At 50.7% G+C, this 115,343-nt stretch carries 110 protein-coding genes, 1 tRNA gene, 10 pseudogenes and 2 riboswitches (2 of these 123 cut by a window edge); of the genes and pseudogenes, 74 read left to right on the forward strand and 47 right to left on the reverse strand.

Annotated features, from left to right (window positions below; translation table 11 throughout):
- From SD71_RS09165 to SD71_RS09190, 6 genes and pseudogenes are all read left to right on the forward strand, one after another.
- Positions 1–44: the 3' portion of a stalk domain-containing protein gene (locus tag SD71_RS09165; protein WP_041062103.1), read on the forward strand. The gene continues 1,510 nt to the left of window position 1, outside the view; only the last 44 of its 1,554 coding nucleotides appear in the window; the start codon falls outside the window, past its left edge; the stop codon is at positions 42–44.
- A gap of 45 nt (positions 45–89) precedes the next feature.
- Positions 90–440, forward strand: a complete 351-nt coding sequence (locus SD71_RS09170; protein WP_041062104.1) for a thioredoxin family protein — start codon at positions 90–92, stop codon at positions 438–440.
- 103 nt (positions 441–543) lie between these two features.
- Complete coding sequence (locus SD71_RS09175; protein WP_326998730.1) at positions 544–1,557, forward strand: COX15/CtaA family protein; 1,014 nt, start codon at positions 544–546, stop codon at positions 1,555–1,557.
- Between the two features lie 17 nt (positions 1,558–1,574).
- On the forward strand, positions 1,575–3,356 hold the full coding sequence (locus tag SD71_RS09180) for a UbiD family decarboxylase (RefSeq protein ID WP_041062105.1): 1,782 nt from the start codon (positions 1,575–1,577) through the stop codon (positions 3,354–3,356).
- Position 3,357: 1 nt separating this feature from the next.
- Positions 3,358–4,200, forward strand: coding sequence for a Cthe_2314 family HEPN domain-containing protein (locus tag SD71_RS09185; RefSeq protein ID WP_152619394.1), 843 nt, complete (start codon positions 3,358–3,360; stop codon positions 4,198–4,200).
- Positions 4,201–4,230: 30 nt separating this feature from the next.
- Positions 4,231–5,006: pseudogene (locus tag SD71_RS09190) on the forward strand (SDR family oxidoreductase).
- Positions 5,007–5,058: 52 nt separating this feature from the next.
- Here SD71_RS09190 and SD71_RS09195 read toward each other — a convergent pair.
- The gene (locus tag SD71_RS09195) at positions 5,059–5,304 is read right to left on the reverse strand and encodes a NifU family protein (protein ID WP_041062106.1); all 246 of its coding nucleotides are present in this window, start codon (positions 5,302–5,304) and stop codon (positions 5,059–5,061) included.
- Between the two features lie 94 nt (positions 5,305–5,398).
- On the opposite strand from SD71_RS09195, the pseudogene SD71_RS09200 reads away from it, so the two are divergent.
- Positions 5,399–5,667: pseudogene (locus SD71_RS09200) on the forward strand (YuzB family protein).
- On the opposite strand, the pseudogene SD71_RS09205 reads toward SD71_RS09200, so the two are convergent.
- Both SD71_RS09205 and mqnE read right to left on the reverse strand, forming a co-directional pair.
- Positions 5,664–6,721, reverse strand: a pseudogene (locus SD71_RS09205) (NAD(P)/FAD-dependent oxidoreductase). The pseudogenes SD71_RS09200 and SD71_RS09205 sit on opposite strands and share 4 nt — an antisense overlap.
- Before the next feature lie 86 nt (positions 6,722–6,807).
- Positions 6,808–7,911 (reverse strand): annotated as a pseudogene (gene mqnE / locus SD71_RS09210) (aminofutalosine synthase MqnE).
- Positions 7,912–8,073: 162 nt separating this feature from the next.
- Between mqnE and SD71_RS09215 the strand changes: the two are divergent.
- From SD71_RS09215 to sda, 10 genes are all read left to right on the forward strand, one after another.
- Complete coding sequence (locus SD71_RS09215) at positions 8,074–8,598, forward strand: hypothetical protein (RefSeq protein ID WP_052476108.1); 525 nt, start codon at positions 8,074–8,076, stop codon at positions 8,596–8,598.
- A gap of 66 nt (positions 8,599–8,664) precedes the next feature.
- Entirely contained in the window at positions 8,665–9,024 is a 360-nt protein-coding gene (locus SD71_RS09220) for a HesB/IscA family protein (protein WP_041062223.1), read from the forward strand.
- Positions 9,025–9,172: 148 nt separating this feature from the next.
- A complete protein-coding gene (locus SD71_RS09225; RefSeq protein ID WP_041062107.1) occupies positions 9,173–10,555 on the forward strand; it encodes an extracellular solute-binding protein in 1,383 nt (460 codons plus the stop codon).
- Positions 10,556–10,645: 90 nt separating this feature from the next.
- Positions 10,646–11,539 carry a carbohydrate ABC transporter permease gene (locus SD71_RS09230; protein ID WP_041062108.1) on the forward strand — a complete coding sequence of 298 codons (894 nt, stop codon included), beginning with the start codon at positions 10,646–10,648 and terminating at the stop codon, positions 11,537–11,539.
- Between the two features lie 102 nt (positions 11,540–11,641).
- Complete coding sequence (locus SD71_RS09235) at positions 11,642–12,433, forward strand: carbohydrate ABC transporter permease (protein WP_082034161.1); 792 nt, start codon at positions 11,642–11,644, stop codon at positions 12,431–12,433.
- 10 nt (positions 12,434–12,443) lie between these two features.
- A complete protein-coding gene (locus tag SD71_RS09240) occupies positions 12,444–13,820 on the forward strand; it encodes a sensor histidine kinase (protein ID WP_326998731.1) in 1,377 nt (458 codons plus the stop codon).
- 50 nt (positions 13,821–13,870) lie between these two features.
- On the forward strand, positions 13,871–14,233 hold the full coding sequence (locus SD71_RS25890; RefSeq protein ID WP_326998732.1) for a sensor histidine kinase: 363 nt from the start codon (positions 13,871–13,873) through the stop codon (positions 14,231–14,233).
- A complete protein-coding gene (locus tag SD71_RS09245) occupies positions 14,230–15,405 on the forward strand; it encodes a response regulator transcription factor (protein ID WP_041062110.1) in 1,176 nt (391 codons plus the stop codon). Before SD71_RS25890 ends, SD71_RS09245 begins: the two co-directional genes overlap by 4 nt.
- Positions 15,406–15,491: 86 nt before the next feature.
- Positions 15,492–16,163, forward strand: coding sequence for a YheC/YheD family protein (locus SD71_RS09250; protein ID WP_041062224.1), 672 nt, complete (start codon positions 15,492–15,494; stop codon positions 16,161–16,163).
- Between the two features lie 272 nt (positions 16,164–16,435).
- Positions 16,436–16,573, forward strand: a complete 138-nt coding sequence (sda, locus tag SD71_RS23015) for a sporulation histidine kinase inhibitor Sda (RefSeq protein WP_152619407.1) — start codon at positions 16,436–16,438, stop codon at positions 16,571–16,573.
- Here the strand turns inward: sda and SD71_RS23545 are convergent.
- Together SD71_RS23545 and SD71_RS09255 are read right to left on the reverse strand one after the other, a co-directional pair.
- Entirely contained in the window at positions 16,570–16,809 is a 240-nt protein-coding gene (locus SD71_RS23545; RefSeq protein ID WP_152619396.1) for a hypothetical protein, read from the reverse strand. The two genes, sda and SD71_RS23545, sit on opposite strands and share 4 nt — an antisense overlap.
- Before the next feature lie 66 nt (positions 16,810–16,875).
- Positions 16,876–17,871, reverse strand: a complete 996-nt coding sequence (locus SD71_RS09255; protein WP_041062111.1) for an NAD(P)/FAD-dependent oxidoreductase — start codon at positions 17,869–17,871, stop codon at positions 16,876–16,878.
- 248 nt (positions 17,872–18,119) lie between these two features.
- Here SD71_RS09255 and SD71_RS09260 point away from each other — a divergent pair.
- The 3 genes and pseudogenes from SD71_RS09260 (at position 18,120) to aspA (ending at position 21,183) form a co-directional block, all read left to right on the forward strand.
- Positions 18,120–19,312: pseudogene (locus SD71_RS09260) on the forward strand (NAD(P)/FAD-dependent oxidoreductase).
- Entirely contained in the window at positions 19,312–19,584 is a 273-nt protein-coding gene (locus tag SD71_RS09265; RefSeq protein ID WP_041062112.1) for a hypothetical protein, read from the forward strand. Before SD71_RS09260 ends, SD71_RS09265 begins: the two are co-directional and overlap by 1 nt.
- A gap of 180 nt (positions 19,585–19,764) precedes the next feature.
- Positions 19,765–21,183 carry an aspartate ammonia-lyase gene (gene aspA / locus SD71_RS09270; protein ID WP_152619397.1) on the forward strand — a complete coding sequence of 473 codons (1,419 nt, stop codon included), beginning with the start codon at positions 19,765–19,767 and terminating at the stop codon, positions 21,181–21,183.
- 72 nt (positions 21,184–21,255) lie between these two features.
- Here the strand turns inward: aspA and hemQ are convergent, their stop codons facing one another.
- Positions 21,256–22,002, reverse strand: a complete 747-nt coding sequence (gene hemQ / locus SD71_RS09275) for a hydrogen peroxide-dependent heme synthase (protein ID WP_041062113.1) — start codon at positions 22,000–22,002, stop codon at positions 21,256–21,258.
- A gap of 197 nt (positions 22,003–22,199) precedes the next feature.
- On the opposite strand from hemQ, the gene SD71_RS09280 reads away from it, so the two are divergent.
- The 11 genes from SD71_RS09280 to SD71_RS09325 all read left to right on the forward strand — a co-directional run bounded on the left by SD71_RS09280 (position 22,200) and on the right by SD71_RS09325 (position 32,119).
- Complete coding sequence (locus SD71_RS09280) at positions 22,200–22,499, forward strand: YuiB family protein (protein WP_082034142.1); 300 nt, start codon at positions 22,200–22,202, stop codon at positions 22,497–22,499.
- 31 nt (positions 22,500–22,530) lie between these two features.
- Complete coding sequence (locus SD71_RS09285) at positions 22,531–22,938, forward strand: GtrA family protein (RefSeq protein ID WP_041062114.1); 408 nt, start codon at positions 22,531–22,533, stop codon at positions 22,936–22,938.
- Entirely contained in the window at positions 22,856–23,845 is a 990-nt protein-coding gene (locus SD71_RS09290; RefSeq protein WP_152619398.1) for an alpha/beta fold hydrolase, read from the forward strand. The genes SD71_RS09285 and SD71_RS09290 overlap by 83 nt, the downstream gene beginning before the upstream one ends.
- Before the next feature lie 153 nt (positions 23,846–23,998).
- A complete protein-coding gene (locus tag SD71_RS09295; protein ID WP_041062115.1) occupies positions 23,999–25,483 on the forward strand; it encodes a DnaD domain protein in 1,485 nt (494 codons plus the stop codon).
- A 43-nt stretch (positions 25,484–25,526) separates the two neighbouring features.
- On the forward strand, positions 25,527–26,477 hold the full coding sequence (dnaI, locus tag SD71_RS09300) for a primosomal protein DnaI (protein WP_041062116.1): 951 nt from the start codon (positions 25,527–25,529) through the stop codon (positions 26,475–26,477).
- 334 nt (positions 26,478–26,811) lie between these two features.
- Positions 26,812–28,485 (forward strand): GspE/PulE family protein, encoded by a 1,674-nt coding sequence (locus SD71_RS09305; protein ID WP_235427051.1) that lies wholly within the window; start codon positions 26,812–26,814, stop codon positions 28,483–28,485.
- A 46-nt stretch (positions 28,486–28,531) separates the two neighbouring features.
- Entirely contained in the window at positions 28,532–29,581 is a 1,050-nt protein-coding gene (locus tag SD71_RS09310; RefSeq protein WP_041062117.1) for a type IV pilus twitching motility protein PilT, read from the forward strand.
- Positions 29,582–29,604: 23 nt separating this feature from the next.
- On the forward strand, positions 29,605–30,525 hold the full coding sequence (locus SD71_RS09315; RefSeq protein WP_235427052.1) for a type II secretion system F family protein: 921 nt from the start codon (positions 29,605–29,607) through the stop codon (positions 30,523–30,525).
- Complete coding sequence (locus tag SD71_RS24840) at positions 30,522–30,821, forward strand: type II secretion system F family protein (RefSeq protein ID WP_235427053.1); 300 nt, start codon at positions 30,522–30,524, stop codon at positions 30,819–30,821. Before SD71_RS09315 ends, SD71_RS24840 begins: the two co-directional genes overlap by 4 nt.
- A gap of 58 nt (positions 30,822–30,879) precedes the next feature.
- Positions 30,880–31,269: a type II secretion system protein gene (locus tag SD71_RS22140; protein WP_052476110.1), complete on the forward strand. Its 390-nt coding sequence runs from the start codon at positions 30,880–30,882 to the stop codon at positions 31,267–31,269.
- 115 nt (positions 31,270–31,384) lie between these two features.
- A complete protein-coding gene (locus SD71_RS09325; protein WP_041062230.1) occupies positions 31,385–32,119 on the forward strand; it encodes a prepilin peptidase in 735 nt (244 codons plus the stop codon).
- On the opposite strand, the gene SD71_RS09330 is transcribed toward SD71_RS09325, so the two are convergent.
- Entirely contained in the window at positions 32,105–32,632 is a 528-nt protein-coding gene (locus SD71_RS09330; protein ID WP_152619399.1) for a hypothetical protein, read from the reverse strand. The two genes, SD71_RS09325 and SD71_RS09330, sit on opposite strands and share 15 nt — an antisense overlap.
- A 24-nt stretch (positions 32,633–32,656) precedes the next feature.
- On the reverse strand, positions 32,657–33,109 hold the full coding sequence (locus SD71_RS09335; RefSeq protein WP_041062119.1) for a prepilin-type N-terminal cleavage/methylation domain-containing protein: 453 nt from the start codon (positions 33,107–33,109) through the stop codon (positions 32,657–32,659).
- Positions 33,110–33,178: 69 nt separating this feature from the next.
- Between SD71_RS09335 and SD71_RS24190 the strand changes: the two genes are divergently transcribed.
- The 9 genes and pseudogenes from SD71_RS24190 to rbsK all read left to right on the forward strand — a co-directional run bounded on the left by SD71_RS24190 (position 33,179) and on the right by rbsK (position 42,413).
- Positions 33,179–35,395: a hypothetical protein gene (locus SD71_RS24190; RefSeq protein WP_041062120.1), complete on the forward strand. Its 2,217-nt coding sequence runs from the start codon at positions 33,179–33,181 to the stop codon at positions 35,393–35,395.
- A gap of 50 nt (positions 35,396–35,445) precedes the next feature.
- Positions 35,446–36,531 (forward strand): type IV pilus biogenesis protein PilM, encoded by a 1,086-nt coding sequence (pilM, locus tag SD71_RS09345; RefSeq protein WP_041062121.1) that lies wholly within the window; start codon positions 35,446–35,448, stop codon positions 36,529–36,531.
- Positions 36,531–37,166 (forward strand): hypothetical protein, encoded by a 636-nt coding sequence (locus SD71_RS09350; protein WP_041062122.1) that lies wholly within the window; start codon positions 36,531–36,533, stop codon positions 37,164–37,166. Before pilM ends, SD71_RS09350 begins: the two co-directional genes overlap by 1 nt.
- A gap of 3 nt (positions 37,167–37,169) precedes the next feature.
- The gene (locus tag SD71_RS09355; RefSeq protein ID WP_041062123.1) at positions 37,170–37,991 is read left to right on the forward strand and encodes a hypothetical protein; all 822 of its coding nucleotides are present in this window, start codon (positions 37,170–37,172) and stop codon (positions 37,989–37,991) included.
- 277 nt (positions 37,992–38,268) lie between these two features.
- Positions 38,269–39,332 (forward strand): annotated as a pseudogene (locus SD71_RS09360) (sulfate ABC transporter substrate-binding protein).
- A 34-nt stretch (positions 39,333–39,366) separates the two neighbouring features.
- Positions 39,367–40,215, forward strand: a complete 849-nt coding sequence (gene cysT / locus SD71_RS09365) for a sulfate ABC transporter permease subunit CysT (protein WP_041062124.1) — start codon at positions 39,367–39,369, stop codon at positions 40,213–40,215.
- A gap of 4 nt (positions 40,216–40,219) precedes the next feature.
- On the forward strand, positions 40,220–41,092 hold the full coding sequence (gene cysW / locus SD71_RS09370; protein ID WP_041062125.1) for a sulfate ABC transporter permease subunit CysW: 873 nt from the start codon (positions 40,220–40,222) through the stop codon (positions 41,090–41,092).
- Positions 41,093–41,122: 30 nt separating this feature from the next.
- A complete protein-coding gene (locus SD71_RS09375; protein WP_041062126.1) occupies positions 41,123–41,338 on the forward strand; it encodes a YezD family protein in 216 nt (71 codons plus the stop codon).
- Between the two features lie 139 nt (positions 41,339–41,477).
- The gene (gene rbsK / locus SD71_RS09380; RefSeq protein WP_041062231.1) at positions 41,478–42,413 is read left to right on the forward strand and encodes a ribokinase; all 936 of its coding nucleotides are present in this window, start codon (positions 41,478–41,480) and stop codon (positions 42,411–42,413) included.
- Positions 42,414–42,482: 69 nt separating this feature from the next.
- Here the strand turns inward: rbsK and SD71_RS23550 are convergent, their stop codons facing one another.
- Positions 42,483–42,629: a YqzM family protein gene (locus SD71_RS23550; protein ID WP_152619401.1), complete on the reverse strand. Its 147-nt coding sequence runs from the start codon at positions 42,627–42,629 to the stop codon at positions 42,483–42,485.
- 173 nt (positions 42,630–42,802) lie between these two features.
- Here SD71_RS23550 and uvrC point away from each other — a divergent pair, with 173 nt between their 5' ends.
- Entirely contained in the window at positions 42,803–44,764 is a 1,962-nt protein-coding gene (gene uvrC, locus SD71_RS09385; RefSeq protein ID WP_041062127.1) for an excinuclease ABC subunit UvrC, read from the forward strand.
- A 51-nt stretch (positions 44,765–44,815) separates the two neighbouring features.
- On the opposite strand, the gene SD71_RS09390 is transcribed toward uvrC, so the two are convergent.
- Positions 44,816–46,537: a CPBP family intramembrane glutamic endopeptidase gene (locus SD71_RS09390; protein ID WP_041062128.1), complete on the reverse strand. Its 1,722-nt coding sequence runs from the start codon at positions 46,535–46,537 to the stop codon at positions 44,816–44,818.
- A 203-nt stretch (positions 46,538–46,740) separates the two neighbouring features.
- Positions 46,741–46,919, forward strand: a riboswitch (cyclic di-AMP (ydaO/yuaA leader).
- A gap of 74 nt (positions 46,920–46,993) precedes the next feature.
- On the opposite strand from SD71_RS09390, the gene SD71_RS09395 reads away from it, so the two are divergent.
- The 6 genes and pseudogenes from SD71_RS09395 to SD71_RS09415 all read left to right on the forward strand — a co-directional run bounded on the left by SD71_RS09395 (position 46,994) and on the right by SD71_RS09415 (position 52,161).
- The gene (locus SD71_RS09395; RefSeq protein ID WP_041062129.1) at positions 46,994–48,337 is read left to right on the forward strand and encodes a TrkH family potassium uptake protein; all 1,344 of its coding nucleotides are present in this window, start codon (positions 46,994–46,996) and stop codon (positions 48,335–48,337) included.
- A gap of 25 nt (positions 48,338–48,362) precedes the next feature.
- Positions 48,363–49,696, forward strand: a pseudogene (locus tag SD71_RS09400) (TrkH family potassium uptake protein).
- A gap of 15 nt (positions 49,697–49,711) precedes the next feature.
- Positions 49,712–49,978 carry a potassium channel family protein gene (locus tag SD71_RS26175; RefSeq protein ID WP_407637532.1) on the forward strand — a complete coding sequence of 89 codons (267 nt, stop codon included), beginning with the start codon at positions 49,712–49,714 and terminating at the stop codon, positions 49,976–49,978.
- Between the two features lie 35 nt (positions 49,979–50,013).
- On the forward strand, positions 50,014–50,373 hold the full coding sequence (locus tag SD71_RS26180) for a TrkA C-terminal domain-containing protein (protein ID WP_407637533.1): 360 nt from the start codon (positions 50,014–50,016) through the stop codon (positions 50,371–50,373).
- A gap of 196 nt (positions 50,374–50,569) precedes the next feature.
- On the forward strand, positions 50,570–51,850 hold the full coding sequence (locus tag SD71_RS09410) for an ArsB/NhaD family transporter (protein ID WP_041062130.1): 1,281 nt from the start codon (positions 50,570–50,572) through the stop codon (positions 51,848–51,850).
- A 23-nt stretch (positions 51,851–51,873) separates the two neighbouring features.
- On the forward strand, positions 51,874–52,161 hold the full coding sequence (locus SD71_RS09415; RefSeq protein WP_041062131.1) for a hypothetical protein: 288 nt from the start codon (positions 51,874–51,876) through the stop codon (positions 52,159–52,161).
- A gap of 116 nt (positions 52,162–52,277) precedes the next feature.
- Here SD71_RS09415 and SD71_RS09420 read toward each other — a convergent pair whose 3' ends face one another.
- Complete coding sequence (locus SD71_RS09420; protein WP_041062132.1) at positions 52,278–52,934, reverse strand: hypothetical protein; 657 nt, start codon at positions 52,932–52,934, stop codon at positions 52,278–52,280.
- A gap of 147 nt (positions 52,935–53,081) precedes the next feature.
- Here SD71_RS09420 and SD71_RS09425 point away from each other — a divergent pair, with 147 nt between their 5' ends.
- On the forward strand, positions 53,082–53,882 hold the full coding sequence (locus SD71_RS09425) for a polysaccharide deacetylase family protein (protein ID WP_235427054.1): 801 nt from the start codon (positions 53,082–53,084) through the stop codon (positions 53,880–53,882).
- Positions 53,883–53,944: 62 nt separating this feature from the next.
- Here the strand turns inward: SD71_RS09425 and SD71_RS09430 are convergent, their stop codons facing one another.
- Together SD71_RS09430 and SD71_RS09435 are read right to left on the reverse strand one after the other, a co-directional pair.
- Complete coding sequence (locus SD71_RS09430; protein WP_041062133.1) at positions 53,945–54,565, reverse strand: 3D domain-containing protein; 621 nt, start codon at positions 54,563–54,565, stop codon at positions 53,945–53,947.
- Positions 54,566–54,571: 6 nt separating this feature from the next.
- A riboswitch (cyclic di-AMP (ydaO/yuaA leader) is annotated at positions 54,572–54,737 on the reverse strand.
- 71 nt (positions 54,738–54,808) lie between these two features.
- Positions 54,809–55,729, reverse strand: a complete 921-nt coding sequence (locus tag SD71_RS09435) for a LysR family transcriptional regulator (protein ID WP_041062134.1) — start codon at positions 55,727–55,729, stop codon at positions 54,809–54,811.
- 169 nt (positions 55,730–55,898) lie between these two features.
- Here SD71_RS09435 and SD71_RS09440 point away from each other — a divergent pair, with 169 nt between their 5' ends.
- The 3 genes from SD71_RS09440 to sdhB are packed head-to-tail and all read left to right on the forward strand — an operon-like array spanning position 55,899 to position 59,117.
- The gene (locus tag SD71_RS09440) at positions 55,899–56,570 is read left to right on the forward strand and encodes a succinate dehydrogenase cytochrome b558 subunit (protein ID WP_041062135.1); all 672 of its coding nucleotides are present in this window, start codon (positions 55,899–55,901) and stop codon (positions 56,568–56,570) included.
- A gap of 21 nt (positions 56,571–56,591) precedes the next feature.
- Positions 56,592–58,349, forward strand: a complete 1,758-nt coding sequence (gene sdhA / locus SD71_RS09445) for a succinate dehydrogenase flavoprotein subunit (protein ID WP_041062136.1) — start codon at positions 56,592–56,594, stop codon at positions 58,347–58,349.
- A 3-nt stretch (positions 58,350–58,352) separates the two neighbouring features.
- Complete coding sequence (gene sdhB, locus SD71_RS09450) at positions 58,353–59,117, forward strand: succinate dehydrogenase iron-sulfur subunit (protein ID WP_041062137.1); 765 nt, start codon at positions 58,353–58,355, stop codon at positions 59,115–59,117.
- Positions 59,118–59,227: 110 nt separating this feature from the next.
- Here sdhB and SD71_RS09455 read toward each other — a convergent pair whose 3' ends face one another.
- Positions 59,228–59,536, reverse strand: a complete 309-nt coding sequence (locus SD71_RS09455) for a winged helix-turn-helix transcriptional regulator (protein ID WP_041062138.1) — start codon at positions 59,534–59,536, stop codon at positions 59,228–59,230.
- Positions 59,537–59,755: 219 nt separating this feature from the next.
- Here SD71_RS09455 and SD71_RS09460 point away from each other — a divergent pair, with 219 nt between their 5' ends.
- Positions 59,756–60,094: a DoxX family protein gene (locus tag SD71_RS09460; protein WP_235427062.1), complete on the forward strand. Its 339-nt coding sequence runs from the start codon at positions 59,756–59,758 to the stop codon at positions 60,092–60,094.
- Positions 60,095–60,116: 22 nt separating this feature from the next.
- Positions 60,117–60,821 carry a pirin family protein gene (locus SD71_RS09465; RefSeq protein WP_041062140.1) on the forward strand — a complete coding sequence of 235 codons (705 nt, stop codon included), beginning with the start codon at positions 60,117–60,119 and terminating at the stop codon, positions 60,819–60,821.
- A 50-nt stretch (positions 60,822–60,871) separates the two neighbouring features.
- Here SD71_RS09465 and SD71_RS09470 read toward each other — a convergent pair whose 3' ends face one another.
- The 3 genes from SD71_RS09470 to SD71_RS09480 form a co-directional block, all read right to left on the reverse strand.
- Positions 60,872–61,858, reverse strand: coding sequence for a cation diffusion facilitator family transporter (locus SD71_RS09470; RefSeq protein WP_041062141.1), 987 nt, complete (start codon positions 61,856–61,858; stop codon positions 60,872–60,874).
- 214 nt (positions 61,859–62,072) lie between these two features.
- Positions 62,073–62,888, reverse strand: coding sequence for a histidinol-phosphatase (locus tag SD71_RS09475; RefSeq protein ID WP_041062142.1), 816 nt, complete (start codon positions 62,886–62,888; stop codon positions 62,073–62,075).
- A 22-nt stretch (positions 62,889–62,910) separates the two neighbouring features.
- A complete protein-coding gene (locus SD71_RS09480; protein WP_041062143.1) occupies positions 62,911–63,813 on the reverse strand; it encodes a LysR family transcriptional regulator in 903 nt (300 codons plus the stop codon).
- Positions 63,814–64,070: 257 nt separating this feature from the next.
- Here SD71_RS09480 and SD71_RS09485 point away from each other — a divergent pair, with 257 nt between their 5' ends.
- Positions 64,071–65,285: an MFS transporter gene (locus tag SD71_RS09485; RefSeq protein ID WP_082034147.1), complete on the forward strand. Its 1,215-nt coding sequence runs from the start codon at positions 64,071–64,073 to the stop codon at positions 65,283–65,285.
- On the opposite strand, the gene SD71_RS09490 is transcribed toward SD71_RS09485, so the two are convergent.
- The gene (locus SD71_RS09490; RefSeq protein WP_041062144.1) at positions 65,248–66,195 is read right to left on the reverse strand and encodes a zinc dependent phospholipase C family protein; all 948 of its coding nucleotides are present in this window, start codon (positions 66,193–66,195) and stop codon (positions 65,248–65,250) included. The genes SD71_RS09485 and SD71_RS09490 overlap by 38 nt on opposite strands.
- Before the next feature lie 138 nt (positions 66,196–66,333).
- On the opposite strand from SD71_RS09490, the gene SD71_RS09495 reads away from it, so the two are divergent.
- The 6 genes from SD71_RS09495 (at position 66,334) to SD71_RS09520 (ending at position 72,614) form a co-directional block, all read left to right on the forward strand.
- Entirely contained in the window at positions 66,334–66,780 is a 447-nt protein-coding gene (locus tag SD71_RS09495) for a chemotaxis protein CheX (RefSeq protein ID WP_041062145.1), read from the forward strand.
- A gap of 112 nt (positions 66,781–66,892) precedes the next feature.
- The gene (locus SD71_RS09500; RefSeq protein ID WP_041062146.1) at positions 66,893–67,675 is read left to right on the forward strand and encodes an SDR family NAD(P)-dependent oxidoreductase; all 783 of its coding nucleotides are present in this window, start codon (positions 66,893–66,895) and stop codon (positions 67,673–67,675) included.
- A 20-nt stretch (positions 67,676–67,695) separates the two neighbouring features.
- A complete protein-coding gene (locus tag SD71_RS09505; RefSeq protein WP_041062147.1) occupies positions 67,696–69,093 on the forward strand; it encodes a DEAD/DEAH box helicase in 1,398 nt (465 codons plus the stop codon).
- 163 nt (positions 69,094–69,256) lie between these two features.
- On the forward strand, positions 69,257–70,453 hold the full coding sequence (locus tag SD71_RS09510; protein ID WP_041062148.1) for an S-layer homology domain-containing protein: 1,197 nt from the start codon (positions 69,257–69,259) through the stop codon (positions 70,451–70,453).
- A gap of 159 nt (positions 70,454–70,612) precedes the next feature.
- Complete coding sequence (locus SD71_RS09515) at positions 70,613–71,362, forward strand: ABC transporter ATP-binding protein (RefSeq protein WP_041062233.1); 750 nt, start codon at positions 70,613–70,615, stop codon at positions 71,360–71,362.
- Entirely contained in the window at positions 71,355–72,614 is a 1,260-nt protein-coding gene (locus SD71_RS09520; RefSeq protein WP_041062149.1) for an ABC transporter permease, read from the forward strand. Before SD71_RS09515 ends, SD71_RS09520 begins: the two co-directional genes overlap by 8 nt.
- Before the next feature lie 391 nt (positions 72,615–73,005).
- On the opposite strand, the gene SD71_RS09525 is transcribed toward SD71_RS09520, so the two are convergent.
- From SD71_RS09525 to SD71_RS09545, 5 genes and pseudogenes are all read right to left on the reverse strand, one after another.
- Positions 73,006–73,707, reverse strand: coding sequence for a 5'-methylthioadenosine/adenosylhomocysteine nucleosidase (locus SD71_RS09525; RefSeq protein ID WP_041062150.1), 702 nt, complete (start codon positions 73,705–73,707; stop codon positions 73,006–73,008).
- 84 nt (positions 73,708–73,791) lie between these two features.
- Positions 73,792–74,804 (reverse strand): annotated as a pseudogene (gene ccpA / locus SD71_RS09530) (catabolite control protein A).
- A gap of 114 nt (positions 74,805–74,918) precedes the next feature.
- Entirely contained in the window at positions 74,919–75,278 is a 360-nt protein-coding gene (ytxJ, locus tag SD71_RS09535; RefSeq protein ID WP_041062151.1) for a bacillithiol system redox-active protein YtxJ, read from the reverse strand.
- A gap of 99 nt (positions 75,279–75,377) precedes the next feature.
- Entirely contained in the window at positions 75,378–75,758 is a 381-nt protein-coding gene (locus SD71_RS09540) for a hypothetical protein (RefSeq protein ID WP_082034149.1), read from the reverse strand.
- A gap of 98 nt (positions 75,759–75,856) precedes the next feature.
- Positions 75,857–76,291 (reverse strand): VanZ family protein, encoded by a 435-nt coding sequence (locus SD71_RS09545; RefSeq protein WP_052476114.1) that lies wholly within the window; start codon positions 76,289–76,291, stop codon positions 75,857–75,859.
- Positions 76,292–76,398: 107 nt separating this feature from the next.
- On the opposite strand from SD71_RS09545, the gene SD71_RS09550 reads away from it, so the two are divergent.
- Positions 76,399–76,926 (forward strand): type 1 glutamine amidotransferase domain-containing protein, encoded by a 528-nt coding sequence (locus tag SD71_RS09550; RefSeq protein WP_041062154.1) that lies wholly within the window; start codon positions 76,399–76,401, stop codon positions 76,924–76,926.
- Positions 76,927–76,962: 36 nt separating this feature from the next.
- Here the strand turns inward: SD71_RS09550 and ptsP are convergent, their stop codons facing one another.
- The 6 genes and pseudogenes from ptsP to SD71_RS09580 all read right to left on the reverse strand — a co-directional run bounded on the left by ptsP (position 76,963) and on the right by SD71_RS09580 (position 83,583).
- On the reverse strand, positions 76,963–78,720 hold the full coding sequence (gene ptsP, locus SD71_RS09555; protein WP_041062155.1) for a phosphoenolpyruvate--protein phosphotransferase: 1,758 nt from the start codon (positions 78,718–78,720) through the stop codon (positions 76,963–76,965).
- Positions 78,717–80,602: pseudogene (locus tag SD71_RS09560) on the reverse strand (glucose PTS transporter subunit IIA). The gene ptsP and the pseudogene SD71_RS09560 overlap by 4 nt, the downstream one beginning before the upstream one ends.
- 139 nt (positions 80,603–80,741) lie before the next feature.
- Positions 80,742–81,170, reverse strand: a complete 429-nt coding sequence (locus SD71_RS09565; RefSeq protein WP_041062156.1) for a CoA-binding protein — start codon at positions 81,168–81,170, stop codon at positions 80,742–80,744.
- Positions 81,171–81,515: 345 nt separating this feature from the next.
- Positions 81,516–82,808, reverse strand: coding sequence for a 3-phosphoshikimate 1-carboxyvinyltransferase (gene aroA, locus SD71_RS09570; protein WP_041062157.1), 1,293 nt, complete (start codon positions 82,806–82,808; stop codon positions 81,516–81,518).
- 23 nt (positions 82,809–82,831) lie between these two features.
- Entirely contained in the window at positions 82,832–83,209 is a 378-nt protein-coding gene (locus SD71_RS09575) for a fluoride efflux transporter FluC (RefSeq protein WP_041062158.1), read from the reverse strand.
- The gene (locus SD71_RS09580) at positions 83,206–83,583 is read right to left on the reverse strand and encodes a fluoride efflux transporter FluC (protein WP_041062159.1); all 378 of its coding nucleotides are present in this window, start codon (positions 83,581–83,583) and stop codon (positions 83,206–83,208) included. Before SD71_RS09580 ends, SD71_RS09575 begins: the two co-directional genes overlap by 4 nt.
- Positions 83,584–83,667: 84 nt before the next feature.
- Between SD71_RS09580 and SD71_RS09585 the strand changes: the two genes are divergently transcribed.
- On the forward strand, positions 83,668–83,976 hold the full coding sequence (locus SD71_RS09585) for a rhodanese-like domain-containing protein (protein ID WP_041062160.1): 309 nt from the start codon (positions 83,668–83,670) through the stop codon (positions 83,974–83,976).
- A gap of 111 nt (positions 83,977–84,087) precedes the next feature.
- Positions 84,088–84,381, forward strand: coding sequence for a hypothetical protein (locus SD71_RS09590; protein WP_152619402.1), 294 nt, complete (start codon positions 84,088–84,090; stop codon positions 84,379–84,381).
- A gap of 14 nt (positions 84,382–84,395) precedes the next feature.
- On the opposite strand, the gene gndA is transcribed toward SD71_RS09590, so the two are convergent.
- Entirely contained in the window at positions 84,396–85,811 is a 1,416-nt protein-coding gene (gene gndA / locus SD71_RS09595) for an NADP-dependent phosphogluconate dehydrogenase (protein ID WP_041062161.1), read from the reverse strand.
- 172 nt (positions 85,812–85,983) lie between these two features.
- On the opposite strand from gndA, the gene SD71_RS09600 reads away from it, so the two are divergent.
- The gene (locus tag SD71_RS09600; RefSeq protein WP_041062162.1) at positions 85,984–86,517 is read left to right on the forward strand and encodes a YceI family protein; all 534 of its coding nucleotides are present in this window, start codon (positions 85,984–85,986) and stop codon (positions 86,515–86,517) included.
- A 73-nt stretch (positions 86,518–86,590) separates the two neighbouring features.
- Here the strand turns inward: SD71_RS09600 and SD71_RS09605 are convergent, their stop codons facing one another.
- The 5 genes from SD71_RS09605 to SD71_RS09620 form a co-directional block, all read right to left on the reverse strand.
- Positions 86,591–87,190 (reverse strand): hypothetical protein, encoded by a 600-nt coding sequence (locus SD71_RS09605; protein WP_041062235.1) that lies wholly within the window; start codon positions 87,188–87,190, stop codon positions 86,591–86,593.
- A gap of 117 nt (positions 87,191–87,307) precedes the next feature.
- The gene (locus tag SD71_RS09610; RefSeq protein WP_041062163.1) at positions 87,308–88,462 is read right to left on the reverse strand and encodes an ABC transporter permease; all 1,155 of its coding nucleotides are present in this window, start codon (positions 88,460–88,462) and stop codon (positions 87,308–87,310) included.
- Positions 88,462–89,511 (reverse strand): ABC transporter permease, encoded by a 1,050-nt coding sequence (locus tag SD71_RS09615; protein ID WP_082034152.1) that lies wholly within the window; start codon positions 89,509–89,511, stop codon positions 88,462–88,464. The genes SD71_RS09610 and SD71_RS09615 overlap by 1 nt, the downstream gene beginning before the upstream one ends.
- The gene (locus SD71_RS23930) at positions 89,487–89,627 is read right to left on the reverse strand and encodes a hypothetical protein (RefSeq protein WP_161793363.1); all 141 of its coding nucleotides are present in this window, start codon (positions 89,625–89,627) and stop codon (positions 89,487–89,489) included. The genes SD71_RS09615 and SD71_RS23930 overlap by 25 nt, the downstream gene beginning before the upstream one ends.
- Before the next feature lie 33 nt (positions 89,628–89,660).
- Positions 89,661–90,608: an ABC transporter ATP-binding protein gene (locus SD71_RS09620; RefSeq protein WP_041062165.1), complete on the reverse strand. Its 948-nt coding sequence runs from the start codon at positions 90,606–90,608 to the stop codon at positions 89,661–89,663.
- A 159-nt stretch (positions 90,609–90,767) separates the two neighbouring features.
- On the opposite strand from SD71_RS09620, the gene SD71_RS09625 reads away from it, so the two are divergent.
- From SD71_RS09625 to SD71_RS09635, 3 genes are read left to right on the forward strand one after another with little or no spacing between them, the layout of a single operon-like run.
- Entirely contained in the window at positions 90,768–91,919 is a 1,152-nt protein-coding gene (locus SD71_RS09625; protein WP_041062166.1) for a sensor histidine kinase, read from the forward strand.
- A 4-nt stretch (positions 91,920–91,923) separates the two neighbouring features.
- Positions 91,924–92,583, forward strand: coding sequence for a response regulator transcription factor (locus SD71_RS09630; RefSeq protein ID WP_041062167.1), 660 nt, complete (start codon positions 91,924–91,926; stop codon positions 92,581–92,583).
- Between the two features lie 19 nt (positions 92,584–92,602).
- Positions 92,603–93,250 (forward strand): YktB family protein, encoded by a 648-nt coding sequence (locus SD71_RS09635; protein WP_041062168.1) that lies wholly within the window; start codon positions 92,603–92,605, stop codon positions 93,248–93,250.
- Between the two features lie 135 nt (positions 93,251–93,385).
- On the opposite strand, the gene SD71_RS09640 is transcribed toward SD71_RS09635, so the two are convergent.
- Positions 93,386–96,403 carry an efflux RND transporter permease subunit gene (locus SD71_RS09640; protein WP_041062169.1) on the reverse strand — a complete coding sequence of 1,006 codons (3,018 nt, stop codon included), beginning with the start codon at positions 96,401–96,403 and terminating at the stop codon, positions 93,386–93,388.
- A 286-nt stretch (positions 96,404–96,689) separates the two neighbouring features.
- Here SD71_RS09640 and SD71_RS09645 point away from each other — a divergent pair, with 286 nt between their 5' ends.
- Positions 96,690–97,445, forward strand: coding sequence for an ABC transporter ATP-binding protein (locus SD71_RS09645; RefSeq protein WP_235427056.1), 756 nt, complete (start codon positions 96,690–96,692; stop codon positions 97,443–97,445).
- A pseudogene (locus SD71_RS09650) lies at positions 97,442–98,472 on the forward strand (ABC transporter permease). The gene SD71_RS09645 and the pseudogene SD71_RS09650 overlap by 4 nt, the downstream one beginning before the upstream one ends.
- 55 nt (positions 98,473–98,527) lie before the next feature.
- On the opposite strand, the gene SD71_RS09655 reads toward SD71_RS09650, so the two are convergent.
- Complete coding sequence (locus SD71_RS09655; RefSeq protein WP_041062170.1) at positions 98,528–99,700, reverse strand: tetracycline resistance MFS efflux pump; 1,173 nt, start codon at positions 99,698–99,700, stop codon at positions 98,528–98,530.
- 230 nt (positions 99,701–99,930) lie between these two features.
- Between SD71_RS09655 and SD71_RS09660 the strand changes: the two genes are divergently transcribed.
- Positions 99,931–101,403, forward strand: a complete 1,473-nt coding sequence (locus SD71_RS09660) for an aminotransferase class I/II-fold pyridoxal phosphate-dependent enzyme (RefSeq protein ID WP_041062171.1) — start codon at positions 99,931–99,933, stop codon at positions 101,401–101,403.
- A gap of 67 nt (positions 101,404–101,470) precedes the next feature.
- Here SD71_RS09660 and SD71_RS09665 read toward each other — a convergent pair whose 3' ends face one another.
- A complete protein-coding gene (locus SD71_RS09665) occupies positions 101,471–101,761 on the reverse strand; it encodes a DUF3055 domain-containing protein (protein WP_041062172.1) in 291 nt (96 codons plus the stop codon).
- Positions 101,762–101,897: 136 nt separating this feature from the next.
- Here SD71_RS09665 and SD71_RS09670 point away from each other — a divergent pair, with 136 nt between their 5' ends.
- Positions 101,898–102,317, forward strand: a complete 420-nt coding sequence (locus SD71_RS09670) for a DUF1885 family protein (protein WP_041062173.1) — start codon at positions 101,898–101,900, stop codon at positions 102,315–102,317.
- Between the two features lie 560 nt (positions 102,318–102,877).
- Here the strand turns inward: SD71_RS09670 and SD71_RS09675 are convergent.
- Both SD71_RS09675 and SD71_RS09680 read right to left on the reverse strand, forming a co-directional pair.
- Complete coding sequence (locus SD71_RS09675; RefSeq protein ID WP_041062174.1) at positions 102,878–103,195, reverse strand: DUF1292 domain-containing protein; 318 nt, start codon at positions 103,193–103,195, stop codon at positions 102,878–102,880.
- A gap of 122 nt (positions 103,196–103,317) precedes the next feature.
- On the reverse strand, positions 103,318–103,896 hold the full coding sequence (locus SD71_RS09680) for a stalk domain-containing protein (protein ID WP_041062175.1): 579 nt from the start codon (positions 103,894–103,896) through the stop codon (positions 103,318–103,320).
- Between the two features lie 497 nt (positions 103,897–104,393).
- Between SD71_RS09680 and SD71_RS09685 the strand changes: the two genes are divergently transcribed.
- A complete protein-coding gene (locus SD71_RS09685) occupies positions 104,394–105,134 on the forward strand; it encodes an MBL fold metallo-hydrolase (protein ID WP_041062176.1) in 741 nt (246 codons plus the stop codon).
- A gap of 153 nt (positions 105,135–105,287) precedes the next feature.
- On the opposite strand, the gene SD71_RS24195 is transcribed toward SD71_RS09685, so the two are convergent.
- Positions 105,288–105,452, reverse strand: a complete 165-nt coding sequence (locus SD71_RS24195; protein ID WP_165418310.1) for a hypothetical protein — start codon at positions 105,450–105,452, stop codon at positions 105,288–105,290.
- A 184-nt stretch (positions 105,453–105,636) separates the two neighbouring features.
- Here SD71_RS24195 and SD71_RS09690 point away from each other — a divergent pair.
- Together SD71_RS09690 and SD71_RS09695 are read left to right on the forward strand one after the other, a co-directional pair.
- Positions 105,637–105,712 (forward strand) — tRNA-Val (locus tag SD71_RS09690).
- Positions 105,713–105,812: 100 nt separating this feature from the next.
- Positions 105,813–106,868, forward strand: a complete 1,056-nt coding sequence (locus SD71_RS09695; RefSeq protein WP_041062177.1) for a tyrosine-type recombinase/integrase — start codon at positions 105,813–105,815, stop codon at positions 106,866–106,868.
- A gap of 372 nt (positions 106,869–107,240) precedes the next feature.
- On the opposite strand, the gene SD71_RS09700 is transcribed toward SD71_RS09695, so the two are convergent.
- From SD71_RS09700 to SD71_RS26185, 6 genes are all read right to left on the reverse strand, one after another.
- Positions 107,241–107,765: a hypothetical protein gene (locus SD71_RS09700; RefSeq protein ID WP_041062178.1), complete on the reverse strand. Its 525-nt coding sequence runs from the start codon at positions 107,763–107,765 to the stop codon at positions 107,241–107,243.
- 582 nt (positions 107,766–108,347) lie between these two features.
- Entirely contained in the window at positions 108,348–109,172 is an 825-nt protein-coding gene (locus SD71_RS09710; RefSeq protein WP_041062180.1) for a DUF4020 domain-containing protein, read from the reverse strand.
- Positions 109,154–111,874 (reverse strand): SIR2 family protein, encoded by a 2,721-nt coding sequence (locus SD71_RS09715; protein WP_041062181.1) that lies wholly within the window; start codon positions 111,872–111,874, stop codon positions 109,154–109,156. Before SD71_RS09715 ends, SD71_RS09710 begins: the two co-directional genes overlap by 19 nt.
- A gap of 595 nt (positions 111,875–112,469) precedes the next feature.
- Positions 112,470–112,673, reverse strand: a complete 204-nt coding sequence (locus SD71_RS09720; RefSeq protein ID WP_041062182.1) for a hypothetical protein — start codon at positions 112,671–112,673, stop codon at positions 112,470–112,472.
- 123 nt (positions 112,674–112,796) lie between these two features.
- Complete coding sequence (locus SD71_RS09725; protein ID WP_161793364.1) at positions 112,797–114,479, reverse strand: GmrSD restriction endonuclease domain-containing protein; 1,683 nt, start codon at positions 114,477–114,479, stop codon at positions 112,797–112,799.
- Positions 114,480–115,095: 616 nt separating this feature from the next.
- Positions 115,096–115,343, reverse strand: the 3' portion of a protein-coding gene (locus tag SD71_RS26185) for an HNH endonuclease (protein WP_082034156.1). It continues 115 nt past the right edge of the window; 248 of the gene's 363 nt are visible here — the last part of the coding sequence; its start codon lies beyond the right edge, outside the window — the gene reads right to left on this strand; its stop codon occupies positions 115,096–115,098.

A 115,343-nucleotide genomic window follows, 5' to 3' on the forward strand; every position in this document is an offset into this window, starting at 1 on the left:
CTGCGGACGGCGGGCTGCGGATGACGGTTACAAGGGATTTGTAAAAAGGTTATAATAACTCCTATAGAGAGAAAGAGGAGGAATGTACGATGCAGCGCATTACGCAAGAAGCGGATTTTCGGAAAATGATCGCTGACGACCGGTTAACGGTGGTGGTGTTTAAAACAACCTGGTGTAAAGACTGTCATTTTATGGAACCTTTTATTGCCGACGTTGAAGCGGACTATGCAGATCGGTTAACAATGATCGAGATTGACCGCGACGATATGGCGGATTTGTGCGCGGAGCTTAATATTCTTGGAATTCCAAGCTTCATCGCTTTCCGGAGCGGGCAAGAGTTAGTCCGTTTTGTAAGCAAGCTGAGGAAAACCCGGGAGGAAATCGAACAGTTCCTGGATCGTGCGGTTGCGGTCTCGAACGCGCTGCCCGCAGCGAAGTAACCGTTTCACAGATTCGCACCTCTTTCCCCGTTACAACGGGTGAAAGGGGTGCTTTTTTTATACCGTTAGTGTCACATTTTGAACATGGCATTGGGGGATGGGCTTGGGTATAATTAGATTTGGCTGGCTTTGCGCCTACTTTCACAAGAAATCGGGGATGGGCATGACCGTACAAAGATATCGGATACTGACCCTGTTAAGCTGTATCGGCATGTTTCTCGTGTTGATTGCCGGCGTACTCGTTACGAATACGGAATCCGGCGAAGGATGCGGAACGGACTGGCCTTTGTGCAACGGCCGCTTCGTACCGGCATATACGCTGCCGTCCATCGTTGAATATTCACACCGCGCAATAACAGGAATTGTCGGACTGTTGATCGGCGCTTCATTCATCGTCACATGGCGATGGAAGCCCGCTCGAAATAAAGAATCTCTTACGTACGCCGGCGGAGCGCTGTTTTTCACGTTCCTGCAGGCGATCCTTGGAATGATGGCGGTAAAATGGCAGCAATCGTCGCTTGTTATGGCACTGCATTTCGGGATATCGTTGTTCGCCTTCAGCTGTACTTGGCTGCTCTATTCTTTGGCGAAGCGGGATACGATGTGGGATAACACGGACGGCCGCACTGCGGCTGGCGCATCTGGAATGACCGTCAAAGCCCTGACGGTTCCCAGGACACTGTACCGAAGCGTCGTAGCTGTCCTGGCGTATTGTTATGTCGTCGTCTATCTAGGCGCGTATATACGCCATACGAGCTCCGGCGGCGGCTGCACAGGCTGGCCGCTCTGTAACGGTGAAGTTGTGCCTGAGCTTGGCGGCGTAACCGGCATTGCATTCGCTCACCGGGTTGCCGCGCTTCTCTTGCTGCTGCTGGTCGGCTTACTGGCCTGGAACGTGCGTAAAGCCGCAGGCGCCAAATCCGAGCTGACCTCGATCGCGTCGGGCACTTTGCTGCTTGTCATTCTGCAGGTGTTCAGCGGCGGCCTGCTTGCGATGACACTAGACAATGAGGATGTCTATGTCTTCACGAGTCTTCTTCATACGATTATTATTGCCGCGCTTTTCAGCATGCTTTGTTTGCTCGCCGTCAGGGTGCGGCAAATGTCTCGTTCATAGCGACCGGAGGTTAACATATGAGCTTTGATTCGCTTCGTCCATTTCTAGAGGAATTGCGCCGGAATGAAGAGTTGGCTGTTATTGATGCGCCGGTTGATCCGGTGCTGGAGATCGCTGAAATTCACCGTCGTGTCATCGACACGGAAGGGCCTGCGCTGCTCTTTACGAACGTCAAGGGAAGCAGCTTCCCCGTCGTCACCAATTTGTTCGGGACAAGCAGACGTGTGGATTTGGCTTTCGGTCCGCGCCCGGAGCAATTGGTCAATCGGTTAGTCGGTTCATTGGACAGTCTGCTGCCTCCATCTTTGCCCGCTTTGTGGCGCGAGAAGGATATGCTGTTCGATCTTCTCAAAGTGGGAATGAGGAATGTACCCAAGGAGCGCGCTCCGGTACTGCAATCCTCACGCCGGGAGCGGCCTCTTGCCGGACTTCCGGTCATCACCTCGTGGCAGGAGGACGGCGGACCTTTCGTGACGCTTCCTCTTGTGTACACCGAGCATCCACAGCATCCGAAGCAGCATAATCTCGGCATGTACCGAATGCAGGTGTTCGACGAGTCGACTACCGGCATGCATTGGCAAATACATAAAGGCGGCGGCTTCCATTATCACGAGGCGCAGCTGCAGGGCGAGGCGCTTCCGGTATCCGTGTTCCTCGGCGGACCTCCTGCGCTTATAGCGTCCGCGATCGCCCCGGTGCCTGAGAACGTGCCCGAGCTGCTTCTTGCCTCTCTGGTGATGGGTGGAAAGCTGCCGATGACGGACAATCCGCTTGGCGGTCACCGGATACCGGCGGAAGCGGAATTCGCCATCGTCGGCAAAGTGCCGCCGCATGAACGGCGCGCGGAAGGGCCGTTCGGCGATCATTTCGGCTATTATTCTCTGACGCATGATTTTCCGGTTTTTCATATTGATCATATGTGGCACCGCAAAGATGCCATTTATCCGGCAACCGTCGTCGGTAAGCCTCGCCAGGAGGACTATTATCTCGGAGAATTCCTGCAGCGTTTGCTATCGCCTGCGTTCCCGATGGTCATGTCCGGTGTTCGAAGCTTGTGGACATATGCCGAAACCGGGTTTCATCCGCTTGCGGCTGCGGTGGTGAGAGAAAGCTATTCGCGGGAAGCGCTGGGAACGGCATTCCGCATTCTCGGCGAAGGCCAGTTAACACTGACGAAATTTCTGATCCTGACCGACACGCCGATGGATTTAGGGAATTTCCCGCTGCTGCTGGAGACCGTTCTCGAACGGTTTGACCCGTTACGGGACTTATTCGTTTTTGATCATACGTCGCACGACACTTTGGACTATACCGGACCGCGGCTGAACCACGGCAGCAAAGCGGTACTGCTTGGGGTTGGAGATCCGGTACGGCAGCTGCCCGGTGAATATGATGGCGGCCCGCTGCCGGGTATCAACCGGGTAAAGCCGTACTGCCGGGGATGTCTTGTCGTCGAGGGCGCAGCTTATACTGCGGATCCGGAGCTTGGAGCAAGACTCGCGGAGCGGCTGTCGGCGGATAACTGCGACTGGCCGCTGATCATTCTGGCGGACAATGCCGACATTGCCGATGCCCAGACGCCGTTCTTGTGGACGACGTTCACGCGCTTCAATCCGGCAGCGGATATGTACGCGGCGAGCGAAGCGGGACGACATCATATCGGTTACCGGCTGCCGATCGTTATCGATGCCCGTATGAAGCCCGGCTACCCGGACGAGCTGTTTCCCCGCGAAGATATCGTCAAGCTGGTGGACAATCGTTGGAAGGAATATTTCAAATCGGCGAATGGGATCGGCTAAAATGAGAGAGAGACGGCGCAACTCACCGGACCGGTTGAGTGCTCCGTCTCTTTTGCGTTACAATGAAAGCAGCAGGTATTGGAATTTGGCGGGAGGAAGCAGCTTGCTGAGAATCATGTTCGGAGAGGAACCGAGAGAGTGGAAAGGTTCATCTCTCAATACGGTACAGGCAATAGAGCAATTCATTCGGCGTTGTTCGGAGGAGGCGGAACGGCGGCCGGAACAGGCGGTACGGCGGCCGGAACAGGCCTCTCAATTTCACACCTATCAATACTGGGCGGAAGGCCTTCTTCGTTCTATGGATGAGCTGGAGCAAGGCATTTACGCGGCGAAGCAATTCGCCAGCCGGATCAATCACACGGAAGTGGACGAGCTCTCAGCCAAGGAGAGGCTGAATTATTACCGCCATGTCTACTTTGACAAAAATTCTTATATTCGAATATTCGCTGTTCTCGATAAACTGGGTACATTTCTTAACTCGCTGCTAAAGCTGGAGACGGAGCGGTTGAAGGCGCACTATTCGTATTTCACCGTACTCCGGAACATGCGCATGAACGGCGTGCACCCTGAACTGGCGGGGCCGCTTGACGAATTGAAGGAGCAGCATCAGGAAGCTTTGAGCAGGCTTCGCAGACGCCGAAATACGGAAATTCACTATATGAATGCGGAACTTGAGGATGATCTCGAACAAACATTGATCCAGAAAGACCGTATAAGTCTGGAAAATATAAAAGCAAATATAGCGGATTTGGAGCAAGCATGGCTGCTCGCCGAAAGTTCCATTGGCGGCACGTTTCGTTTTGCAAACAAACGATTCGCGAAGTCGACTGAAGGATTCGGCTGAGAAATTCGACGCGATGGAGGGGAGTGCCGCGTGACGCTTAAAGGCAGGAACGCGCTGATCACGGGCAGCGCCAAAGGATTGGGGCGTCGAACGGCCTTGGAGCTTGCCGGACGGGGTTGTAACGTCGCGATTAATTATGTAACCAGCCGCGAAGAGGCCGAGAAGCTTGCCGGTGAAATTGAGGCAATGGGATGCCGGGCATACGCGGTGAAAGCCGATATCGCAGAGGCTGCACAGACGGAACGTCTCGTATCGCAAGTGGAGGAGCAGCTCGGCGGTATCGATATACTCGTCAACAATGCGGGACCGTTCATTCGTGAGCGGCGCCTGTTCGCGGACTATAAACCGGAAGAAATTCACTATCTGATGAACGGCAATCTGCTCGGCACCATGCTGCTCGATCACCGGGTGCTCCCGGGAATGAGAAGCCGCCAATGGGGGAGAATCTTTCATTTCGGTTTCGGGCACGCCGCGGAAGCCCGTTCCTGGCCGCATCGCGCGGTTTATGCCGCAGCGAAGGTAGGGCTGGTGTCTTTCACCAAAACTTTAGCGGTGGAAGAAGCGGCTAACGGCATTACCGTAAATATGATCTGCCCCGGAGATATCCGCGGCGGCAACAAAGAAAAGGGAATTGCCGATGTTGAGGGCATAATAGATGAAGAATCTCCGCGCGGGCGCCCGGAACGGGCGAAGATGTGGCGAGGATCATTGCTTTTCTCTGTTTGCCCGAATCGGACTTTCTAACCGGAAATACGATAGACGTATCCGGCGGGCTCGATCCGATCCGATCGAACCTGAAAAAATGACGAAAGGTCCCGCCGCACGGGCAGGACCTTCTTTACTGTCATAAGAAGAAAATCAGAACACTTGAACGACTTCTTCGATACCTTCGACTTCTTCCAGCAACGCGCGTTCGATACCCGCTTTAAGCGTGATTGTCGAGCTCGGGCAGCTGCCGCATGCACCCATCAGGCGCAGCTTCACGATTCCGTCTTCAACGTCGACCAGTTCAACGTCGCCGCCGTCGCGCTGCAGGAACGGACGCAATTTATCGAGCACCTCGAGCACTTCATCATACTGTGTGCTTGGAGCATTTGCACTCATGTTCATCCACTCCTTTCAATTTATATTATAGTACAAAACGCGAACTTTTCAAACAGACGCTTGAACATGATTCAAAGTAAGGAAAGGACTTGAAATTATGCACATCGTGGAATTCTGCGTTAGCATATGCATCATGGCACGGATAAGGTTCTGAAAAAACTCGAACAGCGGCCGGATATTGAAGTCATCGAATACGGCTGCTTGGGAAACTGCGGCGAGTGCTTCCTGTCACCGTTCGCTCTTGTGAACGGGGAGACGGTTCCCGCCGAAACGGCGGACCAGCTGTACGAGCTCGTTCTGGCCGCCATTGCCGAGCAGGAAGAACACAATTCCGCGTTAGACAAGCTTCTGGACGACCTTTAACCGAAGTGGCGTTTGCTTCTCCAGAGTACGCCGCTTTTCAGCATACGAGGAATTCGGCCGAGCAGAGGCGTTGTTCCCATCAATCCGAAGCCGGCTTTTTTGCCTAGAGAACCGAGGACTCCCTTAAGCTTGATGCGGGAGAGCTTCGGTTCTTTATTTTGCCACCGGGCAAGGATCACTTCCGCGACTTGCTCACCCAATGCTCCGGCCAGCTGTGCGCTTGGCGAGTGAGGCTGGCTTGAGCAGTCCCCCACCACATATACTTGAGGCGCGTTAGGCATTTCGTGCCACTCATTCACGATCAAACGGCCCTGTTGATCTTTGGGCTGGTTCATACGCTGTACAATGTCCACCGGTTGAATGCCTGCCGTCCACACCGTTACATCGGTGAAGATCGGTTGTACGCCGTTGTGTATAACACCCGGCTCCAGAGAGGTGATGCTGATGTGCGAGAACATCTCCACATCGTGCAGGCGGAACCAGGACGCCACATACTCCTGAAGCTTGCCCGGAAACGCGGACAGAATGCTGCCTCCGCGGTCAAGAATCCGAATATTGACGTCCGGACGGCTTTCACGCAATTCGGCAGCCACTTCCACGCCGCTCAATCCTCCGCCGACGATCGTCAGTTGACCATACGGGCGAATATCGTTCAGCTTCTGATAGGTGCGCCGGGTTGCCGATAATGATTGAATGCTGCAGGCGTTCTGCTCGGCACCTTCAATGCCGTGATAATTATCGGTACAGCCCAGAGCAATAACCAATGACTCATAAGGAAGCGGATCGCGGCCATTAATGTGAACCAGCCGCCGCTCCAGATCGACATCGGTAATATCCCCATACACCATCTCCAATTGGCTGTGGATGGGAAAGGCGACCCGGATGCCTGATCGGATACGGTGCCTGCCGCTAATGCGTAGTATTCCGTCTTTAGGCCTTGATATGGCATGCGGTCGACCAAAAACAGCCGGGCGTCTTCAGGTAAATCTTCCAACAGATTCTGGACGACAGCCAAGCCTCCGTATCCGCCGCCTAAGATAACGACGTTGCGCATAAGATGAATCTCCTTTGATGATCATGTCTGATGTGGTTAGTATGACACAGAAGAGCCCCCGTCTACCCGACGGGGAGCCCCGGCATTTATTCGTATATCTCGATCTCTTGGTAGAAGGTGTCCCGCTCTACAGGGATGCGCCCCGCACCTTTGATCAGCCAGATCAAATCCTCGCGGGTGATGCCCGCCGGTGTCAAAGCACCCGCCGCATGGCTGATACGTTCACGTACGATGGTGCCGTGAGCATCCGAAGCGCCCATTGTCAGCGCCAGTTGCGTAAGCTGCGTGCCGATATTAATGAAATAAGCCTTAATATGCTGGATATTATCGAGCATCAGCCTGCTGATGGCAATGGCTTTCAGGTCGTCAAACGCGGAATTCCGCCGCCGAATGCTTGCTTTCGGGCTGATCGGCTGCATCGACAGCGGGATGAACACTTGAAACCCGTTCGTCTCATCCTGCAGCTCCCGGATATGGAGCATATGCTGCACACGCTCCTCCACCGTTTCCACGGAACCGTACAGCATCGTGGTGTGAGTGCGCAATCCGAGCTGGTGGGCGTTACGGTGAACGTCGAGATATTGCTGTATGTCGCTTTGTCGTACCTTCATTTTTTCCGATTACTCTTGGGATAAAATTTCCGCTCCTCCGCCGGTAAGCGTTTCAAGTCCGGCTTCCATGAGCGTTTCCAGCACTTCCCTGTAACTCTTACCCGAAATTCTGGAGAAAAAATCAATTTCCGCTGCGGTATACGCTTTGATCGTCACATTCGGATAACGTTGTTTTAACGCTCTGATCGACTCTACATAATATTCGAAAGGCACATGCGGATTATGTCCGCCGACAATGTGAAACTCGCGCACCCCGGGGTGAATATGCTGATCGACGTAAGCGATCATTTCCTCGGGGGATAGAGTGTACGAGCCTTCCTGACCCTGATCTTTGCGAAAATTGCAGAACGCGCAGTGCGCCTCGCATACATTGGTAAAGTAGAGACTCATGTTTTCGATAAAATAAACTTTTTTTCCGTTCTTGCGTAAATTAACCTCGTTGGCAAGTTGTCCGATCGTAAGCAGATCCTCAGAGCGGTATAAGAACAGTCCGTCTTCGAAAGACAGGCGAACGCCGTTTCTGATTTTGTCGGCAATTTCCGCCATCTGGCGATCGGGATTCGTCGTAACGAGTGTCATGAGATGCGCCTCCTGTAGCTCTAAATAGAGCTTGTGAAAAAAAATAACTTACATTTGCTACAAATGAATTCCACGGTTAACAACTGTAAACATTATAAACCTCTGTGTAAACCCCGGCAACTTAAAAAAACGAAACGTATAAAACGCGGGAAAAAATCGGGAATGAACTTGTATATAAGCCAAAATATGGTTATGTTATTGCTAAAAAAACATTTGCCAAAAAGGATGTGCGTTCCACTGAAACCCGAGATCATGCCTCTCTCCGAATTGGAGAAATTGGGGGAGACCGAGAAGATTCAGACACTGCAGCAATACCGTGCGGCCTACACCATCAAGGACCTCAGCCAAGCTTGGGGACTATCCAATCCGATTCAATACTATATGTGGCTGAAAAAACAACACATTTACGAACAACTCGTGCGCCGTTCGGATAAGTTCGAACCCTCGAAAGAGTGGCGGCGCATGCAGGACTCCGAAGCGCGCGAGACGGAGCGGGGACGGGTGCGCGGTTTGTCCGCAGACCAGTTCCGCTACGCGCTTGACACAGACTCCTCGGGTCCGGAGCTCGCTCACGTATTCCGCAGGCTGGCCGATTTTCTGCAAAATGAAAAAGGGCAGTTCCGCTGCCGGATCGAATTAAAAGCTGTCGCACAGCAAGCGGCGGTCGATACATCTCTTGAGGCTTGAGGCTCTCTTGCGGTATACTATAGAGAGAACAGGCAAGGGGAGGGATCGCGTATGGCAACATCAACGATGGTCAACATCAGCGAAGCCGCCGGCGACAAGATTCAAGAGATGCTCGCTGCCGAAGAAACACCGAATTTGTTTCTGCGAATTGGCGTGCAAGAAGGCGGCTGCAGCGGTTTTTCATACGGAATGGGATTTGACGACGAGAAGCATGAGAAAGACGAGGAGCTGGACGTTCGCGGCTTGAAAGTCGTCGTGGACGGCGACAGCCTCAAATATTTGAACGGACTCGAAATCGACTGGAAAGAGTCCGCAATGGGCGGCGGGTTTACGATCAACAACCCGAACGCTGTTGCTACCTGCGGATGCGGATCATCCTTCCGTACCGCGACGGATTCGGGAAAGCCGAATCCCGAACAATGCTGATTCACAGTTTATGACAGACGCGACCGCGGCCGATTAGGGGCTGCGGTTTTTTTCTTAAAAAAGTAAACATCATATCTTAAGGTTCCCCGTTGTAAACGATTACAATTATTCGGATAATCGGTATATCAACAGTTAGGGGGATCCTGAAATGAGAAAATGGCGGAAAATTGCCGGGCCTGTTCTTGCGACCGTGCTTGCTGTCAGTTTGGCGGCCTGCGGGGGCGGCGGCAAGAATGGAAGTAACGGCACCGACACTGCTAGCAACAGCAGCAGCAATTCCAACCCGGCATCCGGGGATACCGGAAGCGCAAGCGCGAGCGAAAGCGGCAAAGAAAACATCACGATTACTTTCCAGAATATTTATCCGGATCCGACCGATCCGAAATACCAGATGCTGCGCAAAATCGTGGGTCAATACGAGTCGGATCATCCGAACATCAAGATTGAGCTGGATTCCCTCAACACCGATCAGCAAAAGCTGAAGCTCAAGACACAGGCGGCGTCCAAGGAAGTTCCGGATATCACCGTCGTGAACCCTTCCGCCCAGATGAAACCTTTTGTAGACGCAGGACTGTTCGCGCCTCTCAACGAGATGGTCGAGAAGAACGGCTTGAAAGGAACTTTCCAGGAGGGAATCCTCGATTACTATACGTTTGACGGCAATCTTTATGCGCTGCCGGACGGCAATAATATCGCGATTGTCTACTACAACAAACAATTATTCGAGAAAGCCGGCGTAAAAGTGCCGACGACGTTCGAGGAAATGGTTGAGGTCGTCAAGCAGCTGAAAGCGAAAAAAATTCAGCCGATGGCCATCGGAGAGAAAGACACGTGGACCGGTTCCTTCCTGTTCATGAACGTGCTTCTGCGCACGAATGGCGGTCCCGGCTTCCTCAAGGACGTGCTCGGCGGTAAAAAAACGTTCGAGGACCCGGCATTCACGGAAGCGGTCGACGCGTTTCAAAACCTGGTTCAAGCAGGCGCGTTCCAAGAAGGAGCAACTTCTTTTGACTACAACGCAGGCGAGAATCTGTTCAAAACGGGCAAAGCGGCCATGTACTTCATGGGAAGCTGGGCCACGGGAGGAATCGAGACATCGTCTGTGAACGGCAACATCGGCGTGTTCAAATTCCCGACGGTCAGCGGCAAAGGAAATCCGGACGAATTCATGCTTGCCCCGGGCAGCGCATTCGCGGTGTCGAAGGACAGCAAACATCTTCAAGAGACGCTCGATTTCTTGAACTACTACATGCTCAACTATCCGAAAGAAGCTTTCGCAGTAAAAGGAGCAGTCGGTGTCGCACAGAAAGTGGACGGCGATTTTAAAGCAGCCGGGTACTCGGACATGGCTATGGAAGTGCTGAACCTTTTCAAAGGTGTAAAGGGCGGCGATCTGGCGTTCGACAACACCATGAATCCCGGAACCGCACAGATTCATCTGTCGAGCATCCAGAACTTATTCGTTACCAAGGTGCCGGCGGCTGACGTGGCGAAAGAACATCAAAAGGCGTTCGAAGATAATAAAGAATAAAGAATAATGAATATATCCCGCTCGATGTGCACCGGGGGCTTGCCGCTCCCGGTGCACATCGCAATTTCTTGATGAAGGAGGCCGGGTCGCTTGAACGTGCTGAAAGTGTCCAAATGGACGATCGCGGCTTTTGTTCTTCCCGCTCTGCTCCTGTACGCCTGCCTGGTTTTCGTTCCTATAATCGTTTCTCTCTACAGCGGACTTCTTGACTGGAACGGCATCGGCACGTCGAAATTCGTGGGGCTGGGCAATTTCACCAAGCTCTTTTTTTCAGATCCGGTGTTTTGGCCGTCTGTGCGCAGAACCCTAGTACTCGCTCTGCTTTCGATGGGAATCCAAATTCCCTTTGCGCTTTTCGTCGCCATTCTCATTAACCGATATATCAAAAGGCCGAATTTCCTCGTATCGAGTTACTTTTTGCCGGTCATTCTATCCGTCGTCATCATCGGCCAGCTTTGGAAAACGATCTACAATCCGAGCGCGATGGGCGGTATGCTGAACCAGATCCTGGAGGGCTTGCAGTTACAGGGATGGACCCGCGCCTGGCTGACGGACCCCAAGGTAGCCACGTATGCGCTGTATTTCGTCGCACTATGGCAGTACCTCGGTTATCACGTACTCATCCAATTCACGGGTATCCGCAACATTCCGTCTGAAATTTACGAGGCGGCAAAGCTCGACGGCGCAGAAGGTTTTAAGGCCGATTATCACATCACTTTTCCGATGATTATTCCGATTTTCAAAATATCGGTCGTACTGGCGTTCATCGGCTCCCTGCAATCGTTCGATCTGGTCATGGTGATGACAGCCGGCGGTCCGGCACACGCGACAGACGTGATTTCCACGCACATGTATCACATGTCCTTTCTGTCGTTGAAATACGGGTACGGCAGCGCCATTGCAGCATTTCTCGTCGTATTCTGCCTGCTCGCCACCCTGGTGATCAACTTGATGTTCAACAGGATAGAGAAAAGATATTCGTAAAAGGAGGTGCGCCTTTTGAATCGATCCGTCAGCACGGCAGTGAAGCCGGCAGCCGAGGCGTGCGCCTTATGGTCTGCCTTCAAGAAAGGCGCCGTCGTCCTGATGCTCTCGGTGCTTTTCGTCACACAACTATACCCGCTGTTGTGGCTTCTCACTTACTCCCTCAAAACGAATGAAGAAATTTTGTCAGGGCGCTTCTTTGCGCTGCCGGAAGCGCCGCAATGGATTAACTTCACACAAGCTATTGAGGCCGGTCAATATTTTCGCTATTTACTGAACAGTCTTTTCGTTACGACAGTAACCATGCTGGGGGTCATTCTGCTCAGCTCTCTAGCCGCGTTCGCGGTCGCCCGCTTTCGCTGGAAATACGGGCAGGTTGTGATGCTGCTATTTCTTGTCGGACTGATGATTCCAATGCAGGCTACACTGCTGCCGCTAATGATCATGTTCAAGAATATCGACATACTCAATACTCACTTGTCGCTCATCTTTCCTTATATCGCATTCCAAACCCCTCTTTCCGTGTTCATACTGAGCGGGTTCATGAGGACGATTCCGCACGAGGTTGAAGAATCGGCCATCATGGACGGTGCCGGTGCATTCCGGATGTTTCGGAGTATCGCTCTGCCGATCTCCATACCGCCTGTCGTCACTGTCTGCATTCTTACGTTTATTAATATTTGGAACGAGTACATCATGGCAGCCACTTTCATCTCGTCGGACCGGCTCAAAACGCTGCCTTTCGGCGTAAACAGCTTCGTCAGTCAATATTCCGTGAATTACGGCGCTATCGGCGCATTCTTGGTGCTTGGAGCTCTTCCGGTTATTGTGATCTACTTCTTCCTGGCAGAGAGAATTACGAAGGGCATGGTCACCGGCGCCGTCAAAGGGTAAAATCGGAGATATGAAAAGCTTCCGTTCGATTCACAGCCGTCTTTTTCTGCTGTTTTTAGCATCTATGCTCAGCTTGCTGTTCGTCGTGAGCGTTCTGTATTATCAACGGGCGACCGAACAGATCAGGAATAGAATCGCCGACATTGCGGACAAAAACATCTCGCAGACCGTCGGCTTATTTGACCTTTTACTGAAAGGTTATGACAGCGTTACCAAGACGCTCAACAGCAATGACGAGCTGATGCGGCTGCTGCAGAGCCGGCTCACGGACGATCCGGTGCTTGGAGTGGATAACGAACGCAAAATACGTAACATCCTGGGTGCCATCTTTTACTCCCGGGACGATATCGTCGGCATTCACATCGTGACTTACAGCGGCAAGGTACACAGTTATGAGCGGTCGAGCGGCGGCTCCGGTTCGGGCAATTATACGCAAGCGCAATGGTTCCGTTCGCTGAAAGAGTCGACGGGGGAAATGAAGTGGCTGGGCGTCTTTCCGCAATCGCTGATGAGCGGCGGATTCGATCGTCCTGTTTTTGCATTCGGCCGGCAATTGTTCGAGCTGAACGAGCTGAAACCGATCGGCATTGTGCTGATTGAGACGGATGCCGAAGCTATTTTGTCCGCACTTTCGAATGCCAGCCTTGGACCCGGCAGCAGCGTGTCCATTCACGGAGCGGCAGGGGAAACAATCGTCACCACTTCCGGCAGGAACTCGTTTGAGCCGCTGCCGGCCGGTTGGCCCGGTCAGCTTAGGGAGGATGAGACCTTTGTCCGGGAACGGCGGGATTCCCTCGTTACGGCTGCGCGTATCGCCAAGGCGGAATGGACGATCGTCGCGCAAACGCCCAAAAGCAATATGCAGCTGGAACTGAAACAGACGCAGCAGTTCCTGATGACTGTAATCATCGTGCTGGTAGTCGTGGCGACCGTGCTGGCCACGTTCGTTTCCCGTACCTTTTCATCGCCGTTCAAACGTCTGCTTCAGGAGATGAAGCAGGTGGAAATGGGGAATTTCAACGGGAGGATCAGTGTTAACTCTTATGATGAAATCAATGTGCTCGTATCCTCATTCAATCGCATGGTCGCCCGCATGGACGAACTGATCGAGCGTATCAAACTTTCCAGCATCAGCGAGAAGCATTCCCAACTTCAAGCGTTGCAGTCGCAGGTAAATCCGCATTTTTTATTTAATACGCTGGACATGATTTACTGGATGCTGGACGAGAGGGAGAACGACCGGCTGGGCAAAGTGATCCTAGCTCTATCTCATATTTTCAGATACAGCAGCGATTGGGAGGAAGCGTCGCGTACGACGCTGCGCAGCGAGCTGGAGCAGATGCAGCATTATTTAACGATAATCGAAACCAGGCTGCCGGCCGTATAAGGGCCGAAATCGATTTCGAAGAACGCTGGCTCGATGCGGTGCTGCCCAAAATGACACTGCAGCCGATTATTGAGAACGCCGTGAAATACGGACTGGAGCCGCTCAACCGCCCTGGGCTGCTTCGAGTCTTCACGCAGGAAAGCAACGGCGTACTGAACATCGTAATAGAGGATAATGGGGTCGGAATGGATGATCAACTGTTAAGGCAGCTATTACAGCTGTTGGATGAAGAAGACAGCGGCGATCCGTCGTCAAACACGGCGAGGCGCGGTATCGGCCTGCAAAATGTACACCGCAGGATACGCCTTATGTTCGGAAACGGTTATGGGCTTCGGATCGAAAGCAGCCGGGAACGGGGCACGACAGTTGTCGTGGCCATGCCGCTTCCGGCGCCGGGAGGGCATCAGCTATGAATATACTGGTCGTTGATGACGAAACGGTCATACGGGAAGGAATAGAACGGACGATCTCCAAACGGTTTCCGGATCACCGCGTTCTGCTGGCATCGAATCCAGAGGAAGCCGTTCAACTGCTTAGAAGCGAACCGGTCGACCTTGTGCTCACCGATGTGCTCATGCCCGGGATGACGGGACTCGAACTCATGGATATTTCTCGTAAGCGGCATCCCCACGTGAAGTGGGTCGTCATCTCCGCTTATTCGGAGTTTGCGTATGCACAGCAAGCAGTTCGGTTCGGCGCCAAAAACTATTTATTGAAGCCGATCGGCAAAGACGTGTTGATTGAGATGATTGCGCAGATCGGCGACGAGATTGCCAGAGACAACGAGATGTCGAAAGAAGCGCGGTTCATGCGAACGAATATGCGCTTTCTGCGTGAAGCTATATTTGCGAGATGGGCATTCGGCCTGGATCTTGCGGGTATCGATTTGGCGCCGTATATCGAAAGACATCCCCATTTTCACTTGATCATGATTCGTATGGAAAGCGATCGTGTCGTTCACTTGGAACATTTTATCGTCGAGAACGTTCTCTCCGAATTGATTGACAATCACGGCCACGGATTCGTCGCCAGCATAGACGCGAAAAGTTTGCTCGGCCTGGTCACCTTACAAGAAGACGCCGACAGTCCCATGCCTATGCTTGACGAGCTTCGGCGCCATTTGAAGAGATATGTCAAGGTTCCTTTCCAGATTTTACATTCGCACCGGTTAAGCCATTTCGCCAGCGTCCCTGAAGAAGTACAGAGAATGCGTAAAGCCGCGGCAACCCAAGTGTATGAACGTTATGCGAGCGGCGGCGACCAAGCCGTTGAAATCGCACTTCAGTACATCAAGGCGCATTACCATGAAGAGTTGTCTTTGGAAAAGGCAGCTTCGGTCGTTTATTTGAACCCGGTCTATTTCAGCCAGCTTTTCAAGCAGAAGACCGGGCAAGGCTTCAAGGATTACGTGATTCAACTGCGTTTGGACCAAGCCAAAGAAATGCTGCATAATCCGGCTCTTAAGATCGCAGATATCTGCGAAAGGATCGGCTATCAGGACATGCGCCACTTCTCGCAGCTATTCCGCAAAAGATACGGGATGACACCTTCCGAGTACCGGCAGTCTTCCGTTCAGCTGAATTGAGGCGAATTCCCGTAGTCATTCATCCAAGAACGTGTCCCGATCGGAGAGTACTATGAATATAAATCTCTGAGAGAGGAGCCGCTATGATGAGTGATAGTCAAGGGAGACAGGTAGCCAGCAAGTGGCTCAAGACGAAAGCACTGCTCAGTGATCCCGGCCTGGCGAAACACATCCCCGATACATGCAGGTATAAGCCTTCGAATCTGAGAGCGATGCTGTCGCGATATGCGATGGTCGTCGTGAAGCCCGTCAGGGGTGCCGGCGGAATCGGCGTAATGATGGTGAAGCGTCAGAGACGTGCATTCACCTGCACCTATCTGGCACGTACGAAAAGGTACTCCAATTTCTCCGCTCTCTCGAACGCCATCGATAAGCGCCGCAAAGGCAGCTCTTTTTTGATCCAAACAGGCATCCATCTTGCCCGTATCAAAGGAAGACCGGTTGATTATAGAGTGAAGTATGTAAAAGAAAATGACGAATGGACTTATCGGTCGATGGTGGGCAGATTGGCAAAAAAAGGGCTGTTCGTCACAAACTTGTGCCGGGGCGGCGAGCTGATGCCATCAGCCGAGGCGATTCGCCGATCCTTATCCTCCAAGCTGGTCCGCGAAAAAAAGCGAGAGATGCGACATTTGACGGAAACGTCGACAACGCTGTTGGAGCGCCGCTTCCCGGGTGTTGCGCAGCTGGGGTATGATTATGGCATCGACCGAAAAGGACATATATGGCTTTTGGAAGTCAATACTCGACCGCAGTAATCATTATGATTTGACATATTTTTCTATTAAATCCTTTAATCAACTTATTCATGATCATGAAACTTTTTTATAAAACAGCTGCTGCAAAAGATGTGAATAATTTAATCCACAGAATCCCCTGTGCACGGAAAGATATTTCGGGGTTTTTCAACATTTTACCCACATCTTTATCCACAACCATATGTGGATATGACGAACCTTGTCCGCTTCTTGGAGGCCGTGCTATGATTCCATCACAAACTCCAACCCTATAAGGAAAGGGCGTGCGGCCAATGTTGCTCTCCGATGATCTTTTGCTGGATGCTTATCGTAATGCGGTTCGTCTGCAGCTTGAAATGGAATTTGTCCGTTTGCTCCGTGCGGAAATTAAACGCCGCAGGTTGAAGGTTCCGGATGAGCAGGTGATCTAAATATGCCAACCGGTTACTTCGACAGTAAATGGGAAGTCGCATTGTACGCAGCGAGCTGCATGACGGCACACGGTGTCGTTGTCCACGACCATTGTGACTGTACCCGGAAGCGTGGGCTCATAAGGGGAATAGGGTCCAACCCAATCGCTCCAACGACCTTCGTCTTCGGCTGCGGAACCACAGATCGCACATGACACCTCCAGGAGGCTAAGCGCATTGCAGACAGGACAAATCAAAAGGGCAACCTCCTTAGATGCCGGATGAACCTCCGGTTTTCCAACGGTAGGATGCCCTTTTGCAGTTTATAATTTCATATTGCTGCTGTGGCCCGGCGACAGCTTCGCGCCGGGATCGATATACACTTTGGCGTTATTGATGGCCGTAGGCGCCTCGCCGAATCCGACAGCGATCAATTTCAACTTGCCGGGATAGGTCGTGATATCGCCGGCTCCAAAAATACCGGGGATACTCGTTTCCATTCGGGAGTCCACAACGAGGGATCCGCCTTCGATGCTGAGGCCCCATTCCGCTATAGGTCCGAGCGAGCTTACGAACCCGAAATTTACAATGACGGCGTCCACTTCATGCAGGCTCGTCTCACCCGATTTAACATCGGTCAGAGTTACATGGGTGATCGAGCTTCCGCCTTGAAGAGCCGTAATTTCAGTAGGTGTGAGGATCTTGACTTTGGAATTCATCAACAGTTCCACACTGTGTTCATGCGCACGGAACTTGTCGCGGCGATGAATAAGCGTAACCTGTTCGGCAATGGGCTCCAGCATGAGCGCCCAATCGACGGCGGAATCCCCGCCCCCGCTGATGAGCACCTTCTGCCCGCGGAAACGGTCGAGATCGCTTACAAAATAATGAAGGTTCGCTTTCTCGAATTTCGAGGCTTCGGGCAGCTCCAAACGCCGGGGTTCGAACGCTCCGACGCCTGCGGTAATAATTACCGCGCGTGAGTGATGCACTCTCTGATCCGTGACGATTTCAAACAGCCGTTCTTCAAGCTTGGTAACCTTTTGCACCTTTTCCTCCAGGCAAATATTCGGTTTGAAAAGGTCCATCTGCTCTTTCAGGTTGTTCACAAGATCCTGCGCGGTTATTTTGGGAAATCCTGCGACATCATAAATATATTTCTCCGGGTACAGCGCAGCGAGCTGGCCGCCCAATTGAGGCATACTTTCAATAAGCGTGACTGACATTTGCCGCATGCCGCCGTAAAAGGCCGCGAACATACCGGCAGGGCCTCCGCCGATAATGGCCACATCTACCGCGGTTTCATTGCTCTGGTTCAAAAACTGACACCTCCGAGTGAATTATGACAAATCGTTACAATGTATTTGTTTCCAATTATAAGCCAGTGATTGCGAACAAGGAAAGCGTTTTTGTGCAGTTGTCCAAATTAATTCGTGAAAATCAACCTTGAAAAATGAGGGAAAAGCCGATATGATTTTGTTAAATAGCCTCGGATGAGCAACTTAGCGGAGGACATTGTGTAATTTTTCACAAACTAAACACATACACAGATTGGATGGGATCAGGCATGAGCAGCATACCGAAGATTGTAATCCTAGGCGCCGGTTACGGAGGCGTTCTCACCTCGCTTCGTTTGCAAAAGGAACTGAATTATAATGAAGCGGACGTGACGTTGGTCAACAAGCATGACTACCACTACATCACCACCCACCTTCATATGCCTGCGGCCGGAACGGACAACCCGGAGAACGCGCGTGTGAATATCTCCAAGCTCATTGACGAATTCAAGATCGATTTCGTTAAATCGACAGTCGTACAAATTCGTCCGCAAGACCGCAAAGTGATTTTGGAAGACGGCACACTTTCATACGACTATCTGGTCATCGGCCTCGGCGGCGAACCGGAAACTTTCGGCATCCCCGGACTGGGCGAGCATGCGATGAACATTCGCAGCATCAACTCGGTTCGTCTGATCCGCGAACATATCGAATATCAATTTGCCCGCTTCAAGCGCGAACCCCATCGGACGGATTATCTGACTTTCGTTGTGGGCGGCGCCGGATTCACGGGTATTGAGTTTGTCGGCGAGCTTGCGACCGCATTCCCGAGCTTTGCAAACAATTCGACGTAGATCCTGCGTTGGTGAAAATCGTTAACATTGAAGCGGCTCCCACTGCGCTGCCCGGATTTGATCCGGAGCTCGTGGATTATGCGATGGAAGTGCTGCGCAACAAAGGCGTAACCTTCCGCATCGGAACTGCGATTAAAGAATGCACGCCGGATGGCGTTGTTGTCGGCGAAGGCGAAGAAATTAAATCCCAGACGGTCATCTGGACCGGCGGTGTTCGCGGCAACCGCTTGATCGAGGAAGCCGGCTTCGAGACGATGAGAGGCCGCGTGAAGGTTGACGAATTCCTGCGCGCACCGGGCCACGACAATGTGTTTATTCTCGGCGATAACTCCCTGGTGTTCAATCCGGAAGGCCGTCCTTATCCGCCGACTGCCCAAATGGCCATGCAGCAAGGTGTCAACTGCGCACACAACCTGGTCGCATCCATTCGCAATCAGCCGCTCAAATCCTATTCGTTCAGCAACAAAGGCACCGTGGCATCGCTCGGTAAAGGCGAAGCGATCGGCATCGCTTTCGGCAAGAAATACAAAGGCCGGGTTGCGGCATGGCTGAAAAAAGCTATCGATATCCGTTACCTTTTCATTATCGGCGGTATTCCGCTGGTGCTGCGTAAAGGTAAATTTCTGTAATGAGACATTGCAGCGTGCAAGTGCGGGGCCTGTTGACAAGGCAAGAATTAGACCGTTACAACGCGCTGATGGAAGTCGGCTCCTATCTGGAGTCGCAGAGCCGATACGAACTTGCAGCTGTCGTACAAGCCGAAGTGGACTTGCTCATTCAACCCGCCATCGAGCGATTGAAGGACAAAGGCCGCGAACGGGATCGAATGACGCTGCAATACCTTGAAGACAAACGTCGTGCAGAATGGGAAGCCCAGATGCGCGAGTTGGAAGAAAATTAATGTTTAAAGGCCTGCCTGCCTGTCTAATTGACTTGCAGCAGGCCTTTTGTGTGCGTGAACGGCTATGAAAAATTCCTTGTATTTATTTTACGGATAAATTTGGTAGAATACAGGCGAAGGCAGTCCACATCATCGCGGCCGTTGCATCAGGGTACAGATCATTGTCATGGGGGGATTCGTGTGTCTGAACGTATCGAGAAAGATTCATTGGGCAGTAAGGAAGTGCCGGCGTCAGCTTATTACGGAATCCAAACGCTGCGTGCCGTAGAGAATTTTCCGATCACAGGTGTACCGGTCCATTCCGAGCTCATTGTCGCTTTGGCCCATGTCAAGAAAGCGGCCGCACAAGCCAACACGGAGCTGAAACGGCTGCCGCATGCGATCGCGGAAGCGATCATTCAAGCCGCTGAGGAAGTTTCGCTCGGGGGATGGCATGACCAGTTCATTGTGGATTCCATCCAAGGCGGAGCGGGAACATCCATCAACATGAACATGAATGAAGTGCTCGCCAACCGAGCGCTGGAAATTATGGGCCATCCCAAGGGCGATTATTTTCACTGCAACCCGAACAATCACGTGAATATGTCCCAGTCGACGAACGATACGATACCTACGGCGTTGAGAATTTCGGCTTATTTGTTGTCAATGAGATTGTTGCAGACGATGCGTGAGCTGCACGTGGGATTTGTGCAGAAGCAATCCGCATTCGACGACGTTATTAAAATGGGCAGAACCCACCTGCAGGACGCCGTACCGATCCGCATGGGCCAGGAATTCGGCGCTTACGCAAGAGTGACCGAACGCGACATCGGACGGGTTACCCGGGCGGCTGAAGGCTTGTTGTCGGTGAACATAGGAGCGACCGCCGTCGGTACTGGGTTAAATGCGACGCCTGAGTATATCGCCCGTGTCGTTGCTCATCTGGCGGAAGATTTGCAAATTCCCGTCCACAGCGCCGAAGATCTCGTGGACGCCACGCAGAATACCGACGCTTATACGGAGCTCTCGGCCGCACTTAAGGTGTGCGCCATGAACTTGTCGAAAATTTGCAACGACATACGCATGATGGCATCCGGGCCGAAGGTCGGTCTGGCTGAGATTACACTGCCGCCGAGACAGCCGGGCTCCTCGATCATGCCGGGAAAGGTAAACCCTGTAATGGCGGAAGTCGTCAATCAGGTCGCTTTTCAGGTGATGGGCAACGACCATACGATCTGTGTGGCTTCGGAGGCCGGCCAGTTTGAACTGAACGTGATGGGGCCGGTCATCGCCTTCAATCTGCTTCAGTCGTTGAAGGTATTGCAGCGAGGAATCGACGCTTTCAACCGGTTCGCCCTGGAGGGTATGGAAGCCAATCGGGACAGATGCAAGACGTATGTCAATCAAAGCTTCGGTATTGTCACAGCGCTGAATCCGCATCTCGGTTACGACGTTGCCGCACAGCTCGTGAAAGAGTCGATGGCCACGGGTATTTCGATCCGGGAGCTTATTCTGGAAAGGCAGCTGCTCACCCCGGAGGAGATGGAGGAGATTCTCGATCCGGTCCAAATGACGACGCCGGGCATTGCCGGAGAACGGCTTCTGACAGAACAAAGTTAATGTCCGCAAATGCAGAAAAGCCAGGTCTAGCTGTTAAGAGCAGCTAAGCCTGGCTTTTATCATTTTCAGAAATCAGCCGCGCAGCAAACGGTCCAGCGATTCGGCCGTGAGCCGGTTGCCGACGAAGAAGGCGCCGAATTCACCGAACCGCGCGCTCACTTCATCAAACCGCATTTCGTACACGAGCTTCTTGAACTGAAGAGCGTCGTCCGCAAACAGCGTGACGCCCCACTCCCAATCGTCGAAGCCGACGGAGCCCGAGATGATCTGCTTCACTTTGCCCGCATAACCGCGCCCGATCATGCCGTGGCTTCTCATCATCGCTTTGCGGTCCTCCATGGACAGCATGTACCAGTTATCCTGCAGATCGCGCTTTTTGTTCATCGGATAGAAGCAGATATGATTGCTTTTGGGCAGAATCGGCTTCAAGCGGGCGGCGATTTCCGGAACCTGCAGCGGATCGACGCCAGGCGCAGCCATGTAATTACTCAATTCAACAACGCTTACGTACGAGTACTCTTTACGGGTAAACCGGCCGAAAGCGGATCTATTAAAGGCGTTCTCGATATCGTTAAGTTCCTCCAAAGTCTCCCGCAGGTGCATGAAGATGAGGTCAGCTTTTTGTCCCACTATGGAGTACAATGCCAAGCTTCCTTCTTTTCGCGCTTCAACGGCTTCCCAATCGGCAATCAGTTTGTTCAGATCGTTCAGTGCCGCATCTTTCTCTGCCGCGCTTGCCGCATTCCATGCCGGCCAATCTATGCTGCGCAAATCATGCAGGGCGTACCAGCCTTCCAACGTTTGGGCGGCTTCGCTCATCGGTCATCTCTCCTTGTCTACATTGCTGTACCCATTGTAGCCCAACGGAATCGGCGGGGCAAACGACCGTCTATATTTTTCGCCAGAATAACCCGTATTCGTTTATTTTTGTTCACACCCTGTTCGTTGACTGTGAGGAAAACAATCTTGTACACTGATTAGAGGTATGTAAGCCCGCACTTATTAGGAGGATCGACATGCTCGGTAGCATAATACAGGAAACCGTCGGAACGCTGCTCTTTTTCGTGCTGTTTTTCGGGATAGGTTTCATATTGAATATGTTAATTAAAACGACCTGGATGCCGACATGGCTGTATGTGTTCATCGTCATCCCGCTGGCCGTATGGTACTTCTGGGATTCAACCATTCATGTCGGCGAGAATCTTACCCGTTTTGCCGTCATCGGGATGTTCCCGATCTTAGCCGGCATCGGCGGCGCGCTCACAAGCGGCTGGGCGATCCGGGCGCTGAGACGCGGCGGCTACAAAATGTTCTAAACCCGGCGGCGCTCGGGACAGGAGGAACAACATGCTTCGTTCGGCTGAAGGAAGAAAATTGGCGAAATTCGCACTCGTCGGAGGACTCAATACGGGTGTGGATTTCGCTGTTTTTTGTTTGTTGGTGTACGGTGCGGGAATGATTTCCATCGGAGCCCAAATCCTCTCCTATGCTGCAGGATTACTCAACAGTTATCTATTGAACCGTCGATGGACATTCGGTGTGAAGAAGGAGCATAAGTTCGGGGAAGTGATGCGGTTTATCGTTGTGAACCTGTTCTCTTTCGGAGCCGCGACCGGCGTTCTGCTCGCTATGGAGCAGTGGCTCGGATCGGCTGCAGCCAAGGCGGTGTCCGTTGTCATATCAATGGCCGTCAACTTTGTCGGGTATCGTGTTTGGGTATTTCGAATGGAACACCAAGGAAATCGGGCAGGCTAACCAAAAAAGCGAACTCGAGGTGCCGGTTATGCCGCTTATTCATGCCAATGGTGTGGAACTGCACTATCATCTGCAAGGAAAAGGAACCTCCGTTATTTTTGTGCATCCGCCTTGCATCGCAAGCCGGGTGTTTACTTATGTGCGCAATGATCTGTCACAGGATCACCGCACTTTGCTGTTCGACTTTCGCGGACACGGCCGAAGCGCATCATCCGCGACGCCCATCACGATACCTTTGCTCGCGGAAGATATCCGCCAGCTTATGGACGTGCTCGACATACCTTCGGCTTACTTGTGCGGCTATTCATTGGGCTCGATGGTCGTGCTTCACGCGCTGCTGACCTATCCGCAGCGATTTCGCGGAGGAATTCTTCTTGGCGGATTAGCGGAAGTAAACACCGTCAAAACACGGGCGAAGATCAATGCTTTTCTTGCTGCCGGAACGCTTCGAGCCCAGCGGTTCATGTCGTTCCCGATCGCATGGGCCAATGCGGACAATTACCAAACCTATAAACGGCTGCGCAGCGAAACTCGGTCGGGGGATCGCGCCAAGTGGATGGAGTATATGAGAAGCGGGCTGCATTATTCGGTCAAGGACCGCTTGGAAGATATACGCCAGCCCGTCCTGCTCATTTGCGGCGAGCGCGACCGCGAGTACAAAGCATACATGAGAGAGCTGCAGCAGGGCTTGCCGAACGACAGCTCGGCGTTTATGCCGGGAGTACGACACATTCTGCCTGCTTTCGGAGCGGGACCGGTGTCCGAGCTCATCCGTGGATGGGTTGACGCGCAGGAAGAGCGAAGCTCAGACGCGGAGGAAACGCTGCGTGAAGGACATGAACCGGATCGGTTGGATTTTCCTTATTGGGAACAACAGGATGGGGACCAACCGCACACGCACCTATAATAAAAAGGGACTCCGGCAGACGGTGAGCGCAGCGGACGACATTTGCTGCGTTAACGGTCACACAACCGGAGTCTTTTTTATCTCTCTCAAAGCGCGGTTTGTGCTACAATAGAGAAACCCAATCTTTAACCGAAAAGAGTTGTCGATTCCGCTATGCGCGTGTCGAATATATTGGAATTTACGGAGAACCACCGCTACTTTACAACACGCCACTTTGCGCTGAGCGCATTGGACCGCAAGGTGCTGACCTCTCTCTATCAGCCGATGGCAGGGGCGCTTTCGATCGGGTTTTATCAGCTGCTCTATTATCAGCTCGCAGAGGATTCGGCAGGATATTCGAAGCTGCAGCAGCAGCGCGGATTATTCCTCGGGCTCGGATTGGATCTGAGCGCCGCCGGCCGCAGCCAGCTGCTGGAGGCCGCCTCGCGGCTCGAGGCGGTGGGGCTGGTTCAGTCGTTCCGCCATCATAACCCTGTAACAGAGGAAACGTTGTACGAATACGTACTCATTCGTCCGCTTCACGCCGCGGAATTTTTCTCGAATATACATTTTACGCTCCTTTTAAGAGATAAGATCGGCAAAAGTGCTTTGATAGAATTGCGGAGCACGTTCTCCGCTGAGCCGCCGGCCGAACTGGCCCGGTTCGTCAATCGTGAAGAGGTGACGGTTCCCTTCTATGAGTTGTTCCGGATCGGCGCCGGTACGATTGACCCTGAATTGGAAGCGGGTTGGGCGGAGGCCGCCTCCGGTTCGGAACCGCCCGCTTCCGCCCAGCCGCCGGCAAGAATTCGCCACAGCGATATGCTGCTGCGTTTTCCACGCGGATCCGGAAATCGCAGCTATGTCGAGAAATTGAAGCGTGCCCCGGAGTCGATGGAGCAGTTAAACTATTTAGCCTATAAATTCGATTTGGAAGTGCCGGAGATTTGCCGCCTGCTGGATGAGGACGGAATCTTCCGGAATGACGGCACGCTCCTATGGGACGAGCTTCAAAGCCGCGCCAATCTGATGTACAGGCAAGACCGCAAGCGGGATGAAGAGCGGGCCAGATTTCTAGCACGCGGTGAGGTCAGGCCTGCAGCGGAGATCGAGGATTCGGCGTCATCTGCCGTGCAGCTGGATATTCCGGAAAGATTTCAAGCCGAAGTCACCGTACAGCGCTATAATGAAATGCTTCGCCGTGAGCCTTATACAAGGATGCTGGAGCGCTATTTCCCGGGAGCGGTGCCGGATGCTTTTATCCGTATTTTCGAACGGATCGATATTAACTACAAGCTTCCCGAACCGGTGATCAACATCCTGATCCACTACGTATTGGGAATGAGCCATGCGCAGCGGTTAACCAAATCATTCATCGACTCTATCGCCTCTAATATGCTTGCCAAAGGAATCGATACTTTAGATAAAGCGGTCTCGTATGTCAAGGAGCAGGAGAAGCTGAACGCTACATTGGAACGCAGGCGTCGCGGAGAAGAGCCGGTGCGGGGGAACGGTCAGCACGCCGGCGGCCGCGGAAGGGCCGCTGCCCGCAAGCCGGCGATGCCGGTTGTCAAGGATGACGGCGCTCTGCAAGAAGTGACGCCGGAAGAGCGGCAGAAGATGAGGGAACTGGCCCGCAGACTGAAAGAGGAAAAATGATCCGGACTGCATGAACAGATAAGGTGCGGAGGAGGAGCAGGATATGGAATCATTAGGAGAGGCTCTTCGCCGCCTTCCGATCATGGAACAGGCGAAAGACTCGGAACGCGTGGCCGAACAAGTTTTGAAAGACCCGCTTGTCGCGAAGCTGCGCGACCGGTATCCGGGATTGGAAGAGACTGTACTTCGAACCAATCTTAACCGGCTCTACCAGATGGCCAAAGAATACCGCAACTGCAAAGAGTGTCCAGGTCTGGCGCGCTGCCCGAACGATATGCAAGGCCATTATACGGGGATTACTTGCTCGGAGCAGAACGGCCGCTGGCAGATTATCGACGAGAAAACCCCGTGCTCCAAATGGACGTCACATCAGCAGCAGCTTCAGATTCAACGCAGAATTACGAGCTTTTACATAGATGAAGCCGTATTCGGTGCGAGCTACGATGAAACGGAAATGCAGGATTCGGACGCTAACAGAGAGTCCGCCGTGAACCGGGTGCTTCATTATGTGCATACGACACGAACGGAAGGCCTGCAGAAGCAAGGGCTGTATTTAATGGGTGATTTCGGCACCGGCAAAACCTATATGGCGGGCTATCTGCTCCAGAAGCTGGCCAAGGAAGGTTACAGCGGAGTGATTGTCTACATGCCGGAGTTTGTGGAAGACGCGAAGGCACTCATGCTTGAGCCGCAGAAGCTGAAGGAAACGCTCAAGTTGATGAAAGAAACGGACCTTCTCGTATTTGACGATATCGGCGCTGAAAATTTAAGCCCTTGGGTGCGTGACCATGTACTGGGCGCTATTCTGAATTACCGGATGAACCGCAAGCCGACCTTTTACACATCCAACCACGACTTGGACGCCTTGGAGAAGCACTTCAGCTTTACGCACAAGGAAGGCGAGGAAATGCACAAAGGACAGCGGTTAATGGACCGCGTACGTCCTTTTGTCGATGTCGTGCATGTTCGCGGCCGCAATCATCGGGGCGGTTAATCGGGTTAGGTCACGCGCGCGGCATACATTTGTCGGTTTTTATCGTATATAGGAAAAAAGAACTAAATGTATCATTTTATTGGGACTTTTGTATTGACGTGTTTCCTTTTTTTTGCTTTAATCTGATTATATTATTCTGTTATTTCAGAAGTCTGATATCGCTCGACAGCATTGACTCGACATAGATTAGATTCATATATTTCAGACTTAGGAATGTGTTGATCGGCAGTTCTCATTTGGGCACTTGAACTGTCTGGAGCGATTAGTGCAACCGGCCAGTTTTCTTTATGCGAACCATAAGGGAAATAAGGCCGGTTTTGTTGTTACGGGGGTGATGACCATAACGGTGATGCGCAAAAGAATCGGAGATTTGCTGCTTGATGCCGGAGTGATTAACGGGGAACAGCTTCAGCAAGCCTTGAGTCAGCAGAAGGAACTGAACATGAGGCTTGGGGATGTACTCATTACTCAGGGTTACATAACACAGCAGCAGTTTATTGAAGTGCTGGAGTTTCAGCTCGGCATTCCTCACATACAGTTGTATCGACAGAAGATCGAACAGAAGGTCATCAACCTGATCCCGCAGAAGCTGGCTGAACAGCACCGCGTCATTCCGGTTCGGGTTGACGGCAATAAGCTCATTCTGGCTATGGCCGATCCTCTCGATTATTTCGCGATTGATGAGATCCGTATGGCAACAGGGCTGCGTGTCGATCCTGTCATTGCTTCCAGAGACGAGTTAGAGAGAGGCATCAAGCGTTATTACGGACTTCAAGATACGATTGAACAGATCAATCGCAATTTGCAAACACGCGAAGCGGATGAGCCGGCTGTCCCGGTTGTGGACGATGATTCGCCGGTAGTCAAAACCGTAAACCAATTCATCATTCAAGCCGTTCAGATGGGTGCCAGCGATATTCATATTGATCCTCAGGAAGACAGCGTACGAATCCGGTATCGTGTTGACGGGATCATGCGCACTGAACGAACGCTGCCTCCAAACATGCATGCGGTCATTGTCGCCCGCGTCAAAATCATGGCGAACTTGAATGTCGCCGAGCGTCGGGTTCCCCAAGACGGCCGTGTAGAGATGGATATCGAATTCCGCAAGGTCGATATCCGGATTGCGACACTGCCCACCATTCACGGAGAAAAAGTCGTAATGCGTGTGCTTGACATGGGAAGCACCTTGACGGAAGTGGACAAGCTCGGATTCTCGGAGGCCAATAAGAAGTGGTTTTTGCAAGGGATCGAGGCTTCGTACGGAGTGGTTCTCATCACCGGTCCGACAGGCAGCGGTAAGACGACGACCCTGTATTCCGCTCTTTCCCGGCTTAACCGGGAGGACGTAAATATCATAACCGTGGAGGATCCCGTGGAGTACCAGCTTCACGGAGTAAACCAGGTGCAGGTGAACAACGTAACGGGATTATCGTTCGCTCGCGGACTGCGCGCCATACTTCGCCAAGATCCGAATATCGTGATGGTCGGCGAAATCCGCGATACGGACACGGCGGAAATTGCCGTTCGCGCGGCAATGACCGGGCATCTTGTACTCAGCACTCTGCATACGAACAGTGCGGTGAATTCCGTAACCCGGCTGATCGATATGGGTATTGAGCCTTTTCTGATCTCCTCCGCACTTCGTTGCGTGGTTGCTCAAAGGCTCGTGAGAAAAGTTTGTCCGCACTGCGCGGAATGGTACATTCCGACTATTGAGGAAAATTCTCTCCTGGTCAATCATGATATACATGCCGATCGACTAAGAAGAGGAAAAGGTTGTGCGGAATGCGGTCAAAGCGGCTACAAAGGCAGGTTTGCCATTCAAGAGGTGCTGATGATTGACGACCAGCTCCGTTCAATGATTTTGCAGAAGAGACCGGACAACGAGTATCGGGATTACGCGATCAAGCAGGGGTTCGTGCCGATGCTGAAGGACGGCTTACACAAAGTGGGGGCCGGGGAAACGACGATTGCAGAGGTTCTGCGCGTCACAATTAAGGAATGAGATTTACCATAATTCACTTCTACATTAAGGCAGGAGCTGGCGCAATTTGGCTTTGACGGCGGAAGGCTTGCTGAGACAGGCGCATGAGCATAGGGCTTCGGATATTCACATCACAGTGAATTCTCCTGTTATGTTTCGGATTAACGGGGAGATGACGCCGATCGAGGGGAATATTCTGAATCCTTATGACACGATGGAAATAGCCAAGCAGTTAATGAGCGGCGAACAATATGAAGTTTTCATTGAGAGCGGTGATTTGGACTTCTCCTACGGTATAACGGGTGTATCCAGATACCGTATCAATGCTTACAAACAAAAAGGGAATGCCAGTCTGACGATCCGCTTAATTCCACAACAAATTCCGGCTATGGAAGCGCTCGGGCTTCCTGCAATGGTTCAGGAATTCGCCAATAAGCCGCAAGGTCTGGTTCTCGTTACTGGACCGACCGGAAGCGGCAAATCCACAACACTCGCTGCCATCATCGATTATATCAACCGCTCTCGTAACGAGCATATCATCACATTGGAAGATCCCATCGAATTCGTCCATGAGCATAAGAACTGTATCGTCAATCAGCGTGAGATCGGCATCGATACCGCTTCTTTTGGCACCGGCCTGCGCGCCGCATTGCGCCAGGATCCGGATGTGATTCTTGTTGGCGAGATGCGTGACCTGGAAACGATCAGCACGGCGATTACAGCCGCTGAGACCGGACATCTCGTATTCGGAACTTTACATACTGCGGACGCCCCGCAAACGATCGACCGCATGATCGATGTTTTTCCTCCTGACGCGCAGCAGCAAATTCGGGTTCAGTTAGCAGCAGTACTGCTGGGGATTGTAGCACAGCGGCTGCTGCCGACCGCAGACCGGAGCGGCAGAGTTGCCGCTATGGAAGTGCTCGTGAATACACCGGCGGTAGCAAACCTGATCCGATCCGAGAAGGTGCATCAAATCCGCTCCGTCATGCAAACCGGCAGCACACAAGGCATGCAAACCATGGAGATGTCACTCAGGGACCTGCTCCAGCGCGGAACGATTACGGTCGACGAGGCGAAAACCGCGATGTTCGGCTTTAACGAATTGTCATTATAACATCAGGAACGGAGCTGAAGGGAGTGCCCAAGTATCGTTATCGCGCCATTAATGCGGACGGTAAAAGGTCGAAGGGTGTTCTCGAAACCCCTACCTATCAGCAGGCAGTGGAGCAACTGAAAGGGCAGGGTCTCTGGATCGCGGAGTTGAGTACTCATAGCGATAGTATCCTTCACCGTGATATCAATGAGTTCTTCGGCGGACCAAGGGTTAAGACCCAGCATTTTACCGTATTCTGCCGACAATTATCCACAATGTATATGTCCGGCGTGAGCATGGTGGACGCCATACGCGTTCTAAGCCAGCAAACGGAAAGCAAGCCGTTCCGCAAAGTGCTCACGTCCGTATCCGAGGAGATGAGTAAGGGTACTCAACTTTCAGTGGCAGCTGCTGCATACCCGAGCGTATTCTCCACCATATTCATTAACATGATTAAGGCAGGTGAGGCCAGCGGTAACTTGGACGACATGCTGAATCGGCTGGCGGTTTTCCACGAGAAAGAGCATTATACGAAGCAAAAAGTGCAGTCGGCGCTGATTTACCCGATCGTTATGTCCGTCGTTATGGTATTGGTTGTTACCTTCATGATGATTTTCGTCATTCCGAAGTACGTGGCAAACTTCCAGGCGATGGGGTTGAAGCTGCCTTTACCGACACGCATTGTTATTTCGATCAGCGATTTCATCCAAGTCTATTGGTATTTGCTGCCGATCATATTCATTGCACCGATTTTAACGCTTAAGATTGTCGGCAGTACACCTAACGGACGTTACCGCCTGGATTATTTGAAGCTCAAAATTCCTGTCTTCGGCCTTCTCTGGCACAAGCAAGCGATTGCTAGATTCGCACGGACATTCAGTTCGTTGTTCGCAGCTGCGATCCCGATGATGCAGGCGATGTCCATTGTATCGAATGTGGTAGCAATAAAGCCATTGGAAAGTTGATTAACGAGTCTCGTGAAGGCATCCGCAGCGGCCACCCGATGGCAGAGCCCTTCATGAACTCGTGGCTGTTCCCGCAAATGGTCGTGCAGATGATGGCAGTAGGGGAAAAGACCGGATCACTCGACAGCATGTTGGACAAGGTAGCAGATTTCTATGAGGCTGATGTCGATGCGATGACCGATCGCTTAAAGTCACTGCTCGAACCGCTGATGATCGTTGCCATCGCCGGGGTTGTAGGAGGCATTGTGCTGGCCGTCCTGATGCCTACCTTCACGATGATGGAAAACATCCAGTAATCGGTTTTAAGGCAAGACAACATATTATTCAATTTTTGAGAGGAGCAAGTGGTTTCGAATGAAAAAATGGTTGAAGAATTCTAAAGGTTTTACATTAGTAGAATTACTGGCAGTTATTGTTATTTTGGGGGTAATTGCAGCGATTGCTGTTCCGGTGGTTAGTGCAACAATTCAAAACTCCAGGGAAAGATCAGATGTGGCTTCGTTGGCATTAATAAGAGACGCTGTCACTCGATGGGCAATAGAAACCGAAGTGGTAGATGACGTTGCAGCAACTGAGTTATCTGTAGTCAGTGGTGCTGGCTACTTGCAGGGTGTTCCAGCAATTCAATCACGTACAGATCTCGATTTTGATCAATTCAGTATCTCTGTAGATGGATTTGGTATGTATGATGTAAACATCCTGGATACTGATGGAGTTACGGAGATTGTCGAAGGGAATTTCTAAAAAATCAAACAATTATTTGATTAATCGGTGAGGCATTGAATCATCATTGCCTCGCCGATTGTTACGACTAAAGGAGTGATATAAAAGAGTAGTGCTGTTTCTAATTGTATCAATTATGGGATTGTTTATAGGTAGTTTCCTTAATGTAGTCGCAATCCGGGTACTTAAGAAGGAATCTATCGCGTACCCGCCATCTCACTGCGTACATTGCAATCATCAGCTAAAACCGCTGGATCTGGTGCCGGTATTCAGCTATTTGTTCCTAAGAGGTAAATGCAGATACTGCAAGGAGCCAATCTCGATCCGTTATCCATTGGGAGAAATGGCGACGGCTCTTTTGTTTATGGCCACATATTGGGTTATTGGCTTCAAGTTGGAATTGATTGTGGCGCTCTTTTTCATCTGTATCTTAGTCGTCATCACACAGACGGATCTGCAGGAAATGCGGATTCCGAATGCTGTTGTAGCAACTGGAGTTGTCGGTGCACTTGGACTAAGGCTCTGGATTCATCCGTTGCCGTTGTGGGATTATTTGACCGGGATGTTGGTCGGTAGTGGAATATTATTCACTATAGGCATAGTGAGCGGATGGATACTAAAGCGGGAAACGATGGGTGCGGGGGACGTGAAGCTCTATGTTTTCATCGGGCTCATACTTGGCATAAAGTTAACCGTATTTAGTCTTTTCGCTGCAAGTGTTATTGGCCTAGTCATTGGGTTATTTCAACGGGTGCAAGGCAAGCAAGATAAGTACGCCGAGGTGCCCTTCGGTCCTTCCATTGCGCTAGGTTCTTTATTTGTTTATTTTTTCGGGGAGCATGTACTCAATTGGTATCTAGGTTATTTTTAATCGCGGAAAGTAAACGACGGTTGAGGTTTCATAGGGGTCACCATTGGGCAGCTGCATGGTTAGTGTGATCTGCAGTTTATTATTTTGCGGCATCTCAAAATGTACGTTAGCCACATGTGCCGATAGCTCATGCTTTGTTGTTTGGCCGCGGCGAATGGTGACCACTTCAATCTTCCCCGGTTCCGAAGAGCTCTGAGGGGTGAAGTTGTAGGTCAGCGTATCTCCAGTTGGTTGTTTTACACCTAAGGCGTTTGTCTTTTCAAATTCAAGTTTTAAAACCTTTCCATCACCAACGTCAGCAGTAGCTGTCTCGTTGCGGACTGATGTTACGATGTGGCTCATGATCGTTCGAGATTCTCGCAATATTGTCTCTCGCGAAGCGGTTTGCTGCATGCCGTTATGGGAGTAAGTGAAAAGAAACGTAAGGGTACCGATGAGAAATGATGCGATTGCCAGGGTGGCTAATACTTCGTATAAGCTGATTCCTTTTTCATTTCGCAACAATCCGCTCACTCCGGTCTATTCTCATTCGTGTTATTAGGTATAATCCACTAGCGCTTCCAATTCGTAACTGCGATTTGTTACTAGATTCGTACAGGTGACATGAATTCTACGGAATGATTTTGTTAAATCGTGTACTTCTCCTTGTAAGGTGACAGTTGGGGTTTCTAAGTCCAGAGATTGCACATCCAGCCGATATTGTGGGTCACTGGTCTGTGGATAAAAAAAGCTCAATGTTTGTGGAGGATGATCGTGTAGCGGAATTATGCTGAGGTTTTGTCCCAAAACATTGATCGTATTCGTTTGCATGTTGTTCTTGATCTCTTCCAGAACAGCCCTCGTAAGTTGAACGGATTTGTCGGTGACCGCATTAGCGCGAGAAGAAGATGAGGTCTGCTGCAGCACCATCGTGATGATAAGAACGGCGACCGCCAGAACGACAACGGAAGCAAGCACTTCTATTAACGTTAATCCGTCGTCTTTTTTCATCTTATCACCCTACTGTCGAAAATAATCGTAATTTTACTATAAATCAAAACATCAAAAGAGGAAATGATCATGAGGAAAAATCTGCATTCCGATCGGGGCGGCACTTTAATATTGGTCCTTGGGGCCATCGTCGTTGTCACCATTATGATCGCGCCTCTGGTGATGGCGATGAACACCGGCCATCTCCAAGCCCTCAATGATGCCAACTATGAACAGGCCAACAGCAAAGCGGAATCTGTGGCGGTTGTTTATCAAAAACTATTGTTGGAAGATCAAGACATGATGGAGACGAAGGACATCCTCTACCAATGGAATCAGGATTTCAAAGAGCGATTCAGTTTCTGTGCGGACGGCGATTTGGTCATTCACGAGGACTCGGACGGCGAACCGGAGCAAGTGGCCATTTCATGTACGGACGGCTCAGGGCCGACCGCAAGAACCAGCACCGTGAAATTTCAAATCCGCTTTGATCCCGACGGAGGACTGCCATTTTATCATCAACACGCCGTGGTAACATCATACTTAGAATCTGCTCGGCAAGCGATGTACAATGATGTGTTCCATGTTTGCGGAACGCCGGATCTGCAGCCGGAAGGCTTTCTGAACAATGAGTATGATCCTGAGAAGTATCTTGAAGAATTTACAGAATATATGGACGGCTATGTGGGCGACAGTTTTAATGATCGTTATAATGGCAGGCCTTTACCGCTTGCCCCACTAGCAGTTCCGGAAAAAGTAACCAAAATCAGCACTGTGGTTACCGAAGATGACTATGTACATAAAGTGTCGAGTGGCCTGCGATATGCCGGCAATGTAAAGTTTACAAACAACACGATAGACAAGCTGCCGGACGGTAATGGATCCAGTGTAGAAGTTGCGGGGAATGCAAGTTTCATAGATGCGTTGGGAGATATCATCATTGGCGGCCATGTTAAAGTTGGCGGGGAAATAAAGGTTACGATAACAGCTGATAAGAACAAGAATGATAAAAGTAACAATGGCAACGGCAATGGGAACGGCAACGGGAATGGGAATGGGAACGGAAATGGCAATGGAAATGGGAACGGAAATGGCAATGGAAATGGCAACGGCAACGGCAACTCTGGCTATACACAGTTCATAGTCAAAGGTGATTTGCTTTCAAATAAAAACATCATAATCGGCAGCGGTAATATCAAAGATCCTGTTGAACTGATTGTTGAGGGCGACGTGATTGCGAGAGACGATATAACGATAAACGGCGTACAAAAAATCACTGTCAAGGGAAGCGTTATTGCCGGTGGAACGATAACCGTCAACGATGGTCTCGAGGAATCTTTTGTCGCTGAAGGCTGGATGAGTGCGGACAACATTCTTTTCAACACGAATGCTGGGGGTATGCTCAGCCTCGGGAAGTGGACGGAAACGGCAAATCTAGTCAAGCCGAGTTACTGGGATATGTTGGCCGGCAATTGGGGTTCTTTGGCAGCGGCAAAACCAGTCGTCGGTAATGTTAGTTCTCTAATCGCCGGTAAAGAACTTTATTTCCAACAGCTGCCTCTCCTTCGTGTGACCGGTGATATAAGTGCAGGCTCCATTCAGGTAACCAATGGTGACCGCAGATTTAACGTGCCTGTGCTCAGATCTGGCGGCTCCTTTGTTGTCGGCAGCGATATCGCAATTCATGATTCGTATTTATGGCTCATCGGCAAAAGTTTGAGTGTGGACGGGGCTGTTACCGGTTACTCCATGGGCCTGCTCCAGCTCGGTGACTCTCTATATACAAACCGCGGACTTACCATGAAATCTACGGTTTTTATGATTATGGGAGGATCATTGCTCTCCAAAGGTCCGTTACAATTTCAGGGATCCAATTACATAACGGGAACCTTGCTTGAGATCAAAGGGGACATTATTTCACGGAGTGATATAGTCTTCAGTAGTACGGCTTCAAATTTTAATGTCGGTGGATCTATGGTTGCTTCCAGCTACATCATTTTTCCAAGCTATGTCGTTAATGCGACGTTCGGAAAAGATATGGTTTCAGGCGGCGATATGAAGATAAATCAAATTCAAGGCGCCTTCCATGTAGACGGCTATCTGATGGCGAAAAATAACATAGAACTCACTAGTTATTACAGAAATGCCGAATACAAGTTTGGAGGCTTCTATGCAGGACAAACGACAACTTTCCCGACGTCGTTCAATGATGGCTCCGGCAATGACGCAATTTGCATAAACCATACGGTACCGCCTAATGCGGGAAGACCGAAAATCGGCTTCGGAAGCTGGAGCTCAGGACAATAATGGGTTGAATTAGAGTGATATTACCGCGACAAAAAGGGGGCACCGATGTGATGCCATTACTGCGAACAAATCCGCTGGGAATCGAAATTACGGATAGTCACATCAAGCTTTGCGAGCTCAACAACAAGAGCAAAAAAAATAAAAGCATCAAACACGCTGCTTCAATAGAGCTTGCCCCAGGTACGATGAACGACGGGCGTGTTCAGAATGAAGGCCAGCTTGTACAAGCATTCCGCAAGGTGCTTGACCAATACGATTGGTCGACGAGACAAGTTCATTTCGCCATTCCAAGTCAAAGCGTGATGGTGAGATTTTTGAAAATGCCGAACGTAAAACATAAGGCATTAGCCAAGCTGGTTGAATTTGAGATCAAGAATAATATCCATCTGCCTTTCGAAGATCCGTACTATGACTTCGTGAAGCTCGAGGCTAAACATACTCCGGAGCCAAAGAAACAACCTTCAGCTGAAGTCTTTCAGGCGCAATGGGAAGCGGCTGCGGCCAGAGAATCCGCTGCGGAACAGGTGTCCGCGAACACCTGCGATATCATGCTTACTGCCGCATCCAAAGATCTCCTTCAACAATACATAGAAATATTCAAAGAGATGGATTTAAAGCTGGCCAGCATTGAAATCAAACCATTCTCGTTAAATCGTGTGCAGCAAAAATGCCTGCAGCTGCCTCCCGATGATTTGATTCTGCTCGCCGACATTAACGGCACGAATTGCGACTTGACCATTGTGAGCAACGGTTTAATCCGGATTACCCGCAATGTGTCCGTCTCCTTCTTGGAGCAGCCAGTGCCTCAAAATGACACTCTGGATCGGATGTTTGCCGATTTCACTCCGCAAAAGGGTAGCTACGACGGCTCGTTTAACGATTTGGCGGGGGAACTGGAACGATTAATGAACTTTTACCGATATACCCTGAATAATCGGGATGCGGAATTCCGGCATCTCATTGTCACCGGCGACATTCCCATGCTGGACGAGCTGATGCGGTACTTGAACGCAAGAATGAATATGAATGTCGGCCAATTGAATTGGAACGGCTTGCAAATCTCAGAGTCTATGAACGAATGGAATTTATCGAATTATGCGGTGCCCCTCGGGCTTTGTTTAAGGGGGATAAACTAGTGCGTGATATAAACCTGCTTCCACATAAGTCATTTGCCGAACGCAATCTGATCTTGCTTTTCTTGTGTATTTTGGCGGCCGGTTTTTTGTTGTTTTACGTCCAATTCCACTATGCGAATGAATTTATCGCTTCTGGAAATACCGCCGGACAGGAGAAAACCCGCGTGGAAGAGCACATCCGGCAATTAAGCGACAAGAAAGTGCCGGATCAACGTACGCAGCAATATCGCGATGTCCGCCTTGCAGTGGATCAGCTAAAGCTTCGCCGAACAGACTGGCTGTCTGACATCACGTATATTGTCGGATTTCTCCCCCGTAATGCCGTCATCATAAGCATGAATGCAGACAGCAGTGGATTGTTAAAAGCGGAAATCCATTTTCAAACGATGCCGGCCGTTCTTACTTACTTATCGCAGCTTGAATTAGAGTCCGGATACGAGTCGCTCAAGGTCACTGAATTGACCAAAGTTTCGCCTGAGCCCGAACCGGCGGTGGACGTGAGTGAGTCTTTAGGATTTCCGGTCCCTGCGCCGGCGACCGAACGTGGCGATTCGATGCCCCGGACTTTCGATTCGGAATACTATCAGATGTTGATAGAAATTCCGTTGCCGGAAAGCAAAAGGGGGAGCGAGTAGACCATGGAACACTCCATCATGCTGCGAATCCGTCATTGGTCGCGTCAACCGAAAGCAGTGCTGGTACTTACGGGCTGCATTTTCATTATTCTGAATGCTGTTTATTTTGCATGGCAGACCGTTCCGGGTTATCTGCAGCGGAATCAAGCGCATGAGGAGCTGGATGCTGTCCAGCGGCAATGGAATGAAGGGTCACAGCAGCCCAACGCGCAGAAGGTGTCGGATGAGGCGGTCGTTCAATTGCTTCGTGAGGTACCGACAAATATAGTGACTTCTGAGGTCGTTTCGACGCTGCTGCAATTTTCAGCAGAAGCCAAAGTGTGGATTTCCTTGTTCAAGCAGGGAAGTGAGACGCTTATCTTTGACCAGCTGGAGCAGCAAATCAGCGGCAGTGAAACTGCCGGCACAGCTCCGCGGAGTTCGGCGGATTCATCTGCTGCCGATACACCGACAGAGGGTGCTCGCGGGGAAAGCGGGATTTTGCATGAGGAGTCCTTTGAGCTAACCTTGCAAGGAAGTCTTCCTAACCTGCTCAACTTTTTCGACCTTCTTGCAAGCAATACCGCGATTACCAACATCGGCACTTGGACGTTGGGCGAAATCTCGGAAAGTGAAGCACAGACAATTCCGGAGCTCACCGACAAAAAAGGGAACTACTCCATGACCGTTACCTTTTCGATGTTCTCGATTCCGGAATATGCAGCGGTTTTCGGGAGTGACCGGCAGGAACGTCCATCGATAAACGAAATGCTGGAGCAATTGCAAGTTCGATATCCCGCAGTAAAGACGTTTGAATCGATCAGCTCCGGTGAAGCGAAAAAGTGAAGCGGATCATCGAGCAGCCGTTTGTATGCACAACCCGTTTCCGGACGGGTTTTTTTATTGATTTCAAAAAAGCGATAACAGGCTAATGACCAGGTTCATAAGATAAATGTAAGTCATTCATCAATTTTTTTGATGGGACACATTGACAGTCAGCTAGGCTGCCTGTTATCATTTCTGCAATACCAACTAAACAGGTAGGAATAACATGTTAACGACCGGATAACCGGAGTGAACGATAGGATTCCTCCCCAACTAATCAAACAGGGGCGATGAAAAAATGAAATCCGTTCACAAAATCCGGTTGATCGTTTCAGCAGTACTTTTAGCAGGTTTACTGTCGGCTTGCGGCTCAAACAACAATAACACATCTCCGTCTTCACAAGCTGTGAACGCCGAAAGCGAGCCCGATCCGATCGAGCTGCTGAACGTGTCGTATGATCCGACTCGCGAGCTGTATGAAGAGTACAACAAAAGCTTCGCGGAGTATTGGAAAAAAGAGACGGGCGGCACGGTCACGATCAAGCAGTCTCACGGCGGTTCAGGCAAGCAAAGCCGAGCGGTGATCGACGGTCTCGAGGCGGATGTCGTCACACTGGCTCTTGCCTACGACATTGATGCCATTGCCGGGAAAGGGCTGCTTAAAGAGGACTGGCAGCAGTCGTTCGAGTTCAACAGCACTCCTTACACGTCAACAATCGTATTTCTGGTGCGCAAAGGGAATCCGAAAGGGGTTAAGGATTGGGACGATCTGGTGAAGGACGGCATAGAGGTGATCACGCCCAACCCGAAAACGTCAGGCGGCGCGCGATGGAACTACTTGGCCGCTTGGGGATATGCGGAGCAGAAGTTCAATAAAGATGAAGCGCAGGTCAAAGATTTCATTAAAAAGCTGTTCCAGAACGTTCCCGTACTGGACTCCGGTGCCCGCGACGCCACCAACACATTTGTGCAGCGTGAAATCGGCGATGTCCTGCTGGCGTGGGAGAATGAAGCTTATCTGGCCCTGAAAGAGTTCGGAGATAAATATGAAATCGTAACCCCATCGCTCAGTATTCTGGCAGAACCGCCGGTGGCGATTGTCGACAAGGTCGTTGACAAGAAAGGGACCCGTGCTGCGGCTGAAGCTTATCTGAAGTACCTATACACAGAAGAAGGCCAGGAAATTGCCGCAAAAAACTTCTATCGCCCGCGCCTGCAATCGGTAGCCGATAAGTACAAGGACAAATTTCCGCAGCTGAATCTCATAACCATTAAAGACCATTTCGGAGGCTGGCAGGAAGCGCAAAAGAAACATTTTGCAGACGGAGCTTGTTTGACCAAATTTACACGCCGGGTTCCTGACAAAGGGCCGGCCAGAGGGGTTTAGTGTCGGGACATGAAATTACTTCGCCTCAAAGACCGGGTGCTCCCTGGGCTGCCTCTGACTTTGGGATTCACCGTATTGTACCTGAGCTTGATCGTGCTGATTCCGCTAATGGCTTTGGCAATCAGGTCTGCCGGCTTGTCGGCTTCGGAGTGGTGGCTCACGGTAACAAATGCACGTGTGTTGGCCGCTTATAAGTTGAGTCTTCTGACCTCTTTATTTGCGGCTATTGTGAATCTTGTATTCGGGCTGCTGCTGGCTTGGGTTCTTGTGCGTTATCGTTTTCCGGGAAAAAGAATCGTGGACGGCCTGATCGATCTGCCATTCGCGCTGCCGACGGCAGTGGCGGGTATCGCATTAACGACCATATACGCCCCTAATGGATGGGTCGGCTCGCTGCTGGAACCGCTCGGCATTAAAGCAGCCTACTCACCGCTGGGCATTACGATCGCGCTTATTTTCATAGGGATCCCTTTCGTGGTGCGAACCGTCCAGCCTGTGCTTCAAGACATGGAGTCCGACATGGAAGAGGCTGCGGTGCTGCTCGGGTCTTATCGCTGGCGTATATTCCGTAAAATTATTTTACCGGAACTGATTCCTCCTTTATTGACCGGTTTTGCTTTGGCGTTCGCACGGGGGATCGGTGAATACGGTTCGGTTGTCTTTATCTCCGGCAACATGCCCATGAAAACGGAAATTACGCCTTTACTGATCATCACGAAGCTGGAGCAGTACGAATATAACCAGGCTGCCGCCATTGCGGTCGGGCTGCTCCTGATCTCGTTCCTGCTGCTACTGTTGATCAATGTGCTGCAAAGATGGTCTAACCGCCGTCAAAGTCCGATCCGAAAAGGAGGTTGAGCCGATGGCGGGCATTGTGACAAACACACGTGCACGACCGAGTGCGGACAGAAAGCCGCATTTAACGGAAACGCGAGCGGTGCGCTGGGCGCTGACCGGCATTGCGCTGCTGTTCCTCGCACTGATCGTTATGCTTCCGCTCGTATCTGTCATAGCGGAATCGTTCCGCAAAGGATGGGACGCCTACGTAACGGCGCTTACCGATCCGGATGCTTTATCGGCTTTGAGGTTGACGATGATTACGGCGCTGATTGCAGTACCGCTCAACACAGTGTTCGGAGTCGCTGCCGCTTGGGCTATAACCAAGTTTCGTTTTCGCGGCAAAAACCTTTTGATTACGTTAATCGATCTTCCTTTTGCCGTATCGCCCGTCATCAGCGGTCTCATCTATGTACTGCTCTTCGGAGCGCAAGGCTTCTTAGGTCCCTGGCTGCAACAGAACGATATTCATATCATTTTCGCGACTCCCGGTATTGTCCTCGCCACAATGTTCGTAACCTTTCCTTTCGTCGCGCGGGAGCTGATTCCGATTATGGAGGCGCAAGGGGTACATGACGAAGAAGCTGCGGTAAGTCTGGGCGCACGGGGATGGCGGGTGTTCCGCAAGGTGACGCTTCCCAATATCAAGTGGGGACTCCTGTACGGCATGATCCTCTGCAACGCTCGCGCCATGGGAGAATTCGGCGCCGTGTCCGTCGTATCCGGGCATATCCGCGGGGAGACCAACACTTTGCCGCTTCATATCGAAATTTTATATAACGAATATCAATTCAGTGCAGCTTTTGCCGTGGCCTCGCTGCTAATGCTGTTAGCGGTCGTTACCCTTGTGGCCAAATCCATTCTGGAAAGCCGAATGAGTCGAGACGTTGAAAACTAAGCGATAGGGACACTAGGAGGGGAAAAAAGGATGGCGAAACCGGTACAACTGGATGAGCGTTGGCTTGCGCGTATCGCTGAACAGGTAAACGGGTTGGAGTATGGAGAAGTCAACATTGTCGTCCACGACGGCAGAATCGTGCAGATCGAACGCAAAGAACGCAAGCGTTATGATGATAATACGGCTCAGCGCAGGTCGGAGACCGAAGAGACGCAGGTCCAAAAGGAATCTGCCAAAAATCGCTGATAGAGCTGCATAACAGTCCGGGTAACCGGGCTGTTTTTTTGATGCTTGACGCGAAAACGGTTGCATGGATACAAATGGCTCTATAATCCTTCTGGATTTCGAACAGTTCATAAGAAATTTTACGAGGCCGGTGAATGCATTGAGTCAACCGAGACGTCCTGTCGTAGCAGTGGTCGGAAGCATTAATATGGATTTTGTGGTGCAATCTTCGAAATTCCCTTTGCCCGGTGAAACGGTGCTGGGCGGTTCCATCGAGTATTTTCCCGGTGGGAAAGGCGCGAATCAGGCAGTTGCCGCAGCCCGTCTGGGTGCTCAGGTGACAATGATCGGAGCCGTCGGCAGCGATGTGTTCGGCGGCAAGCTATTGTCCATCCTTGAAGCCGAAGGCATTTCGACGGAAGGGGTGCGGGAGACGCAGGGAGCGTCCGGGATCGCATCCATTATCGTATCCTCCGGTGAGAATGCGATTATCGTGGTACCGGGTGCAAATGGAGAGCTCAGCCCCGAGGACGTGGAAGCCAATTCGGGTTTGATCGAGAAAGCCGATATCGTGCTCGTTCAGTTGGAAATCCCGTTGCCGACCGTTGAAGCGGCACTCAAAATTGCGAAAAGGATGGGCAAGAAGACAATCCTTAATCCGGCGCCTGCAGCTGCTTTTCCTAACGAATGGCTGCAGCTGGCCGATATCGTCACACCGAATGAGACGGAATTGGCGGCGCTCATTGAAGCGGAGCCCGGTACCGATGATGCTGCTGCTGCACTGCAAACCGCAATGCGGGCGCTCCAAGATCGAGGCGCCAATGCAGTTTTAATCACGCTTGGTGCTAATGGCGCAGCAATGTTGACTTCAGACGGCGAATATATCCAGGTACCGGGCCGCAAAGTGGACGTTGTCGATACGACCGGCGCAGGAGATTGCTTTCACGGCGCTCTGGCGGCCGCATGGGCATCCGGGCAGCCGCTCCCGGAAGCGCTGGCTTTCGCGATCGGCGCTTCTGCGTTATCCGTAACCAAAGCAGGAGCACAAACCGGGATGCCGACCCGCCAGGAGCTTGACGCGTGGACCCAGAACTAGAGTTTGAGTTATAAACAGCAAAAAGCGCCAGGCAGCTGCCTGGCGCTTTTACTTACTCGTTGTGTAAAATTAAGAGATCAAAAATTTAACGACGACCGCAACCGTGAATACGACGAACATGAAGCCGAACATCGCTCCGAAGCCGATTGCCGTATCCAGGAAATCGTCACGCGGTTCTTCGTTTATGTGTTGGCGGGGATCTGTTACATTTTCCATGGGAAGCCTCCTGACACATTCGATACCCCTAGTATACCCAACAACTCTTTTCGTTGTAAAGCATTGAGATGGTGACAAGTTTGCGAAGCGCCAAGCCGGATGCGCCTGTGCTGTGATACAATACATTATAGCGGGCTTTCAGCCCTATTAGCCGTTGTAAGGAGGTGCCGTGCATGGACATCGTGCCCCCATCCGCCGAACGGGAAAAGGCGATGGAAAATATACGCCACAAGCTTGCGCTTCTCCCGGATCAGCCGGGCTGCTACTTGATGAAGAATGAAGAAGGCAAAATCATCTATGTAGGCAAAGCGAAAGTGCTCAAAAACCGCGTGCGTTCCTATTTTTCGGGGAGCCATGACGGTAAAACCCAAAAGCTTGTCTCGGAAATCCGGGACTTCGAATATATCGTTACCGCAAGCAACATGGAATCGCTCATTCTCGAGTGCAATCTAATCAAGGAACATCATCCCCGATATAACGTGCTCCTGAAGGATGACAAATCGTTTCCGTATTTGAAAATCACCCACGAACCTCATCCCCGCCTGGAAATCACGCGAAGGGTCGTCAAAGACAAAGGCAAATACTTCGGTCCTTATCCTAATGCGTTCGCCGCCCAGCAAACCAAGAAGCTGCTCGACCGGTTGTACCCGCTTCGCAAATGCCGTACGCTGCCGGACAAGGTGTGCCTGTACTATCATCTCGGCCAATGCGTGGCACCATGCGAATTTCCGGTGAATCCGGCCGTTTATGAAGAAATGGTCGGCGAGATTACGCGTTTTCTGAACGGCGGACATACCGAGATCAAGCGTGAACTGCAGCGTAAAATGGAGGAAGCGGCGGAGGAGCTGGCTTTTGAGCGTGCTCGTGAGCTCCGGGATCAGATGATGGCGATTGAAGCGCTCATGGAAAAGCAGACGATCAACATGGCCGATGCCATGGATCGCGACGTGTTCGGTTACGCGGTCGACAAGGGCTGGATGTGCGTGCAGATTCTCTATATGCGCCACGGCAAGATGATTCAGCGCCACGTCTCCGTATTCCCGTACTATGGTGAGGCTTATGACGATTTCCTGAGCTTTGTTACCCAGTATTACAGCGACAATCCCGCTCTGCCCCGGGAAGTGCTGCTGCCCAGCCCTCCGGATAAGGGGGAAGCGGCGCCCGGAACCGCTGTTGCCGCTACAGCGATGGTGAGCGACTCCGCTCTTCTGGAAGCTTCACTTGCGGCTAGATCGGAAGGCGATTCAACGGAAGAAGGCGAAGGCGCGGAAATCGGAGATTCGCTGCGCCGCTGGTTGAAAATCAGGGTAGCGGTTCCGAAACGGGGTACGAAACGCCAGCTCGTGGCGATGGCTTGCGACAATTCCCGCGTAGCGTTGGAAGAGAAGTTCCGGCTCATCGAGCGTGATGAGTCCCGCAGCGTCAAAGCGGCGGATGGATTGGCGCAGTGGATCGGCATTCCTTCCGCGAGCCGCATCGAGGCATTCGATAACTCCAATATCCAGGGCTCTTCTCCGGTATCTGCCATGGTAGTCTTTACGGATGGCAAGCCGGACAGGAAAGAGTACCGCAAATACAATATTCGGACGGTAGAAGGCCCGGATGACTACCAGACGATGCGCGAAGTGGTGAGACGCCGGTATGAGCGCGTGCTCAAAGAAGGCTTGCCGCTGCCCGACCTGATCGTCATAGATGGGGGCAAAGGGCAGATTGCTGCAGCAGCCGACGTGCTGGTGAACGAACTTGGGATTGATATTCCGGTGTGCGGTTTGGCCAAGGACGCCAAACACCGGACTGCAGAGCTGCTTGTGGGCGATCCGCCGGAAATTGTCCCGCTGCCGAGGGACAGCCAGGAATTTTACCTGCTGCAGCGCATCCAGGATGAAGTGCATCGGTTCGCGATTACCTTCCACCGGGAGAAGCGAGGCAAGTCGATGATCGCGTCGCGGCTCGATGCCATTCCCGGCATCGGCGAAAAGAGGCGCAAGCAGCTTCTGCGCCATTTCGGCTCGCTGAAGGCGATAAAAGAAGCTGCGCCGGAAGACTTCCGGGCGGTGTCCATCGGCGAGGCGCTTGCCCGCCGGATCCTCGACGCGTTGAACGAGAACGGCGAGACGGAATCGACTTTAAAGTAACGAAAAAGCGAGATAACGGGCTGATTCCCGCTATCTCGCTTTTTTTGCGTCTTATTGCGCCGGCTGAGCTTGCCTGCCGTGTATCACCCTGTACAGCCACCAGATCGCTATGCCGACCAGCGCAGGCATGACGAAGCTGAATAATCCTGCCCAGGCATCACCGGGCAGCCCGTCGAACAACAATTGAATGCCCATCAGTACGGCGTCGAGTATGATATGCGCAAAAATGACGGCCATGAGGCCGAACCTGAGCATAAACCACCCGAACAGGACACCCATGATGACGAGCTCGATAATGCGCGTATAGAACGGATAAATGGCGTAGCCGACATGTCCCAGCGCCCAAAGTATGCTCGGGGGCAGCATCGCCGCCGTCGTCAGCACGATCGCGGTACGGGGCGAAGGCTCGCGGCCGAGTATTCTGCGCGCTAGGCCAACGAACCAGCTGCGGAACAGCCCTATGCCGAAAAAGCGGCTTTGCAGCTCTTCGGATATGCCTGCGCAAAACGCCAGCAAAGGAAGAATCCAAGGCAGAGTCATATTGTAAGTCGACTGCGTCGGATCCGAGGATGCAAAAGCGCCTAAAGTTTGCTGCAGCACCAACAGGATCACCGACTGTGCTCCCAGTAAAATAAAGGCGAGCACATAGCCTTGTTTCATGCTTTTCAGAACGGCTTCTCCGTAACCGGGTTCCTTCCAACGAGGCCATAGGGAGCGTCCCATGGATTTCCATAAACCGTCTCCGGCAACAGCACAAAAATAGGTGAATATGGCAGTGCCGGCTAAAAACACAATCTGGATAATGAGAAAGGCCATATTGAGTCGGTCACCCGAGTCGGCGCCGGCGTCCATCGTCTGGGACCGGAATCCCGGAATCATATTGATTGTGATTGCCACGTAAAGCACAAAGAACACCGAAGCCAAGAAAATGCCTCTCAGAAAGGAAGTATGTTTGCCGCGTGTGCCTGCGTAAACGATTGCCAAAATGAACATGATCACCTGCGGAACGATAAATCCGAAAATCGACAGCCATCCGGCCCGTTGCTGCTGCTTCTCCATATAAGCAGTGAAAGCCTGCGGTATCTCTGTTCCGTAGGTTACGGAGTGCCCGGCCCAGTGCGGAAAGGTGGAAGAGGTCGAACTGTATTCTGCAGGCACTGACACCTTGAGCCATACATGGGCTTCCCCGAGCGCGGCCTTGCGCGAATTAAACTTCACCCCGCCGTTGTCGTCAATGTCTCCGCTCCATTCCCAGTCCGCCGCGTCGATACCCCAGAACGCCGCATAGCTTAGTGCGCGCGAGGCATACTCGTCCGCCTGATCTTGCTCCGGTAAAGCATCTGCAGGCGCTGAGCCGCTGTCATGACGCCAGGCGACAAGATCCCCTGTCTCCATCTGCAGAGAAAGCTCCAATATGCCGGCATCCCCGCGCAAATGAAGATCAACGCGATAAACATCGGCCGGCACTTCCCCAGACCATTGTTTGTCGTAATCCTGAAGGAGATCGTATTTGGACAAATATCCGATCGTTTCCGAATCCGAGAGGTGAGTCACGTATACTTCCTGCACTTGATTCGGCTTTATCAGGAATTTGTCCGCCGCGAGTTCAAGCGCCTTGTTTTCCGCCGCGGCTCTCGGCAATACGGGATGATTGTTGGACGAGAACAGTCCGCCCGTAACAGGAAAAACCTGTATGAACAGAAAAAGCGCCAACCCTATTCCTGAGGCCCATAACCAGCGCCTGTCCTTGGTAAATCCAAGCAAACGGCTCATATCATACGCTCCTAAGTAATTGTTTCATCAAGTATCGCGCATTTTCCGAGAAAATGAAAGAAAACTGAGTGATAATCGTTGTGAGAGGCCAGTAGAATGGTGCTGTTAACCTTAAAATCGCCGATATCAGTCGGTTTGCGCTGTTTTTCGTCTTGTACCCTCTACATGGAAAGCATATAATGCGATGGTACGTTGATAAGACATCAAATATTCAGCCGAATTTCTTTAAAGAAAACGGGGGAACCAACTTGTCGCCGAGTGCAAATTTGTATTCGGTGATTCCGGGGTGAATTCCTGCCGCGCCTTAAGCGTGCGGAGGATAGGGCAGCCTGTTCTAGCCCGAACCCGTCAGCTAACCTCGTAGGCTGCTTACGGAACAGGACTCATGTGCGAACTAGAAGCACTGGAGCTCCAGTGCTTTTTTTTGTTGCCTAATTTCTCGAAGAGGTGACCCCTTTGTATAGAAGAGCGATCCGGTGGCTTAGTGCTTCTCCGCCCCGAACTCTATTACTCGGTTTTACCTTCATCATTTTCATAGGCGCGCTGCTCCTGAACCTTCCGGCTGCGACGGCCGGCGGACAATCGATGCCGTTCATCGACGCTTTGTTCACTTCCACATCAGCCGCTTGTGTGACCGGGTTGGTCGTTGTGGATACGGGAACTTATTTTTCTGCGTTCGGACATTGGGTAATCCTGATCCTGATCCAGATCGGCGGCATCGGGTTTATGACCATGGCTACGTTGTTCGCCTTGATCCTCAGACGGCGTATTTCTCTGAAGGAACGGCTGATCTTGCAGGAGTCCCTCAACCAGGGCAGCATCGAAGGTCTTGTGCGGCTCGTTCAGAAGGTTATCTTCTATGCATTGGCGCTGGAGGCGGCAGGCGCTTTTATGTACACGTTGCGTTTCATGATGGATATGAATTTCGGTCAGGCACTTTATCATGGAGTATTCCACGCGATTTCCATTTTCAACAATGCAGGACTTGATTTGACCGGAGATTTTCGCAGCTTGACCGGCTATTCAACTGATCTATACATGAATATCGTGTCGATCGTATTGATTATTTTAGGCGGTTTTGGCTTTGTCGTACTGGCGGACTTGTTCGAGTTCCGCGGCAAACGCAAATTATCCCTTCATACGAAAGTGGTTCTGACTGTCACGGTCTGCCTGGTGGTAGTCGGTACTTTAATTATCTTTATTTTTGAGTTCACCAACAGCCGGTCGTTCGGGAACAACAGTTTCGGCGAAAAAGCATTGGTCTCGCTGTTCCAGTCGGTAACGACTCGCTCGGCCGGCGTGACTACAGTCGATATCTCGGAGTTCCGTCAAGCAACGCAATTTTTCATTATTATTCTGATGTTTATCGGCGCCTCTCCCGGTTCCACCGGCGGCGGAATCAAGACGACGACGTTCGCCGTATTGGTCGGTGCGGTATTAGCAATGATGCGCGGCAAAGAAGATGTCGTTCTTTTCAACTATCGGTTGGCACAGGAACGTGTATATAAAGCGTTAACGGTTACGTTGTTCTGTATCGGCATTGTGCTGCTCGGCACGATGGTGCTGGCAACGACCGAGGATGCAATGTTTTTGGTCATACTGTTCGAAGCGACTTCCGCGTTCGGCACGGTTGGTCTGTCCTTGGGTCTAACCGGGGAACTGAGCACGCCGGGCAAGCTGACGATCATTTTCTTGATGTTCATGGGCCGGTTGGGCCCGCTTACGTTGACCTATGCACTCGGGCCAAAGCCGGGTCGAGCTCTTTATCGTCATGCTGAAGGTAAAATTATAATCGGTTAACGGGGTGTTGCAAGTGGGACGCAGTATATTTCGATTGGCGACATCATCGCCCCCCAGAATTCTGGTGCTTGGCTTTGCCGCAATTATATTTATTGGAGCGGCGCTGCTCATGATGCCGTTTGCAACGGCCTCCGGACAGACTCCACGGTTCATCGACGCATTGTTCACGGCAACCTCGGCCACATGTGTGACCGGACTTGTTGTGGTCGACACGGGTACCTACTGGTCGTTCGCCGGACAGATCATCATTCTTTCATTAATCCAGATCGGCGGACTCGGCTTTATGACGGTGGCAACACTGTTTGCGATCTTTTTGAAGCGCCGCATCTCACTCAAAGAACGTCTTGTCCTACAAGAAGCTTTTAACCAGACCAGCATTGAAGGCATCATTCGTCTCGCCCGCAAAGTCGTCCTGTACGCACTCTCGATCGAGGCCATAGGGGCGCTCCTGTTCACGATCCGTTTCATGTTCGACATGCCGGCAGGGGAAGCGGTGTACAAAGGTATTTTTCACGCCGTTTCCTTTTTCAACAATGCGGGCTTCGACATCATGGGTGACTATCGCAGCTTGGTTGATTACGTAGGAGATCCTCTGGTGAATTTCACGGCGATGCTGCTTATCATTCTTGGCGGCCTCGGGTTCGTTGTACTGGCGGATCTGGTTGAGTTCCGGAAGCTGAAGAACAGATTGTCGCTGCACTCTAAAGTCGTGCTTAGCATGTCCGGATTATTAATTGCGATAGGTACTGTGGTCATTCTTATATTCGAATATACGAATGTGAAAACAATGGGCCCTCTTGGATTCGGCGAAAAGATACTCGCTCGATGATGCAGGCGGTAACGCCCCGCACGGCGGGCGTGAACTCCGTCGATATTGCCGGACTTCGCCAGGCAACGCAGTTCGTGATCATCATACTGATGTTTATCGGAGCTTCGCCGGGTTCAACCGGAGGCGGAATCAAGACAACGACTTTCGCCGCGCTCGCAGGCGCCGTAATGGCTATGGTACGGGGCAAGGAAGACATCGTGATGTTCCGGTATCGTCTGGCTCAAGAGAGGGTATATAAAGCCTTAACAGTAACTTTGTTCGCATTCGCCCTTGTCATGACCGCCACGATGATTTTATCGACGACAGAGGATCACAACTTCCTCATGATCTTGTTCGAAGTCACTTCAGCTTTCGGCACTGTCGGCTTATCGATGGGGCTGACAACCCAGCTTACGTTAGCGGGTAAAATTATTATTATATTGATGATGTTCATCGGCCGGCTTGGGCCTTTAACCTTGACTTACGCCGTTGGCCGCAAACAAAGCCGCGTGCTCTATCGACACGCTGAAGGTAAAATCATAATTGGCTAGGAGACGAACAAAGAGATGAAGCTGAATCAGTTTGTGATCATCGGGTTGGGCCGCTTCGGATCGAGCTTGGGGCGTGAGCTCGTTGAACTCGGCTATGAGGTTCTCGGCGTCGACCGGGATGAGGAAAAGGTAGAAGAGATGTCCGGGGTATTGACGCACGCCGTTGTAGCGGACGCCACGGAAGAGGAAGTGCTGCGTTCGATCGGTGCGCGGAACTTCGACTGCGGTGTCGTTGCCATCGGCGACGATATCCAGGCGAGTATCTGGCGACCATTCTGCTGAAAGAAGCTCGGTGTCAAGAAGGTCGTGGCGAAAGCGTGTCACACTTGCACGGTCGAGTTCTGGAGCGGATCGGTGTGGATCGGATCATTTATCCGGAGCGGGATATGGGAGTGCGGGTTGCGCATCAGCTCGTATCGCCGAATCTGCTGGATTATATCGAATTATCGAAACAATATACGATAGCCGAGCTGTCGGTACCGCAGTGCCTGTCCGGCAAATCGCTGTCCGATGTGAACCCGCGCGGGCGGTTCGGCTGCAGTATCGTGGCGATCAACAAGGATAAAGGCATCATTATCGCCCCTGTAGCGAATGATGTGCTGGTAAAGGACGACGTCATGGTAGTCATCGGCACCAACCAGCAGATAGAGCAGTTCCAGCATTCGATCGGCTCATAGCCGTTGCTTTTTCTCTGAAAATCATTTAGGATTCTTAATAAGCAATAGAATAGCTTTGCCCGGAGGAGCCTGTCACCGCAGGCTTCTTTTTGTGTTTTTCAGGGTTGTGAATGGTGTCTGAGGCACAGAAAGGAGCAGCTGATTGATTGAGTGAGATTTGGAGATGAATAAGTAAACGACAACCTGAGGAGGCACTATGGAACAACAAGCAATATGGGCGATCGGCATTTTTCTCGTTATTTACGCAGTCATTATTTCTGAAAAAATTCATCGGACCATCGTGGCTATGATCGGCGGAATCGTTATGGTTGCGTTCGGCATAGTGGGACAGGAAGCCGCAATCGAGCATATCGATTTCAATACGTTAGGCTTGCTGATCGGGATGATGATTATTGTCGGCGTGACCGCAGAAACCGGCCTCTTCAAGTACATAGCTGTAATCGCTGCGAAGAAAGCGAAGGGAGAGCCGGTTCGCATCTTAATCGCACTCTCTGCAATAACGGCTCTGGCGTCCGCCTTTTTGGACAATGTCACCACGGTGCTTTTGATGGTTCCGGTAACCTTCAGCATCACCAGGCAGCTTCGTGTGGACCCGATACCTTTTCTCATCGCGCAGATTATGTCGTCTAACATTGGAGGCACGGCCACTCTGATCGGCGATCCGCCGAACATCATGATCGGGAGTGCCGTGGACGAGCTCAGTTTCATGGATTTTATCGTAAACCTGGCGCCTGTTGCAGCGATCATCATGGCCGTACATATACCGATTTTCGTGTTTTTGTTCCGAAAGAGTCTGCGAACTACAGAGGAATTAAAGCGGACGATCATGGAACTGGATGAAAAGGAGCTGCTCACCGATCTAAAGCTTCTGCGTACATGTCTAACTGTGTTAACCTTGACGATCCTCGGCTTTTTCGCGCATCAAGCGCTGCATCTGGAATCTGCGACAGTTGCGCTGGCAGGCGGATTTCTTCTTTTGCTGTTAACAGGCGAGCATATGATGGAAGAAGCTCTCACGAAAGTGGAGTGGACCACTATCTTTTTCTTCGTCGGCTTGTTCGTGCTCGTATCCGGCTTGGTGGAGACCGGCGTGATTTCACAATTGGCCGCCCAAGCGATCGAGTGGACCGGAGGAGATGTGACTGCCGCCTCTATGCTGATCTTGTGGTTAAGCGCCATTGCCTCCGCTTTTCTGGATAACATCCCTTTCGTAGCGACGATGATCCCGATGATCCAGGAGATGGGGAATATGGGGGTAAGCAATCTGGAGCCGCTCTGGTGGAGTCTGGCTTTGGGCGCGTGCTTGGGAGGGAACGGCACGCTGATCGGCGCAAGTGCGAACCTCATTGTGTCGGGTCTTTCGGGTAAAGAAGGATATCCGATCACATTCTTGAAATATTCTATATACGGTTTCCCCCTCATGATCTTATCGATCGTGATATCAAGTGTGTATATTTATTTGCGATATCTCGTTTAATGAAGGAAAGGAAGGTGTAGCCCGTGCTTTCATATTGCTTTAACGAGCAGGTGATCCAAATCACGGAATCGTCCGATGAGAACGATGTGCAATTTCTGATCAAGGTGCTGCAAAAAGATCCTTATGTGGAAAAGATGCAGAAGGTGCGCCGCTTTTTCGACGACAATCGTGTGTACACCGATGTTTTGTTTTACGCTCTTGCAGATCACACCTATAAAGTCATTGTCCGAATCGATTTTTATGCGGATTTCATACTCGAATTGATGAAGCACAGGCTGCTGGAAAGCGTGGAGTGGAAAAGCGGGCAGTAGGCGGCAAGAGGCTGTCGGTTAGGCCGCTGCGAGCGGTTTAAATGGGGTGAAACTGCGCTGTGTGACCCAATAAGCCGCTGCCAGCGGTATAAACCCGGTGAAACTGCGCGGTATGGCTAATTAAGCCGCTGCGAGCGGTTTAAATGCGAAGATTCACTTATATGAGCGATTGCCCGTTTAGTGAGACTATGTACAAATACCGTGAGGGTTTCGGTGCGCGGCGCTCGCACAGAAAAGGATACTGCATAAACAAGAGGGCATCCCGGCCGCGCCGGCAGGTAATACAGGGCAGTGTGATCGCGCCCGGCTGCATATGTGTTGTCCGCACCCAAGCTGCTCTTCGCTATAGAGACTGCTTTTTGGGCTGATATCGCGGGGTGCATGGGCAGATGAAACAGTTTTTTCTCCAGACCCGGATAGAATGTTCCTTCCACTCTATGGATCACCCCGTTCGTGTCCATGTCTAAAGAAAGTGAGGCGCCCCAAACCGGTGTTTCAAATAACAATTGCTGCATTAGAATGCGAATTCGATCAGGTGAGGTGTTCCGTATGCTCACCACCTTCAGATCTTGCTGCGGATCTTGTATGCCATAATGCCGCTTGATCTTCGTCAGAAACTCGTAACAGATCCATTGAGGCGAATGTCCGGACGGCTTGGTCAAATTGCCGGTCAGGAGTATTTCACGGGCTCCGTCGGGTGCTGCATGCGACACTTGCGGGGCGATCATAAGTAATGTGACGAAAATCACCGATAATGCGATCGTTCTAATCATGCATTCGGTCCTCCTTTCTGCCTGCACTTTCTGAGTATGATTAAAAAATGGAATTTTTATCCTTGAAGAGTAAGTCTATTGAATGAAAATCTTCCCATCCGTTCACCATATAAGGTAATGAGACGGAACTCGGAGAGGATGGGAGCAATGGCGATACGGTGTTGGAGGAAATCGGTGATGGTGCTGCTCGGCGCCGTCACGCTTTTGTTTTCAGGGCTCGTTTGCTCCGCGGCGGACAAGCCGCCGCCAGGCAGTGAATGGTCGGAGCTTCAGCGGCGCTATCGCGGTGTGTTCGTCCTCTCCGCGCCCAGGGAAAGCCGCAAAGTCGCATTGACGTTTGATGATGTGCCGGATCCCCGGTTTACGCCGCAGGTGCTGGATGTATTGAATACAAAACATGTACGGGCTACCTTTTTTGTCGTCGGCACACGCATGCTAAAACATCCGGATCTGCTGAAGCGGATTGACAGGGATGGGCATGACATCGGCAATCACTCCTACAGTCATCCTGACTTCTCGAGAATTCCGCTGGACAAGGTACAGCAGCAAATCATCCGGTCGGAAGAGATCGTTGAAAAGCTCGTTGGATTTAAGCCGAAGCTGGTGCGTCCGCCCTACGGAGAAATTCGGCCCGCGCAGCTCGATTGGGCGAAACAGCAGGGATATACGGTTGTGAATTGGGACGTGGATTCGAGAGATTGGCGGCAATTGACGGCTGACGAGGTGTTCCGCAACGTGACGAGCGCCGTACGTCCCGGCTCCGTCATTCTGATGCATGCGGGCGGCGGGGAAGGGCAGAACCTGTTGGGCACCGTACAAGCGCTGCCGCGGATCATCGACTGGCTCCGCAATCATCATTATGAGCCGGTCCCGTTGACGGAATTGCTTGATGTGCGGGAGAACAGGGAGGATTCAACCAACCTGTTTCCCCCATTTGGACTGCCATAAACGCAAAAAAGCGTCTCTCTAACGGATCGCTCCGTTTCGAGAAACGCTTTTTTACTTATATATTACTTTAGGATATAGACTTTCACATTCTGTACACCGAATTTCGAAACGTGCGAGCGCGAACCCGGCACGAAGATATCGATGCGCTTGCCTTTGATGGCGCTGCCGGAATCCGTCGCTGTCGCGATCATGCCGCCTGTCGGAAGACCATTGAAATCATATCCGGTTATGAACACCTTGGTTCCGAATGGAATGACCTTCGGATCGACGGCGATGGTCCCTAATTTTAGACGATTGCCGAAATAATCAACTGGTCCCCAGCCGTTCTCCGCCGGTGAATCCGAATACGCTGTCGCTTTAGCGCTGAACACTTTGGAGAACGAAAGCGATTGTCCTTTGGCCGTCGTCAGGGCTTGTACCGTTTTCGCCCGCGGCGCCGCGCTGTTTCCGCTTGGAACAGTGATCTTTAATCCTGCATAGATGTTCAGCGGATTTACATTCGGGTTCGCTTTCATCAGTTTCTTAAGCGGGACGTGAAACTGTCTGGACATGCTCCAGAACGTGTCGCTGTCTTTTGCCGTGTAGGCCACGGCCGCATGCGCGTTCACTGCAGGAAGCAGTAATGCTCCTCCTAAAATGAGCGCGGCAGATCGAAATGCCAAGCTTCTCCATCTTGATGCCATTTGTGAAGATCCTCCTTTAGCGGCCGGCGAGGTTAGCTGTCGGATTCGGGTTGAGAGTACAACCCTACGCAGTCAAGCGATTCACCCCTAGTACGAGCCGTTCAAAGTGGATTGGCATTCGCACAAACGATTCTTTTCCCCCGCACCCAAACGGTTTTGGCCTTTTGTGATTCTGTAAAAGGTTACCACAGCAGGTTGAACGTTAACACCGGAAAGTTAAGGAAATTCAGGGGATCATAGTTGTCAGGAGAGAGACTTAGGACTGCCGGGACGCCTGGCGAAATACGCGACGGTCTCCTGAATGAGAAAACGCGTGGATGGCGCAACCCAAGCAGGATCACCATGGATGAGGGAGGTTGTCCGTTTGGTCTCCTCCAACTCGCGTATACGGACCAGATATAAATCGTTGTCCTTTAACAGCTGCTCCCTAAGGTAGGATTTCGGCAGCAGGGTTCCTGCCCGGCAAGCTGAAAGAAGGCGGATAATGGCTTCGAACGAATCGATCTCCATCCGCACGTCCGGTTTCAGATTATAACGGCGGAACAGCTCGTCGGTCAGTGTTCGATACCAGGTGCCCGGTTGGAATAGAATCATCGGAAGACCGTTCAAATCGGACAGCTCCAGCTGAGTTCGTTCCAATATAAAGTGCGTTCTGGGAAGCACGAGCATGAGATGGTCCTCGAACAAAGGCAAGCTGGTTATAGCCGGATCGTCGTCAACGGAAGAGCCGACGAGACCGAAATCCACTTTGCGTTCTTTCACCAGGGTGGCGATTTCATGTGTTTTGCCGGTCACGGCCTTGATTTCCAGCTGGGGGTGCTTCTCCGTCATGGCCGTGATCAGCTCGGGCAGCGTAGTCTGCAGCGTCGTCAGGCTTGCGCCGATCGTTGCGACCGGTGCTTCCGTCGATTTGAACTCATTTAATTTCTGCAGATATTTACCGTGGAACCGACGCAGCTCTAACGCGAATTCATACGTTACCTGCCCGGCGGCGGTCAACTCCAACCTTTTGCCTATGCGGCGAAAAAGCTGGACCCCAAGCTCCGCTTCCAGCCGTGCAATGCGCCGGGATAAGGCAGGCTGCGACACATTCAGACGATCCGCCGCTTTATTCAGGCTTGTTTGTTCCACAACGGCAGCGAACATACGCATATCTTCAAGCATTCGACAACCTCCGCCTCTCTGTATATGCACAAAAGTTATAACATTTAATAAAAAATAAGTAGTTCCATTATAAGCGAAAAAGGAGTAAGCTTAAATGCGGACGAATAGGTGACGAAGGAACTACATTGTACATCAACCGTATGGATGCGAAAGGAGAACACATAACGACATGAAAGGGAATTCCTACTACTCGCGAAAGCTTCATTCGCTGCTCGGGGTTATTCCGCTCGGTTTATTCATGATCGAGCATGCGCTCACGAACTATTCCGCGTTTGAAGGCGGCCAACAGGGGTTTAAGGACAGCGTGGATTTCTTGCACGGCATGCCGCTCGTCTTTTTCCTCGAAATGTTCATCATTTGGCTTCCAATCTTATTTCACGGGGTTTATGGGCTTTACATCGCTTATCAATCGAACTCGAATGTAGGCAATTTCAACTATGGACGGAACTGGGCTTTTACGCTCCAGCGCGTGACGGGTGTCATTACATTTATTTTTGTCGTTTGGCACGTATACGAAACCCGGCTTCAGGTGACTTTCGGCAACACCACCTATGAAGAACTGGGCAGCCATATGCACGATATCGTGAGTAACCCCGTAGTGTTCGCTATTTATGTCATTGCCGTATTGGCGGCGACCTTCCACTTTGCGAACGGTTTGTGGGCGTTTCTCGTGAGCTGGGGCATAACGGTAGGACCGCGCGCACAAAAAGTTTCTTTTAGAATCTGCTTAGGCATTTTCGTCATTGTGTCCGTATTGTTCCTGTTATCGTTGTTTGCTTTCGGCAGCGATGAATTTGCATCCGCTCCGATTACGGCGTTCACTTCTGCATCTGCAGTGTAAGCGAAAGGAGGAGTTTTTGTCATGGCTAATCAAAAAGTAATCGTCGTCGGAGGCGGTCTTGCGGGACTGATGGCGACAATTAAAGCGGCGGAAGCGGGAGTCAGTGTCGATCTGTTCTCGGTTGTGCCGGTAAAAAGATCTCACTCCGTTTGCGCGCAAGGCGGCATCAACGGAGCTGTCAATACAAAAGGTGAAGGCGACTCCCCTTGGGAGCACTTTGACGATACGGTATACGGAGGCGACTTCCTGGCGAATCAGCCTCAGGTTAAAGCCATGTGCGAAGCTGCACCGGGAATTATTCACTTGATGGACCGCATGGGCGTAATGTTCAGCCGGACGCCGGAAGGCTTGCTCGATTTCCGCCGGTTCGGGGGCACGCAATACCACCGTACGGCATTCGCGGGAGCGACAACCGGCCAGCAGCTGTTATATGCGTTGGACGAGCAGGTTCGCCGCTGGGAAGCGGCGGGGCTGGTTCAGAAGTTCGAACATTGGGAGTTTACATCCGTTGTGCTCGATGAAGACGGCGCATGCCGCGGAATCGCAGCGCAGGATCTCCGCTCTATGGAGTCCGTAACGTTCCGTGCGGATGCGGTTATTCTCGCAACCGGCGGACCGGGAATCATCTTCGGTAAAACGACCAACTCCGTCATCAATACGGGAACGGCGGCCAGCGCGGTGTACCAGCAGGGCGTCTATTACGCGAACGGTGAGTTCATTCAGATTCACCCGACCGCGATTCCCGGCGATGACAAGCTTCGTCTCATGAGTGAGTCCGCGCGCGGTGAAGGCGGCCGGATCTGGACGTATAAAGACGGCAAGCCTTGGTATTTCCTCGAGGAGAAATATCCGGCATACGGAAACCTCGTTCCTCGCGATATCGCTACCCGTGAAATTTTCAGCGTGTGTGTGGACCAGAAGCTCGGCATCAACGGCGAGAACATGGTTTACCTCGATCTGTCTCACAAAGATCCGAAGGAGCTTGATGTTAAGCTCGGCGGAATCATAGAGATATACGAGAAATTCATGGGCGACGATCCGAAGAAGATTCCGATGAAGATCTTCCCGGCCGTTCACTATTCGATGGGCGGCATGTGGGTCGACCACAATCAGATGACGAACATCCCCGGCCTGTTCGCTTGCGGCGAATGCGAGTACCAATACCACGGCGCGAACCGTCTCGGCGCTAACTCCCTGTTGTCCGCCATTTACGGCGGCATGATTACAGGGCCTAAAGCGATTGAGTATATTCACGGATTGAAAAAGTCTGCGGAAGATCTATCGGACAGCGTGTTCGAAAGTGAGCGCAGCAAACAGGCGTCCAAATACGAATCCATTCTGAAAATGGACGGATCGGAAAATGCCTACGTCCTGCACAAAGAGCTTGGCGAGTGGATGACGAACAATATGACCGTCGTTCGCTATAACAGCAAGTTGCAGGATACGATCGCAAAGATCAAAGAACTGAAGCAGCGTTACAAGCAAATCAACATCAACGATACCGCCCGCTGGAACAATTCGGGCGTAGCTTTTACACGTCAACTGTGGAACATGATGGAGCTTGCCGAAGCGATGACGGTGGGCGCACTTATGCGCAATGAAAGCCGGGGAGCTCACTATAAGCCGGAATTCCCGGATCGTGACGACGAGCAATTCCTCAAAACGACGAAAGCGAAATGGACGGCCGAAGGTCCGCAAATTTCGTACGAAGATGTCGATACTTCTTTGATCAAGCCGCGGAAGCGCGACTACTCCACGAACAAGAAGAAGGAGGGCTAAGCAATGGCGGAAACGGCAACTGCTCAACGCACGGTCAAATTTATCATCACACGCCGGGAGACTCCGGAAGCCGCTCCGTACACGGAAGAGTTCGAGGTTCCGTATCGTCCGAATATGAACGTGATCAGCGCCTTGATGGAAATTCAGCGCAATCCCGTCAAAGCTGACGGCAACAAAACCGCTCCTGTATGCTGGGAATCGAACTGTCTAGAGGAAGTCTGCGGCGCTTGCTCCATGGTGATCAACGGTAAGCCGCGCCAGGCATGCTCTGCTCTTATTGATAAGCTGGAACAGCCGATCCGGCTTGAGCCGATGTCGACGTTCCCGGTTGTTCGCGACTTGGTTATCAACCGCGAGCGGATGTTCCAAGCCCTGAAGAAGGTTAAAGCGTGGATTCCGATCGACGGAACTTACGATCTTGGACCAGGTCCTCGCATGGCCGAATCCAAACGTCAATGGGCGTACGAGCTGTCCAAATGCATGACGTGCGGCGTATGCCTGGAAGCATGTCCGAACGTTAACGAGCGCAACAGCTTCATCGGACCTGCTGCGATCTCACAGGTTCGCCTGTTCAATGCTCACCCTACAGGTGAAATGAACGCGCATGAACGCCTTGACGAGTTGATGGAAGACGGCGGTATCGAAGGCTGCGGTAACTCGCAGAACTGCGTACGGTCTTGCCCGAAAGGCATTCCATTGACCACTTCAATCGCAGCCATCAATGGAGACACTACGAAACGTCTGTTCAAGAAATGGCTCAGCATGTAATGTAACGCTAAAGAACCGTCAGAGGAAGCTGCGGCTTCCCTGACGGTTTTTTATGTTCTTGAAACACAGAAAAAACGAGTCTCAGTTGCTGAGACTCGCTTTTATCATGGTTACATCCACTTCTCGCCCCAAGACTGGATGGATTGGATGACATCCTCCAGGTTGTGGCCTTTCTCGGTCAGTTCATATTCAATGCGCACCGGCATTTCCGGATAAACGGTTCTTTTGACAATATCGCACGCCTCGAGCTCTTTCATGCGGTCGGTTAACATTTTATCGCTCATCTCGGGGATTTGCTCTTTAATTTCCTTGAACCGTTTCGGACCACCCATAAGCACGCGGATAATGAGTCCCGTCCACTTTTTGCCCAGCAGTTCGGCGGCCGATTCATATTTGGGGCACATTTTGGAATAGTCCATACGGATTCCCCCTTTGTTCCTATTGTAACACACGCACTTCCCAAAAGTAAGTAATTACTTAATATTTATATGTTACTTGACAAAAGTAAGTAAAGTCATTAATATAGATTTTGCCGCCAATAAACATCAGGCTAAACTACATGAAAGGTGTCGGTAAAAGTGGAAATAGGATTGCTCTTGCTTAGAGTTATTATCGGATTATTATTCGCGGGTCACGCGATGCAAAAGTTGGCAGGATGGTTCGGAGGGCACGGTATTGATGGAACCGGCGGATTTTTCGAATCCATCGGGATCACACCGGGCCGCAGTATGGCGCTATTGGCTGGATTGGCAGAACTGGCAGGAGGATTGCTGTTCGCGCTTGGACTCGTAACACCTCTGGCGGCCTTCCTTATTGTGCTGACGATGCTCGTAGCCATTATTAAGGTGCACGGGAAAAACGGATTGTGGGTTACCCAAAACGGCTATGAATACAATCTGGTTCTCATGGTTATCGCCATTGCCGTCGCACTGATAGGTCCGGGGGACTACTCTCTGGATGCGCTCTTGTTACAATGATTCATATCGGGAGGTACAAAGCATGATTACGATACAACGTGCAGCAGACCGTTATTCGGCTGATTACGGCTGGCTCAAATCCAGCTTCAGCTTTTCCTTCGCCGATTACTACGATCCTTCAAATCTTCAATTCGGTCCGATGAGAGTGCTCAATGACGACTGGATCGCATCCGGAGAAGGCTTCGGAATGCACCCGCACCGGGAGATGGAGATTATTACAATCGTACTCAGAGGCGTGCTTGAGCACAAAGACAGCTTGGGCAACAGGGCGGAAACAACATGGGGTGGAATCCAGCGCATGTCTGCGGGAACCGGTATTACCCACTCCGAGTACAATACTTCCGAGACCGAACCGCTGGAGCTGCTTCAAATGTGGTTCCTGCCTGGGGAACGCGGGCTCAATCCTTCTTACGAGACGACAGCGTTCAACACTGCTGGACTAACTGACAAATGGGTTCCTGTGGCTTCGTCCGCGCCGGTCGCAGGCGAGGTAGCCGAAATTCATCAAGACATGACGGTTTATCTGTCGGAACCGGCTGCCGGGAAGCCGATCACGTTCGCGCAGACTGCCGGCCGAAAGGTATTTCTGATGGTACTTGAAGGTGATATCCGCATCAACGGGGACACTGTCCTAAGCCGCAGAGACGCTGCTCGGATTGAGGAAATGCCGGAATTGACGGTCATCAGCGATGACGGAGCCCGTATCATGTTAATCGATCTTCCCTAAAATAAAAAAGCGACTGCCCATCGGGTCAGTCGCTTTTCGATATCCTATGACTATGTCACAGTCGGAAGCGCATGCTGGTGATGCTTCTCTTCTTGCTGCCGCAGGAATTGTTTGCCGTATTCTCCGTGAGGATGAATGTTCGCGTGCTCCATTTGAATGGTGGAATGGGTGATTCCGTAATTCTCTTTCAGCAACTCATTCGCTGCGAGAATAATGCAGAATGGCTGAATATTCGGATCGACGAACATATGCGCGGTTAAAGAATAATGGTCGCTCGAAATGGCCCACAGATGCATTTCATGCACGTCCTCAACGCCTTCCACTTTGGCAAGGTCGGCGCGGATTTCATCCAGATTGAATTTCTCAGGAACCGATTCCATCAGGATGAAAGTCGCTTCGCGAAGGATTTTCCAGCCTCCATAGAAGATGATTCCCCCGATCACAACACTGATCAACGGATCGAAGAAGAGCCAGCCGGTGAAATAGATAATAATAGCGGAAACAATGACACCGGCAGAGCTCAGCAGGTCGCCGATAAAGTGCCAGAGCGCACTCTGGATATTCAGATTTTCCTCTTCACGATGACTGCGGCTCAGAACAAGCGTCAGTATAAGGTTAACGACAAAGCCGATGGAGGCGATCGTAATCATAAGAGTAAAATCGATTTCTTCCGGTCGAATAAACCGGCGGGCACCTTCAATGAAAATCCCGATGGCAATGACACACAGCGCCAAACCATTCAAGAAGGAAGCGATAATCTCAAACCGCAAAAATCCGAAAGTGTATTTGGCGTTCGGCGGCCTGGTGGCCAGGTAAATGGCCGTCATACTCAGGCCTAGAGCGATAACGTCGGAAATCATATGGGCCGAATCCGACAGCAGCGCGAGGGAGTTGGACAGCAGTCCGCCGATAATCTCCACGATGGTGAAAAAAAGTGTCAACATGAGCGTTATCCATAACGTTTTTTTCGAACGGGATTGTTCCTTCTCATGCTTCAGATGATGAAAGTCGTAAGCGGAGTCGTTCTGCCTACTCATAGGTTCACTCCTTGTGCGGTCTGACATCCGGGAAATTGTCACATAACTGAAATATTGCTGTTACCGGGGTGTTGCAGAGTCAGGATACAATGTGTACCAAGACCCCCTTTTTTCATATTATTGGAACCTGCCGCAAAAGGCAGGTTCCCTTTTTTATGCCCGTTATTTAGAATTATTATAATCTATGTCATCCGACATTGAAAGTCAAAACTCATTATAAAGGAACGATAATTTTTACCTTTTGCCGATAGAACACCCAATGCTTAAATCCGATCTCCCGCAGGCGCCGTTGAACCGATTCCCATTCATCCCCGACACGATTGGGCACGTGGGCGTCGGAACCGAACGTTACGTCTGCCCCGAAGTGCACCGCGCGCTCAAGTATTTCATCCGACGGATACCATCCGCCGCAATCTTTCGTACTGCCGCTCGTATTGATCTCAAGGGAAATGCCGGTATCCGCGACGGCTTGCAGCACGGCATCGATTTCGGCTTCCGCGCCGCGAATGTCCGCGAACAGAGGGTAATATCCCTTCATCGCGTCGATATGCCCGAGAATTTGAAACGCGCCGCTCTGGGCGGATTGACGGATTAGTTCATAATAGTGCTTTTTCTCGTCGATTCGTTCCAGCCGGCTTTTGCTTTTCCAACGATTACGGTTAAAAATACTGACCCCGCGCGTCTGGTGCACGGAACCGATAATATAGTCAAAGGGATAAGGCTCATAGGATTTACGATACAACTCGATATGCTCCGGGAAGAAATCGGATTCCATACCCAGCAGCACCTCTATACGATCACGGTACTTCTCCTTCAGACGAAGCACCTCTTCTACATAGTTGACGAGATCGCTGCGGGCCATCGCAATTCCAGGCTGTGGCTGATCGAGTTCATGAGCAAAATAGGGAGAATGATCGGAAATACCGATCGCCGTCAATCCGGCATCGATTCCGGCCTTCACATAGTCTTCAATCGTTCCTATGGCGTGGCCGCATCTCTCGTGGTGTGTGTGCAAATCAAATTTCGTCATCGTATTCTCTCCCGTCTGTCGTTTACTCGCTGCCGATGAACTGATCCTCCGGCATCCCTTTCAAGTCGTTCAAAAACTGCCGCATCGCACTATTGACGTATCGACCCGATTTCGTCATCACACCGACCGGGTGGCTGACCTCCAGCTCGTTCACCGGGATCATCTTCAGCGTGCCCCGCCGAAGCTCCTCGGAGATCGACTGCTTGGATATGATGGCGGCGCCCAAATTCAGCTCGACCATTCGCTTCACTTCTTCACTGCTGCCGAGCTCCATTGCGATATTCGGCTGGATTCCGTGTTCCCGGAAAATGCGATCCGCGAAACGGCGCCCAAGCGTGTCCGGCGAGAGCATAATGAGCGGGATGTCCTTAAGCATGCCGATCGTCACCCGTTCTGCTGCAGCCAAAGGATGCCGCGGTGCGGCGACCAGCTCGAAAGTGTCGTAATAAAGCACCGAAGTTTCAACCTGCGGACTCCGTTGGGTCAAATATCCGATTCCGATATCCACGGTGCCGTTTTCGACGCTGGCCAGCACTTGAGTTGAGGACATCGAAATAATCGTTGTTTTGATCAGAGGAAACTGGTTTTGAAAATAAGACAGCACCCTGGGCAAAATTTGTATCGCGATCGACGTTGTCGTGCCCATCAAGATATGTCCCTGCGGATTTTCGTCCAAGTCGGTAAGCTTCTGTTTTAATTGTTCCACGGTTGCTAATATTTGCTCCGCATGCTCCAGAAATATTTTACCCCGATCCGTGAGGGTGACGGGATGATTCCGGTCGACTAATATGGTTTTAAACTCATCTTCAAGGCTCTTAATCTGCGCGGACACCGCCGGCTGCGTTAAATTGAGCAATTCGCCGGCTTTTCGGAAGCTCAGTGTCTTTGAGATCGTTAGCAGCGTCTCGAGTTGGCTGATGTTCAATCGATCGCCTCCGGGTATTCAATATATTTATCATATTCAGAGGATTTATAAAAAGGATTTCTCATAACCTCATTATAGGAGATATTCAAAGCCCGAGCAAAGAAAAAAGGAAAAGGACCGCTTTCGTCGAAATGATTCGGAAAAGGGCTAATGGCGAGAGGGGCAAATGCTTTGTTGGACGATAAAAAAACGGTCAGAGCTGGGTATGGTACGACTGGGCGAATTCAGCTTTTATTACAACCATTATAGCAGCGGTAATGCCCGTGTATTATCAGAGTGCCATCGGCGGTACGGATGCGGATTGGAGCTTTACCCAGACGGCGGCCGCACTCGTCATCGCGCTTCTGTCTCCTTTGCTGGGCGCCATTGCGGATCACATGGGCAATAAAGTAGGCTTTCTCCGTCTATTCACCGTTCTAGGCTCCATCGCAAGCGTTTGCCTCGCTTTTACGGGAGCAGGGGATGTGTGGCTGGCGTCGATCCTTGTCGTGGCCGGGATGATCGGTTTCGGGTCCGCCAATACTTTCTATGATGCTCTTCTGAACGACATCACTTCCCCGGCCGAAAGGGACAAGGTCAGCGCCCGCGGCTATGCTATGGGTTACTTGGGCGGAGGCGTGCTGCTCACGATTAACCTGACCATGATCATGAAATATGAATGGTTCGGACTGCCGGATGGGGCGGCCGCAACTCGAATCTCGTTCGTTATGGTCGGCGTATGGTGGCTCTTGTTTTCAATTCCTTTATTAAAACATGTGAAAGAAGCCCCTGTCCCTGTCCGAGGCAAGGTAATGGGGCATGTGTGGGTCGGCTTCCGGCGGCTGGGCGAGACATTCACCCAATTGAAGGACTACCCGGAGCTGCTGAAGTTCATGGTGTCGTTTTGGTTTTTCTCTAACGGGATCGGAACGATTATCGTCATGGCCGCAAGCTACGGGAAAACAATCGGAATAGAGGATACCCACCTGATCGCCGCACTTCTGATCACCCAGTTTGTCGGTTTTCCGGCCACTGTCGTGTTCGGAAAATTCGCGCACCGGTTCGGCGGTAAAAAGATGCTGTACGGCTCGCTGCTTACTTACCTTGTCATTGTGATTATGGGTTATTTCATGCAGAACGCGACGCACTTCTTTATTCTTGCCTCGCTGGTCGGCTTGGTGCAAGGAGGATCCCAGGCAATCGCGCGCGCCATGTTCAGCCGCTTGATTCCGAACGGCCGAACAGCGGAGTATAACGGTTTCCTCAGTGCTTCAACGCGATTCTTCTCCTTCGGAGGACCGCTCGTATTCGGACTTGTCAAAGTCATTTCAGATTCAAGCCGGGCGGCGATTTTGGCAGTCGCCGTCTTCTTCATCGTTGGAATCGTTCTGCTTTACTTCGTGAACTTAGCGAAGGGTGAAAGGGAGGCGGGGGAGGGGCCGGCCGGACCGCGCATCATTGTGCCGCCGGAACAACAGATTCCGCATATATAATCGATGCGCTGCCGCATGGACGGCCGGTTTCATACGATATATCTTTAAGCAGCTCCGCAAATTTATGTTCATGGACGGTGTCACCGGGTTCCGCTTGCAGCCAAGCGATTCCCGCGGCAGCCGTCCTTTTGCCGTCTAGAAGCGCTTCTTCCCATAGATCATCGGCGCTCTCGTGTCTCACCAGGGTACGATCGCAGGGATCGATCCAAGGCTGACGGGTATCGTTCAGCACATCCCAAGCAGGCAAACGCCGAGGCGGCGAGAACGGCTCGATCTGCCCAAGCAGCAGTTTGCCTTTCCAATCGGAAGGATCGAAAAATAACTTCTGGGCTGTAACCATTTGCGCCACGGCTTCATCGATCTCATCCGGATTGATTTGCTTAGCGAGCACCGGATAATGGAGGGAGACAATTTGCAGAAAATCGGCGGCGAAATCCCCGGGCATTCTGCCGCCGGTATCGATTTCCGGCGCAACCGGAGTATTTCCCGTATGAATGCCTGCACGCCGCTCCAGAACAACGGAGTCCATCGCGGTCTCGAACCTCTGGTGGTCCCACTTTTTGAAGCCGGAGCGGCTGAACACGAAAGGGTGAAGATAACGGTCCAGAATATGATGGAGCAAAAAGCCGATTGTAAAAGCGGATGCCGAATCGGTCACGTCACGCTCCCGCACGCGGCTGAACAATGACATCAGAAAAGGACCGCACCGCACGCTGTGCATTTGTGAGCCGAGCCGATTGAGCGGTGTCGCGCTTTGCCAAGGCAAAAAATGATGATAAAACAAAAAATCCGGACCTTGGCAGCCGAGCTGGAAAGCTTTCTTCCATACAGGATCGCTCATCATGAAGCCCGGCTCGAGTTCATGCAGCACCTCTCTGCCGAACTGAATATGTGCCCATATATTCGGCATAAACGTTCACCTCATATCAGTCGAAAGTCCTGTTATTACCACGAAAATTGTATACTTATCCCATTACTTTCAGTATAATAGGGAAAGGCAAATTCGACCAGCGGTCATTTTCTTCTGCTCAAAGGGGTACGTACACGCATGAAGGCTGAGTATATCAACCCGTTTTTAGAGTCCGCGCGAACCGTCATCGAGCAGATGTGCCGAATCCGTCCCAGCACGGGCCGGCTCTCAATCAAGGAAATCGTGTTTGCCGAGAACCATTTGTGGATTCAGATCGGGTTAACCGGGCAGATGACCGGGGACATCATTTTCAGTCTAAGCAAGCCTGTAGCGCTTCGAATTGTGTCCGCCATGATGGGCGGATTCGCCATAACGGAAATCGATGACATGGGGAGAAGCGCGATCTCCGAGCTGAGTAATATGATCAGCGGCAATGCCAGCACACTGCTTTACAATCAAGGAGTTATCGTTGATATTACGCCGCCGCGCATCGTCAGCGGGTCATTCGCCGCACGCCGCGCCTTGGCCGTTCCGCTCATCATGGACGGCATCGGGGAAATGGAAATACAGGTGCTCATTGCGTGACAGCCGGCCGCCCCATATAATAAACTCGATCAGGTCAGCCCCGCGAGGGGCTTTTTTGGTGCAAATAGGGGTTAATAAGTAATGCGCTAATATCCTCACAGGAGGGGTATGCTTGAAAGTATCGCTGTATAACAAGGTTATCCTTATTACCGGCGCATCGAGCGGGATCGGGGCCGTAACCGCCAGGCTGCTGGCCGAGCGGGGAGCAATCCCCATCCTGACAGCAAGATCCAAAGGGAAAATGGAGATGCTGTCCGCCTCCATTCAAGGGGATTCTCCCGTTTATGAGATGGACGTAAGGGACACGGCGCAAGTAAATGATGTCGTGTCGCAAGTTCATCGGCATTACGGTAAAATAGATATTCTGTTGAACAATGCAGGCTTCGGTGAATTTTTGCGTTTCTCTGAAACCTCGATCACTCAATTTCAAGATATGATGGACGTCAACTACATGGGAACGGTTCGCTGCACACATGCGGTTCTCCCTTACATGCTTCAGGCCGGAGTCGGACATATCGTGAACGTTGCCTCCATGGCCGGCAAAATGGCGACCGCCAAGTCGACCGCTTACTCTGCGAGCAAGCATGCGGTGCTGGGTTTTACGAATGCGCTTCGCCGCGAGCTGAAGAGCTCCGGCGTAATGGTGTCGGCGGTAAATCCCGGCCCGATCGATACTCCTTTTTTTGAGCGGGCGGATCCGGAAGGAACGTACTTGCGCAATCTCGGCAGGTTTGTGATGACTCCAGATCGGGCGGCCGGCGCCATCCTGCATGTTATCGAGCGGCGTAAAGCCGAGCTGGATTTACCCTGGACGGCGGCAGCCGGTGCTCGACTGGCGCTGCTATTCCCCCGCTTGTTCGATGTACTGTTCGGAAAAATTGTGGATAAGAAATAGCTTGTTAAGGAGATGTACATATGAGTTTCGGGGATTTGGGTTTGAACAAGGAACTGACGGACAAGCTGTCCTCATCGGGGATCATGGAGCCGACGGACGTGCAAAAGCAGGCCGTCCCGGCGCTGCTCACCGGACAGGACGGCGTGCTGGTGTCTCCCACCGGTACAGGTAAGACACTTGCTTATCTGCTCCCGCTGCTACAGCAGATCGACGGCACCCGGCGGGAGACGCAAGCTGTCGTACTGGCACCGACGCAGGAGCTCGCCATGCAGATCATGCGGGAGGCGGAGACCTACGGCGCCCCGCTCGGGATTAAAGCTACCGCGCTGATCGGAGGGGCTTCCTTGGCTCGTCAATTGGAGCGCATGAAGAGCCATCCGGCGCTCGTGGTCGGTACCCCCGGCCGCGTACGGGAGGTCGCGTCCACGCGCAAGCTCTCGCTGCATAAGGTAAGTCATGTCGTTGTGGATGAAACGGATCGTATTTTTTCGCTCGGCGGACGGAGCGATGTGGAAAATATGCTTCGGAAGTGTTCCCCCGAACGGCAAACCGTCTTTGTTTCCGCGACGCGTTCCGATGCGATGAAGGATGCGGAGAGAAAATGGCTGAAAGATCCCTGGATTGCCGACGTTTCCGGTGATCAGGCCGGCAGCGGTCTGTCATCGACCCTTCAGCACTGGTATTTCCTTACCGACCGCCGGGAGAAGATCGATCTGGTCCGCAGGCTTATCCGTCACATGAAGCCTTCGTCAGCGCTGCTGTTCGTCAATGACACGGAAAAAATCGGCGAATTGCTGGCGAAGCTGCGCTATGAAGGTTTTTCCGTCGATGCTCTCTACGGGGATACTCCGGGACGGGAGCGAGGGCAGGTTATGCAGCGTTTTCGTAAAGGCCGCACTTCTCTATTGATTGCCACGGATGTTGCGGCCAGGGGATTGGACATACCCGGTATGCCGGTCATTATCCAGTTCGAGCCTGCGTTAGATGCCGATCACTACGTTCACCGCGCGGGTCGTACGGCAAGGATGGGACTGGAAGGCACTTCAATTACTTTGATCGCTCACCAGGAAAGATTTATTGTCGACAAGCTGGAAAAGCAGCTTAACATTAACATTGTTCCTAAAACATTGTATCAAGGCCGCATCGTCTCTCCCGAGCAGATGGAGGATAGACGACCCGTGCGCCAGGAGAAGCCGCCGGTTGAAAGCGATGGATCGGCGGGTAGCCCCGCGCAGGCTGTTCAAGCGCGCTCCATTAAGCGTAAGCAGCCAGGTAAAGCAGCTCCTTCCGCCGCACCTGCGAAAAAAGCAGCGAATCCGCCCAAAGTGAAACAGGACCGGCAGCGTGACCGCAAGAACAAAGGTGCGCCTCGCTGGCTCAAGGAGAAACGCGAAACGCCGCCCGCAGACAAATCGTAAAGCGGAATAAGACTCATCCCGATGCTCCATCCGGGATGGGTCTTTTTTGGTACTTAAGGCTTATTTTGGTTCTGGGACCCCCGAAAATTGACGATAACCCCGAATCTTATAAGTGTGCAAGACGAACTTTACCCCAACAGGGAAAAAGGAGTGTTATTCAGAAATGACGCAAAAGCAAAACTTCTTGAAGAAAACGGCAATCGCTACAATGGCTCTCAGCTTGGTGGCCGGCAGTGCAACCGGCATTATGGCTTCCGCAAAATCGAAGCAAGGACATGACGATCACAAATCCAAATTTAAAATTAATCTTCAATTCAAAGACGTAAGCGAAAAGGAAATGAAGTGGGCTTACAACCACATCATCCGCCTCGCTGCGCAAGGTGTGTTCAACGGTTATGAAGACGGAGATTTCAAGCCGCAAAACAAAGTTTCCCGCATCGAAGCGATCGTAGGCGCTGTTCGTTTGCTCGGTTTGCAGGCTGAAGCCGAGAAGCCGGAAAATATGAACGCTAAGCTGAACTTCAAAGACTTCAACGAATTCAAGAAGAAAAATGCTTGGGCTGTCGGTTACCTCACAGTCGCTCTCGAGAACGACCTGTTCGCGGAAACCGAAACTTCCATCCAAGCTAACAAACCAGCTGACCGTCTCTGGGCATCCATTCTTCTTGTAAAAGCAATGAAGCTTGATGCCGAAGCGAAAGCCAAAATGGATACGGAGCTTGAGTTCCGTGATGCGCGTGAAATTCCGGCAGGTGCAGTAGGCTATGTAGCTGTGGCTCTTGAGAAAAACCTGATCACCGGATACAACGACAAAACGTTCCAGCCGCACCGCCCGGTAACTCGCGCTGAGCTGGCCGCAATTCTGGACCGTGTCGATCAGCAGCTGCCTGAGCAAAGCGCTCAAGCGATTACAGGCGTTGTACAGACTTCGGCAAATGGCGTTTTGACTGTGAAAAAAGCTGACAACACAACGGTTACCGTTACCGCAGCTTCCAACGTGTTTGTTTTCCGCAACGACGTTAAAGTCGCGCTGACTGCAATCCAACCGGGCGATGAAGTGCTTGTCCGGACTTTCGAAGGTAAAGCGGTATTTATCGAAGTGACCAAAATAGCACCGGCCGTTATCAATTTTACTGAAACAGGCAAGGTAAGCACTTTTGCAGTAAACGGTGAGGGCAAGATCACAACTATTACCATCACCAAGGAAGTTACAGGCGGAACTGCGCAGTCCATCGTGCTGCAAGTCGATCCGAATGTAACCATCAGCCCTGCCGGCGGCGTGCTTGCTCCGAATGCAACCGTGACCGTTACTGGAACGAACAACGTAGTAAAAACGATCACCATCACAGCGGCACAATAAAATTCTTGTATCAACGCGGTTCGCAGAGTTCATACTCTGCGGGCCGTTTTTTTTTTGTGCTGCCGGCTCCTGCCCGCTATAATAATGAATATTGAGGTTGAATGGGGAGGGTGAAAGGTGGCCGTGCAGCACAACAACTCACAGGTCCCGGCTTTGGAAATGAAGGCGGTAACAGGCGGATACAGCGTGCGGCGGCCGGTTCTGCATGAGGTTACGATCCGTGTCAATCCCGGTGAAATGGTCGGGTTAATCGGGCTGAACGGCGCAGGCAAAAGCACCGCGATCAAGCATATATTGGGCTTGATGTCCCCGCAGAGCGGGCAGGTAAGAGTGGCCGGAGTCACGTTGGAGGAAAACCGCGTGCTATATCGGTCTTCGACGGCATACGTTCCGGAGCAGCCGTCTTTATTTCCCAACCTGACGGTGAAGGAGCATCTTCAATGGACCGCTATGGCCTACGCCATAGATCGGGAGACCGCAGCCGCCAAAATGGGCGAGCTGGCGCAAATTTTCCGCATGAGCGAAGCGATGAACGCCTTGCCGGACACGCTGTCCAAGGGGATGAAACAGAAAGTGATGCTGATGAGCGCGCTGCTTGTCCGTCCTCCTTTATTGATCATAGACGAGCCTTTTCTAGGACTCGATCCGCTTGCTACACGCGCGCTGCTTGGGGCGTTGGAAGAAGCGCGCAGTGTGCACGGCAGCGCGATTTTATTAAGCTCGCATATATTACCGGCATTGGAGCGCAGGGCAGATCGCCTTGTCGTACTCCACCGGGGACGGATCATTGCCGAAGGATCGCCCGCGGAAGTTAAGTCTCAGGCAGGCCTCAGCGGTCCTGAGTCGACCTTGGACGATGCGTTCGAATCATTGGTGCTTGACGCGGAAGGAGGAACGTTCCGTGCGTAACGGCCATGAGGAGCAGGATCGCTTTTTGCGATCGCTTCGGCTGCGCCGGGCCGCAGCGTTCCGGAAGGAAATCGTTCCTTATTTTCGGTATGTCGCGCAAAGCGGATTCGGGTTATTGGCGTCTGCTGCTGCTTTTACCGCGGTGATCTGGTATTTCAACCTTCTCAAGGATGTGCCGCACAATTGGCCGGCAGACATTGCCGGTATTGTTTTTTTGTCTGTAGCTGCCGTATACGCCCCGTTGCGCACCTTTTTTCAGCCGGCCGATCCGGTTTACTTGCTTCCGTTAGAGAACAGGCTGCTGCATGCTTATGTGGGTCCGGCATTATCCCGCTCCATCAGAAATGCCGTGTTTCGTACACTCGCTGCATTTGCCATTTTTGCCCCTGTTTATATGAGGGCTCCCGTTACGGAGAATGCCGCGCGAACACATCCCATACTGCTGTTAGCGCTGCTGTTCGCAGTACTCGGTGCGTTCAATGCTTATTCAGGCTGGCGGGAGAGGCGGCCTGCAGCCGGAATCTGGCGGCTCAGCTTGAAAGCCATGCGGTGGGTGCTGACTTTTGTTATCGCTGCGGCATTACTACTTAAGCCGTTAACGCTTGCGGTTCCTTTCATGCTGCTATGCATGGCTTTTCTTTGGTTCATGTGGCGAATGCCGCGGCAGCATTACCTGCCTTGGGAAATATTCATTCACGGAGAACAAGCGGCGCGGCGGAGATGGATGTCGTTTCTCAGCTGGTTCGTGGATGTACCGGCCCAAACGGCCAAGCCTGCCCGACGCCGTTGGCTGGCGTGGCTCGGCGATATCGCGCCGTGGAAGCAGAGCCGTGCGTGGCATTTTCTGTATGCAAAAACCTTTATACGCAGTGAAACGCTCGGTGCTTTCGGGCGGTGGATCATTGTGATCGCGTTCGTCATGATTGTCGCCCATACCGAGTTATCCAATCTCATTGTTTATGCGGTGGGATTCGCGGTTGCGGCATTGCAGCTAAGTGAGCTGCGGCGGGTGCGATTTGTGGAGACAGCCGAAACGCTGCCCATTCCGCCGGCAGGCCGTTATGCTGCGGCCGCGTATGTCGCTCGTGCTGCTGGAATTACGGCTGCAGTGCTGTTGTGGTTGACGGCAGTGCTCACATTACGGGAGTTTCAACCGGAGCTGTGGCTGCCTGCTCTGGCCGCCGGACTACTATGGTGCGGCTGGATCATGCCGAGAAGAATCGCCAAACACTCAGACGATGAGGATGAGTGATGCGCAATGGCCAGTAAGCCGCTGCGAGCGGCTTACATGCTTGCATCACTTCGAGGAGATGTAAGGCGGCTCAGCCGCTTTACGCGGTCAGCTTCCCTCACTTTGGTGAGCTGTAAGACGGCTCAGCCGCTTTACACGGTCAGCTTCCCTCACTTTGGTGAGCTGTAAGACGGCTCAGCCGCTTTACACGGTCAGCTTCCGAACTTTTGCGAGCTGTAAGGCGGCTCAGCCGCTTTACACGTCAGTTACTCACTCAGGAATGCCATTTGTAAGGCGGCTCAGCCGCCTTACGCATCCGTTACTCACCCGCAATGCGTGCTGTAAGGCTGCTCAGCCGCTTTACACGTCAGTTACTCACCTGCAATGCGAGCTATAAGGCGGATCAGCCGCCTTACAGCGCCTGAACCATTTCCTTCACGATCGCAAAGGAGCGGTTGGACGCTTCTACTGTAAATTCCTCGAAATTCTCATGAGCCGAGCCGTCTGCCCTATCCGACATGGAGCGGATGATCACATGCGGGATGCCGTTCATGTAGCATGCTTGCGCGACGGCGGCGCCTTCCATTTCCGTACAAGCTCCGCCCAAATCTTCGTACAGCGATTTTACGACTCCTCGATCGGCGATGAACTGGTCACCCGACAATACTTTCCCAGTCAAACAGCGTCCGGGATAAACCTTGTCCGCAGCCTCCTTCGCCAAGTTACGAAGATGTTCGTCCGACGGATACTCCGACACTTCCTGATACGGAATCGTCCCTCGCGGAAAGCCGAGTGCGGTGACATCCACATCGTGCTGCAAGCTGCTTGTCGAAACGACGATATCGCCGATATTCAATTTCGGATCGACGGCTCCGGCCACTCCGGTGAATATAATTGCGTCCACTCCGAATCGATCCACCAACACTTGTGTACATACCGCCGCATTCACTTTGCCGACTCCGGATTGGGTAATCACGACTTTGCGGCCCTGGAACAGGCCTTTATGATACGTCATTCCCGCATGCCTCTCTGTCTGCGCCTCAGTCAGATGCTGCAACAGAAGCTCAATTTCCTCTTCCATTGCCCCGATGATTCCGATCGTTCCGTATGTCATTCATCCTCGTCCCTTCTCATAAAAGAGGCCCCGCAGCGGCCAATGTTTCTGCCGTGCAGGGCTTTCGTTATTTGGCGATGTGTGTCAGTGGCCTTTCGGGCCGGTTACGGAACGGCGTCTGATCAATTCATGAGGTAACGTGACGGTTGCATTGTCTACGTTCTCTTTCTTCATGAGCTTCGTCAGCAGCCGCATCGAGACCGCCCCGATGTCGTACATCGCTGCGCCACGGTTGTCAGGGTCGGACGAACCATGGATGACGCCCGGCTGTTGTCGACACTGATCACCGAAACGTCTTCCGGCACGTTCAAACCGTTGTCCTGGATACAGTGAATCGCGCCTATCGCCATCTCATCGGTTGCAGAGAATACCGCGGTCGGGCGAGTCGGAAGCTCGAGAAAATATTGCATGGCTTCGATTCCGGATTCGTACTTGTAATTGCCGATGCGAACATATTCTTCCCGATAAGGCAAGCCTGCCGTCTCGAGTGCACGCTTATAGCCTTGGAAACGCGCATATCCGTTGGCCGGATCTTCGAGAGTGCCGCTGATCATGGCAATCGATTCATGGCCTTCCGAGATCAACTGATTAACCGCGTCAAAAGCGGCCGCTTCATGGTCGATATCGACTGAAGGAATGTTGCCGTTCTCATCTTTGGTCGCACAAAGCACGATCGGCACATTCGATGTTTTGAAAGCTTGGATATGTTCATCCGTCACCGCGCCGCCCATAAACAGCAAACCGTCGACTTGCTTTTCCAAAAGGGTGTTGATCACGCGAATCTCTTTTTCTTGGCGTTTGTCTGAATTCGTCAGGATGATGTTGTAATGATACATATTGGCGATGTCTTCGATGCCGCGGGCGACTTCTGCATACAGCGCGTTGGCGATATCCGGTATGACGACTCCGACAGTCGTTGTTTTCTTGCTTGCCAAGCCGCGCGCCACCGCATTCGGACGATAGCCGAGACGCTCAATCGCTTCATATACCTTCTTGCGTGTTTGCGGTTTGACATTCGGGTTGTTGTTCACGACGCGGGACACCGTTGCCATGGAAACGCCGGCTTCGCGCGCTACATCATAAATAGTTACCGTCACAATAATTCGCTCCAATGTTCATGGACCTGCCGACAACTGCTTGTCCGGTCATGGATTATTAAGGTAATCATACGATAAAACCATATGTTTAGCAATGCGGCCTTGCCTCATCAACTATTCCGCTGCAGCAGGCTTTCCCAGCTTTTGCGACAGGAAGTCATAAGTGATATCCCAATGTGAGGTATCCCACACAGGTTTGCCGTCCTTGATCAGAATCGCCTGCGGGGACTTATGCGTAACCCCCAGCTTCTCGGCAATCGCATTGCTTACCGGACGTTCTTCAATTACCCGTACGATAGAGAAATCGACGGCCGGGGACTTGTTGTCCTGAATATAATTCATCAGCTCGTCATGCGCTCCGGCGCTGATCGGACACTGGGTGCTGTGTTTGAACAACAGCAAAGGTTTATCCGCAGTACCGCGAAGTGCCTCTTCCCATTGCTCCGTAGTTGTCAAACGTTGAATATCCGCCATTTAGCGACCTCCTTGAAAATGAACTCCATGATTTTCATGGTAGCAGAAAAAAGGATCAGGCGCAAAAAAAACGAGGGGATCGCTCCCCTCGTCTTCGATTCAACTTATGTACTGTGCGCTCAATTGCGACAATCGGGTCTGCAGCTCCATTTTCCAAGTCTCGTCCCCGAGCGACGACGCAATCAGCCAGAGATCCAGCAGCTGGTTCGTCCGTTCTTCCATAGCTTTGGCCACATCCGACGCTTGCAGCGATTCGGCCTGCGCCAACGCGCGGAACAATACTCCCGCCCATTCATGCACCTCTTCGAAAGGTATGCTTCTGGGCGCCGGCCGCGTTCCGAGCTCACCGACAAGACGGCCTACGTCTTCTTTTACCCCGTGGAATACATCATTGCGCCCGCATAAGGAACAACTGTACACCGGTACATTCGTAATATTGACTTTTTTGGCAAAAACGACGGTGCGAAGTGCGAGTTTCATCGAATCTCCGCAAGAGCAAAGTTTACGCAAGCAGAATCTCTCCCCATGAAAAAAGAGCTTGCCCCATTTATTCGCGAGAGAGCGGGCAAACTCCTTCTTTAGGAGATAGTGTAATTTCTGGAACGGCGATGCTTTAGAACAACCAGGAAAATGAGGCTTGCGGCAGCGGCTCCGATCGCATCATGCTGCAAATCGAGAGCATCCGGAGTCCGCATCGGGACATAGGATTGATGCCATTCATCCGTCACTCCGTACAAGGTACATATTGCCACAGTCAGCAAAGCGCCTGGCCATGTGCCGGACAACCTTCCCAAACCATACGCAACGGCAAGTCCCAGAATGAAGTAAGACACATAATGCATGGGGTCAAAGCTGGATAATCCCGGGATCCATTGCTGCACCCATGGCAGCCAACTGTTCAATTCTCCGCCGCTGCGCGAAGAGGAAATGAAAATGACGGTCATCCAAATGACGGCGGGAATAAAACGAACCCATTTCCAGTTGAATGTTCTCCGTGAAGTTGAATTTTGCAATTCAGATTGACCCCTTCTCAAGTAAAAATTGTACAGCGTGAACTCTCGCAGCCGATTTGCTACAATGAATCTCTAACCGATCATAACAAGAGAATGGAGGTTGCTATATGGCTGCTGACAAAAGAGTCGTATGTCTGGTAGACGATGAGTTCGAAGATTTGGAGCTATGGTATCCTGTATATCGCGCACGCGAGGAAGGAGCGGAAGTCCTTTACGCCGGTCCTGAAAAAGGACGCAAACACATCGGCAAATACGGGGTTCCTGCTGTTGCGGATATCTCGTATGACGAATTGGATGCGGATAAGTTCGACGGTGTGCTCGTGCCGGGCGGGTGGGCGCCGGACAAGATCCGCCGGGATACCCGCGTGCTTGATTTTGTGCGGCGGATGAATGAATCCGGCAAGCCGATCGGTCAGATCTGCCATGCCGGTTGGGTGCTCATCTCTGCCAAGATATTAGAAGGCCGAATCGTGACCTCCACACCCGGAATCCGTGATGATATGGAGAACGCTGGCGCCAAATGGCTCGACGAAGCGGTTGTCGTCGACGGCAACATCGTATCCGCCAGGCGGCCGCCTGACCTTCCTCCTTACGCGAAGGCTTTCTGCGACTTGTTGTTTGGCCGTAAAAAGTAAAAGCTTGGTCAGGAACCGCAAGGGCATTTCATTTGGTTATACACCCGGCTTGACTCTTCCGCGTTTGGGGCGGGCGCTGTCGGCCAGGAAGCTCTCGGTCAGCTCCCGGATTTGCTGCGCGGTTGAGCAGCGGAACAGCTCATCCACCAGCTTCCGGCTGTCCGATGCTTTGGTGCGGAGCAGACACTCCTTTACCGGCAGGATCGACTGCGCCGACAAGCTCAGCTCCTGGATGCCGAGGCCCAGCCAGATCGGCAGTGCGGCCATATCTCCCGCTAACTCCCCGCACACGCTGACGGAGATCCCTTTTGACTTGGCCGCTGCGGCAACGGTTCGAAGCATTCGAAGAATGGCAGGATGATAGGGTTCATAGAGATGGCTGATTTGCTCGTTCATCCGGTCTACAGCGAGCGTGAATTGGACCAGATCGTTCGTGCCGATGCTGAAGAACGATACCTCCTCCGCCAATAAATCGGCAATAGCCACGGCGGCCGGCACTTCGATCATAACCCCTGTCGGAATGCCGGATTTATACGGCAGGCCTTCCTCTCTCAACTCCCGCTCCGCCTCCGCCAATACTTGATTGGCTTCACGAATCTCATCCACCGAAGTGATGAGCGGATACATGATCTTCACATCTCCGTACACTGCTGCACGAAGAATGGCACGAAGCTGGATTTTGAACAAATCCTTACGCTCCAAGCTGAATCGAATCGCCCGAAACCCGAGAAAAGGATTTTCCTCAGCGGGCATCTCATAGTAATCCAGCTGTTTGTCCCCGCCGATATCCAGTGTCCTTATAATTAACGGCTTACCGTGTAACTTCTCCGCCACTTTCCGGTATACCTCATATTGCTCTTCTTCACTAGGGAAATGATTGCGATCCATATATAAAAATTCCGTACGAAAAAGCCCCACGCCTTGAGCGCCGTTCTCGAGCGCCGCCTCAAGCTCTTTGAGCGAACTGATATTCGCCGCCAGCTTCAAGTTCATACCGTCACGGGTGATCGCGGGAACCTCGGCCAGCGATTGCAGCTTTTCTCTTGCGACGAGCTGATGCATACGGACTTCCAAATATCGGGCTACCATAGCGGGAGTGGGTTCTACCATCAGCTGGCCCGCTCCGCCATCGACGATAAGTAAATCTCCGGTCGCGATCGCTTGCTCCAGCTTTCCTTCCACTCCCATCACCATAGGAATGCCGAAAGCACGCGCCATAATGGCGGAATGCGATGTGGGACTGCCTACCATCGTGACGATGCCGAGAACTAATTCCGGCTTGAGGTGGATGAGCTGAGAAGGTGAAAGCTCCCTGACGACCAGCACAAAAGGCTGGCTGTCTTCCGGCATCTCAATCTCCGGCACTCCGAGCAAATGCTTGAGCAGGCGATTTCCGACGTCTTTGATATCCAGCGCCCGTTCTTTCATATAATCGTCATCAAGAAGATCGAACATCGTAACGAAGTGGTCGATGGCTTCTTTTACCGCAACCTCCGCCACCTTGTAATGCCGCTGTATGATGCCTTGAATTTCGTTCATGAATACCGGATCTTCCAATATGGCGAGATGAGCGTCGAAAATGCTGGATTCCTCGGGGCCGACCGCTTCGTCGAGCTCCGTTTTCATCCGGCTGATTTCCGTTTTGGACCGGCGTACTCCCTCGTAAAGGCGATCGAACTCCTTAGCGAGATCTCCTACATCGATTTTTTGATCCGGCAGCTCCCATTCCCATTGCGGCAAAACGAAAGCTTTACCGATAGCGATTCCTGCTGAAGCACCCAAAGCTTGTATCATTTCTCCGCCCCCTTCTTCTCTCTCTCATGCACGACAACCGACATGACTGCTGCCTGCCCCTTTTTAACCGCTGTGTAAGGAGCAAACCGCCAAGATTTGACGATCTCGGGATTCGTAATGACCATAGGTGTTGCCAAAGATTTCGCTTCCCGCCGCAGTTTCGCAAGCTGGAATTTCAGCAGCGGCTGGCCGGGTGACACTTCGTCTCCCATTTTCGCCAGGGCAACGAAAGCTGTCGCTCCCAGGTGGGAGGTGTTAATTCCGACGTGGAGCAGCACTTCCAATCCTTCCGGAGTAAGCAGGCCGATGGCATGGAGTGAAGGATGAATATGAATGATCTTCCCTTTCACCGGTGCGACCAACTCGCCTTTGTCGGGTACGAACGCAACGCCCTTTCCGACTAAGCGCTGCGCGAAGATCGGGTCGTCCACTTCTTCCAATGGAATCATACGGCCTTGCACCGGAGCGTGAAAATGTACCTGCCTTACATCCTGCTGCATCAGCTTGTGAATCTCTTCCCGGATGAGCTCGGAATAAGTGCCGAATACGACCTGAACATGACCGCCGCCCAAGCGGATGACGCCTGCAGCGCCTAAGTGGCGCAAAGACTTTGCATCGATTCTTTTGTCTTCAGCGAGTGTTAATCGGAGCCTTGTAATGCACGCGTCCAGCCGGACCATGTTTTCTTTTCCGCCCAAAGCCTGCAAAATAAGCGGTGCCCGATAGGGGATATCTCCAGCCCAATCGTCCAAGTGAGCGGCATCTTCACGCCCCGGCGTCGTCAGCTGGAAACGGCGGATACTCCAGCGGAACAGGACGTAATAAACAATACCCACCGCGAGGCCAAGAGGCAAAAGCCACCAGCCTCTGTGTGATAACGGTATGTTGACGAGATACTCGAGCGCGCCGGCTGAAAAGCTGAAGCCATGATGGATATCAAGCTCGTATACGAGCCACATAATGCCCCCGGACAAGGCGGCATGAACGATAAAAAGATACGGTGCCACGAACAGGAACGCAAACTCAACCGGCTCCGTCACACCCGTAAGGAATGAGCCCAGTGCCGCGACCTTGAACTGTTTGGCGGTTTTGGGCTTCAGATCTTCCCGCGCTTCGTGAATAATAGCGAAGGCTATCGCGGGAAGAGCAAACATCATGATCGGATACAAGCCGGCCATAAAGATGCCTGCTGAAGGATCGCCTGCGAAGAAACGCGGCAAATCCCCGAAGAAATGAACCCCTTCGTCTGTCTTGTACTCTCCGATCTGAAACCAGAACAGATGGTTCAATAAATGATGAAGGCCGAAAGCTACTAAAATGCGATGTAAAAATCCATATAAAAATACACCGAAGCCGCCGGCGGAATAAACCACCATCCTGCGGCTCCAGCCCAGCCTTCCAGCCAGTCGCCGGCGGCGATCATCAGCCAGGCGAATAATAGGGAAAAAAAGCTCATAAATAGAGGCACAAACCGCGAGCCGCCGAAAAATTGCAACGACTCCGGCAGCTGGAAAGATTTGAAGCGGTCATGCGCCCAGCCGGATACGACACCGATCACAGCACCTGCGAACATGGAAGCCTGCACGCCATTAGGATCATAGGTTAAGGTCACCATATGAAAAACGAACATCCCCGTCAGAGCAGCCATGCCTGCAGCTGCCGTCTGATTCGATAAGCCTAGAGCGATGCCAACGGCAAAAATATAAGGAACAAATTGAAAAATCGCCATTCCGGCCGCAGACAGCAGCTCAGGCACTTGAGGCCATCCCAGCGCATCCCAGGGCAATCGCGATAACATGAGAAACACTGCGGCGGCGGGCAGCACCGTCATCGGGAGCATCATCGCCCGTCCGAGCCTTTGGAGATAGCCGACTCCGAACATGAGCCCGTTTCCCCCTCCTCTATCTATCTCGATGGTACGCCCAGCGGCAAGGTTTTGTCAAAGCTCGCTAAAACTACAAACGAATGGCTCGGAATTTGCTGAGCTCCGAGCCATTGCTTTAAAGGTGTACGACGACGGATTATTGTTTGCCGCGCGGCAGCAGGATCGAGTCTTCCACTTTGATGCATCGATCCATAATCACTTTGAGGCCGCCGTCGGAAGCGATTTTTGCGGTATCGTCGTTGGCAATGCCTTGCTGCAGCCAGAGAACTTTAGCCCCGGCAGCTACAGCTTCCTCCGCGATAGGAGGTGTGTGCTCGGGGCGCCGGAATACGTTGACGATGTCGATCGGAACCGGTATGTCCTTCAGCGACGGATAACTCGTTTCGCCCAGTATGGAATCGGCATTCGGATTTACCGGTATGATGCGGTAACCTTTTTGCTGCATTGCTGCCGATACCATATGCGAAATTTTCGACGGATCATCGGACAATCCGACGACTGCAATCGTATTCGTTTCCTGCAAAATCTCTTTAATTTCCTCACGGGACGGATTTTCAAATGCCATAACACACACTCTCCTTATATTGATGAGTTGCACGAGCACAAGTGCGTACTTGCGCTGGCTGTAAGGCTGACTATCGGACTTGCACGAGCAAGAAGTTGCACACTTGCGAGCTGTAAGGCTGGCCATCGGACTTGCACGAGAACAAACTTCGATATTACCACCTGTAAGGCGAGAAAACCGTCTTGCATCAGAACAAACTTCGATATTACCACCTGTAAGGCGGCAGAGCCGCTTTGCATGATCGATTTCACAGGTGGCACTCACCTGTAAGACGGCTGAGCCGCTTTGCAGGCTCGATTTCACAGGTGGCACTCACCTGTAAGGCGGCTGAGCCGCCTTACACCACTACTCCACCCACTGCACATTTGCGCCGAGGGACATCAGGTGGTCGAAGTATTGCGGGTATGATTTGGCTACGTGGTGGGCGTCCTTGATGCGGATGGGCTGCTTGGCGCGCAGGCCGACCACAGTGAGCGCCATGATCACGCGATGGTCGAAGTGGGCGTCAATCTCAACGCCGCCTTCCACGCCATCGGGCCGGCCGTGGACGATGATCTCGTCTTGCTTCTCTTCGACATTCGCGCCGGCTTTGCGCAGCTCCGTCAAATAATCCGTGATGCGGTCGCATTCCTTGTAGCGCAAGTTCTCAACATTATAGAAGCGGGACGTTCCCTCCGCGAATACCGCGGCGGCGACCATCGCCAACACACCGTCGGTGAACTCGTCGCCGTCGAACTCTCCGGCTATGAGCCGCGCGTTGCCTTTCACATGAACGATTCCGTTCTCATGCGTAAGCGGCACGTTCATTGCGCGCAGGACATCCACAACCGCGCGTTCACCCTGCTTGCTGTGCTCCATCAAGCGATGGACGACGACGTCGGATTCCGTTACCGATGCTGCCGCGAGAATGGCCGCCGAACCCGGATAGTCTCCCTGAACCGTGTACGTTTGCGCTTTATATTTCTGCCGTCCGGGAATCCGGTAATGCATCAAGTCCTCGGAGGCTTCGACAACGATGCCGGCTTGCGCGAGCACTTCCAGCGTCTGTCCGATGACGACTTTGGATTTCAGGTCATGGAGCACTTCGATCTCGCTGTCCTCATCCAGCAGAGGCGTCACAAACAACAGCGAACTCAAAAACTGTGAGCTCACGCTGCCGGACACCTGGATCTTACCGCCCCGGGGGCTCCCCCCGCGAATCGTCATCGGCAGACGTCCGTTCTGATGCTCGATCCGGACTCCCATGCTTTGCAGTGCGGTAATCAAGTCATCGTGCGGGCGTTTGCCCAAAGATTGCGGATATGTATTCACAAAAGTAACTTCATCCAGCAATGCCGCAACGGACATAAGGAAGCGCAGCACCGCTCCGGCATTCCCGACATCCAGCTCCTTGACAGGACGAGGGTTGCGGCCGAAGCCCGTGATGACGATTTTCTCCTCATCCTCTTCCACCACAGCGCCTAAATCGCGGATGCAGCGGCGCATCGCTTCGCCGTCTTCACTATGGGCCGGATACAAAATGGTGCTGGTGCCTTCGGTAAGCGCGGCGACGAGCAGATAGCGGGTGGTGTAATTTTTAGAAGACAACGCTTGAATTTCGCCCTGAAGCCGTCCTGTCGGCGTAACGATGATGTCCATGTGTAAGCACGCTCCCTGTGTTCCTATGTAGATAATAAATAGCCTAATCCCACTCCGGCGGCGGTCAATATCCAACCTCCCAGGTAGGTGGCTCCAATATAAAATGCTAGAGTGCGCCGTTTTCCTTCCTGCCACATCGTTGCTTTTTGCACATTTAATGTAGAGTAAGTCGTTAATCCTCCCAATACACCAATTCCAAAGAAAGCATACTCAGCACGATGAACGGACTCCAGACCCAATCCGATCAGCATTCCCATGGCAAATGAGCCGGCAAGATTAACGATAAGCGTTCCATAAAATGAAGCCTTTCCTTTGCCCGTAACCCAGCGGCCTGCTCCATAACGCACCAGAGAACCAATAGTGCCGCCCGCACCGACAAGTGCAAACAACCATACGCTCATGAGTGCTTGCCCCTTCCGTAAGCCAGTCCTGCGGAAGCCAACAGCCATCCGCCTAACCCGCTGAGAAGCACGTAGGCAGCTGCACCGAGATAGGCCCGATGCTGGCATAGCTCCCAGAGCTGCCCGTTAAATGCGCTGAAAGTTGTGAACGATCCCAGAAAACCCGTCCCGACCGATTCCACGAGCCAAGCCGGCATGGACCGGCGGCTGACGACTCCGAACAGCGCACCCAGCAGAAAGGAGCCTGACAAGTTTACGATAAGAGTTGCCCAAGGAAACGCAGCCTCGCCTGCCGAGGGAACCAACAAGCTAATCTCATAACGACTCACGGCACCGAGAAATCCGGCAATCGCGATACCGAACACCACTCTCATCGCTTTCTCCGATCCTCCATTTGACAGCCTGATGCGCGTTTACATATGATGAACTTATATTGCGCTTGAAAGGATGTTCTTGATATGAGCTCACACGCAACGATTACCGTTGAAGAGTTAAAAGCAAGGCTGGACGCAGGTGAGAAACTGAACCTGATCGACGTTCGTGAGCCCGAAGAAGTAGCATATGGGATGATACCGGGCGCCGTGCACCTGAGGATGGGTGAAATACCGGCACGCCTCGACGAAATTCCGCAAGATGAAGAAGTGATCTTCATCTGCCGAAGCAGCCACCGCAGCGATCAAGTGTGTCAATACCTGTCATCCCTCGGCTATAAGGGTGTTACCAACATGATCGGCGGCATGATGGCATGGGTACAGCTTCCCGAATAAGGAGGCTGTACTTTTTTTCTATCATATCATATCGCTCCCGAGGTATAAATCGCCGGGTATTTCCGTAAGTTTGATAGTGTACTTACCTCCATCCAAAGGTGATGAATGTCCTTGGAATCTAAAAATATTTCCCCTCCGGCAAACGATCATCTCCGCCGGCTGCTGGATCCGTCCTACCCGCCCCGCCGCGAAGACGTGCTGTGGGTGCTGGACTTCATCAAACAGAAAGTGGCCGATGGAGCTCCCGAATGGTCGGGGCTTGATCGGCCACAGTTGCTTGAGCATTTTGCTTGTTTTGCGGATATGTCATTGATTCTGCTGCATCGGCAAGTGCCTTACGGCCCTGAAACGGCGTGTTTCCGCACGATGCTGCGGCAGCTGATTCCGGAGCATCAGAACCTCTGAACGCCAAGCTCAGATTACGAATTCAGCCAGTTGTGGTGGAACGTTCCTTCCTTGTCCACACGCTTGAACGTATGAGCGCCGAAGTAATCGCGCTGCGCTTGCAGCAGATTCGCCGGCAGGCGTTCCGACCGGTAGCTGTCGTAATAAGCGATTGCGCTGGCAAATGAAGGTACCGGCACGCCATACGAGACAGCGGTGGTGACGACTTCACGCCATGCGCCCTGATACGATTCGACGACGCCTTGGAAGTACTCGTCCAGCAGCAGATTGCGCAGCTGCGGGTCGCGGTCATAGGCGTCTTTGATGTTTTGCAGGAAGCGCGCCCGGATGATGCAGCCGCCGCGGAAAATCATCGCGATGTCGCCGTAACGCAAGTTCCAGCCGTACTCTTCGGATGCCGCGCGCATTTGCGCGAAGCCTTGCGCATAGGAACAAATTTTGCTGGCGAACAGCGCTTTGCGGACACTCTCGATGAAAGCTTTTTTGTCGCCTTGGAATTCGCTCTTTTGCGGCCCTTTGAGCACTTTGCTCGCAGCAACACGCTCGTCTTTCATCGCAGACAGGAACCGTGAGAATACCGACTCGGTAATGATGGAAAGCGGAACGCCCAGATCGAGTGCGCTTTGGCTTGTCCATTTGCCCGTGCCTTTTTGCCCTGCGGCGTCAAGAATGACTTCGACCATCGGCTTGCCGGTTTCGGGATCTTTCTCTGCGAAAATATCCTTGGTAATCTCAATGAGGTAGCTGTCTAGCTCCCCTTTGTTCCATTCGGTGAAAATATCGTGAAGCTCATCGGTAGACAATCCGACTACATCTTTGAGCAGCTGGTAAGCTTCGCAGATCAGCTGCATGTCGCCGTATTCGATTCCGTTGTGAACCATCTTCACATAATGGCCTGCGCCGCCCGGCCCTATGTAAGTACAACATGGGTCGCCGTTAACTTTCGCGGAAATGCCGGTAAGAATCGGCTCCACCAGACGATAAGCTTCCTCCGGTCCGCCCGGCATGATTGCGGGCCCTTTCAGCGCGCCTTCTTCGCCGCCCGATACGCCCGTTCCGATAAAGTTAAAGCCCTTCGCGGTCAAATCGCGGCTGCGGCGTTCCGTATCCGGGAAGTAGGCGTTACCTCCATCGATAATGATATCCCCTTGATCGAGATGCGGAATCAGCGATTCAATCGTTGCATCTGTTCCGGCACCTGCCTGAACCATGATCAGGATTTTGCGGGGCTTTTCAAGCGAATTTACGAACTCTTCAACGGAAAAAGCAGGCACCAGGTTCTTGCCCTTGCCGTCCGTGTTGAGCAAATCTTCAGTCTTCTCGCGCGAGCGATTGTACACTGCAACGGTATATCCGCGGCTTTCGATGTTCAAAGCAAGGTTGCGTCCCATGACGGCCAAGCCGACGACGCCGATGTTTGCATTAGACATGGTTTTCTTCATCCTTTAATACAAAATTTTCACAATACGCATATTGTACTCTTTTTACCCCCAGAATCAAACCTTCAGTTGCCCCCGGCAAAAATGACCAATATTAATGCTTGCAATTTTGATTTACTTATTATTTAATAGTAACTAGAAATAATAAAGGGAGATGATAATTATGGCAGTCAGCAACTGGCAATTAGACAAATCACACAGCTTGATCAATTTCAGCGTACGACACATGATGATTACGAACGTTCGCGGCAGCTTCAACGACTTTGAAGCGCAAGTCACCGCAGACACGGATAACATTGCAGGCACAGCTAATGCAACGATCACCATCGATGCAAGCAGCGTAGACACGAAAGACGCAGGCCGCGACGGTCACCTGAAATCTCCTGACTTTTTCAATGTTGAACAGCACCCGAATATCGTATTTAAAAGCACGAAGCTTGTCTCCAAAGGCGGCGAAGATTATGAACTGACAGGTGACCTCACCATTGCAGGCGTGACCAAACCCGTTACACTGCAAGCGGAGATCTCCGGTCCTGCAAAAGATCCTTGGGGCAATGAAAAAATGGGCGTTTCCGCAAACGGTACGCTTAACCGCTCCGAATTCGGCCTGACCTGGAACGCTGCGCTTGAAACCGGCGGCATCCTGGTCGGCGACGCAATCAAGCTGCAAATCGAGCTGCAATTCGCAAAGGCTTAATTCACTGCTTGAAGCGCAAAAAAAAGCATCCCTTCCATTACGGAAGGATGCTTTTTTTCATATGACACCCCTGTCACATCTCCAGCAGTAACATTTCCTTGCGCATGCCGCCGAGCTTCTGTTTGCATTGCTCCACTATATCGGTCAGTCCTTGTTCAAGCGCCTCATGAAGAACGGCCAGCTCGTAATCGATTTCAAGACGGAGGACTGCCGCCCGCTGCTCGGCTCGTTTGGACTTGAACGCTTGAACCATATCTTCTACCGTTATCTGTGGCCGCTTCTGAAATATAATTCGATGTTCCATGCCGGACACCTCCACGAGACGGATAATTTCGCCGAACATAATGTTCTCAATAACTAGCACTTGACGGTCTCGGAACCTTTTGACAATGGCGTGCCCGCGGGAATCGTTGATGAGCTTCTCGATCCAGTGAGCCAGTTTCTCATCTTTGATCAGGTAATCTCCCACCATCTTGTAGCGGCTCTGCACGCGCTGAAAACGCAGCTTCAGCAGCTTCCGTCCGGTACGTACGGATACGATAAATTGGTGCTCACTCTCGTTCCAGTACAAAGAATACCCTTCTTGAATCAGCTCACGTATCAAATTCTGAATTTGACGGCGATCAAAGCGAAGCTCCAGGTTGCAATACTCCACTTCATGACTGCGGTTCACGGCCATCCCCCCTCCTGCGTGAATCGCATGGCTTGAGTTATTGACCGAATTGTCTGACAATTTTGTCTTACTTCTATCTTATACTCCATCCTATGTTGTGGCAACTTGGTTTCTTGACTAATTTTTAGCCGTTTGAAGAGTATATGAACCAAAAGCCAGCAGTACTGCCGCAAAAAGCAAGAGAATCCCGACAGGTAAAGCGAGACCCTGCAGCGCAGCTCCTGTTGAGGATTGTTCGATCGCATAGATGGCCCACTTCTGCGGTGTAAAGTTGGACAGCTTCTGCATGAACTCAGGCATCATGCTCGCCGGCCAGAAACATCCGCCCAACATACAAGTCGGCACGACGACGAGATTGTTGATATTGCCGAGCTGGGAGCTGTCCCGCAGCAAGCCGGCAACTGCGGATGAGATGCCTACAGCGGCGAGCAGGAAGCTCTCCATAATGAGCAGCAGCGTGCCGAACGGCACACCAAAATCAAAACCGATCACATAACGTGTGGCAAGCAGAATCAGCACCAACTGAAGCGTTCCGAGCATGACACATCCCAGAAAGTTACCGAGCGCGATTTCCCACGAGCGGACCGGAGCCGCAAACATACGGGCCATGGTGCGATTCTGCCGGTCTTCCATAACACCATAGATGGATTGGTTGGATAAGAACATCAAAAACATCAGCATCATTCCGATGACAAGCACGTATGTGTTGTCGGAGGGCAGAGTGACAGAAGTGCGTGTTACGTTAATACCGCCATTGTTCTGTTGATCAAGCAGCTGCTGAACAAGCTGCCCCTTCGCGATCTTGTCCCCGCCTGCTGCCGCCATCTGTACCGTCCGTGCGAGCCGATCGGTTTCCTCCTGAAGGGTAAGCTGAAGGGACGCATTCCATAGCTGCTCATTTTTTCTGTACATCTCGATAACCGGTCTTTCCCCTGCCAGCAGCTTATCGCTGAAGTTTGCCGGAATGTATACCGCTGCGTCTCTCCTGCCTTCAGATACAGCGTCCTTCAACGCTTGTTGAGAAGACTCATCTTGTCCCGCCGGAACGACTTGGTACAGGTCTACGGATTGAATGGACCGAACGACAGATTGTCCCAGTGATCCCGTATCTCCGTTCCATACCGCGATATGCGCTTGTTGTTCTACGGCTTTCCCGAATATGCCGATAATGGCTGAAATGACGACGATAGGCAGCAAAATGAAGAGAAGGAAGCCCCTCCGAGTGCCGATCGTTCTGCGGACTATGAGTTGTGCGAGTAATAAACTGCTCATCAGACTTCTACCGCCTTTCGGAAACGGAATGCCGATATCCATACCAGACCGGCTGCAATCGCGCCTAATGTCAATACCGCTTGCCACTGACCGGAGAGGCTGCCCTCGGACATCATCTGGCGCAGGGCTTCGTTCGCCCAGTGATTGATGGAGAATTTGCCGATGTCCTGCACGGTTTGACCAAGGCCGGCAACCATCCCGCCGCTGAAAAAAGTCATCATGACAACCAACATGCTGTAAATCAACTCGACCGCTTTGCGGCTGCGCACGAAGGACGCGATGATCACAGCCAGGCAGACGGCTGCTATGGAAGTCAGGAGGCAGATTAACGCAATTCCTCCATAATCGGTTCCCCAATCCACGCCATAAATCACCTTAGTGAAGGTCACGATGAATGCCGCTTGAATAAAGGCGATCGCCAATATTCCCGCCAGCTTTCCGAACACGATCGCGTTCATGGACACAGGCATTGCGTATAAGCGCTGCAGGGTTCCTTTTTCCCGTTCCTCCGTTAAGCTGATGGCGGCTGACATCCCGGAGAACAGCAAGAACATGATCAAATAGGCAACCGAATAATACTGAAGTGACGATACGTGGCCGAATACAACGTTACCGCCGGCAGCCAGCGTTCCTACATGAACCATGGATGGCGAGACACCTGTGTGTGCGGAACTTAGATCCGGACTTTGGGCCGATGCGGCCTTTCCCATTGTCACGATCGCCGCCGATTGGCGTATTTTGATTTCTTGTACAAATCCGTTAATGACCGCTTCCGCCGTCAAATTGCGTTCCACCATTCGGCCGGGATAAGCATTCAGCTCACCTTTACCCGAACGGACTTGTTCCGAGAAATCCGGCGGCATGGAAAATCCGTAATCCGCTCTGCCTGACCGCAAATCCTCCTGTAACGCTTCATCGCTGTCAGACATGCGCAGTACAAGGCGCTGCTTTACGGGTTCCGAAGCCAGGAAGACCTGCATCGCCTGACCCAGCTCTCCCGTGTCACCGATGTATAGAGAGACTTTTACCGGTTTAATATTCTGATCCAGGCGTTGCCCAGTATAAAGATAAGGAGCAGCGGAAGCACGAACAGCATCAGCATTGCAGACCTGGTCCGGCTCAGCTTAATCACTTCGCTCACTGCCATTAGAAGACCGACTCTCATGGAAACCTTCCTTTCATCCTCGTGAACTAGATTCTAGGCTCCATCCCGCAGCGTGCGGCCGGTTAGCGTCAAAAACAGGCTTTCCAGATCCGGCTCGACCCGGGTCAGCTTCTGCAGCGCCAGTCCGTGTTTGCTCAAAATGAACAGAATGTCCTGAAGATACGATTGCGATTCCTGCAGCTCGATTTCCAACATTCCGCCTTCTCTCCGTTGAAAGAAGGTTACGCGGGGATGGTTGCGAATCTCTTCCGCCGCTTCGTCGGACAGCCGGCTGCTCTGAAGCATCAATCTTTCTTTAAGCCCTGCGTGCCGGATCAGATCGTCCTTCGTTCCGCAGGCAATGAGGCGGCCCTGGTCCATAATCCCGATTCTGGTGCTGATCGCTTCGACTTCTTCCATGTAGTGGCTCGTATAAATAATCGTTGATCCCATCACGTTCAGCTTTTTAACCGACTCCAAAATATGATTACGTGACTGAGGATCGATACCGACGGTAGGTTCATCCATAATGAGCAGCTTCGGGCGGTGCGTAATGGCGCAAGCGATGTTTAATCTTCTTTTCATGCCTCCGGAAAAAGTAAGCGGCTTGTCTTTGGCAAATTTCTGCAAGCCTGTGAACTCAAGCGCCTCCTCTACCCTCTCCTGCAGCACGCTGCCCCGCAAACCATACAGTCTAGCGAAAAAAGTAACATTTTCTCTGGCAGACAAATTCTCATATATTGCAATCTCTTGGGGGACAAGACCGATCCGCCGTTTGACCTCTAGCGGGTGGGCAGCCACTGAAAATCCTTCCAGGTAGATTTCTCCGCTGTTATGGGGAAGCAATCCGGACAGCAGGTGGATGGTCGTGGTTTTGCCTGCTCCGTTCGGCCCTAACAGGCCGAATATTTCCCCCTGCTCAATCGTAAGTGACAATTGGTTTACACTGATTTTAGTTTCATATTTTTTCACGACATTTTTGAATTCCACCAAAGCGGCCATTCGGGTAAGCCCCTTCCTCACGTTTCTAGATTCATTGTAAACGATCATCCGCGTCAGCGGCAGGTAACCGAAGTCATCAAATCGGATAGGAAACAGGATGACAAAAGTCATTTTCCTAGTGATATAATGATTCCATTACGCCGTCCGGGAGGAACATTCATGAGGCCTCTGCTGGGCTGGATCCAGCATTTGCTCATCCTGCTGCCCGCCATTGCCACGATGTACGTCACAGAGATTAAATCCCCGGCTGTCTATGTCGGTTACATACTGCTGGCGTTGCTGGTCGTGCGGATTGCTGAGCTCATGCCAAACGCCTCTTATCTATTGCTGCCTTTGGAAATGATAGGTTTCGGATGGCTTGGCTCCTATTACGGCGGTCTGCTGTTTTTTTTGGTATATGCCGCTTTGATCTCGGCTTTCATGCATTTCCGGCAGATTCCGGCTTTAGCGGTAATGGCTTTGATCTCTCTTGTCGCGGTCAATGTAATCGCACCTGAGCAAGACATCCGTTCGCTGTGGATCGTCAATTTAATCTGGCTTGCGCTAACGTTAATGTTATCGGCTATGTACATATCGGAGCGAAAAAAAGAAGATCTCGAAGCTGTGTATGAGGCGGCCTCCCTGCGAAATGAACGGCTGCTGGAAGAACGCGGACGCATTCAGGAATTTGCGCAAACCGTCGAGGATTATGCCCAGGTGGAGGAACGCGGCCGTATAGCGACCGAGCTGCATGACGATTTGGGACATCGGCTTATCCGCGTAAAAATGATGACTGAGGCTGTTCTGCAGCTGCTCGACCGTGAACCGGACAAAGCCCGTCAGATGCTCGAGCAGGTGCGCGGACAAATGGAAGAAAGCATGAATAACATGCGCAGCACCGTTCGAAAGCTTAAGCCGCCAGAAGAAAGCAGCCAGCGGCGGTACGCGCTGCACCGGCTCATTGAGGACGCCGGCCGGGATCTGCAGATCGAAGTGAAGCTTGAGATGACCGGACGACCAGTGCCGTTGTACCCAAGCGTCGAGTACGTTCTATACCGCAACGCCCAGGAGGCGATCACGAATGCTGTCCGGCATGGGGCCGCAACCGCTGTTAACATTGAGCTTTGCTTCGAGCCGCATAGCGTACGGATGAGCGTAGCCAACAATGGGACGATTCCTGCCGAGTCTGCCTATGGTTTGGGGCTGCGGGGAATGGAAGAGAGAATTACGATGCTGGGCGGAAAATTGTTGTTGTCGTCGGAGCCTTGTTTCAGCATAACAACGATTATTCCGTATCAGGTAGAAAGCCGCCGCGCTGCGGGAGGAGAATGATCAATTGATTCAGGTATTGATAGTGGATGACGATCCGTTCATTCGAGAAAGCTTGAAAGTGATACTTGAATTGGACCCGGAGCTGCATGTTGTCGAAGTGTGCGGAAACGGTGAACAGGCCTATCGGTTCGTGAGCACACATCCGGAAATTGACGTCGTGCTTATGGATATCCGAATGCCGGAGTGCGACGGCGTGGAAGGAACAAGGAAAATCAAAGCTCTGGCCAACTCGCCTTCCGTGCTGATCTTGACCACCTTCGACGATGATGAATATATCGTGCAGGCCATTCGCTTCGGAGCGAACGGATATTTACTGAAAAATGTCCCTCCTGCGCGGATTATTTCCGGCATTAAATCCGTCTATGAAGGCAATCATCTGATTCATCCGGAAATAGCGCGAAAGCTGGCCGGCTTGTTAGTGCCTCGCGAGCAGGACGGTTCGGTTGCAGCTCCCTCACATGCGGAGAAGGATCTTGCGCGGTATGGATTGACACCCGCTGAGCAGCAAATCGTCCGGCTAATTGCCGACGGCAATTCGAACAAGGAAATTGCGGGCATGCTGTTCTTGAGCGAAGGAACCGTCAAAAATTACATATCGGAAATTTTGGGAAAACTCGCGCTTCGCGACCGGACCCAAATCGCCATTTTTTATTTGAAAAATTAACTGCCGGGAGACCACAGACATGAACACAACAGCTGCAACAGTTCCATTCACGGGTTTTGCAAAGCGTGATTTCGAGGTGTTCGAGATCGAGGGGCTTGAGCCTCGCATGGAGGCATTAATCGAGAGAGTCCGCCCCAAGCTCAACTTGCTCGGGGACATGCTGTCCGGCTATCTCGGGGATTTATGCGGGGAAGAAATGTTCGCCCATGTAGCCAGACACGCGCGGCGCACGGTTAATCCGCCGAACGACACTTGGGTCGCTTATGCGAACAACAAACGCGGATACAAAGCGCACCCCCATTTTCAGATCGGACTCTGGTCCACACATGTGTTCATCCAGTTCGCGATCATCTACGAATCCGCGAACAAGAATATTTTTGCCGAGCGGGCATTGGCTGAACTCGAGTCCATCAAGAAGTCGGTTCCTGCTCATTACATCTGGTCGAAGGACCATATGGTGCCGACGGGAATGGTGCACCGGGACATGTCGGATGCGGAGTTGGCGGAGCTGTTCAACCGCCTGCAAACCGTGAAAGCGTCCGAGCTGACATGCGGCATTCACATCAGCCGCGGCGACCCGCTGCTCGCTGACGGCGAAGCCTTTGTCAAGCGCGCGCAAGAGGTATTCGCCACATTGCTGCCGCTTTACCGTATGGGCTTTGCATGAACAGAGGAGGATAACGGGCCTGAGGACCGTTATATGTGGTAGCATGGCTGGACAAAGCAATATTTTGCAGCAGCGGGCCACAGGCCCGTTAAAAAAATGAGGCGGTCGAGAGAGTCTCGACCGCCTGATTGTCATTTACGCCGCGACTCCGCGATTGGCGGCTGTTGCCGCTTTACGCTGGCGGGCGGATTTGCGGAAGAACAACAGTTCATAGATACATGGAACAATGACAAGAGTGAGCAGCGTTGAGACGATCAGCCCGCCGATGACGACGATGGCCAGGCTTTGCGATACGATGCTGCCGCTTTCCGTTGTGCCGAACACCAGCGGCAGCATGGCGCACACCGTAGCGATCGCGGTCATCAGAATCGGGCGCATCCGTGTGCCGGCGGCCTCCAATAAGGCTTCGCGAATCGTCATCGTTGTCTCGTTCTGAATGACCCTGTCAATGAGCACTATCGCATTTGTCACGACGACACCGATCAGCATGACGACCCCGAATATTGCAGTAAAGTCCGGGTTGACGCCCGAGATAAGCAAACCGAGTACGGCGCCGATCGGCACGAACAGGATGGATGCCATAATCGCAAGCGGTGCTCGCAGCGTTTTGAAGGTGACTACCATGATCAAATACACGATGCCGATGGATACGATCATCATCATGAACAAATCGGTCAACTCCGACATTTGATCGGCCGATGCTCCGCCGACAAACAGCTTGACACCTTCAGGCGGTTTCACGTCTTGGAGCTGCTTGGAAATTTCAGCTCCGACAATCGACAGTTGAGCGGGATCCACGACAGCGGAAACGCGAACATAGCTTGTGCCGTCTTTGTGGAAGACCGTCGTCGATTTCTCTTCTTTCACCCACTTGGCCACGCTGGATACCGGCTTCGGTCCTTGCTCGGTCATGATGGTCAGAGCCGAAAGCTCCGACTCGGATTGAGGTTTCAATACCGGTTCTATCGTCACCGGCGCTGACTGTCCGCCGGCATTAACGGTACCGATAGGTACAGGATTAAGCATACCCTGCAGCTGCGCGGCGATGTCTGCGCCTTTGGCATCCGCCGTATCGACTTGCAGCGTGTATACCGTCTTCTTCTGCTGCTGATTGCTCTCCACCTTGAGGACATCCTTGATCGGCTTGATTTTTACAATGACTTCATCAGCCGTTGCCGCGAGTTGCTGCGGATCGTCACCGATTACATCGACGTATATTTGGGTTCCGTTGCCGCCGCCGATGAAGTTGGACTTGCCTGCGTTTAAGCTTGCACCCGGGTAATTAGGGCGTTCGGATTGCACGACTTTAATAATTTCTTCCGCATCCGCGCCTTTTTTCACCTGAACCATATAGCTGACGAGTGTCGGTGATACGACGACGCCTCCGAATTGCGCGGCATCTGCGCTGTTACCCATGGACATGTTGACCCAGTCTTGAGCTTCTTGTTTCATTAGGAACGCTTCAAGCTTCTTGCCGTTTTCGAGCACCTCTTCAACCGGCGTATCCGATTTGTACTCCATTGTTACCGTCAAATTTGAAGCGCTGGAAGAATCGATCGCCCCTTTAGGCATCGACAAGTACGTGCCGATCGATCCCACGAGAAGAACGAATGCAACGGTTATCGGCAGCCATTTGTGGCGCAGATTCCACTCCAGGAATCCGGTGAATTTGTGTGACGGCTGATGCTCTTTGATGATGGTAGTTTTGAGCACACCGGCGCTCATGAGCGGAATTACCGTCAAAGCGACGAGCAGTGAAGAGAGAAGCGAGTATGTGACGGTTAGCGCAAATGGAAGCAGGAATGCTTGTGTCCCGCCTTGCAGCAGCCCCATCGGCAGGAATACGGCGACGGTAGTCAGCGTTGATGCCGTAATGGCTCTCGCAACTTCTCTTGTCGCATCGATAATGAGATCTCTGGAGAAAGACTCCTTTTGAAGGCGGCGGAAAATATTCTCGATGACCACGATGCTGTCGTCGACGAGACGTCCGACGGCCACCGCGATGCCGCCCAGCGTGAGGATGTTAAGCGTGATCCCGGACATATCAAGCAAATACAACGTCATCGCGAGCGAAAGCGGAATCGACACGATCGTCACCAGCGTGGCGCGTACGTTGCGCATGAAAAGGAGAATGACGATTGTCGCGAACAATGCGCCCAGCAGTACCTCCCTCATCATGCTGTTCACTGAATGCTGCACGTCCGCGGATGTACTGAGCATCACCCGAACGTTCGACTCTTTAAACTCCGCGTTTAATGTATCGATCGCTTTCTCCACGCCTTGGCCGACTTTCACCCCATTGGAATTGGCTCCTTTGGAGATGACCAGCATGAGCGCATCTTTGCCGTCGATCCGGTTAATGCTCTCCGTGTTGTCCAGGTACTTGACTTCGGCAACATCGCCCAGGGTCACCCCTTGAGCCACGGGCAGCTTGGCAAGCGTCTCCACATCTTCAATGCCTGCGGATACATTCAAATTGACGTTCTGCCCGTTCACGATCGTTTCGCCGACCGACGCGGAGGCGCTCCGTCCTTGAAGTACTCCGTACAGTGCTTGCAGCGGGACACCTTTCGCTGTCAGCTTCCCGGCGTCAGGAACGATGCTCACTTGGGGCTGCGGTTTACCGGACAACTGGACTTGCCCAACACCGTCGATCGACCTGAATTCATCATATACGCGCTGTGCGATCTTATCTTTCCGGGCATCCGTAACACCGTCATCGTAAGTCAGAGTAACCCACGAAATCGGGATCATAGATGTATTGAATTGCACGACATAAGCCGGCGACACACGCTCCGGCAGCTGGACGGAGTCCACTGCGCGCTCGACCTCGGCTTTGGCTTCCTTCATATCCGTCTTGGAATCGAAATTCATATTAATTTGCGTGAAGCCGTCTCCGGAAGTGGAGAAAGTGTTCGTTTTTCCTTTGACGGCGGCCAGCGATTGCTCCAACGGATTCGTAACCGACTGTTCCATCGAGGAAGAATCATAGCCCGGTCCGATGACGGATACGGTGATTTGCGGATTATCCGCTTCAGGCAGAAACTCCATCGGAAGCTTGAAATAACTGAAAACTCCGAGTCCGAGCACCATGACGATCAGGAGGATCATGGCTGCTTTGTTGCGGAACGCTCCTTGAATAAAAGATTTCACGTGTGGTTCCCCTTCCAATCCATTATTTTCTAATCTCAGCATACCTGCTGCACACCTCGGCCCGTAAACGGCTGCAGACTGGACTTCAACCCCGACTTAAGACGGATGTTGAGTCCGGCGTAAGTCTTTAACGCGATCCCGCAGGCAGCTGGTTGATAATGCCATTGTAGGACCTAATGAAATCCCATGCAGGTGCCGGAAGTAACTTCGTCGGTCATATGCTTGAATGACGAAAGTCATTTACAGATTCAACCAATGTGTTAGCATGAAACGTGGAGTCACCCTTATGTCGGGAGTGAACGATATGTCCTTGTCCGAGTCTGGTAAATGCATTGAAGTGAAGCAAGTAACGAAAGCGTTCGGTAAAAAAGTGGTGTTAAACGACGTATCGCTGGATGTGAAGCGGGGCGAAATTTTCGGGCTTCTCGGTCCCTCCGGTTCCGGAAAAACGACGCTGGTGCGCCTAATCACCGGGCTCGACGAGCCTGGAAGCGGCTCCATCTCCGTGCTTGGCGAGCAGATGCCGAAGCTTGGGATTTTAAGCCGAATCGGCTATATGGCGCAGTCGGATGCTCTGTACGGGGAGTTGTCGGCGATGGAGAATCTTCAATTCTTCTCATCGTTGTACGGGCTGCGCGGACATCTGCTTAAAGAGCGGATCGGCGAGGCGGCAGAGCTGGTCAAGCTGACCGACGATCTTAAAAAGCCGGTGCACGAATTTTCCGGCGGCATGAAGAGGCGCCTTTCGCTGGCCACCGCGCTTACACATCATCCTGAGGTGCTTATTCTGGACGAACCGACGGTCGGCATCGATCCGGTTCTCCGCAAATCGGTCTGGAAAGAGCTTGACGTGCTGCGTGAAAAGGGAGTGACGATACTCGTGACCACGCATGTGATGGATGAAGCGGAAAAATGCGATCGTCTGGCGATGATACGGGACGGAAAGGTTATCGCTCTCGGAACGCCGGCGCAGCTGAAAATGGATTCGGGCTCCGAAACGATGGAAGATGCTTTCGTGGCGTATGGAGGTGGTCAAGCATGAGAATTCGCGCTCTGGCTTTGCGCATCCTGCGGCAATTCCTGCGTGACCGAAGGACACTCGCTCTTATGCTGCTGGCGCCTCTCCTCGTTCTAACCCTAATGAAATTGGTGTTCGAAGGGCAGGCAGTGGCGCCCCGGATCGGAGCGGTCGCGCTTCCCCCTCCTGTGGTCACTGCTCTCGCAGATGCAGGTGCGGAAATCATGCCTTTCCAAGACAAGCCTGCCGCCATGGATGCGATGGCCGATGCCGAGCTCGACGCGGTGATCTCTCTGAATGGCATGCAGCCGGAGATCGTGCTCGAAGGCAGCGATCCCTCCACAAGCGGAAATGTAATGGCTGCAGCGCAAAAGGCTCTGCAAAATCTGGTTCCCGAAGGATCCGTCATTCCTAAGCCGGAAATATCGTACATGCACGGATCAGGGACATGGATACTTTCGATTATTTTGGATCGGTTCTAGTTGGATTTTTCTCTTTCTTCTTCGTCTTCCTGATCGCCGGTGTTTCTTTCTTGCGTGAACGGACGACCGGAACGCTGCAAAAGCTGCTGTCCACCCCGCTGCGCCGCTGGGAAGTCGTTGCCGGATATTTGCTCGGCTTCGGGCTGTTTACTCTGCTGCAGGCAACGCTCATCGCTTGGTACGCAACAAGCGTACTCGGCATTGCGTTAGAGGGATCCATCTTTCTCGTTCTGCTGATGAATCTTCTGCTGGCGGTAACCGCGCTCACGCTCGGCACGCTGATGTCGGCGTATGCGCAGAACGAATTTCAGATGTTTCAGTTCATTCCGTTGGTCGTCGTGCCGCAAATCTTTTTCTGCGGTTTAATCGATCTGCAATCGATGCCGGAATGGCTTCAGACGCTCGGCCGGTTCCTGCCGCTGTATTACGGCGCCGATGCGCTGAGGGGAATCATGCTGCGGGGAGACGGCTGGGATCGCATTTGGGTCGATGCGCTGGCCTTGCTCGGTTTCTCGCTTCTATTCGCGACACTTAACGTTAAAGCGCTTCGCAAGCATCGCCGTATTTGAACGCAAAAAACCTCCGGCGCCTTCACAGGCTGACCGGAGGTTACTTTTTATAGATCTAGGCTTGAACTTTACCGTGGTCCTGACTTCGGAATTCCGCCAGCAGCCCTAGCGCGGCAATGGAGAGCAATCCCGATACGACGAACGGCAGCCAATCCGCGGCAGCTAGCAGCGCAGCGCCGAGAAGCGGCCCGATAATCCGCCCCAAGCTGTCCATTGAGGAGCTGAGGCCGGATGCGATTCCCTGCCCCACCGTCGTCTTCTGTGTGATCAGGGACGTTACGCAAGGCTTAATCAGTGAGTTGCCGATACCGAACACGCACAAGTAGACCGTAGCCATCAGCCAACTGTTCGCAGTCAGCAGCAGGAAGAAGCCCGCCGCCGAGATGAGTAGACCAATCGCGATATAACGGGTTTCTTCCCCTTTTTTCACGCGTCTCCTTACAATACCGCCCTGGACAAGCGCTCCCGCCAACCCGCAGAAGAAGAACATCATGCCGATCTGCAAAGGCGTCACGTTGAACTGTTTCATGCCGAATAACTGTAAAGTGGCCTCCAATATGGCCAGCGAGAAAGTGACGAAAAACGCCAGGACATAGAGGAATTTAAGCGGGCCTTGAAAAGCTGTCCAACGGGAAGCTCGTTTGCCCTGATTTTTTACGGCCCGTTTTTCCGGCGGAAGTGATTCCGGCAGCTTCAGCCAGGCGGCGACAAAAACGATAAATGAAAGCGCGGCAGCCGCAAAGAAAGGCATATGATGCGAAATTTCGCTGAGCAAGCCTCCGAATCCCGGACCGAATGTGAAGCCCAGTCCGATGCTCATGCCCACGACAGCCATGCCTTTCGTCCGCTGTTCCTCCGTCGTAATGTCGGCGACATACGCGACAATACAGGAAACGACAGCTCCGGAGAACAATCCTCCCAGGATCCGGGATGCGTACATGATCGCGAGACTTTCGCCGGATAACCCGAACAATAGAAAACTGATGCTGAAGCCCAAAACTCCTATCATAATAACCGGTCTGCGGCCGATTCTTTCGGACAAGCCTCCCCACACCGGACTAAGCAGGAACGACATCAGAGAATAGACGGCGAGCATTGCCCCGGTGTGCCAATTCGCCGCGTTATCGCTGACATCCGATACCAATTGGGGTAATACGGGAATAATGATCCCGAAGCCGATGAAGATCGTAAAAAGCATAATACCGACGATAACCAGTTTGCTTTTCAAAGCAGATTCTCTCCTCTGTCAGGGACAAAAATTTCCCATCTTTCATAAGCCTGTATATAGAAGATGGTAGCATACAGTTCACTGCCTTCCAAATGGAATGCGATGACGTTTATGTGACAAGTTCCGCTTGCCGACCGCTCCTGTTGATTTCCCCCCTGTTTTTGATATACTCATCCTGTTTGGACAACAGGTATCTCGTTAGATGATCGTATGGAAAGGCAGGGAACGACTTGGATCAAACGCAAACACCTTTATTCGACGCACTTCGCCGCCACGCGGAGAAAAACCCGGTACAATTCCATATACCCGGACATAAAAAAGGGGCCGGCATGGACCCCGAATTCCGCGATTATGTCGGTACTAACGTGCTTAACATCGACCTGATCAATATCGCTCCTCTCGATGATTTGCATCAACCTGTCGGTGTCATCGCGCAAGCGCAGAAGCTGGCAGCGGAAGCTTTCGGCGCGGATGCCACCTACTTTTCCGTACAAGGAACAAGCACCGCCATTATGACCATGATTTTATCCGTATGCGGTCAAGGCGATAAGATCATCGTTCCGCGCAACGTGCACAAGTCCGTGCTGTCCGCCATTATTTTCGCCGGCGCTCGTCCTGTATTTCTTTCGCCGCAGCGCGACACCAACCTGGGAATCGACCACGGGGTTACGACTCAATCCGTCCGCCGCGCATTGGAAAGGCATCCGGACGCATCCGCGGTGTTCATCATCAATCCGACTTACTTCGGTATTTGCGCCAACCTCAAGGAAATCGTCGACCTGGTGCATGAGTACGATGTTCCGGTGCTGGTCGATGAGGCGCACGGCGCATTGATTCATTTTTCCGATCAACTTCCGCTTTCCGCGATGCAAGCCGGGGCCGACATGTCCGCCACCAGCATACATAAACTGGGCGGCTCCATGACGCAAAGCTCGATCTTGAACATCAAGACCGGACTGGTAAGCGCGCATCGGGTTCAGACCATCCTCAGCATGATCACGACCACCTCAACATCGTACCCTCTGCTCGCTTCCCTGGATACGGCCCGCCGCAGATTGGCGCTTCATGGGAAGGAGTTGGCGGAGCGGGCCATTGAGATGGCCAACCGGGCCCGGGCGGCGATCAATGAGATTCCCGATCTGTATTGCTTCGGTGACGAGATTCTTGGAGAAGAGGCGACGTACAGTTACGATTCCACCAAGCTGACCATTCATGTGCGCCATCTCGGCATCAGCGGGTACGACGCGGAGAATTGGCTGCGTGAGCATTATAATATCGAAGTTGAGCTCAGCGATATGTATAACATTCTCTGTCTGATCACCCCCGGGGATAATGAACAGAATATCTCGACGTTGTTGAACGCTTTGCGTGCAATGTCGGAGGCGTACCACAGCAACAACAGAAAAATTGTCGAGGTTGACGTTAAAATTCCGGAAATCCCTCACCTGGCATTAACGCCGCGCGACGCTTTCTATGGTGAAACCGAGCTCATTCCTTTCAGGGAATCGGCTGGCCGCATCATCGCGGAATTCATCTACGTGTATCCGCCGGGTATACCGATTGTGCTTCCGGGAGAGGTCATCTCTCAAGAAAACATCGATTATATCGTGGATCATCTGGAAGTGGGATTGCCCGTCAAAGGTCCGGAAGACCGGACGATCACGAACGTGAAGGTGATCCTGGAGGAAACCGCGATTTCATAAGCAAAGCACAAGGGTCTGCTCCCGATTTGTCCGGGAACAGACCCTTTGTTCATTATCGCGTGATTGCTTAATACTGTTCATGCGATTCTATCGTTGGTAGCCGGTTGCTTAACAAGCTCCTCAGCTCATTCAGCGCTTGATCATCAGATACCTGAAAGCGGGAACGAAGAAGTTCGTTATCTGTCAGATCATGTGCGCATAACAGCGTTGAGCGTCCCGTCTGCATACATACTACGAGCGGTTTGCCGAAGAAATGATTGGTATAAACGATGGCAAAATCATAACGGCTTGCTTCCGATATACAGCCGACAAAGTTGACGTTGGAAGATTCAACGAGATCGTAGAGGTTATCTAACATTTGCGTTCCCTCCCCAACACATTGAATTTTTAGAATATTATGTATATTTTAACATGGCAATCTTGTACCCAGCAATACGGCAAACGTTGCCAAGGCAAGAAGGAAATGCTATCATGTGCGTGGGGGTGGAACCGGAATGAGTCAAAGCGCTTTCATATCTCTTATGCAAGGTTCGACTTTGTCGGATATCGATCTGGAAGGTGTTAAAGAGCAGTTACACCATTATCGGGATCAAGTGACGTTGACCGGGCGACAGCTGGGTTGGGATTACGCCGAAGCCGCTTTCCCCTACGGCATTGAAACGAAGCCTGAAGCGAACGATCAATGGTTCTATTTGAAAGGCAGTGACCCGCTCTACCGGCATATCGTATTCGGTACAGGCAAACTAGAGGAAGAGGGCGCCACCGTACCCTACATACAAGTTGTGCTGCCCGAAGGGTCCACACATGGAGACAAGGCCAAAGCCAACGAGCTCTGCAAGTGGATCGGTAAAAGGCTGCAAGCCCGCGTCAAAATGTTCAACGGACGAACGATTTACTACAATCCACGAAAGTAACTTTACGGCTGTCCCAGTTGGGGCGGCCTTTATAGTTGGGATGTATTTTATCTGGGCAGAAAAAGTTTGCGGTGAAAGTATCTCCTTCCGGTTCCTGTTAAAATCGTGAAATTTGATCAGATATTAATGGTGATTTCACTATTTTAAAGGGAAACGCTTCGCTCCTCCAGGAGACACTTCCCCCTTCAACTATCTGCCCAGACAATTTATCACAGTTCCAGATAACCGGATTTACCGGTTATCTCGGCCATTCGCAGCTTCTCGAGCCTTCCGTTGGTACACTTTTCATACTATCCAGACCCAACATGCCTGCTCTAGCCCTCCGTTAGTACACTTTTCATACTATCTCGACCCAACATGCCTGCTCAAGCCTTCCGTTAGTACATTTTTTATACTAACTCGACCCAACATGCCTGCTCAAACCATCCGTTAGTACATTTTTTACACTATCTCGATCCGCGCCTCTCGATACATCCGGCTCAATAGTAAAAGGCCGCACGTCTTGTCCATAAGGACGTGGCGGGCAGCCTTTTTCACTATTGACACGAGTGCCGACTCTGTTACGCGTTGCCGTTTTCTTTGGCGGCCAGTTCCTCGTATACTTTCATTACCTGTTCCCATTCTTGATCATCTTCAATGTTGACCAGAACTTCGTCGTCGCCCTCTTCCTCTATACGGAAAATGACGCCGTCGTCCTCAGGATCGTTGCGGTCGAGCAGAACGGCGTACGCGCGATCGCCGGTTTCAAATGTGTAAACCAGCACCATCTCGTGTTCGTTACCATCTTCGTCAGTTACGACGAATACCGCTTCCTCATCGTGGTCGTGGTCGTGGTCGTGGTCATGTTCGCTGTTCGGGTCGTGGACATGATCGCTCATGGCGAACCTCCGTTCAATCGGTTAATTTTTCCTTCCCACGTATCGTAACATTTTCCGCTATCACGGGTCAAACGACAAACCCCCTCACCGAAGATCCGGTCAGGGGGTCCATGCACAGATGATTATTTGGATGTAATAACTTTCTCGGATACGACCTGGAAAGCCGTGTCCCCTTGAGGCTTCATCCAGAAACGAACGACGTACTTGCCGCTGTATTTGAAATCGTAGGAGATTTCTTTCGTTTTGAAGGAGAAATTGTCTTTTCCTCTGTCCGGGAAATCCTTGTCGTTGGAATTACGTCCATCGAGCCAGGTATCGTCGCCGTAAGGATCGGTGATCGTTACTTTGAAGGCGCTAATATCGGTTTTCAGGCTATCGATTTGAGTGAAGACGAAAAATTTGTATTTATCTTTGGTTACGCCGCCGAATGGCACGGTGTCCTGCATGGTAAGCATATGCACGTTCGGCTTGAAGATCGAGACTCTCTTGGAGTCCTCGTCCCATGTTACAATCACGTTGAGTTTATCGGCGATGGCTCGAACGGACAAATAGGTTTTGTCGTCAACCACCACGCCTGCGTCTTCCATTGCTTGTTTGTTCACCCAAATATTCAACCGCTGCGTAATGGATTCGGCATAAGCGGCAGTTCCGCATAATAACGTTAGTGCCAGGGTTAGAACAATTAGTCTGCGTAATTTCATTCTTGCTAACCTCCGTCGTACCCACATTTTCATGTTTGTAATCGGTTATACCGACGGTATGGCGGAAAGTTGCGGCTTAAACTTAAAAAAATTGTGAACGTCATTGCACTTTTTTTGACGAATTTTGCGGTTGGCCGGGAAATGTGCTGTTCAACTTGGGAACGCCGACTTCGGCCGGTTTTTTGCGGGCAGTGTTAATACACAAGGCACTCCGTTACCGACTGCGCCCGGTTCCTTCATTAGCTCCAAATAAGCCAACCCCCTTGTACAAGGAGTTTTGCATACGTTACAGACATCTGAAGATACGATTTTCATTTGCACCTTTTTTTTGCTCCTGGGCCACTGCAGACTTCTTCTTTTTCCCCTTCGTCATCGTTAGTCCCTCCTGTGCGAAAGACGGGCAATCGCCTTCCCAACAACAGCCTATGTACGCAAGGGGAAATGTGGTACATTTGTAAAAGCTATTCTACAAAGGACTCCGAACGAAGTTAGGAGGCATCGGCGTGCATATTCAAATGTTAGGAACCGGCAGCGCATTTGCAAAAGCCTTCAATAACAATAACGCACTGGTTACAGTAGAGGGACAAACCCTCCTGATCGACTGTGGAATAACCGCGCCGAAAGCTCTTCATGAAATAGGCAAAAATTTCGGCGATCTGGCTGCTGTTCTCATCACGCATATTCATGGCGATCATGTCGGCGGCTTGGAGGAACTCGCGTTCCAGATGAAATTCATCTATCAACGCAAGCCCGTCTTGTTTGTTGCGGATACGCTGGTGGAGCCTCTTTGGGAAAACACTCTAAAAGGCGGTCTGCAGCAGAACGAAAGTCGATCACTGAATGATTATTTCGAGGTGCGCCCGCTGCGTGTGGGCATACCTGCCGAGGTGCTTCCCGGCTTGCAAATCGAACTAATACGCACTCCGCATATTCCGGGTAAATCCAGTTACTCGCTGCTCATGAACGGTTTCTTCTTTTATTCCGCTGACATGGCGTTTGACGACTCCTTGCTGGAATCGCTGGTTAATGAGCGCGGCGTGCGCACTATTTTTCACGATTGTCAATTACAACCGCCCGGGGCAGTCCATGCGTGTCTGCCTGAACTTCTGACATTGCCGGACTTTATACAAGAACGCGTTTATCTGATGCACTATGGCGACGATCAGCCGAGATTTGAAGGCCATACCGGCTTAATGCGGTTCGTCGAACAGCACAAAATTTATGATTTTTCCCTCTGAAAGGATGTTGAATCTTGGCCACAACGTATATCTTCGCCGGCGTAATCCTTGTGTTAATCACGTGGCTGTGTTTGTGGGTCACCAAAAAAGGCTACTCCCGCAAATGGGATGAAGAAGAATAAAAAAAGACTCCGGCGCCCTGCCGAAGTCTTCTCATTTGTTGCGATCCTCTTTGTAATCCGGGTAAACATGCCACAGAAACTGTTTATCGTGAGCCGTTGAATCTCTCCGCACCAAGCGCGCCACTGCCGCGATCACGACACCGATCAACCCGAACACGCCGAGGAGCCAGATCAATAGAATGACCAGATCTTTCATCGGTTTGCCTCCCGCTTCCTGTGCCGATGGTACATATGTACGCCGGTGCAAAGCAAAAAATCCCAATTTTCTCGAGGAAATTCGGGTTACCGGAAAATGGCTACAGATACAGGCAAAAATATGCGCAAAATGGGTTGACTTCGCTGCGACCAGTTGGTATTATACTAATTGTCGCTTAAGACATGATCTGATAGCTCAGCTGGGAGAGCACCATCTTGACAGGGTGGGGGTCACAGGTTCGATCCCTGTTCAGATCACCATACATAAAAATGTACGTATTAACGTTAAAATAATATGCAGGGTGTTGCTCCTGCAAAGGCACATTCCCCGTTCCAAACTTTGGAGGAGGGAATGTTTTTTATGGACAAACGAGCAGGAAAAAAACGCATAATCCACATGACAAACCAAGTTAATACACCTAAGTTACTTGATGACTTATTTGATCGCTTTCATCACTGCAAAATTTCCGAAGGCCGAACCTCCAACACCCTACGCAGCTATGTTGAAAATTACAGGTTTTTCAAGTCATATCTGTCCCAACACTCAATAGAGCCAACTATTGATTCACTCAATCAGTCTGTTTTTCGCAATTACATCGTGTGGATGTTAAACGATAAGATCCGATTTGAGCAGCATAGGTTTAAATTAGATAAAGAGAAAACAATAGGACTCTCCCCTACCACTGTCAACATTCGAATAAAATTTCTTCGTTCGTTTGTACGTTTCTTGCTGGACGAAAAGTTTATCGATGATAACCCTCTGGTCAATATCAAGCGAGTTGACGAAAACGATGTCGGAATTATAATACTAAGCAAGGAACAATTAAAGAAGCTTTTAGCCACACCTGATCAACGAACCTATTGTGGTTATCGTGATTTTGTCTTAATGAATGTGTTGCTCGACGCCTTTCTAAGGATCAACGAAGCGTTATCCCTTAAGACAACAGACATAGACTTTCAGGCTAACATGATTGCAGTTCGTGCGGAGACCTCCAAAAGCCGCAGGTTCCGCACACTTCCAATTACAAAAAGAACCACACAGCTAATAAGAGACTTGATACAAGCTTCCAACCCGTTTGACTCTGACTTTATTTTTTTATCAAACTACGGTGAGAAATTAGAAGCTGGTCAGTTCCGCCATCGCCTTAAGGAGTATGTAAAGGAATCGGGTCTCTTGGTAAACGTACATCCTCACTTGTTCCGCCATACAGCTGCAACTATGTTTCTGGAAGCTGGAGGCGATTTGAGGCACCTGCAGATGATTCTCGGACATCGAGATTTACGAATGGTAATTCGATATACTCATCTCAGTTCACACTCTTTAAAGCGGCAACATGAGCTGTATACACCCCTAAACGAGATTGTCGGTAAATTGAATAAAGCCAGAATGAATATAAACATCAACCATTCTACCTGATTTTCCCCAGTCAGCCTGTACTTTTTATCGTTTCTGTTACGTAGATGAGTTGTAAGCTACATAGTAAGACGCTGTTTCTTTTATCACAGTTCACTCAATCCCGTTTGAGTCTAATCTAAGCAGTATACTTTGATTGTTAGCAACAAAATGTCCGCAGGAGTGAGTTATTTTAAGAATTGCATATCTTTCATCTACTTTGCTGTCTATAGCTTCGATTGCTAATTTAGACCACGCAAATTTCTTGTATAACATCTTTCATGTCGATTATTGAACAACCCAAAACACCTCCCGACCTTCATCGTCGCGAGGTGTTTTAATGCGTCAGGCACTGAGCGTAGCTGTCTGCAGATTTGGGAGCAGTTACTACCACATCTATTTTAAAATCACTTCCCCATCATCATCAAACATCCATTTTTCAATTTCATCTTCAAAAATTAACATCTTTTCTTCGCTCTCAAGTGTTTTAAATAGTAGCGAAGCCACTTTTCCACCATCGTCCACCACTGTTGTCGTTTCTATCGACTCTGAAATAAATTCGTATTCAAAACCTCTGATCGCAATGAAATGCCCTAACATGTTGACATACAATTTTTGTTCGAATTCATGCCGTCCTTTTGTCACTTCGTTCGGAACTCTTTTCGCAGCATTTATTATTGGTTTAATAACGTCTTGATAATTTACCATCGGATTAAGTTGTTCATCGAAGAAATACTCTCCTTGGGTCTTCACCGATCGTGTTTCTCCCCAGTTATCTTTAAGTAAGCTTTCAGCCTTAATCCGCTCATTTTCGTCGAAGGCAATCCAACTGATTTTTGGTTGTTTCATAATAATTAGGTTCATATTTAAAACAATCGTTCTTATTAAGCCATCCCAATCTTCCTCTTGTGCTTCCCGCAAAAATTGCTAATTTTTATGTTTTTCATCTCTTGCAAAGTTTAATTGCTCCTTTGGTGTACCCTACCGTAGTTACAACAAATGCTTCATCTGGTTTTTATTTGTGCAACTGCTCCAAAGAAATCTCTAATGATACCGATACCAATAACCTTGTCGTATTGTTTGCATTCAGCTAGAATTCTTTTTTTGTGTACCACCTTTTTCAATGGTTACATCGATTTGGTGTTGAGCTGACTTTCCATCGCCTCTTAACCTCATATCATGTATTACAGTTTTGCTGTCATCTAAAATTTTGTAGACTACGGCTGCTAGCCTCTCATATTTACTACCATTTTTTAATTTTTCTTCTGCAATTAATCTATTATATATTTGTTCAATACTCTCCAGATATAGCACCTCGCTTTTCTAAGCTTCACTTCTTCCAAATAAAAAAGTGCACTAATGAAGATTCGTTGCTTTCGTTTCGATAGCAGGAGCATGTTAGAAACCGGCTTATTGTTACATCAAATGTTCAGTTTGAATGCAACATCGTTCATAACATGAAACTAAACTCCAGCTAAATTAACAAAGACTATTCCTATTCATTTAGAATTTCCGAGTGTATTGCTCTAACAAATCCATAGTTCTCGCTCCATTGGATCTTAATAAATATTCACATACCTTAGGGAAAAGTTCATGCTTACTCTGTAGCGATTCAAGTATCTGCATCATCACTTCAAATATTTCATCAGTATAAAATTCAACTCCATTTTCTTTGAGCAAGTACTCAAAATACAATAGTAACGCCATGGGATACTTTTTCCCTAAATCTTTTTTACCGATCGTGTAAATGACATGTGAATTATCTAATTTAACCGCTCTACCTGTAATAAGTAAATTAACAAACTCTTCAATAACCGGCTCAAGTGCAGGTAACCAAGTAACAATTGCAGCTAGTTCAGCATCGCTGCTTTCAATCGGAATGTTATCTAGACGATGTTTAACATATTTATGCAGCCAATCCTTCCAAGCTTTTCCTGACGCTGATTCCTCAAGTTGCTCAAGCACAGGTGATATTACATTAGTTAGTGATGTAAATTGATGACTGTCACCATTTGTAAAGAAGTGCCCTAGTAACTGTTCTCTGAACTCTGTCGAATAGAAAAGTATTGACGCACTCAGTTGATATATACTGTGCTCGGTATCTTTGTTCATATTTTTCGTGAATGGCAGGATCATTATTAACTTACTGAATAGGCTTCCGAGTATACGCTCATTCCATTTGCCACCGTATGCATAGGCATTCCACGCCTTTATTGCTAAATCTTGATTGTTTGATGGATCAAACAACGGTACTAATTTTCTTATACTCCATTCCTCATCGACGCTTAAAAATACGTGGACACGGTTGGCTAAAATAATTCTGCCCATGCCATATCTCTCGATGTCGTCTCTACGATTTTTGAAAATACATTCTTCTTTATCAGTCCCAAAGCTGGGTGTAATGGTGATTCATTATGCAATTTAAAAAATAAAGTGCAAAAGAATTGCGTAAATTTCCCTGCTGGGTGATTAATCGCTTGTGTATAAGCATCGTTAGTTGATGAAATGTCATTGGCATCAACTAATAATGCAACTTTGTGAAAGAGTTTAATCAAATCGGTTGTGTTATGTTGAAAATCATTTGCTTCATGTTTAACCGCATTATTTAGGAGGGTTGTAACCTCGTAGCGTATCTCTTTAAGATTTCGATGTTCAAGCAAGATGCCTGTTAGTTCCATCCATTCAACATTGTTGAACACCATTCCATTCAATCCGTTTAGAATTGCCGTCCATAAATCAGATTTCCAATTCTTTCGTGGAGATGCTAACCGTTTTAACAAATTCCATCCCCATTGATAATTTGACTCTATCGCAGAGCTAACAACCTCTAAGAACCCATCTCTTTTTTCAAAATGATATTCCTTGTCCTCGAAATTCAAAAGCCAATAGAGATCAACCTGCTTATTGGGATCTTTCGATAATACCTCTTCTACCGTGACTTTACTGCTTATCGAGTTAAAACCGCCTGTAGTCATCCAATGGGTGAAATCAGGATGATCTTCTCGTATCTTAAAATGTTTATTTTGTCTCTTGGCATTCTTAAATGCCCTGCGAGCTATTCGACAGTCACCATCAGAAAGAGTTAACCAATAATAAAGATTAAATTGCTCATAATTAATTGTTTCCGTTTTGAATCTGCTATCTTGCTGTAGTTCCTGAACACGTTCGTCAATATGTGCATAAAGAGTTTTTTTACTCTTAGCTCCTAAATCTTTATAAAGGTACTTTATGAACTGAAATACTTCATGTTTCAAATCATAATTAAAGAGAAGGTCATTCTTTATCAACCATTCCATTTTCTTATCGGCTGAAATATTTATCAGCAATTTATAGCTGTGAATCGATATCCGCCTAAGTATTTTACTTTCACTGAAAAAACACTGGTTGATCCCAGCCTCTGCTAAACTCGGATTAGTATCAATGAGATATGCTATAACATCTCTGCAACAATTAATTAAAAAATCTATATCATCAGGATATCGATCTTGGTCATGTGGTTCTATCGCAGAACGTGAGAAATTGATGGGATCCCATTCACCATGTCCTGTGGCCTTTAAATAGTATGTAATCATTTGAAGTTGGTTAATGAAAATCTTCATAGCTGGAACAGCGAAATACTGTAAATTATTTTTAATTGTGTTATCCCATATTGCATTCAGCCAGTAATCATCACCTTGGAGTTCAATTTCAATGTCTACCATTTCGTCATTGTCTTCACTCAATGTGAATTTTCTTTTATACTTTGTGATTGGCCTGGTTAAGTATTCCAACATAATTAACAATGTTTCTTTTTGATCTATCGATTTAATCTCATCAGCCAGGAAATCAAGATTTTGTTCTTTATTATGGAAGTTAACATGGCCCAGCACTACCGGCAACCATTTCCCAAGCAAACTCGGTGACAAATCATGCAAACTGTGCCGTAATTGGCGGACAAGATAGGTTTGCGTAAGGGAACTGATACCGTTTTTTTCTAGAATTGTTTTGAACATTTTTTCAGAATCAGTTTTTAAAAAGCTGGAAAACCACCTAGATTGCATATGTTTGAATACGGTTATCTCTCCATTATTATTAAACAGCGGCTCTAACATCTTGCTGTTGTCCATCCATTCTACCCATTCATAATGCTTAGCGAATTCAAAAAAGTGCCGTGCACCTAAGTTATCGTTTAATTGATGTCCAATAAAGCTATCTTCTACTTCGTTATATTCAGGTGGTTTTTCTGCAATATCTTTAATTAATTTGCGTTGTTCAAACAGGCCCATTTGTGTACGCTCGACCCAGGCCTCAACCGCCTCCTGCAGCAAGTCATGCCTTGTTCGCGGGTACTCAATGTGTTTTATCTGTAAGTGATTCCAATGATCATGATGCCCTTTTTCAGTGAATGCAAATCTGTTTCGATTATTAGATCCCAGTCCTCTAGCTATATACTTCATTACAGGATCATTGGCACTAAAACCAATAAAAAGAACTACATAATTAGAAAACAACCCTCTTAGAAAGTTAGTAGCCCATCCATCTGTAAAATAAGCCCTTCCAAAATCACTATCAACCAAAACCAAATCCTTTGGCCTCTTAGTAACACTTCCATGCAAATGAACAACGCCATTAAAATCACGTCCCAATGGCAAAGCTGGTGCAGAATAAAACGGAATGTCCAAGTCTGTTGCTGCAGTTTTGAAATGATCATCAAAATTGGTCGTCACAATTCTAAGATCACTTTGAGAAAACAATTTTATTAAGTTTATATGATAAGAGTTCGGTTTAGATTCTGGAGAAGTTAGCAGTTCAATTGCTTTCTCGTGGACCTTTATATTCCTGCTATGTAATTTTCCCAAAAAAGTATCTATAGACATTGCACTGTCGTATCTAATAAATCCTTGAGCGATGTCAATAGCTAGTTGCTCGAAGTTCGGTAAGTTTGATGGTGGTGGAGTGGATATTCCAGCCCCTGCAAATATGACAAGCTCTCCATTTTTTTGTGCAGCTATTATTTCGTCTGGCAGATTTATATCTTTTGTAATCCACATGAGAAAACACTCCTTGAAAACATGGTTGTTGCTTTAAACATTGTTTTTAGAGATGGAACGTTCACACGGCTGGTTGTGAAGCCATACAGTGCCGACATTGACTTAAGTCTTATACTCAACAGAGCAAGATTTCAATAAAGCTGCATCCCCGGAAGCTGACGGGGATACGTTTTACGTATGGTAATTCGGTACACAGATCTCAGCTCAAAATATCAGCAGTAGCAGAGCTCTTTACGCCACTAAACGAGATTGTCGGCGAGCTGAAGAAGTAACTAAAAATTAATGAGCATGTTTTTCTGCTGGTGTGAATTTTCCGGTATCCGCAGCACAAATCATTCCCCCTTGGAAAGAAGTCAACAAAGCTAGGAAATACTTTCGTATCCATCAAATAAATTGTGAGACATTTTTCTAACCAGATTGATAAATCTTTTTGTTTCAGAACTCGTGACTCTTAATTGCCGTCTCAATTTAGCCTTATGCGTAAAAAGATGACGCCTGCAAAACCAAATATGTATAAACTATTTATCGTCATCATTCATTTGCTTGAAAAGATCGATCTCAAAAAACTCCAGTATTTTAACTCGTGCTATTTTTATTAATTCAACCCAACATGTCTGAGCTGTTTCTTTCGAGCAGGTGTGGCTGGGATTTCTAATAAGCTCGCTCTAATATCGTCTGCCATCGCCTCAAAGTCCTCAACACAGTTCTTCACAATGTCTATCCATTCGCAATCCCTTTTGGCTCTATCTTCCGGTGAAAATCGTGGATTGTTAACCCGCTCCTGATCCACTTGGGCCAAATGACAATACTCCTCCAGTGTGTGCAATCTCTTCAAATTCACCCATCATAAACTCCCCTTTATAAAATAAACCCCGAGGCGGTGCTCCCGCTCCGAGGCCTGTATCCGGTGTTTCCGGCCAGTTTACACAATGCCTATTGTTGAGACGATTTTATCAATTAATAACTTTGCCCGTTCTTCATAGAATTGATCGTAATTTATGGGATCCCACAGTGTGTCGTCTAGAGGAATCAGGTGCTCCTTTAGGTAAAGTTGTTTGTTCTCGACATAGTTATTGATCCATTCATTCAGTGGTTTTGCGTTTTTTAATCCTCTATTTGTACCATAGTCAAGAAGTTGGTAATTAATTATGGTATGGATTTTGTAGCTAGCTATGCCCATGCCCAGAAGGATCGACTCAGCATGTATATGATCAATGTCCTGTTTTCTTGTGGTTGATTCGCGATTATATAATATGTAGTATAAAAAATTCGAATCAAGTTGGCTCAGTTTATATGAGTCTAACGCAGTATAAAAATTCACCGGGTGATTAAAGTAAATTGAGAATAGTTGTTGCAAAGGAAATTCTTTATTTTTGTGCGTCTTCATGACGTCTAGGATCTTTCTTATTCCTGTTTTGTAAGGAATCCATCCAGAGCCCCGACTAAAAACTCCATTGAGTAAAGACCAGTAAATCCAGTTATAAATTTTCTGGAAGGTTTTGTTTGTTGTATCATAAGTATCAAACATATATTCTAGATTCTCTGTTTCAATATCGTTTTTATGAAAAATATAATATGCAACAAAATACAATGGTATAAACGAGCGGTTTCCATCCTTGTAATATTCTAATAATTTTGCAACTTTTAAAAATCGTTTCATTGCTTCTAGTGTTTTTGTAATTCTCTGTTGATTATCAATAGCAAAAGATGCGTGCTGTTCTTCTAACTCCGTCATTTCTTTATTATGTATATCTTTGAGTATGAAGATTAATTTAATAAGTATCTCTTGCGTAACCCCGATATCTTTATGATCCCTTAACACGCTATCCAAGAAGCCCTCCATTTTCCAATCAAAGCCTTTCAAAATTGAGGCTACCAAGTCAAATGCAGAAAGCTTTGTGCCACCATCGTTTAGGCGGCGAAAGAGTTCTACAATCCTTTGTCTGTTTGAATTTTCATTTAATTGTCTATTGATTCGAACTTTAGAAATTCCAATACTATCGAGATTAAACACACTTCTGTAAAAGCGATTTGTATTTTTTCTGATGTGATCCTTTTCTATATCAGAAACTACCCCTGTGGACGCAATAATTTCATCGGCAATTTGATCTTCATCATTAGTCTCTTTTAGAGATTTAAATAACTTATTTACGGGGTACCATTTGTGGGTTAGCAAATCTTCACTTTCTCGTTCAGTTGCTTTCTCAGGAAGCTTAGTGCTGTCTTTCTCAAATTTGAAGCCATATTCAAGGTTTTTATAGTCACTGAATAAATCAAAATAAAGAATCTTACCATTAATGCTTCCCATTAATCCAATATAGAAGCTCTGTAATCTCTGCTGCCCATCAATAATAAATAAATGGTCCTTGTGGTTAGTGCTATCATATATTGAGCTTAAGTTCTCACCATTTTTCGTGAAGTGACGATACGCAAATAACGGTTTATTTCCTTCCTCCTCTTCGATAGCCATAATGCCGCCGAAAGAATTCCCCTTCATCAAAGTATCAAAGAGCAACTCCATTTTTTCCTCTTCCCATACTAATCTTCTTTGTATTACAGGTAACACATAACTGTTATCATTTATTTTCGTGACAACCTCTGACACTTTTTTTCGTTTCCCAGTTAGCCAAATTCTTCACCTCAAAAAAAAGAATATTTATCTGGCAGTAAAAAATTAATATTAAATTACTTAAAAAAAGATTAATTACAGATCTCCTTACTTAGATTTGATATAAGCTTAGATATATAGTTATGACATTGCAAGGGTTTTGGGTATACGTAGAGATACGCAATTGGTTTACTATAAGCACTCTACAACCAGGTTGACTCGCCCATTCTATTGCTTTAAAGCATCCCTGCCACTACTTTTTGTTTAAGCCTGATCCCTTGATCTTTCGTTTCTTCCATTTATGACTCCCTCAGTTAACGTCGAATTTCTTTTACAGACATGAGGAAATATTTTCCTTCAATTTTCGATAAAAAATATCCAAATGGGGGAATTTTGACAACAAAGATGTTCAGATGTCGAGAGTAGTGGGCTTAGTTAATTACAGTCGGCAGTAATCGAATCTACGGTTCAAAGCTTCACTCAAATTTCGTTGTTGTCAACGGCTTTCCAGTGATTTGCAAAGTAATATGTGTGTTTGTTCGTCTGGCTCGCTCAAAGTCGCTGATTGTTGCCACTGATCATAATGTGGTTCTCGCTAAAATAACTTACATACTTATCTCTTCTTATTATTTGCTTTGTTTCTCTGCTCAACAATTATTCTAAGTTGCTCAATATCCAAAATATCATTTTGTCTCCGGTGAATCATTCTATGACAATTGGCACACACGGGGAGTAAGTCTGTTAGAGGATTTATGTCAGTCAGCTTTCCTTCAAGCGTATATAATGGCTTTGTATGATGAACTTCAATAAAGTCTTTGCCTCGCCCACCGTACACTTCCTCAAAATCAAATTTGCAAACTA

The organism is Cohnella kolymensis (assembly GCF_000829465.1).
GTDB lineage: Bacteria > Bacillota > Bacilli > Paenibacillales > Paenibacillaceae > Cohnella > Cohnella kolymensis.

Coding starts and splice junctions, on each gene's coding strand:
- SD71_RS09170 (WP_041062104.1), top strand. CDS start 90: ATGCAGCGCATTACGCAAGAAGCGGATTTTCGGAAAATGATCGCTGAC.
- SD71_RS09180 (WP_041062105.1), top strand. CDS start 1,575: ATGAGCTTTGATTCGCTTCGTCCATTTCTAGAGGAATTGCGCCGGAAT.
- SD71_RS09185 (WP_152619394.1), top strand. CDS start 3,358: ATGAGAGAGAGACGGCGCAACTCACCGGACCGGTTGAGTGCTCCGTCT.
- SD71_RS09195 (WP_041062106.1), bottom strand. CDS start 5,304: ATGAGTGCAAATGCTCCAAGCACACAGTATGATGAAGTGCTCGAGGTG.
- SD71_RS09215 (WP_052476108.1), top strand. CDS start 8,074: ATGAACTTGTATATAAGCCAAAATATGGTTATGTTATTGCTAAAAAAA.
- SD71_RS09220 (WP_041062223.1), top strand. CDS start 8,665: ATGGTCAACATCAGCGAAGCCGCCGGCGACAAGATTCAAGAGATGCTC.
- SD71_RS09225 (WP_041062107.1), top strand. CDS start 9,173: ATGAGAAAATGGCGGAAAATTGCCGGGCCTGTTCTTGCGACCGTGCTT.
- SD71_RS09235 (WP_082034161.1), top strand. CDS start 11,642: ATGCTCTCGGTGCTTTTCGTCACACAACTATACCCGCTGTTGTGGCTT.
- SD71_RS09240 (WP_326998731.1), top strand. CDS start 12,444: ATGAAAAGCTTCCGTTCGATTCACAGCCGTCTTTTTCTGCTGTTTTTA.
- SD71_RS25890 (WP_326998732.1), top strand. CDS start 13,871: ATGACACTGCAGCCGATTATTGAGAACGCCGTGAAATACGGACTGGAG.
- SD71_RS09245 (WP_041062110.1), top strand. CDS start 14,230: ATGAATATACTGGTCGTTGATGACGAAACGGTCATACGGGAAGGAATA.
- SD71_RS09250 (WP_041062224.1), top strand. CDS start 15,492: ATGAGTGATAGTCAAGGGAGACAGGTAGCCAGCAAGTGGCTCAAGACG.
- sda (WP_152619407.1), top strand. CDS start 16,436: ATGTTGCTCTCCGATGATCTTTTGCTGGATGCTTATCGTAATGCGGTT.
- SD71_RS09265 (WP_041062112.1), top strand. CDS start 19,312: ATGAGACATTGCAGCGTGCAAGTGCGGGGCCTGTTGACAAGGCAAGAA.
- hemQ (WP_041062113.1), bottom strand. CDS start 22,002: ATGAGCGAAGCCGCCCAAACGTTGGAAGGCTGGTACGCCCTGCATGAT.
- SD71_RS09280 (WP_082034142.1), top strand. CDS start 22,200: ATGCTCGGTAGCATAATACAGGAAACCGTCGGAACGCTGCTCTTTTTC.
- SD71_RS09285 (WP_041062114.1), top strand. CDS start 22,531: ATGCTTCGTTCGGCTGAAGGAAGAAAATTGGCGAAATTCGCACTCGTC.
- SD71_RS09295 (WP_041062115.1), top strand. CDS start 23,999: ATGCGCGTGTCGAATATATTGGAATTTACGGAGAACCACCGCTACTTT.
- dnaI (WP_041062116.1), top strand. CDS start 25,527: ATGGAATCATTAGGAGAGGCTCTTCGCCGCCTTCCGATCATGGAACAG.
- SD71_RS09305 (WP_235427051.1), top strand. CDS start 26,812: ATGACCATAACGGTGATGCGCAAAAGAATCGGAGATTTGCTGCTTGAT.
- SD71_RS22140 (WP_052476110.1), top strand. CDS start 30,880: ATGAAAAAATGGTTGAAGAATTCTAAAGGTTTTACATTAGTAGAATTA.
- SD71_RS09325 (WP_041062230.1), top strand. CDS start 31,385: ATGGGATTGTTTATAGGTAGTTTCCTTAATGTAGTCGCAATCCGGGTA.
- SD71_RS09335 (WP_041062119.1), bottom strand. CDS start 33,109: ATGAAAAAAGACGACGGATTAACGTTAATAGAAGTGCTTGCTTCCGTT.
- SD71_RS24190 (WP_041062120.1), top strand. CDS start 33,179: ATGAGGAAAAATCTGCATTCCGATCGGGGCGGCACTTTAATATTGGTC.
- pilM (WP_041062121.1), top strand. CDS start 35,446: ATGCCATTACTGCGAACAAATCCGCTGGGAATCGAAATTACGGATAGT.
- SD71_RS09355 (WP_041062123.1), top strand. CDS start 37,170: ATGGAACACTCCATCATGCTGCGAATCCGTCATTGGTCGCGTCAACCG.
- cysT (WP_041062124.1), top strand. CDS start 39,367: ATGAAATTACTTCGCCTCAAAGACCGGGTGCTCCCTGGGCTGCCTCTG.
- cysW (WP_041062125.1), top strand. CDS start 40,220: ATGGCGGGCATTGTGACAAACACACGTGCACGACCGAGTGCGGACAGA.
- SD71_RS09375 (WP_041062126.1), top strand. CDS start 41,123: ATGGCGAAACCGGTACAACTGGATGAGCGTTGGCTTGCGCGTATCGCT.
- SD71_RS23550 (WP_152619401.1), bottom strand. CDS start 42,629: ATGGAAAATGTAACAGATCCCCGCCAACACATAAACGAAGAACCGCGT.
- uvrC (WP_041062127.1), top strand. CDS start 42,803: ATGGACATCGTGCCCCCATCCGCCGAACGGGAAAAGGCGATGGAAAAT.
- SD71_RS09390 (WP_041062128.1), bottom strand. CDS start 46,537: ATGAGCCGTTTGCTTGGATTTACCAAGGACAGGCGCTGGTTATGGGCC.
- SD71_RS26175 (WP_407637532.1), top strand. CDS start 49,712: ATGAAGCTGAATCAGTTTGTGATCATCGGGTTGGGCCGCTTCGGATCG.
- SD71_RS09410 (WP_041062130.1), top strand. CDS start 50,570: ATGGAACAACAAGCAATATGGGCGATCGGCATTTTTCTCGTTATTTAC.
- SD71_RS09420 (WP_041062132.1), bottom strand. CDS start 52,934: ATGATTAGAACGATCGCATTATCGGTGATTTTCGTCACATTACTTATG.
- SD71_RS09425 (WP_235427054.1), top strand. CDS start 53,082: ATGGCGATACGGTGTTGGAGGAAATCGGTGATGGTGCTGCTCGGCGCC.
- SD71_RS09430 (WP_041062133.1), bottom strand. CDS start 54,565: ATGGCATCAAGATGGAGAAGCTTGGCATTTCGATCTGCCGCGCTCATT.
- SD71_RS09435 (WP_041062134.1), bottom strand. CDS start 55,729: ATGCTTGAAGATATGCGTATGTTCGCTGCCGTTGTGGAACAAACAAGC.
- SD71_RS09440 (WP_041062135.1), top strand. CDS start 55,899: ATGAAAGGGAATTCCTACTACTCGCGAAAGCTTCATTCGCTGCTCGGG.
- sdhA (WP_041062136.1), top strand. CDS start 56,592: ATGGCTAATCAAAAAGTAATCGTCGTCGGAGGCGGTCTTGCGGGACTG.
- sdhB (WP_041062137.1), top strand. CDS start 58,353: ATGGCGGAAACGGCAACTGCTCAACGCACGGTCAAATTTATCATCACA.
- SD71_RS09455 (WP_041062138.1), bottom strand. CDS start 59,536: ATGGACTATTCCAAAATGTGCCCCAAATATGAATCGGCCGCCGAACTG.
- SD71_RS09460 (WP_235427062.1), top strand. CDS start 59,756: ATGCAAAAGTTGGCAGGATGGTTCGGAGGGCACGGTATTGATGGAACC.
- SD71_RS09465 (WP_041062140.1), top strand. CDS start 60,117: ATGATTACGATACAACGTGCAGCAGACCGTTATTCGGCTGATTACGGC.
- SD71_RS09470 (WP_041062141.1), bottom strand. CDS start 61,858: ATGAGTAGGCAGAACGACTCCGCTTACGACTTTCATCATCTGAAGCAT.
- SD71_RS09475 (WP_041062142.1), bottom strand. CDS start 62,888: ATGACGAAATTTGATTTGCACACACACCACGAGAGATGCGGCCACGCC.
- SD71_RS09485 (WP_082034147.1), top strand. CDS start 64,071: ATGCCCGTGTATTATCAGAGTGCCATCGGCGGTACGGATGCGGATTGG.
- SD71_RS09490 (WP_041062144.1), bottom strand. CDS start 66,195: ATGCCGAATATATGGGCACATATTCAGTTCGGCAGAGAGGTGCTGCAT.
- SD71_RS09495 (WP_041062145.1), top strand. CDS start 66,334: ATGAAGGCTGAGTATATCAACCCGTTTTTAGAGTCCGCGCGAACCGTC.
- SD71_RS09505 (WP_041062147.1), top strand. CDS start 67,696: ATGAGTTTCGGGGATTTGGGTTTGAACAAGGAACTGACGGACAAGCTG.
- SD71_RS09510 (WP_041062148.1), top strand. CDS start 69,257: ATGACGCAAAAGCAAAACTTCTTGAAGAAAACGGCAATCGCTACAATG.
- SD71_RS09515 (WP_041062233.1), top strand. CDS start 70,613: ATGAAGGCGGTAACAGGCGGATACAGCGTGCGGCGGCCGGTTCTGCAT.
- SD71_RS09525 (WP_041062150.1), bottom strand. CDS start 73,707: ATGACATACGGAACGATCGGAATCATCGGGGCAATGGAAGAGGAAATT.
- ytxJ (WP_041062151.1), bottom strand. CDS start 75,278: ATGGCGGATATTCAACGTTTGACAACTACGGAGCAATGGGAAGAGGCA.
- SD71_RS09540 (WP_082034149.1), bottom strand. CDS start 75,758: ATGAAACTCGCACTTCGCACCGTCGTTTTTGCCAAAAAAGTCAATATT.
- SD71_RS09550 (WP_041062154.1), top strand. CDS start 76,399: ATGGCTGCTGACAAAAGAGTCGTATGTCTGGTAGACGATGAGTTCGAA.
- ptsP (WP_041062155.1), bottom strand. CDS start 78,720: ATGATACAAGCTTTGGGTGCTTCAGCAGGAATCGCTATCGGTAAAGCT.
- SD71_RS09565 (WP_041062156.1), bottom strand. CDS start 81,170: ATGGCATTTGAAAATCCGTCCCGTGAGGAAATTAAAGAGATTTTGCAG.
- aroA (WP_041062157.1), bottom strand. CDS start 82,808: ATGGACATCATCGTTACGCCGACAGGACGGCTTCAGGGCGAAATTCAA.
- SD71_RS09575 (WP_041062158.1), bottom strand. CDS start 83,209: ATGAGCGTATGGTTGTTTGCACTTGTCGGTGCGGGCGGCACTATTGGT.
- SD71_RS09580 (WP_041062159.1), bottom strand. CDS start 83,583: ATGAGAGTGGTGTTCGGTATCGCGATTGCCGGATTTCTCGGTGCCGTG.
- SD71_RS09585 (WP_041062160.1), top strand. CDS start 83,668: ATGAGCTCACACGCAACGATTACCGTTGAAGAGTTAAAAGCAAGGCTG.
- gndA (WP_041062161.1), bottom strand. CDS start 85,811: ATGTCTAATGCAAACATCGGCGTCGTCGGCTTGGCCGTCATGGGACGC.
- SD71_RS09600 (WP_041062162.1), top strand. CDS start 85,984: ATGGCAGTCAGCAACTGGCAATTAGACAAATCACACAGCTTGATCAAT.
- SD71_RS09610 (WP_041062163.1), bottom strand. CDS start 88,462: ATGAGCAGTTTATTACTCGCACAACTCATAGTCCGCAGAACGATCGGC.
- SD71_RS23930 (WP_161793363.1), bottom strand. CDS start 89,627: ATGAGAGTCGGTCTTCTAATGGCAGTGAGCGAAGTGATTAAGCTGAGC.
- SD71_RS09620 (WP_041062165.1), bottom strand. CDS start 90,608: ATGGCCGCTTTGGTGGAATTCAAAAATGTCGTGAAAAAATATGAAACT.
- SD71_RS09625 (WP_041062166.1), top strand. CDS start 90,768: ATGAGGCCTCTGCTGGGCTGGATCCAGCATTTGCTCATCCTGCTGCCC.
- SD71_RS09635 (WP_041062168.1), top strand. CDS start 92,603: ATGAACACAACAGCTGCAACAGTTCCATTCACGGGTTTTGCAAAGCGT.
- SD71_RS09645 (WP_235427056.1), top strand. CDS start 96,690: ATGTCGGGAGTGAACGATATGTCCTTGTCCGAGTCTGGTAAATGCATT.
- SD71_RS09665 (WP_041062172.1), bottom strand. CDS start 101,761: ATGTTAGATAACCTCTACGATCTCGTTGAATCTTCCAACGTCAACTTT.
- SD71_RS09670 (WP_041062173.1), top strand. CDS start 101,898: ATGAGTCAAAGCGCTTTCATATCTCTTATGCAAGGTTCGACTTTGTCG.
- SD71_RS09675 (WP_041062174.1), bottom strand. CDS start 103,195: ATGAGCGATCATGTCCACGACCCGAACAGCGAACATGACCACGACCAC.
- SD71_RS09680 (WP_041062175.1), bottom strand. CDS start 103,896: ATGAAATTACGCAGACTAATTGTTCTAACCCTGGCACTAACGTTATTA.
- SD71_RS24195 (WP_165418310.1), bottom strand. CDS start 105,452: ATGAAAGATCTGGTCATTCTATTGATCTGGCTCCTCGGCGTGTTCGGG.
- SD71_RS09695 (WP_041062177.1), top strand. CDS start 105,813: ATGGACAAACGAGCAGGAAAAAAACGCATAATCCACATGACAAACCAA.
- SD71_RS09710 (WP_041062180.1), bottom strand. CDS start 109,172: ATGGGCAGAATTATTTTAGCCAACCGTGTCCACGTATTTTTAAGCGTC.
- SD71_RS09715 (WP_041062181.1), bottom strand. CDS start 111,874: ATGTGGATTACAAAAGATATAAATCTGCCAGACGAAATAATAGCTGCA.